We start from the raw sequence: 114,134 nt of genomic DNA, 5'->3' as shown, positions 1-114,134 counted from the left end.
TGTTGTTCGTGGCCCTGGCGATGCTGTTGTCGAGCCTGGCGGTGATGCTGTTTGGCGAAGCCGGCGGCGACAACTTTCGCTACAACGTGGGTGGGGTGTTTGCCGGGGTGTTGATCACCCTCGCCCTGGTGCGTGGCCCGTTCTGGACCCAGCCATGGCTGGCGCCGGCGGTGTATGGCTGGCAGCTCAAGCGCAACCTGATGCGCGTGACCAACGTGATGCACAAGGTCACCGACCGCGTGCAAGCCAATGACCCGACGGCGCTCAAGGTGCTGCGGTTCTATCACCTGGGGCTGACGCAGATGCATGAGCTGGACGCCAACTCCAGCGCCCAGGTGCAGTTGGTCGGCGAGATCGAGGCACATAGGGCGAAGATGCAAGCGTTGGGGCTCGATACCGAGCAAACCCGTTTCGACCCGTCCTGGCTGGACAGTTTCAAAGGCGCTTAAGCCAACACCCCGATACGCTGCGCATCCGGCCAGAACAGCGCCGCCTGCCCACACGGCAGGCCGGCGGCATCGAGCAACGTCCACACCACACCGGCATGGATCATGAACGGCTGCTGATGTGCATCCACCCGCCAGCCGCTGTAGCCATGGGCGATGCCGTTGGCGCTGACGTGCTCCAATAACACCTGGCGCGCGGCGCGGTCGAGTTCCGAGGCGCTGAAGCGTGACGGCATGCCGATGAAGGTCTCGCGCGGGTATTTGAAGCACGCCAAGGCGCACGCATTGGCGTAGTTAAACCGCGGGTCCGCCGCGCCATCGTGGGCCAGCAAGCTGTAGGGCGCATGGGCATGCAGCCAGGTCAGGCGTTGCTGTGCGTCCAGATGCTCGGGCGCCGGCAAGCCCTGGCCGGTCCAGTGTCGATAGGCGTCATCCAGCACGCGTACACAGTCTTCTTGTCGGGTCACACACTACCTCACATTGTCAGTTGGAACGCTTTGCCCGCCAGCAGAACACGGCGCTGACGGCTATCGCGGCGCCCGCCAGGCCAAACACCCAAGGGGCCGCGGCGACCGGCAGCAACAACCCCGCCAGCAGCGGCCCGAGGCCGGCGCCGATATCGCGCCATACCGCGTTGGAGGCCAATGCCGACACGCGCATCGAACCGGGGTTGCGTTCGGCCACCAAGGTCGTCACCAGGGGCAACTGCAACGCCCGCAACACCAGCACTGCCGCCGCGCCGACGATCACCCAATAACTGCCGAATGCCGCCAGGGCCAAAGCGCTCAGGAACGAAAACAACAACAGCATCGACGTGGCGCCGAAGCGTTGCGCGGCGCGACCGCCCAGCGGGCTCAGGAGCATTTCCGAGACATAACGCAAGGCCATCAAGGCACCGGCGATCAGCACCGCGTCGCCCCCGAGAAGCTTCTGTGCCTGGATCGACAGGCCAAAGATAAACAGCCCATCCAGCGCCACGCCTTCAATAAACGACCACAGCGCCACGCTGTCGGGCCACTTGAAACGGCGCCCCGGACTGCTGTGCAAATCATGGCCGACAGTAGGCAACCCCCGCGCCATCCACAAGCCCAGCAGGCAGCATCCGGCGAGAATCAGAAAGATCGGACGCGGCCCGGCCCATAAGGTCAGCCAGCCGCCGAGCGGCAATGCGAGCATCGGCCCGAGGGCGATCAAGGCCCGCGACCGCCCTGCCCGGCGTGCGGCCCCCGTCGGCTCGGCGGTCGCCAGCACTTGGGTCGACAAGTTCAACGCGGCAAAACACAAGCCCCAGACCAGCCGCAAGCCCAGCAATGCAGCGAAGCCCGACAGCATCGAGTTACCCAAGGCACACAGCGTCGCGGCACCGGCGGCGATCATGCAGGTCAGACGATCGCCGTGGCGGGCATAGAAATTGAGCACGTGGCGGTAACCGAAAATCCGCACCAGTCGGTTGGCCGCCAGCAGCACCCCGGCCTGGGCCAGCGTGATGCCGAACGCCTGGGATTCCATGGGCAGCAGCAGATAAAGCAACACGTCACTGGGCAGGCATAAAGCCAAGGTCAGCGCGGCGCGGCGGGAGGTGATGTCGGCAGTGCGTTGGGCCTGGCTTGCCATAAATCTGAAACATCCCGAAATATTCAGGTCGCCACCGTAGCCTTCTCGAACGGCTTTTTACAACGCTCGATTAAACCTTTTTGTCATACGGCAACAACCGCAGGCCGCTGGCCACACTGCCCACCAACGCAAACGCACAGCCCAGCCACAACGCGTAGTGCGGGCCGCTGCCCAGGGACCAGTGAAAACACAACGCCACCAGCGACGCTCCCAGCGTCTGCCCCAGCAACCGCGAGATCGCCACAATGCCACTGGCCCCGCCGCTGCGGGCCAAGGGCGCGCTGGTCATCAATGCCTTGAGGTTGGGCGACTGGAAGAACCCGAAACCGGCTCCGCACAAGGCCATGCGCCAGCCGATCTCGAACGCCGACGCATCATTGTGCAACGTCGCCAGGGCCGCCATGCCCACGCTCAGCATCAACAGGCCGATCCCACACAACAGGCCGAGGGACACGCGGTCGGCCAGGCGCCCGGCGACCAAGGCCATCACCGCCACGACCGCAGGCCAGGGCGTCATCAGAAAACCGGTCTCCACCTGGCTGTGCCCGAGCACTGCCTGCAGCAGAAACGGCAGCGACACAAAGGCCAGGCCCTGGGCACTGAAGGCGCAGATCGCCGTGAGCGAAGACAGCGCAAACACCGGGCGCTTGAACAAGTCCACTGCCAGCATCGGCGCCGGGTGCCCGGCCTGGCGGCGCAGCAGCAGCGCACCGCAGACCAGCGCCAGCGCGATCAGGCCCAGGGTCAACGCACCTTGGGCGCCATGCACCGCCGTCCCCAGGCCAAGCACCAGCAAGGCGAACAGCCCGGCACACAACAGCGCGGCAAGACGATCGAAGGCATGCCCGGCCATGGGAATGACCGGCAATGAGCGCAGGCCCAACAGCAGCGCCAGCAACCCCAGCGGCACGTTGATCAGGTACAGCCAGTGCCAACTCGCCACCGACAGGATCGCCGACGCCGCCGTCGGCCCGAGCGTGAACGCCAGCCCCACCACCAGCGAGTTATAGCCCAGGCCGCGCCCGAGCATGCGCGACGGATAGATATGCCGCAGCAACGCCGTGTTGACGCTCATGATCGCGGCCGCACCGAGCCCCTGCACCACCCGCGCAGCCGTGAGCGTCACCAGCGACCCGGCGATCCCGCAAAACAGCGACGATACGATAAACAGCAACAAGCCACCGAGGTACACCCGACGGTGCCCGAGCACATCGCTCAGCGAAGCGAAGGGCAACACCGTGGCAATGATCGCCAACTGGTAGGCATTGACCACCCAGATCACCGACGCGGAGTCGGTGCCAATGCCGTCGGCCAGGGTCGGCAGCGCCGTGTTGACGATGGCCGTGTCCAGGGTCGCCATGCCGATGCCCAGGGAAATGGCGATCACCGCCGGCAGGCGTTTATTCAGGGGCAGCCCATCGGCAACAGAAGACATGCACAATCCGCACAGGTGACAAAAGGCCTCTAGATTACGGGCTGCGACGATTTTTTCCAGTCGCCAATGCGTTGGCTGTCAACATCTTCATGTTGCCTGCACCCGTAAAAAAAACGCGCCAACTCCGTATCGGTGATGGCGCGTGTACTGACGCAATGACCCAGGCAAACGCCTGGTCAGATCAACACGGCACTCAGGTCCAGGCGCCCGTCCTTGAGCGGCGGGCACCAGTAATAGCCGCCGGTCAACGGTGTGCTGATGCGGTACAGGCCGTCGACGATGCCGTCTTCCAACCCGCTCATGCGGCGCAGTTGCGCTTCAAACGCATCGAAGGAATGCCCGAACGCGAGGAACATCAAGCCAGCCTGGCCGTTTTCTGCCCAGGGCATCGAGCGGCGCACCACGAACGCTTCCGGGGTGAAGCTTTCCTGGGCGGTGCGTTTGGTGTGGGCGGACTCGGGCGCGTCCTCCAGTTCTTCGTTGTCGCCGTGGCGGCGACCGATGATGTGGTCACGTTCCTGGGCAGGCAACGCGGCAAAACCATCGAGGTCGTGCTGCCATTGCTGGATCGCGGCGAAGCTGGCGCCGCTGTCGGTCAGCGCGGCTTCGACGGCGGCATCGTCGTGGGGGTTTTCGGTGCCGTCTTCGTAATCGGTCAGGTCAAAACCGCTCTTGTAGCGGAAGCCTTCAGTCGACTGCACCAGGCGGAACGCCGGGGCCAGGGCTTTCTCCAGCGCGCGGCTGCGCAAGAGCAATTCGCCGCGATCCACGCCATGCAGCCACACCCACAATGCTTGCTGCGTGGAGGGGTTGTGCGCGCCCGGCGCGCTGACAGCTGGGAATGCGCGCAGCCCTTCGATCTGCGCGCCCAGTGCGTTGACCAGCGGCTCACCCAGACCGACCACTGCGGCCGAATCCGCCCACTGCACCAATGCGTTCAACGCAGCAGGTACAGCGGCCAGGGAGTCCACGGCAAAAAACAGATGGCGTGCCTGTAAAGGCACCGGTGCGGCAAGAATGCCCGGCTGGTACTGACTCATGTGAACTCCTTCAAGAAAGCCTCGCAGTTTACCCGCCATGTGCAGCCGTGCGTACAAGAAAGCGCGCAAGCCTTGCCACAGAACCCGTTGTTGGGTGACTCTCTAGTCATGTTTTGCAACTATTTCAGGGGTAGCGACATGACCACCGATAACCTGCTCGCCCAGCTGTTTCCTTCCTGCGCCGCCGATATTCCCGAGCAATTCCGCCTGGGAGCGCCCATCGAACAGCGCGATTACCTGGTCGACGGCCAGTTGCGGGTGTGGAACGGCCCCTTGGCCCAAGTGCTCAGCCCGGTGCAACTGGGCGACGAGCGCGTACAAATCGGCAGCACGCCGCTGCTGGATGCCGACACCGCCCTCAGCGCCCTCGACGCCGCCGTGCGCGCCTATGACCGCGGCCAGGGGGAATGGCCGACGATGCGCGTGGTCGACCGCATCCGCCACGTCGAAGCGTTCTTGCGGCGCATGCGCGAACAGCGTGATGCGGTGGTCAAGCTGCTGATGTGGGAAATCGGCAAGAACCTCAAGGACTCGCAGAAAGAGTTCGACCGCACCTGCGACTACATCACCGACACCATCAATGCCCTCAAGGAGCTCGACCGCCGCAGCAGCCGCTTCGAGCTGGAACAGGACACCCTCGGCCAGATCCGCCGCGTACCGATGGGCGTGGCGCTGTGCATGGGGCCGTACAACTACCCGCTGAACGAGACGTTTACCACGCTGATCCCGGCGCTGATCATGGGCAATACCGTGGTGTTCAAGCCGGCCAAGCTCGGCGTGCTGTTGATCCGCCCGCTGCTGGAGGCATTCCGCGACAGCTTCCCGGCCGGGGTGATCAACGTGATCTATGGCAGCGGCCGCGAAACCGTCAGCGCGCTGATGGCCAGCGGCAAGATCGATATTTTCGCGTTCATCGGCACCAACAAGGCCGCCAGCGACCTGAAAAAACTGCACCCGCGCCCGCACCGCCTGCGCGCAGCCCTGGGCCTGGACGCGAAAAACCCTGGCATCGTGCTGCCCCAGGTCGACCTGGACAACGCCGTCAGCGAAGCGGTCACCGGCTCGCTGTCGTTCAACGGCCAGCGCTGCACCGCGTTGAAAATCCTGTTTGTGCATGAAGACGTGGTCGACAGTTTCATCCAGAAATTCAACGCCAAGTTGGCGACCTTGAAGCCCGGCATGCCGTGGGACGACGGCGTGGCGCTGACGCCGCTGCCGGAAGTGGGCAAGGTCGATTACCTCAAGGCACTGGTGGCCGATGCAGCCCAACACGGCGCCCGCGTGATGAATGCCCATGGCGGCGTCAGTCGCGGTTCGTTCTTCTACCCGGCGGTGCTGTACCCGGTCAACCCGCAGATGCGCGTGTACCACGAGGAACAGTTCGGCCCGGTGGTGCCGATCGTGCCCTACCGTGACCTGGAGACAGTGATCGATTACGTACTGGAATCGGATTTCGGCCAGCAACTGAGCCTGTTCGGCACCGACCCGGCGGAAATCGGACGGCTGGTGGACACCTTCGCCAATCAGGTCGGCCGCATCAATATCAACGCCCAGTGCCAGCGCGGCCCGGACACCTTCCCCTTCAACGGCCGCAAGAACTCGGCCGAAGGCACACTGTCGGTACATGACGCCTTGCGTGTGTTCTCGATCCGCACCCTGGTGGCGACCAAGTTCCAGGACAGCAACAAGGCACTGCTCAGCGAGATCCTGCACAACCGCAACTCGAGCTTCTTGACCACTGACTACATTTTCTAGAGGACGCCTCGCCGTTGATTAACCTGCACTTGCCTGTATTTGCCCGGCGCCTGCTGCGCCCGCTGCTCGACCCTTACCGCCGCTATCGCCATGCCAAGCTGATCCACGCCGTGCGCGTGTCCATCGGCTTGCTGGCGACGATCCTGCTGACCACCGGCATCAACCTGCCCCACGGCGAGTGGGCGTCGGTGACCATGCTGGTGGTGATCGGCGGCCTGCAGCACCACGGCAATATCGGCAAGAAAGCCATGGAACGCGCCTACGGCACACTGATCGGCGCCAGCGTCGGCTTGCTGCTGGTGGTGCAGGAGACATATGTGGGGCAGCCGCTGCTGACCTACTTGTTGATGTCGGTGGTGTGCGGGTTCTTCTCCTATCACGCCATCGGCAAGGGCGGATACACCGCCTTGTTGTCGGCGATCACCGTGTTTATCGTCGCCGGGCATGGTGACAATCCGCTGTCGGACGGGCTGTGGCGCACGGTCGATATCCTGATCGGTATTGCGTTGGCCCTGGCGTTTTCCTTCGCCTTGCCGCTGTATGCCGTGTACTCCTGGCGCTACAACCTGGCCAGTGCCTTGCGCGACTGTGCCGCGATCTATAACCGCATCATCAGCGGTCAATCGGTCACTGATGACGAACACCTCAAACTGCTCAGCCGCGTGAATACAGCGATGCTGCAACTGCGTTCGTTGATGCCTTCGGTGTCCAAGGAGGTACGGATCTCCATGACCCAGCTGGACACGATCCAGCGGCATTTGCGCATGTGCATCAGCACCCTGGAGATTCTGGGCAACACCCGGCCAGACCCTCGCGACGAACAGGCAATGGCGCGGATGCAGGTAATGTTGAAGGGCGAGCATCGGCAGATTCGCGTGCAATTGGTGGGCATGGCGCGCGCGCTGAGGTCGGGCGTGACACCACGGTTGGAGCGGCCGAGCCAGGCCACGGCTACCGAGCCGACATTGGATGCGCCGGTCTACAGTGCGTTGGATGGGTATCGGTTGCTGACCGTGCAATTGGCGGCAAATGTGGATGAGATGCGCCAGCAGTTGGCCAAAAGTGCTGGCCGCTGGAAGATCTGAACCTGAGGGCATTTAGCGCGTTTACCTGCGCCAACACATTCACACTTCTTCTTACATATTTTTCACGACTTATTCACATCGCGGGACGTAGGGTGAAGCCTCATCCGTTACAAACGTTGCACATCAAGCCCGCCGCCCCAGCGGGCTTTTTTTTGTCCCGGATTCGAGCTAGCGCGCCACCTTGCCGGCGGGCGCGGACGCTTGCTCGCGAATGGCGCGCTGGGTATCGAGCACCTTGGCCAACGCCACTTGCGCCTCGGGGCTTTGCTGCGGCACGCGAATCGCCGCCGAGACCAGCGTGATCAACTTGGCCATTACTTCGGCATCCGTGGCCGGGCGGCCCAGGCTCATGGAGTTCATCAGCAGGCGCAGTTCGGTGCCGGCCATCACACCGGAAATCGCCTTGAGGGCAAATTGCAGGCGTACCCCCAGTTCGTTGCGCGGCAAGTCCGGCAAGGCCAGGGCGAAGGCTTCGAAGAAGCGCTGGAACACCGGCTGGTAATGGACCTTGAGGTATTCCTGGATAAACGGCGAGGTGTCGCTGTAGACCCGCCCCAGGAAACGAATGAACGAACGCCCTTCCCCACTCGCCGGGTCGCTGCGCTCCAGGCCCATGGCCGGGGCGAACAGCACGCCGAGCAGCGTGTCGCAATCGAGGGGGCCGTCGGATTCGGCTTCGCAGCGTGCCAGCAGTTCCAGGCGCTGCTCGTTGAGCGGCTCCAGGCGCTGCATCAGCAGGGTTTTCATCAGGGCGTCCTTGTCCCCGAAGTGATAGTTCACCGCAGCCAGGTTCACCTGGGCACGCTCGGTAATCTGCCGCAACAAAACAGCGTCATACCCGTATTTGATGAAGAGAGCCTCTGTCGCATCCAGCAATCGAGTCTTGGTAACGTTTGGAGAACTGACTTTCTTCACGACCATAAAAGTTCCACGCGGGAAATATTGTTTTAAAAATAAATTTGATTTTTTATACCGGGGCCACCGCTCGAAAGCAAGTAGTGACACTGCGCCATATCAGCGCAAGCCTTGGCAGACGGGCCCGTCGAGGCTGACCAAAGGATTTTTGCGCGGTGGGTTTTGCCCCCGGTGCATTTATTTCAAAGGGTAAAAACCCTCTACAACGATGGCTGGCGGAGCCGGTTGAACGCGGTTAGTATTCAAAGAATATTTTAAAAACAAGAAATCAAACCAGTCCGTGACGTGTCCCAGGCAGCTCCCGAACTTGTTACAAATTTTTACCGGGGCAGCACGGCAGCGTCGAGACTGCAGGCGTAGTCATGATGACAGATACCCCCGCGCACCCAGGCTTGATCTCCCTGCAAGGCATCGGCAAACGCTATCAGCTCGCCGGACAGCACCTGTCCATCCTCAATGATGTGTGCCTGTCCATCGCCCGCGGTGACAGCTGCGGCATCCTCGGCGCCTCCGGCTCCGGCAAAAGTACCCTGCTCAACATCCTCGGCCTGCTGGACCTGCCCAACTGCGGCCAGTACCGCTTTGCCGGCCACGACATTTTCAGCGCCAGCCCGGATGAACTGGCGGCGATCCGCAACCAGCAGATCGGCTTCGTGTTCCAGAGTTTCAACCTGCTGCCGCGCCTCAGCGCATTGGACAATGTCGCCCTGCCCCTGAGTTATCGCGGCGTGTCGCGCCACGAGTCGGTGGAGCAGGCCCTGCGCATGCTCGAACAAGTCGGCCTGGCCGAGCGCGCGCACCATCGCCCCGCCGACCTCTCCGGCGGCCAGCGCCAACGTGTGGCGATTGCGCGGGCGCTGGTGGGCAAGCCCTCGGTCATCCTGGCCGACGAACCCACCGGCAACCTCGACAGCAGCACCGCCCAGGACATCATGGACCTGCTCCTGGCGCTGAACCGCGAGCAGCAGGTCACGCTGATCATCGTCACCCACGACGCGCACATCGCCGAACGCCTGGAGCGCAAGATCCTGGTGCGCAACGGCGTGGTGCATGAGGCCGGGCGCCCATGAGCCTGCGGGTCGAGCAGAGCCTGAGCCAATTGCTGCATGAAGCGTTCGTCAGCCTGCGCACCCTGGGCAAGCGCTCGATCCTCGCGCTGCTGGGCATCGTGATCGGCAGTTCGTCGGTGGTGGCGCTGATCAATATCGGGCATAACGCGGCGGTGGATGCCGCGCTGATTTTCAAGGACATGGGCACCGACACCCTGGTCGCGCAGTTTCCGCCCAAAGCCGACAGCAGCGTACCGATGCGTGCCCGCCTCGACCTCGACGCCGTGCGCCAGGCCGTGCCCGGGATCGCGCACATCGGCGCGCTGAGCCTGTTCAGCGGCCCCATCGTGTTCCAGGGCCGCAGCGTCAACGCCAACTTCGTCGGCAGCACACCGGATATCCCCGCGGCCCTGCGCCTGGCGCTGCGCGAGGGGCGCTTCCTGTCGGCGTTCGATGCCAACGAAACCTACGGCGTGATCGGCGACCAGATCGCCCAGGCCCTTGGTACCCCCGGCGCGCCGTTAAAGCTGGGCGACCGCGTGCGTATCAACGATTACCTGTTCCAGGTGGTCGGCATCCTGCACCACCAGCCCCGGGCGATGCTGATGCCGGTGCAGGCCAACGAATCGCTGTTCATTCCCGCCGACGGCATGCGCCGCATCTACGCCAGCCCGCAAATCGGCAACGTAATCATCCGCGCCGCGCCGGGCCAGGACATGGAACGCATCGCCCGGGACGCCGCCGCCGCGCTGCAACGCCAATTGACCGAGCACAGCGTCGACATCACGGTGCCCCAGCAAATGATCGACGGCATGACCCGGCAGAGCCGCACCTTCGCCTACCTGCTGCTGGCCCTGGGCGCGATCTCGCTGGTGGGCGGCGGTGTCGGGGTGATGAACGTGATGCTGATGAACGTCTCCGAACGCCGCCGCGAGATCGGCATTCGCATGGCGCTCGGCGCACGCCAGCGGGATATCCGCAACCTGTTCCTGCTCGAAGCCATCACCCTCACCGCCGTCGGCGCGCTGTGCGGCGCGGTGCTCGGCATGACCGCCGCGTGGCTCTACGCCTGGCTGTCGGGCTGGGCCTTCGCCCTGGCGGTCGCCGCCCTGCCCCTGGGGGTGGGCAGCACCTTGCTGGTGGGGTTGTTCTTCGGCATTTACCCGGCGGTCTCGGCCTCACGGTTGCAGCCGGTGGAGGCGTTGCGCGATGAATAAACGCCTGCTGCTGCTCCTGGCGCTGATCAGCCTGCCGAGTGTCGCCGCCGATATGCTGATCCGGCCCACGGCGCCCAGCACCACGCGCAGCGGCTATGATCGCGGCGTCTCGCTGAATGCCCAGGTCACCGCCATCACCCTGGGCGACGCGGTGTACCTGGGCCTGCGCAACAATCCGGCGATTCGCAGCGCCTACCTGCAGCGGGTCGCGCAGAAATTCGACCTGCGCGTGGCCGAAGACGTGTTCAACCCCAAGCTCACCCTCAACAGCTATTACCGCAGCTCCCGCGGTTCCGCCGACAATGCACGCAATACCAACGTGGCCCCTGCCACCAGCCTGCTGGGCGAGTACGGCACGCGCCTGAGCATGGCCTGGACCCAGCAACTGAATAACGCCAACCGGGCCGGTCGCTACCGCAGCGACGGCCTCGACCTGGCGCTCATCCAACCGCTGATGCGCGGCGCCGGCTGGGACGCGACCACCGCGCCGCTGCGCCTGTCGCGCCTGTCGGAGCAGGCCAACCGCCTGAACCTCAAGGCCACCGTGGCACAAACCATCAGCCAGATCATCGCCACCTACCGCGAGTTGCTGCGCGCCCAGGAGCAACTGAGCATCGTCCAGGACGCGCTGAAACGCGCCAACACCTTGCTGGAAGTCAACAAGGCGCTGATCAGCGCCGGGCGCATGGCCGAGTTCGAGATCGTGCAGACCGAAGCCGATATCGCCACCCAACAACTGGGCGTGGAAGAAGCGCAGAACCAACTCGACACCAGCCGCCTGGCCTTGCTGCGCCTGCTGGCCCTCGACCTGTCGACGCCGATCCGCGCCACCGAAGCCCTGGAGGCCAAGCCCATGCAGATCGACAAACGCGAGGCCTTCAACCTGGCGCAGAACCAGCAACCGGAGTACCTCGCCACCCTGCTCGGCAGCCAGCAGGCCGACCTCAACCTGGTGATCGCCAAAGACTCCGGGCGCTGGCAAGTGGACCTGGTGGCCGGGGCGAACCAGATACGCAACAACTACGACAACGACACCGGCAGCGGCAACAACCGCAGTTGGGACAGCTACGCCGGGGTGCAGGTGCAAATCCCCATCGGCGACATCAGCACGCGCCAGGCCGAAGTGCGCGCACGGGTGAATGTGGAGGATCAGGCCATCCGCATCACCGACGCCCGCCAGGAACTGGAACGCAGCGTGAACAACGTGGTGCGCGACCTCGGCACGCGCTGGCGCCAGTACGAAATCTCCCAGCGCGCCGTGGAATTGTCGCGGCGCAAGATCGAGATCGAACGCGAAAAACTCAGCGCCGGGCGCTCCACCAACTTCCAGGTGCTGAGTTTCGAGACCGACCTGCGCAACGCCGAAAACACGCAGCTCAATGCGCTGATCGCTTATTTGAACGCCCAGACCCAGCTCGATCTGACCCTGGGCATGACGCTGGAAAGCTGGGAAATCGCCCTCAATGACTACTAACCAAAAACGCCTGCTGGCGGCTGGATTGATCGTGCTGCTGGCGGCCGCCGGCGTTGCGGTGCAAAGCCATCGCAGCGCCGCCGACCCGATCCTCCCGACCGAACAGTGGCTGGCGGTGACGCCTGGCGCGCTGGTGCATCAGATCGGCCTGGTGGGCAAGATCGAGCCCGACACCACCCTCACCCTCACCGCGCCGTTCGACGGCAATGTGCAGGCCAACCTGGTGGAACAAGGCCAACGCGTCGACGCCGGGCAAGTGTTGCTGCGCATGGACCCGGCCCTGCTCGAAGTGCAACTGCGCGATGCACTCTCCGCGCAACTCAAGGCCCGGCGCACCGTGCAGGAAATGCAAGACTGGGACAGCAGCCCCACCGTCAGCCGTGCACGCCGCAGCCTGCGCACCGCGCAAATGAGCGCCGACAACACCCAGCGCAAACTCACCGAAAGTGAAAACCTGTTTCAGCGCGGCATCATCCCGCGCAACGAACTGGACGACCTCAAGCAACAGACCCAGCAGCAACAACTGGACCTGATCGCCGCACGCGATGAACTGCAACAGGCACTGGAGCAAGGCAAGGGCGAATACCGACAGATCGCCGAGATGGAGCTGACCAATGCCACGGTGAAGTACGACGCGCTCTACCGACAGCTCGAAGACAAGGAGGTCAAGGCACCCTTCTCCGGCATCGTGGTGCCCGCCCCCGGAAGCAGCAACGCGGCAGCAGGCGCGGGCAACACCAACGCCCCGGTGCAGGCCGGCAGCAAGGTCAGCCAGGGCCAGGTGCTGTTCGGCCTGGCCAATATCGAACGGCTGAAAATCGTCGCCAGGGTCTCCGAGCTGGACATCAACCAACTGCACCAGGGCCAGGCGGTGGAAGTGATGGGCGATGGCTTCGACGGCGAACGGTTGAGCGGCTCGGTGAGTGTGGTCAGCGGTTTGGCGATTGCCGGCGAGACCCAGGGCAGCGCGCAGTTCCCGGTAACCCTGTCGATCCCCAGGCTGACCCCGCAGCAACTGCAGCGGGTACGGCTGGGGATGAGTGCGCGACTGACCATCGTCACTTACAACAACGCGCAGGCGATCGTGATTCCGAGCCAGGCGATCCAGCCGGACATGACCGTCGAATATCGGCCGACGATGGACCAGCCGGTGGAACGCGTGACCGTGACCACCGGGCAATCGACGCCGCAGGGTGTCGAGGTATTTGGCCTAAAACCCGGTTTTGTGAAGACCCCTAGGTAGAGGAAGTTGCCCCCTCCCACCTTTAGATCGTTGTCAGCTTCAACGCCAGCGCCTTGGCCTGAAGCGCCACATCGGTCACCGCCGTGCTCTCCCACCACATCCCGCGCAGCGGCGGGCCCATGGCGAACAAGCGCCGGCTGGCCTGGCCCTGGGCATCCAGCACCGCCCCCGAGGCATCCGCTGCGATCCCCAGCGCCAGCGGCCCGGGCTGGATCAACCCGCGTTTGAGCAACTGCTGGGGCAACGGCCGGGCTACGCGGCGCCAGTCGTATTCAATGCCGCTGGAATTGATCAGCGCCGCGCCCGCAACCTGGGTGATCGTTTGCTCGCCACGGTAACGCAAGCGGATGCTGACGCCGTGGACCGCAGGCGCCAAGCCCTTGAACGACGCCGCGCGAATGCGCAAGCGCCCTTCCTCATGCAGACGCGCCACCAACTGCGCACTCAGCGGCGGCGAACGGTGGTGATGACTTTCCCACCACGGCCGCACATGCCGCACGAACTGGCGCTTCTCGCGCTCGCTGGCCTGGCTCCACAAACGGCCGATATGCGCGCGCACGGTGTCCAGCGGCGCCTGCCAATCGATGCCCTGCGCCGTCGCGATGCGACACTGCCGACGCACCTCGCGCAGCAACTGCCGAGGGCTGCGCAGGCGGTGGTCGGCGGCGAGAAAATCGTCCCAGCCCGGTGGCTGTCGACGCACATGGGGCAGCAGACCGTGGCGCGAGAACACCTCGATCGGGCCCCGGTGCCCAGCCTGTTCCAGGGACACCACGGCGTCGACCATGGTCAGCCCGGAACCGATGATCAGCACCGTCGCGCGCGGGTCGAGTTGGCTCATGGCCTGCACGTCCCACGGGTCGACTGCGGCGGCGTTCAAACCGCTGGATTCGGTCTGCGGCGTGCGCGCCGCCGGGAACATGCCGGTCGCCAACACCGCCTGGGCGCCGCGCAGTTGCTGGCCGTTATCCAGGGTCAGCAGCGTCGAGGCGGGGTCCACTTGCAGGTCGACCACTTCGGCGCGGATATGCTCGACGGTAGACGTCGACAGCGCCTTGGCCTCGGCCAAGCGTTGCTGCGCGTACAACCCGAACATCCCGCGCGGCGGGAACAGCTCGCTGATCGGCACATGCTGCTGGTCCGACTCCGGCCAGCCGCCGGCGCCGATGTAGTCGGTGAGCCATTGGGTCAGGTCGTCGGCGTTGTCCGGGTCGACACTCATGCGCGCCGCATTGCCGTTCAAGGTATGGCCCAGCTCGACCGCACTGTAGGCCTCGCCGCGGCCAAGTTCGGCGCGCGGTTCGATCACCAGGATCTGCCGCGAGCCGGGCAGGCGCAGCAGTTGCACGGCCAGCATCGTACCGCTCAGGCCGCCGCCGATGATCAGGACATCGGCGTTGCGGATGGATTCAGTCATGCCTGTTCGCCTTTACTGTTTACCCAGATAGATGTCATGCAAATCGCCCCGCGCCAACAGTTCAGCGGCGCTGCCGCTCAAGACCACGCGGCCAGTATCCAGCACGTAGCCGTGGGACGCATAGTTGAGCGCGACGTTGATGTTCTGCTCGGCGATCAGGAAGCTCACCTGCTGCTCGCGGTTGAGCTGCGCGACGATCTCGAATATCTCCTGCACGATCATAGGCGCCAAACCCATGGACGGCTCGTCGAGCAGTACCAAAGTAGGACGGGTCATCAACGCCCGGCCGATGGCGACCATCTGCTGCTCGCCGCCGGAGGTGAGGCCGGCGCGGGTGTGACGCTTGGTCTTGAGCCTGGGGAACCAGGCGTAGATGCGTTCCAGATCGGCCTCCATGGCCCGGCGGCTCAGGCGGCGCACGAAGCCGCCGCTGCGCAGGTTGTCTTCCACCGTGAGCTGGCCGAACACATGGCGGCCTTCGAGTACATGCACCATGCCCTGGCGCACCCGTTGGCTGGGGTCGACGCCGGCCAGGTCGTGGCCGGCGTATTCGATCACGCCACGGCTGACTTCGGCACGCTCGGCGCGCACCAGCCCGGAGATCGCCTTGAGCGTGGTGCTCTTGCCGGCGCCATTGGCGCCGAGCAGGGCGACGATCGCGCCCTTGGGCACGCTCAGCGACACCCCGGCCACGGCGAGGATCGCGCCATCGTAGATCACTTCGATGTCGTTGACCGTCAGCAGCGCGGCGTGTGCGGATTCACTGGCAGGTAGGCTCATGGTTTATTCATCTCCGGTGCAGGTGCGTGGCGTCAGGCCTTTTTCCTTGGCGAACGCGGCGGACTTTTCGTCGATCAGCGGGCGCAACAGCGCGCGGTCGGCGGCAATCCAGTCGCTGACCAGCGTCCAGTTGGCGCCGTCCCACTGCTGCACCCGCGCCGAGCCGCCGCCTTCGTGGTCACGGCACGACAACTTGAGGTTCTGCATCAGGCCCAGGTAGCCCATGGCCTTGAGGCGCGCGTCGTCGATATTCAGGTGCTCCAGGCCCCAGCGGCCTTCTTCGCCATTGAGCGGGCGCTGGCCGAATTTGGCCTGGGCGGTGCGGATCGCTTCCACCGCCACGGCGGCGTTCACCAGGCCTGAGTTGTAGTAGACGCTGCCGAAGTTTTTCAGGTCCTTGAGGTCGCTGTGGCCCTTGTCGAGGACGTATTGCTTGAGGCGCTTGTGGATCTCGAAACCGGCGCCGGCCGGGTATGGGGTGAGCGCCAGGTAGCCTTTGGCAGCGGTGCCGGCAGGCAATACGTCTTCGCTGGAACTGGCCCAGATATCGCCGATGATATGGTCGACCGGGAAGCCAAAGCGTGCCGCAGTTTTCACCGCGACCGGCGTGGACACGCCCCACGTGCGCAGGAACACCCAGTCCGGGTTGGCCTGGCGCACCTGGCGCCATTGCGCGGACTGTTCGTTGCCCGGGTCGGCCACCGGAATCTGGATATTCTCGAAGCCGTACTGCTCGGCGAGCAGCTTCAGCGGGCCGAGGGTTTCGCGACCGTAGGCCGAGTCGTGGTAGACCGTGGCGATCTTTTTGCCCTTGAGTTTGTCGAAACCGCCTTCGCGCTGGGCGATGTAGTTCACCAGGCTCGACGCCTCGCTGTAGAAGGTCAGCATCACCGGGAAGTTGTACGGGAACACGGTGCCGTCGGTGGCTTCGGTGCGGCCGTAACCGAGGGTGATCAACGGGATCTTGTCCACCTCGGCGCGCTCGCTCAGGGCGTAGGCCGCCGGTGCGCCATTAGGCTGGTAGACCGCGACCGGCGCGCCATCCAGGCCGTTCTTGAAGCGCTCGTAGCACTCGATGCCCTTCTCTGCCGTCCATTCGGTCTCGCATTCCTGCCACACCAGTTTTACGCCATTGATGCCGCCTTCGACCTCGTTGATATAACGCAGGTAGTCGATCATCCCGGCCCACACCTGCACGCCGCTGGAGGCATAGGCGCCGACGCGGTAGGTGGCCAACGGAAAGAACTGCTGGTCGGCCGAAGCCACGGCCTGGGGCACTGCAGCGGCCAGGGTGGCCAGCGCGAAGGCGGCGCCGGCCAGGGAACGTTTCAAGGATGCACGCATGGGAGTTCTCATAGAGGTCAAAACCGTAGGGGCCACTGACGCAGCCGATCGCGAAAGTTGTGCAACAGGCGAATCAAGCCCTCGGGTTCCTTGATCAGGAACACGATGATCAGCACGCCAAAGATGATTTTCTGCAGGTTCTGCAATTGCCCCGCATCCACCGAACCGCCGAACAGCGCCTGCCCGGCATGGCTGAGGAAGATCGGCAGCAAGCTGATAAACGCCGCGCCGACGAAGTTGCCGGCGATGCTGCCCATGCCACCGATAATGATGATGAACAGAATCTGGAACGAGCGATTGATATCGAAGCTGCTCGCGCTGGCCGTGCCCAGGTAGGCAAAGGCCCACAGCGCGCCGGCGATGCCCAGGTAGAACGAGCTGACCGCAAACGCCAGGCGCTTGTAGCGCACCACCGGGATGCCGACCACGGCGGCGGCGGTGTCCATGTCGCGGATCGCCATCCAGTTGCGCCCCACCTGGCTGCGCACCAGGTTGACGGCGGTCCAGGTCAACAGCAGCACGGTCAGCAACGTCAGCCAGTAACGGCCCAGCGGCGTGTTGAGGTCATAACCGAGCAACGCCAGCTTCGGCGCGGAGATGGTGCCGGACGAGCCGTAGTTGTAGAACCAGGGGAATTTGACGAACAGCCACTCGAGGAAAAACTGCGCGGCCAGGGTGGTGACCATCAGGTAGAAGCCCTTGATCCGCGAGCTGGGCAGGCCGAACAGCAAACCGACCAGCGCGCTGATAATGCCGCCGCCGAGCAACGCCACCGGCAAGCCCAGCTCCGGCAGGCGCAGCAGAAAGCCGTAGGTGGCAAACGCACCGACCGCCATGAAGCCGGCCGCGCCCACCGAGGTCTGCCCGGTGTAGCCGGTCAACAGGTTCAGGCCCAGCCCGGCCAGGGACAGCACCAGGAACGGGATCAGGATCGCATTGAGCCAATAATCATTGCCCCACAGCGGCACCACGACAAACGCCAGCGCCAACAGGCCGAGCAGGCCCCAAGGCACACGCCGCTGAATCAGCCGCAATGGCGCGGTTTCTTGCACAACAGGGATCGACATGGTTTCAGACTCGCTCGATGGCACGCTCGCCGAACAGGCCGGCGGGGCGGATATACAGGAAGGCCAGGGCCAGGGCGTAGGCGAACCACGGCGTGATGCCGCCGCCGAGCAGTGGGCCGATATACACCTCGGCAAGGTTCTCCGCCGCGCCGACAATCAGCCCGCCGACAATCGCCCCACCAATCGAGGTAAAGCCGCCGATGATCAACACCGGCAAGGCCTTGAGCACCACCAGCGACAATGAAAACTGCACGCCCTGACGCGCGCCCCACAGCAGCCCGGCCACCAGCCCGACGGTCCCGGCCACCGCCCAGACGATCTGCCAGATACGGTTGAGGTTGATGCCGATGGACAGCGCCGCCGTGGTGTCATCCGCCACGGCGCGCAACGACACGCCGATGCGGGTCTTGTTGAACAGCAGCGCCAGCACCGTCACCAGCACCACGGCGGCGGCGGCGGCGATCAGGTCGAACTGGCTGAGCATCAGCGGCCCGACGAACAGCGGCACATCGTCGATGCCCAAGTCCAGCGCACGCACCTGCGAGCCCATCAAGCCCTGGGCCAGGCCCTCGACAATGAACGACAAGCCCAGGGTGGCCATGAACAGGGTGATCTGCGAACGGTTCACCAGCGGGCGGAGAACCAGGCGCTCGATGAGCAAGGCGCCGACGATCATCACCACCACCGTCAACAACAGCGCCAGGGCAAACGGCACGCCCTGCTCGTGCAGGCTGACGAAGGTCAGGGCGGCAAACAGCAGCATCGAGCCCTGGGCGAAATTGAACACGCCGCTGGCCTTGTAGATCAGCACGAAGCCGATGGCGACCAGCGAGTACAGGGTGCCGGCGAGCAGGCCGCCGAGCAGGGTTTCGAAAAAGAACGTCATCAGTGGACCACTCCCAGGTACGCCGCGATCACGTCGGGGTTGGCCTGCACTTGCGCGGGTGTGCCGTCGCCGACCTTGCGCCCGTAGTCGAGCACCACCACATGGTCGGACAGGCCCATGACCACGCCCATGTCGTGTTCGATCAACACCACGGTGGTGCCGAGGTCGCGGTTCACATCGGCGACAAAGCGCGCCATTTCCTGTTTCTCCTCGGCGTTCATCCCAGCCATGGGCTCATCCAGCAGGAGCAGGCTGGGCCCGGCGATCAGCGCCCGGCCCAGTTCCACGCGTTTCTGCAGGCCGTAGGACAAGTTGCCGACCGGCACATCACGGTGGGCCTGCAACTCAAGAAACTCGAGAATGCCCTGGGCACGCCGGCGGAACGCTTCGGCCTCGCGCCGTGCGCGGGGCAAGCCGAGGGCCTGTTCGATAAAGCGGGTGCTCATATGCCGCGACAGGCCGGTGAGGATGTTGTCGAGCACGCTCATCTTTTTGAACAGCGCGTTGTTCTGGAAGGTCCGCCCAATGCCGCGACGCGCGGCGCCCAAGGGGTCGATACGGTGGAAGTGCTGCTGCTCGAACACGATCTCGCCGGCATCGAAGCGATACACGCCGTTGAGCACATTGAGCAGCGAACTCTTGCCGGCGCCGTTGGGGCCGATCAGCGCGCAGATTTCGCCGCGCTGGACATCGAAGGACAGCGCGTTGATCGCCTTGACCCCTTTGAACGACAGCGAGATATCCCGCACCCGGAGAATGGCTTGGCTCATGCGATGTCCCGTTTGAATTCAGCCAGCCACACCGGCTCGACAACGGACTTGCCCGTGCTGGGTGGCTGCCAGATAGAGGCCAGGCGTTGAAAGCCCAGCAGTTTGCGCACGCGGTTTTTCAGCAGACGGCGCAGGCCGCTGTGCGGCTGGGCGATGGCCCAGTCGCAGAGCCGACGGCGCCAGGTGCCGTGGGGCGCCAGGCGGCTTTCGATGTCGTCGGCCAAGTGCTGCAGGCGCGCAGGTGACAACAGCAAGCCGGTGGGCGCGGCTTCGCCGCGATCACGCCGGGCTGATGCCAGGCTTTCCGGGAAGGCCAGGCCGTGACCGCTGTTCAGCCATTGCGCCAGCAGTACCGCCAGGCCGCCTTGCCAGTGAGTGCCCTCCTCGCTCCACAGCACGCTCTCGCCGGCCGGCTGCCACCAGCGACTGAGGTGCCGGGCCGGGTCGGTCGCACCAAGCACTTGGGCGAAATCCACCAGGTTGGCCGACTGCCAGTGCCGCTGCTGCTGACGCCCCTGCACGTAGGAATGGCTCGGGCGAATGCGCCAGAGTTGTTGGCGCAGCGCCTCAGGCTCCAAGTCATCGGCCAGGGTCAGTACCTGGCCGCCGACCGATTGGGCGGCCAGCGCCAGCAATAACAGGTTGGGCTCGAAAGCCCCGCTGAGCGCCAGTTGCGATTGTTCGCTGAACCCGTGCTGACGCAGGCCATCGGCCAGGCGCTCGACATCGCGCAACACATCGATCCAGCGCCAGGCGTACCACTGGCCCTGGCGCTTGTGGCGCAGGGCGGTGTGCAGCGGCGTGATCTGTGCCCAATGGCGCAGTTGTTCCAGGGCCGTGGGCAACTGACCGAGCAACTCGGCCGGCCATTCCAGAGCCGGCGGAGGTTTGAGTACATGCACGCTCATAGGGGTGATGCTCCTATTGGGTGGGTAAGCGTGCGGTGGTCCGCTGGCTGAATGAGGATTGAACGGAAAGTCGATAGCGTTGATATAAAGACTAAGCAGGAACCATGCCGATATAAAACGCCGTATAACCCAGGCGTTCATCAACAGTTATGAAGCTGACACAGCACAAAGTGCTTCTTCGCTGTTGCTGTAGCAACAGCGAACACCCTGCCGAGCGGGGTCGGAATTGATAAGTCACCGGCATTCAAACATGTGTTCCGAATAACCACTTTCGCTATTAGAAACGATCACGTTATACCTGTCATTTTTGACAGTAGATATTGTGTTGCCCGCTTAATAGACTCAAGCCGAACCCACGTCACAACAAAGGAGAGCCGCTTATGAGCAGCTCGAATAAAACCAAGCCAAAAGCCACTTCAGGCACAGCCAGTGCAATAGTGAATGACGACGAGGACTTTAACAGTTTCGAGGGCACACGCTTCTATTTCTATCTGGATGAACAAACAAACAGATGGTATATCTCAGGCGCAAGCGATGAAGACCATCTTGGTCAATATCAATATATTTCGCTGTGGTTGCCTAACGAGGGTGACGTTGTAAAAAAAACCTACGCAATCGTTGACGACCATGGTGCGCAGGGGAAAGCCAATGCGTCATGGACAAAAGCAACTTCCTCGTCATTTCGCCCTTACACCGCCATCAGCGGAAGTGTGACGGTCACGCTGAACAGCACCCTGCAGACAGTGGAGTCAAGCTTCGAGTTTGCAGCACAAAGCGGTTCAAAAACAGTCTCTCTTACCCAGGGCGAGATGAAACTCCAGGGATTTACCGAGGACGAAAAAGCCAGAGCCAGCGGTTCAATAGTGTGCGACTTCAGCGAGTTAATTACTGAGCGCTATGAATCTACTGAGACAGCGTTCAGCCTAGGAGACGATTCAGGTAGTTTCCCGGCTTATCTACAGGCCTGGTCACGACAGTTCACGTCGAAACCCGACCTCAAGGACTATCGATTATCCATCAACATAGCCAAAGGCCTTGCACCCGGCACTTACAGCTTTAGTCCAGACAGTAAACAGGTGCGGATATTCTTCTTCAATATCCCTGAAAGTCTCGTCTGGCCGGCCGACAGTGGCACGATCACATTTAAATCCATTCCAAACTTTGAGAGCTTTGCAGGAAAACTCTCGGGACAGTTTAACTTCACGGCAACCGTCGAACTTGACGATGGCAGAGTACGCGTCTTAAAAGTAGAAAATGGAATTTTCGATATGGAACGATGAGAACCGTGAGTCGTCGTCGGGTGTTGTGAGTTATTCACACCACCCGACGGTCCTTTCACACGGTTGAATCAGGCATGCTCAACAGCCCTATCTTTCTGCACATTCGCTAAGGTTCGATAGCGACTGCCTGGATGGGACACCGGCAACCTCGGGCCTTCACCAAACAACTTCTCGCGCAACGTGCCCTGGGCGTATTCCTTCTTGTACACGCCACGCTTCTGCAACTCCGGCACCAGCAGTTCCACCGCGTCGATAAAGGTTTCGTGGGTCAGCGCATAGGCCAGGTTGAAGCCGTCCACATCGGTGTCTTCCACCCACTCCTGCAACAAGTCCGCGACCGTCTCCGGGCTGCCGACAAACAGCGGGCCAAAGCCGCCGATACCGACCCAGTCGGCCAGTTCCTTGGGCGTCCAGACCTTGCTCGGGTCCGCCGTGGAGAAGGCTTCCACCGCCGACTGAATCGCGTTGGTATGCACATGCTTGAGCGGGTCGTCGGGCTTGAACTGGCTGAAGTCGATGCCAGTCCAGCCGGAGATCAGCGCCATGGCGCCTTCGTAGCTGACGTAGGATTTGTATTCGTCGAACTTGGCCTTGGCCTTCGCGTCGGTCTCGCCGACGATCACCGTCTGCAGGTTGAAGATCAGGATCTTGCGCGGATCACGCCCGGCCTCGGCCGCGCGGCGACGAATGTCGGCGACGGTGTTTTTCAGCAGCGTCTTGGACGGTGCGGCGACAAACACGCACTCGGCCTGCTCGGCAGCGAACTGCTTGCCACGGCTGGACGCGCCCGCCTGGTACAGCAACGGCGTGCGTTGCGGCGACGGCTCGCACAGGTGGATGCCGGGCACCTGGAAGTGTTTGCCGACGTGGCGGATCTCGTGGATCTTGCTCGGGTCACTGAAAATCCGCCGCTCGCGGTCACGCAGCACGGCGCCCTCTTCCCAGCTGCCTTCCCAGAGTTTGTAGCAAACCTCCAGGTATTCCTCGGCGTAGTCGTAGCGCGCATCGTGTTCGGTCTGGGCGTTCTGGCCGAGGTTCTTGGCGCCGCTTTCCAGGTAAGAGGTGACAATGTTCCAGCCGACACGGCCTTTGGTCAGGTGGTCGAGCGTGGAAAGGCGTCGAGCGAACGGATACGGGTGTTCGAAGGACAACGACGCGGTCAGGCCAAAACCCAGGTGTTCGGTGACCAGCGCCATCGGCGCGATCAGCGACAGCGGGTCGTTGACCGGCACTTGAGTGGCCTGGCGGATCGCCGCGTCGCCATTGCCGTTGTACACGTCGTAGATGCCCAGCACATCGGCGATAAACAGGCCGTCGAACTTGCCGCGCTCGAGGATTTTCGCCAGGTCGGTCCAGTACTCCAGGTCCTTGTACTGCCACGAGCGATCACGCGGGTGTGCCCACAGGCCGGGGGATTGGTGGCCGACGCAATTCATGTCGAAGGCATTCAAGCGGATTTCACGGGACATCAAGCAGTCCTCCCGGGGGCGACACCGTTGAGGTGGTAGTTGCCGACAAGCTGGTACTTCCAGCGCAGCGGCTCTTCGAGGGGCGACGGCAACGCGCTGCGCTGGCCGGTCAGTTCGAATTCGGCGGCGCTGGCGAACAGCAAGGCTTCGGCGGCGGCGATCTGCGCTTCGGTGGCGGCGACAGGCGTTGGGTGGGTTTCGGCGTATTCCAGCAAGGCGGCGGCCACCTCCACGCGGATCTGCCAGTCGCCGAAGCGGCTGATTACGTAAGGGTCATCACTTTTTTGCAGCACACGTCGGGTGCTCTCCAGCAATTGGCGAGCCTGGTCGAGCGCGGTGGGTTGGGTCAGTGCATTCATGGGGCAGGCTCCTCAGTTCCAGGCATGGCGTGCGGGTTTGACGCCGTTGAGCACGAAGTTACCGATCAGGTGGTATTTCCAGCGGACCGGGTCGTGCAGGGTGTGGGTGCGCGCGTTGCGCCAGAAGCGGTCGAGGTTGTGCTTGCCGGTCACCGAGCGGGTGCCGCCCAGCTCGAAGAGCTTGCTGCTGGCGAGCAACGCGGTTTCGGCCGACAGCACTTTGGCCTGGGCGACGATCAGCGAGGCGTTGGCGACGGTGTCTTCGTTCGGTTCGGCGAGGGCCTGGTCGACCGCCTTGCCGGCCTTGGCGAGAATCGCTTCGGTGCCGTGTACGCGCCATTCCAGATCACCGATGGCGGCGATGGTGAATGGGTCCTGCCAGCCGTGATCCTGTTGGCTGTCGATCCATGGGCGGGCCTGGCGCGCGAAGACTTTCGCTTGCTCGAGGGCACCCACGGCGATGCCGGTGTCGATCGCGGCCTGGATGATCTGCGAGATCGGGCCGTCAGCGGTCGGTTGGTCGAACGCCAGGTGCGCGGGAATCACCGCGCTCAGCGGCACCGTCACGCCATCGAGGGTCACGCCGCCACTGGCGGTGGTGCGCTGGCCGAAGCCGTCCCAGCTGTCGATGACCGTGAGGCCCGGCGCATCGCGCTCGACGAAGGCAATCAAGGCCTTGCCCTGTTCGTTGGTGCCCACCGCCGGCACGATATGGGCGAACAGCGCGCCGGTGCAGTAGAACTTCTCGCCATTGATCTGCGCATGATCGGCGTGAACGCGAATCTGCGTGTCGAAGGTGCCGGCGTTCTTGCTCTTGGCTTCGGAGAAAGCGTTACCGAAACGGTAGCCGGCCAGGACCTTGCCGAAGTAGTGGAGTTTTTGCTCCTCGCTGCCGGTTTGCAGCAGGATATCCACCACCCCCAGGTGGTTCTGCGGGATCTGCGCCAGGGACGGATCGGCGGCGGCGATCAACTTGATCACCTCTGCCACCGTCACATAGGACACCTCGGCGCCGCCATAGGCCTTGGGGATGGTGATGCCCCACAGGCCGCTGGCGGAAAATTCGTCGAGTTCAGCGACCGGCAGGCGCCGCTCGCGGTCGCGCACGCTGGCCTCGACGGCGAAGTGTTCGGCCAGGCGCGTGGCGACCGCGATGGCTTCGGCGTCTGATCGGATGATATGAGCAGGGTGTTGAGGGTGGGCTGACATGGGCCGACTCCAGAGTCCAAGGGGATACTGGAGTGATTGCAGGAGTCGTGCCCGAAACCAATCTTCAATAAGATCAGTAGGTTGCCGTCATTTTAATGCAAGGGAACCCGCCTGCGATCGAGCAAAGTGTCCATCCGCTGTTGGCGGGTCAACAGTTAGATCACCACATTGCGCACAAAGCGCACCGCCACGTCGCCGTCATTGCGATAGGCGTGGGCCTGGCGGCTGGCGAACATGAAGAACTCACCGGCGCCGACCGGTTTTTCCTGACCATCCAGCACCAATGTCAGGCGGCCTTCGAACACGAACAACTGCACGCTCCAGCCATCCGGGTCCGGCTCGGGGCTGTAGCAATCGCCCGGCTCCAGGCGCATCTCCCACAGCTCGACTTCACGCCGCGCCGTGGCCTTGGCAAGCAATACAGCTTTGCTGCCGGGGATGTCACCGGCCCAGGCCAGTTCGTTGATACGGCTATGGTCAGGTGCATCCGGGGCCTGGATCAGGTCGCTGAAAGCCACATCCAGCGCTTCGGCGACGCGGTCGAGGGTGGACAGGCTGACGTTTTTCTCGCCAGCCTCGATGGCCACCAGCATGCGTCGGCTGACTCCGGACTTTTCCGAGAGCGCGGTCTGGCTCAAGTCGGCGGCATGACGCAGGCGACGAACATTCTGGCTGACATGCTGCAGGACCGAGGCCCGTTGCGGATTTTCTTTGTGCACTATATTGCTCAATGGGTGGGTGTGCGCAGTATACTGCCCAGCGTGCGGCGCATTGTGCGGTCCGCGCCCTTCCCTTGCAAGACTGAGCCGCCATGACCACCCCGAATGCTCCTTCGCGTTTCAACCGCTTCAGCAAAGCCGAATGCATCCTGGTGTTCATCACCATGATCTGGGGCGGCACCTTTTTGCTGGTGCAGCACGCCATGACGGTCAGCGGGCCGATGTTTTTCGTGGGCCTGCGGTTTGCTGCGGCGACGATCGCGGTCGGTTTTTTCTCTTTGCGCACCCTGCGCGACCTGACCCTGTTCGAGTTGAAAGCCGGCGTATTTATCGGCGTGGCGATCATGTTTGGCTACGGGCTGCAGACCATCGGCCTGCAGACGATTCTGAGCAGCCAGTCGGCATTCATTACCGCGCTCTATGTCCCGTTCGTGCCGTTGTTGCAATGGCTGGTGCTGGGTCGTCGGCCAGGGTTGATGCCGAGCATTGGCATCATGCTGGCGTTCGCCGGGTTGATGCTGTTGACCGGCCCGGCCGGTGCTTCGCTGAATTTCAGCCCCGGCGAGATCGCCACGCTGATCGGCGCGGTGGCGATTGCCGCCGAGATCATCCTGATCAGCGCATTTGCCGGGCAAGTGGACGTGCGTCGGGTGACCGTGGTGCAACTGGCCACGGCGTCGTTGTTGTCGTTCCTCATGGTGGTGCCGATGGGCGAGGCGTTGCCGGGGTTCTCCTGGTTGCTGTTGTTCAGCGCGGTGGGCCTGGGCTTGACCAGCGCGGTGATCCAGGTGGCGATGAACTGGGCGCAGCAAAGCGTTTCGCCGACGCGGGCCACATTGATTTATGCCGGGGAACCGGTGTGGGCCGGCGTGGTTGGGCGGATTGCCGGGGAGCGGTTCCCGCCGATTGCCATGGTCGGGGCGGCGTTGATCGTGGCGGCGGTGGTGGTGAGTGAGTTGAAGACGCGCGGGCAGAAGGCGATCGAATTGCAAAATGCGCGGGAACAGGAACAGCAGGGGTAAGGTCCTAGCCCGGGCGGTGGCTGTCAAATCGCCATCCCGGGCACGCCCAGCGTCCACGATCAGGCGCTGGAGCGCGTGGGTGAGGGTTAGCTGAAACAATGCCAAATGGGCGTTTTCAGCCTACCTTGTAGGATCCTGCCACACGTTGCCGTTTGGTGATCAAGAAAGCGGCACGTATGATGCATCCCAAACTCCCGCAGATTAGAAGCCTATGTCCCTGATAGTTCTACTGCTTCTGCCTTTTATCGGCAGCTGTCTGGCGGCCTTGCTGCCGCACAACGCACGTAACACCGAATCCTTGCTGGCCGGCCTCATCGCCCTGATCGGTACTGTTCAAGTCGCCCTGCTCTACCCTCAAATCGCCCACGGCGGGGTGATCCGCGAAGAATTCATGTGGTTGCCCAGCCTGGGCGTGAATTTCGTCTTGCGCATGGACGGCTTCGCCTGGCTGTTCTCGATGCTGGTGCTCGGCATCGGCACGCTGGTGTCGCTGTATGCGCGTTACTACATGTCGCCGGACGATCCGGTGCCGCGCTTCTTTGCGTTTTTCCTGGCATTCATGGGGGCCATGCTCGGCCTGGTGATCTCCGGCAACCTGATCCAGATCGTGTTCTTCTGGGAACTGACCAGCCTGTTCTCGTTCCTGCTGATCGGTTACTGGCACCACCGCGCCGATGCGCGGCGCGGTGCCTACATGGCGTTGATGGTCACCGGCGCGGGCGGTTTGTGCCTGCTGGCCGGCGTGATGCTGCTGGGGCATATCGTCGGCAGCTATGACCTGGACCTGGTCCTCGCGGCGGGCGATCAGATTCGCGCGCACTCGCTGTACCCGGTCATGCTGGCCCTGGTGCTGATCGGCGCGCTGAGCAAAAGCGCGCAGTTCCCGTTCCACTTCTGGCTGCCCCACGCCATGGCGGCACCGACACCGGTGTCGGCCTACCTGCATTCGGCGACGATGGTGAAGGCCGGCGTGTTCCTGCTGGCCCGCCTGTGGCCGTCGCTGTCCGGCAGCGAAGAATGGTTCTGGCTCGTCGGCGGCGCCGGCGCCCTGACCCTCCTGCTCGGCGCTTACTGCGCCATGTTCCAGAACGATCTCAAGGGCCTGCTGGCCTACTCCACCATCAGCCACCTCGGCCTGATCACCCTGCTGCTCGGCCTCAACAGCCCACTGGCCGCTGTCGCCGCGGTGTTCCATATCCTCAACCACGCTACCTTCAAGGCCTCGCTGTTCATGGCGGCCGGCATCATCGACCACGAAAGCGGCACCCGCGATATCCGCAAGCTCAGCGGCCTGGTGCGCCTGATCCCGTTTACCGCGACCCTGGCGATGGTGGCCAGTGCGTCCATGGCCGGCGTGCCGTTGCTCAATGGCTTCCTGTCCAAAGAGATGTTCTTCGCTGAAACCGTATTCATCTCGTCGACCGCCTGGGTGGAAATCGCCCTGCCGGTGATCGCGACCATCGCCGGCACGTTCAGCGTGGCCTACGCGCTGCGTTTCACCGTGGATGTGTTCTTCGGCCCGCCCGCGACGGACCTGCCCCACATCCCGCACGAGCCTCCCCGCTGGATGCGCGCGCCGGTGGAGCTGCTGGTGTTCACCTGCCTGCTGGTGGGGATCTTCCCGGCCCAGGTGGTCGGCTCGATCCTCGCCGCCGCCGCGCTGCCGGTCGTCGGCGGCGTGTTGCCGCAATACAGCCTGGCCATCTGGCACGGCTGGAACGCGCCGATGATCATGAGCCTGGTGGCGATGTGCGGCGGGGTGCTGCTCTATCTGCTGCTGCGCAAGCAACTCAAGCGCGGGCGCTTCAAGTACCCGCCGGTGATCAGCTACTTCAACGGCAAGCGCGGCTTCGAGCGCTGCCTGGTGCTGATGATGCGCGGCGCGCGCAAAATCGAGAAACGCATCAGCACCAAGCGCCTGCAGACGCAGTTGTTCCTGCTGGTGCTGGTCGCCGTGATCGGCGGGCTGATCCCGCTGCTCAACAGCGGCCTCAGTTGGGGCGACCGGCCGAAGATCCCGGGCTCCATCGTGTTCGTCACCCTGTGGCTGCTGGCGATTGCCTGCGCCCTCGGCGCCGCCTGGCAGGCCAAGTACCACCGGCTGGCGGCCCTGACCATGGTCAGCGTGTGCGGCATGATGACCTGCATCACCTTCGTGTGGTTCTCGGCGCCGGACCTGGCGCTGACGCAACTGGTCGTGGAAGTGGTGACCACCGTGCTGATCCTGCTGGGCCTGCGCTGGCTGCCACGGCGGATCGAAGAAGTGTCGCCACTGCCCAGTACGCTGCGCAAGGCACGCATTCGCCGCTTGCGCGACTTCCTGCTGTCCACCGTGGTCGGTGGCGGCATGGCGCTGCTGTCCTACGCGATGCTGACCCGCCAGACGCCTAACGACATTTCCTCGTTCTACTTGAGCCGCGCCCTCCCCGAAGGCGGCGGCAGCAATGTGGTGAACGTGATGCTGGTGGACTTCCGTGGCTTCGACACCCTCGGCGAAATCACCGTGCTCGGCGCCGTGGCGCTGACCGTGTATGCCCTGCTGCGACGCTTCCGCCCCTCCAAGGAAAGCATGCAACTGCCCGCGCAACAGCGCCAACTCGCGCCGGACGTGGCCACCGACCTGATCAACCCGCGCCAGGCCAGCGACACCGCCCTGGGCTACATGATGGTGCCAGCGGTGCTGGTGCGCCTGCTGCTGCCGATTGCGCTGGTGGTGTCGTTCTACCTGTTCATGCGCGGCCACAACCAACCGGGCGGTGGTTTCGTCGCGGGCCTGGTGATGTCGGTGGCGTTTATCCTGCAATACATGGTCGCCGGCACCCAGTGGGTCGAGGCGCAGATGAGTCTGCGGCCGATGCGCTGGATGGGCTTCGGCCTGTTCTCGGCGACCCTGACCGGGCTCGGCGCATTGTTCGCCGGCTACCCGTTCCTCACCACCCACACCTGGCATCTCAGCGTGCCGGTGCTGGGCGACATCCATATCGCCAGCGCCCTGTTCTTCGACGTCGGCGTGTACGCCATGGTCGTCGGCTCGACGCTGCTGATGCTCACCGCCCTCGGTCACCAATCGGTGCGGGCCCATAAACCGAGCAACCAGCCGAAAACCGTTGCCACACCGGAAGGAGCCGCCTGATGGAAGAAGTCATCGCAATTGCCATTGGGGTCCTGGCGGCCTCCGGCGTCTGGTTGATCCTGCGGCCACGGACGTTCCAGGTGGTGATGGGTCTGTGCCTGTTGTCGTATGGGGTCAACCTGTTCATTTTCAGCATGGGCAGCCTGTTTATCGGTAAGGAGCCGATCATCAAGGACGGCGTGCCGCAAGACCTGTTGCACTACACCGACCCGCTGCCCCAGGCGCTGGTGCTGACGGCGATCGTGATCAGCTTCGCCATGACCGCGCTGTTCCTCGTGGTACTGCTGGCGTCGCGGGGCCTGACTGGCACCGACCATGTGGACGGCCGGGAGCCCAAGGAATGACCTGGGTCAATCAACTGATCGTCGCGCCGATCCTGCTGCCGTTGCTGACCGCCGCGCTGATGCTGATGCTCGGCGAGAAGCACCGTCCGCTCAAGGCGCGTATCAACCTGTTCTCGAGCATGCTCGGCCTCGCTATCGCCATCCTGCTGTTGTACTGGACGCAACAAGGCGGCCCCGGTTCGATCGGCGTGTACTTGCCCGGAAACTGGCAAGTGCCGTTCGGCATCGTGCTGGTGGTGGACCAACTGTCGGCGCTGATGCTGGTGCTCACCGGGATCATCGGCGTGAGTGCGCTGCTGTTCGCGATGGCGCGCTGGGACCGTGCGGGCACCAGTTTCCATGCGTTGTTCCAGATCCAGATGATGGGCCTCTACGGCGCCTTTCTCACCGCCGACCTGTTCAACCTGTTCGTGTTCTTCGAGGTGTTGCTGGCGGCCTCCTATGGCTTGATGCTGCACGGTTCCGGCCGGGCGCGGGTGTCGTCGGGGCTGCATTACATCGCGATCAACCTGCTGGCCTCGTCGCTGTTCCTGATTGGCGCGGCGATGATCTATGGCGTCACCGGCACACTGAACTTCGCGGACCTGGCGCTGAAAATCCCGCTGGTGCCAGAGGCCGATCGCGGCCTGTTGCACGCGGGTGCGGCGATCCTCGCCACCGCATTCCTGGCCAAGGCCGGCATGTGGCCGCTGAACTTCTGGCTGGCGCCGGCGTACTCATCGGCCAGCGCGCCGGTGGCAGCGATGTTCGCGATCATGACCAAGGTCGGCGTGTACACCGTGCTGCGCCTGTGGACCCTGCTGTTCTCCGGCCAGGCCGGGGCGTCGGCGCTGTTCGGCGGCGACTGGCTGGTGTACGGCGGCATGGCGACCATCATCTGCGCGGCGCTGGCGATGCTGGCGGCGCAGCGCCTGGAGCGCATGGCCAGTTTGAGCATCCTGGTCTCGGCCGGCATCCTGCTCTCGTCGGTGGGGTTCGCCCAGCCGAGCCTGACAGCCGGAGCACTGTTCTATCTGGTCAGTTCCACACTGGCCTTGAGCGCGCTGTTCCTGTTGGCCGAATTGATCGAACGCTCGCGCTCGGCCAACGACCTGCCGCTGGATGAAGAGATTGATGCGCTGCCCAAAGCCATGGAATCCCTGCATCCGCGCCCCGGCGTCAACCTTGATGACGAACAGAAAGCCGTGGTCGGCCAGGTGATTCCCTGGACCATGGCCTTCCTCGGCTTGAGCTTTGTCGCCTGCGCCCTGCTGATCATCGGCATGCCGCCGCTGTCGGGGTTTATCGGCAAGCTCAGCCTGTTGAGCGCGCTGGTCAATCCGCCGGGCTTGGGCCATGCGCTGGATGAGCCTGTCCGCCCTGCCGCGTGGGGCCTGGTGACGTTGCTGATCCTGTCCGGCCTGGCCTCGCTGATCGCCTTCGCCCGCCTGGGCATCCAGCGCTTCTGGACCCCGGAAGAACGCCCGTCACCGCTGCTGCGCCGTTATGAGTGCGTGCCGATCTTCTTCCTGCTCGGCCTGAGCATCCTGCTGACCTTCAAGGCCGAGCCGCTGATGCGCTACACCCTGGACACCGCCAAGAGCCTGAACAACCCGGAACAGTATGTGATGGCGGTCATGGCCACACGCCCGGTGCCCAGCCCTGAAGCCAAGACCGCGGCGCTGGAGGTGCAGCCATGAAGCGCCTGTTCCCGGCCCCGTGGTTATCGCTGGCGTTGTGGGTGTTGTGGCTGCTGCTCAACTTGTCGATCAGCCCCGGCAACCTGTTACTGGGTGCGCTATTGGGTTTGCTCGCGCCGCTGCTGATGGCGCCGCTGCGCCCGCTGCCGATCCGCATCCGCCGCCCCGGGGTGATCATCCGCCTGTTCTTCCGGGTGGGGCGTGACGTGATCATCTCCAACCTGCAAGTCGCCTGGGGCGTGCTGGTGTGCGGCTCGCGGCCACCGCGTTCGCGCTTTATCAAAATCCCCCTGGACCTGCGCGACGCCAACGGCCTGGCCGTGTTGTCGATGATCACCAGCGTGACCCCCGGCACCGTCTGGTCGGAACTCGCCCTGGACCGCAGCATCCTGCTGCTGCACGTCTTCGACCTGGACGATGAAGCGCAGTTTATCCAGCACTTCAAACACGACTACGAACGGCCCTTGATGGAGATCTTCGAATGAGCGCCCTGCTCTCCAATGCGATCCTGTTCAGCCTGTTCCTGTTCTCGCTGGCCATGGCGCTGACACTGGTCCGCCTGTTCAAAGGCCCATCGGCCCAGGACCGGGTCCTGGCGTTGGACTACCTGTACATCCTGGCGATGCTGATGATGCTGGTGCTGGGCATTCGGTATGCCAGTGATACCTACTTCGAAGCGGCGCTGTTGATTGCGCTGTTTGGCTTTGTCGGGTCATTTGCCCTGGCCAAATTCCTGCTGCGTGGCGAGGTGATCGAATGATGCCGTTATGGGTTGAAGTGTGCGTGGCCGTGTTGCTGGTGCTGAGCAGCGCGTTTGCCCTGATTGGCGCAATCGGGTTGCTGCGCATGAAGGATTTCTTCCAGCGCATGCACCCGCCGGCACTGGCCTCGACGTTGGGTGCGTGGAGCGTGGCGTTGGCGTCGATTATCTACTTTTCGGTGCTCAAGTCCGGGCCGGTGTTGCACGGGTGGTTGATCCCGATTTTGCTGTCGATCACCGTGCCGGTGACGACGCTGCTGCTGGCGCGCACCGCGCTGTTCCGCAAGCGCATGGCCGGTGACGATGTGCCCGCCGAGGTCAGCAGCCGTCGCTGAGTTCTGATGCGACACGGTCAAAAAAATGTGGGAGGGGGCTTGCCCCCGATAGCAGGGTGTCAGTGAATGCAGCTGTCGCTGACACACCGCTATCGGGGGCAAGCCCCCTCCCACATTTGGATCGAGGCTAGGCGAAGGATCGGATGTGTGCCGCCAACTCCGCTAATTCGGCATCATCCGCCCGCACAAAATCGTGGGACGAGATGTACCCCTCGTAGCGATCAAAGAACTTGTCGACCCTGGAACTGATGGGCTTGAAGTCACTGTCCTGTCCGGTCCCATGCATGGGAAACAGCTTCGCATGCAGGTGATCCACCCCGTAGCCTTCCAGAATCATCCCCGTGCGCGCCACATCGGGAAACGCCCGGTCGATCTGCTGCGCAGTTTTCTTCGCCGCCACCACCAGACCTGCCAGCACCTCATCCGACTGGGCGAAGGCGTAGCTTCCGTAGTGCTGCTTGGGGATCACCACGCTGAAACCGGGTGTGTTGGGGAAAATAGACAGGAAGGCCATATGCTGTTCGTCTTCCCACAGAATATGGGCCGGGGAGGTTTTTCGGACAATGCTGCAGAAAATACAATCCATTTGAATCACCGTCAGTTTCATCATGGGCTTGGTCTGGTCGACCATCTAAAGCCAGGATTGGGCGGGCGTCAAAGCAAATGGGCTTTTTCCAGAACGTCGCAGGTTGGCTACCGCTCGAAGCCGTGTTCCGACAGCGTTACGAAGACCGGCCCTTCGCGCATGTTTCGCTGAACCCAAAATGAAAAACGCCCCGAACCAGTCGGGGCGTTTTTCATTCAGCGTTTACTGATCAAGCCTGATCAGCCAAGCGCCACGTCGTCCCACCCTTGCCGTCTTCCAACACCACACCCATCGCGGTCAGTTGGTCACGGATCCGGTCGGACTCCGCCCAGTCCTTGTTGGCCCGCGCCGTCAAGCGCGCCTGGATCAGCGCGTCCACTTCAGCCGCATCCACACGCCCTTCGGCGCCGGCTTGCAGGAAGTCATCGGCTTCCATCTGCAACACGCCCAGCACGCTGGCCAGTTCTTTCAGGCGTGCAGCCAGACCGGCCGCTGCGTCGAGATCGCTCTCACGCAGGCGGTTGATCTCGCGCACCATCTCGAACAGCACCGCGCAGGCTTCCGGTGTGCCGAAGTCGTCGTTCATCACTTCGGTGAACCGGGCCACGAACGCTTCGCCGCCGGCCGGGGCCACGGAGGGCAGGCCTTTCAACGCGTGGTAGAAACGCTCCAGGGCGCCTTTGGCGTCCTTGAGGTTGTCTTCCGAATAGTTGATCGCGCTGCGGTAGTGGCTGGACACCAGCAGGTAGCGGACCACCTCCGGGTGGTACTTTTCCAGCACGTCGCGGATGGTGAAGAAGTTGTTCAAGGACTTGGACATCTTCTCGCCATTGATGCGGATCATGCCGCAGTGCATCCAGGCGTTGGCGTAGGTCTTGCCGGTGGCGGCTTCGCTTTGGGCGATTTCGTTTTCGTGGTGCGGGAACTCGAGGTCGCTGCCGCCGCCATGAATGTCGAAGGTCTCGCCCAGGCAGCAGGTGGACATCACCGAGCATTCGATGTGCCAGCCCGGACGCCCGGCGCCCCAAGGCGATTCCCAGCTTGGCTCGCCGGGCTTGGTGCCTTTCCACAGCACGAAGTCGAGCGGGTCTTGCTTGGCTTCGTCGACTTCGATGCGCGCGCCGATGCGCAGGTCTTCGATTTTCTTGCGCGACAGCTTGCCGTAGCCCATGAACTTGGCGACGCGGTAGTACACGTCGCCATTGCCTGGAGCGTAGGCGTAGCCCTTGTCGATCAAGGTCTGGATCATCGCGTGCATGCCCGGGATATGGTCCGTGGCACGCGGTTCCATGTCCGGCTTAAGGATGTTGAGGCGCGCCTCGTCCTCGTGCATAGCGGCGATCATGCGCGCGGTCAGGGCGTCGAACGGCTCGCCGTTTTCCTTGGCGCGGTTGATGATCTTGTCGTCGATGTCGGTGATGTTGCGCACATAGGTCAAGTCGTAGCCGCTGAAACGCAACCAGCGGGTCACCAGGTCAAAGGCGACCATGCTGCGGCCGTGGCCGATGTGGCAGTAGTCGTACACGGTCATGCCGCACACGTACATGCGTACCTTGTTGCCATCCAGCGGCTTGAAGACTTCTTTGCTCTTGCTGAGCGTGTTGTAGATCGTTAGCACGACGGTTCCTTAAATCACTGGCCCCACGAATCACGCAAGGTCACGGTACGGTTGAATACCGGATGGCCAGGTTTCGAGTCCTTGATATCCGCGCAGAAGTAGCCTTCGCGCTCGAACTGGAAACGGTCTTCCGGCTGTGCATTGCCAAGGGATGGCTCGGCACGACAACCCGTGAGTACTTGCAGGGAGTTCGGATTGATGTTGTCGAGGAAGCTCGCGCTGTCTTCGGCTTTCTCAGGGTTCGGCGAACGGAACAGACGGTCGTACAGACGCACTTCGCACTCGACGCTGGCGGCGGCCGGCACCCAGTGGATCACGCCCTTGACCTTGCGGCCTTCAGGGTTCTTGCCCAGGGTTTCTGGATCATACGAGCAGCGCAGTTCGACGATGTTGCCCGCGGCGTCCTTGATCGCTTCGTCGGCGCGGATCACGTAGCTGCCGCGCAGGCGCACTTCGCCGGTAGGTTCCAGGCGCTTGTAGCCTTTTGGCGGCTCTTCCATGAAGTCGTCACGGTCGATGTAGATTTCACGGGCGAACGGCAGTGCGCGCACGCCCATGTCTTCTTTCGGGTGGCGTGGCAGTTCGAGGTTCTCGACCTGGCCTTCCGGGTAGTTGGTGATCACGACTTTCAGCGGGCGCAGCACGCACATGGCGCGCGGGGCGCTGTGGTCGAGGTCGTCACGGATGCTGAATTCGAGCATGCCGAAGTCGACCACGCCGTCGGAACGGTTGGTGCCGACCATTTCGCAGAAGTTGCGGATGGACTTGGGCGTGTAGCCGCGACGGCGGAAGCCCGACAGCGTCGACATGCGCGGGTCGTCCCAGCCGTTGACGTGCTGTTCATCCACCAGTTGCTTGAGCTTGCGCTTGCTGGTGATGGTGTAGTTCAGGTTCAGGCGGCTGAATTCGTACTGGCGCGGGTGTGCCGGAACCGGCAGGTGCTCCAGGAACCATTCGTACAGCGGACGGTGACTTTCGAACTCCAGGGTGCAGATGGAGTGGGTGATGCCTTCGATGGCGTCCGACTGACCGTGGGTGAAGTCGTAGTTCGGGTAGATGCACCACTTGTCACCGGTCTGGTGGTGATGGGCATGGCGGATGCGGTACATGATCGGGTCGCGCAGGTTCATGTTCGGCGAGGCCATGTCGATCTTGGCACGCAGTACACGGGCACCGTCTGCGAACTCACCGGCGCGCATGCGGGCGAACCAGTCCAGGTTCTCTTCCACCGAACGGTCGCGGAACGGGCTGTTCTTGCCCGGTTCGGTCAGCGTGCCACGGTATTCCTTGGCCTGTTCAGGGGTGAGGTCGTCGACGTAGGCCTTGCCGGCCTTGATCAGCACGATGGCCCAGTCGAACAACTGGTCGAAATACTTGGACGCATAGCGCACTTCACCGGACCATTCGAAGCCCAGCCACTTGATGTCGCTTTCGATGGCGTCGATGTATTCCTGGTCTTCCTTGGCCGGGTTGGTATCGTCGAAACGCAGGTGCGTGACGCCACCGAACTCCTGGGCCAGACCGAAGTTCACACAGATCGACTTGGCGTGACCGATGTGCAGGTAGCCGTTGGGCTCCGGCGGAAAGCGCGTGACGATCTGCGTGTGCTTGCCCGAATCCAGGTCCGCCTGGATGATCGGGCGCAGGAAATTGACCGTGGCGGCAGGACCGGCCTTGGCGTTCGAGGTAGGGTCGACAGTGGGCTTGCTCATATTATCCTTGAACAGACGAGTACGTGGCCTTGGGCAGGCCAGATAAAACAAAGGGCTTATCATAGCCGAAGCGGTCAACCGCCTGACAGGGTGCGGCCAAAAACTGCTGCTTTAATTGCCCGGGCGGTAAAAAACCACCTCGAAATTCCCGCAGGGCACGCTAAACTGCGCGTCTTGGCCAACGTTTAGCCAAACAGGTCAGGCGCACAGCGCCCGAACCCACGAATTCCCTGAAAAGAGTAGTACACATGACTCAAGTCAAACTGACCACCAACCACGGTGACATCGTCATCGAGCTGAACGCCGAGAAAGCGCCGATCACCGTCGCCAACTTCATTGAATACGTGAAAGCCGGCCACTACGAAAACACCGTTTTCCACCGTGTCATCGGCAACTTCATGGTCCAGGGCGGCGGTTTCGAGCCTGGCATGAAAGAAAAGAAAGACAAGCGCCCAAGCATCCAGAACGAAGCGGACAACGGCCTTTCCAACGACAAATACACCGTCGCCATGGCCCGTACCATGGAGCCGCATTCGGCCTCCGCGCAGTTCTTCATCAACGTCGCCGACAACGCCTTCCTCAACCACAGCGGCAAGAACGTGCAGGGCTGGGGCTACGCGGTGTTCGGTAAAGTCACCGAAGGCACTGACGTCGTCGACAAGATCAAAGGCGTTGCCACCACCAGCAAAGCCGGCCACCAAGACGTGCCAGCAGACGACGTGATCATCGAGAAAGCCGAGATCATTGAGTGATATTGCTGATTTCAGACTTGCATCTGGAAGAGGAACGCCCGGACATTACCCGGGCGTTTCTGGATTTACTCCACGGCCGCGCCCGTGGCGCCCAGGCGTTGTACATCCTCGGGGACTTCTTTGAAGCCTGGGTTGGCGACGATGGGATCACCCCTTTCCAGCGCTCGATTTGCGCGGCCCTGCGCGAACTGAGCGACAGCGGCACCGCGATTTTCATCATGCACGGCAACCGCGACTTCCTGATCGGCAAGACGTTCTGCAAAGCCGCAGGCGCCAAGCTGCTCAAGGACCCGAGCGTCGTGCAACTCGCCGGCGAGCCCGTGCTGCTGATGCACGGCGACAGCCTCTGCACCCGCGACGTCGGCTATATGAAGCTGCGGCGCATCCTGCGCAACCCGATTGTGCTGTTTATCCTGCGTCACCTGCCCTTGCGCACCCGCCACAAACTGGCGCGCAAGCTGCGCAACGAAAGCCGGGCGCAGACGCGGATGAAAGCCAACGACATTGTCGACGTCACCCCCGAGGAAGTGCCGCGGGTGATGCAGCAGTTCGGTGTGCGTACCCTGGTCCACGGCCATACGCACCGCCCCGCCATTCATAAGTTGCAGATCGGCGATCAGGCGGCCAAGCGTATTGTGCTGGGGGATTGGGACAAGCAAGGCTGGGCATTGCAGGTGGATGAGCAAGGGTTTCAGCTGGCGGCGTTTGACTTCGTCAATCCGCAACTGGCACTGCCCGGCGCCTGATCAACTGTGGGAGGGGGCTTGCCCCCGATGGCAGTGGGTCAGCTTCAAATAGGCTGACTGATACACCGCTATCGGGGGCAAGCCCCCTCCCACAGTTGATTGCATTCCAACCCTGGTTGATTGCATTTCAGCCCTGGCTGATTGCATTCCAGCCTTGGCTGATCAGTGCCCTGATGCAGCCGGTCCCGCCTTCGCGGTAAACGGCGGTTTGGCCAGCCACACCAGCAGCATCAAGCCCATGAACATCCACCCCAGCAACGTGAAGTAATCCACGGTGGACATCATGTACGCCTGGCTGGTGAGGATCTGGTCGAGTTGGGCGTAGGCCTTTTGCCCCGCGCCGCCCAACGCATTCAACGCATCGCGGGTCGCCGCGTCGTAGGTGGTCATGTTCTCGCTCATGTACGCATGGTGCTGGTCGGCGCGGCGAATCCAGATCCAGGTGGTCAGCGAGGCCGCGAAGCTGCCGCCCAGGGTCCGCAGGAACGTCGCCAGGCCGGCGCCGTCGGCGATCTGGTGCGGCGGCAGGTCGGACATCAGGATGCTCAAGGTCGGCATGAAGAACAGCGCCACGCCGATGCCCATGAACAGCTGCACCAGGGCGATGTGCTGGAAGTCCACCTCATTGGTGAAGCTGGCGCGCATGAAGCAGCTCAAGCCAATCGCCAGGAACGCCAGGCCCGCCAGGACGCGCAGGTCGAATCGGTGCGCGTACTTGCCGACAAACGGCGACATCAGCACCGGCAGAATACCGATCGGCGCCACGGCCAGGCCGGCCCAGGTCGCGGTGTAGCCCATCTGGGTTTGCAGCCACTGCGGCAGGATCAGGTTGATGCCGAAGAAGCCCGCGTAGCCGAGGACCAGCACGATGGTGCCGATGCGGAAGTTGCGGTAGGCAAACAGCCGCAGGTTGACCACTGGGTGTTTGTCGGTCATCTCCCAGATGATGAACACCGCCAGGGCAATCACCGAAATCGCCGCCCCCACGATGATGAAGTTGGATTCGAACCAGTCCAGGTCGTTGCCCTTGTCGAGGATGATCTGCAACGCGCCGACCCCGACGATCAAGCTCAACAACCCCACATAGTCCATCGGCTGGTAGCTGGTGACCACCGGGCGTTTCTTCAACTGCGAACGCACCACCATCACCGCAAAGATGCCGATGGGCACGTTGATGAAGAAGATCCACGGCCAGCTGTAGCTGTCGGTGATCCAGCCGCCGAGGATGGGACCGGCAATCGGCGCCACCACCGTGACCATCGCCAGCAGTGCCAGGGCCATGCCGCGCCTCGCCGGCGGGTAGACCGCGATCAGCAACGTCTGGGTCATCGGGTACAACGGCCCCGCCACCAGGCCTTGCAACACCCGAAAGCCGATCAGCTCGGGCATCGACGTGGAAATACCGCAGAGAAACGAGGCCAGCACAAACAGCACGGTGGCCCAGAGAAACAGCTTCACCTCGCCGAAGCGCCGGCTCAACCAGCCGGTCAGCGGCAGGGCAATGGCGTTGCTCACCGCAAACGAGGTGATCACCCAGGTGCCCTGCTCCGAACTCACGCCAAGGTTGCCGGAAATGGTCGGCAACGCCACGTTGGCGATCGTGGTATCGAGCACCTGCATGAAGGTCGCCAGCGACAGGCCAATCGTGGCCATCACCAAGCTGGGTGGCGAGAAAGACGCGTTATGGCTCATCAGCGTTGCACAGCCTTGGGCGCGGCGAGGCTGTTGTCATGAATCAACTGGGTGATCATGGCATCGGCTTCGGCCAACTGGCGGTCATACACGTTGGTGGTGAACGAGGCCTTTTGGGGTGCCTGTTGCGCCAGTACCGGGCCGCTGCGGTCGTGCAGGTCGACGTTGACCACCGTGCTCAAGCCCACCCGCAGGGGGTGTTTGGCCAGTTCTTCGGCATTGACGTGGATGCGTACCGGCACCCGTTGCACGATCTTGATCCAGTTGCCGGTGGCGTTCTGCGCAGGCAGCAAGGCAAACGCGCTGCCGGTGCCGGCGCCGAGGCTGTCGATGGTGCCGCTGAACTTCACATCGCTGCCGTAAATGTCTGCTTCGATGTCCACCGGTTGGCCGATACGCATATTGCGCAGTTGGGTTTCCTTGAAGTTGGCGTCGATCCACAACTGGTTCAGCGGGATCACCGCCATCAACGCCGTCCCCGGCTGCACGCGCTGACCCAGTTGCACGGTGCGCTTGGCCACATAGCCGGTGACGGGGGCGATCAGGGTGCTGCGCGCATTAGCCAGGTAGGCCTGGCGCAGTTGCGCGGCGGCGGCTTGCACGTCCGGATGGGACGAGATCACCGTGTCGTCGACCAGGGCGTTGCTGCTTTTGAGCTGCTGCTCAAGGTTGGTCAGGGCATTCTTGGCCGCGGTCAGGCTGTCGCGGGCGTGGGACAGTTCTTCCTGGGAAATCGCCCCGCCCTGGGCCAGGGTCTTACGCCGGTTGTAGTTGTCCTGGGCAGTTTGCACGTCGGCTTTCTGCGCATTGACCTGGGCTTTCATGCCGTCGACGTTGCTGTACAAGCCCCGCACCTGGCGCACGGTGCGGGCCAGGTTGGCCTGCGCACTTTGCAGGCCGACCGCCGCGTCGTTGGGGTCGAAGTTGATCAGCACCTGGCCTTCGTGGACCAGGTCGCCATCGTCGGCGCCGATGCTGACCACGGTGCCGGTGACCAGCGGGGTGATTTCCACCACGTTGCCGTTCACGTAGGCGTCGTCGGTGCTTTCATTGAAGCGACCGTAGAGTTCATACCAGCCCCACACGCCGACCACGCCGAGGATGACGATCAGCACCAGGCCGACCAGCATGACTTTGCGTTTGCGCGGGTTGTTATCGGGCGTTCCCGTTGCGTTGTTGCTTTCGGCAGTGGCCATGTCAGTTACCTCAAATTATTCCGTGCGTGTAGCTGGGGTGGTCGATGCCACATTTGCGGCGTCGTAGCCGCCACCCAGGGCTTGCATCAATTGGATCGACAGATCGATTTGCGCGGCGTTCAAGGTCGCCAGCTGACGCTGGGCCTGCAGCAATTGCTGCTCGATGCTGAGCACGTCCAGGTAGTTGCCGATCCCGGAGCTGTAACGCTGCATCGCGGTGTCGTAGGACTGCTGGGCAATGTCCGCGGCGTGTTGCTGGGCCTGGATTTGCCGACCGGTTTCGCGCAGTTGTGAAAGGCTGTTGCCGATATCGCCGAGGGCTTGCACCAGGGTTTTGTTGTACTGGGCCACGGCCAGGTCATAGTCGGCATCGCGCGCATCGAGGTTGGCGCGCAGGCGGCCGCCATCGAAAATCGGCAGCGAAATCGTCGGCGCAATGTTGAAGAAGCGGCTGGCCGAACCGAACATCGCATCCCCCAGCAACGACTCCGCCCCGGCGCTCGCGCTCAGGTTGAGGTTGGGGTAGAAGCTGGCCTTGCCGGCGGCGATGTTCTTGCTCGCCGCTTCCACCCGCCAACGTGCGGCGATCAGGTCCGGGCGCCGGCCCAGCAGTTCGGCGGGCAGCACCGAGGGCACAGCGACGGCGCTAGGCTTGAGCACCGCCGGGCGCGCCAGTTCGTTGCCGCGGTCCGGGCCTTTGCCGAGCAATACCGCCAGGGCGATTTTCGCGCTCTGCAGTTGTTTTTCCGCATCGATCAGTTGCGACTGGGAGCTGGCTTCCAGGCTTTCGGTCTGCTGGTACTGGTACCGGCTGTCGATGCCCGAGTTCAGGCGGCGCTGGCTCAGGCTGAGCATTTGCCGGGTGCGCTTGAGGTCGTCATTGGCCAGGTCCCGCACGATATGCGCCTGGCCCAGGTCGCTGTAGGCCTTGGCCACATCGGCCGCCAGGGTCAGGCGCGCGGCCTGCTGGTCGACTTCGGCGGCGCGGGCCTGGCCCAACGCGGCTTCCCAGGCAGCACGCTGGCCGCCCCAGAGGTCGAAGTTGTAGTTGAAGCTGGCGCCGATGTTTCGCACCGTCGAGTAGGCATCGCCCTGCCCCAGCGGGTCCTTGTCCCTGGCCAGGCGCGAACGGCTCACACCGGCGCTGGCGTCCAGGGTCGGCAGGCGTGCGGCGTTGGCGGCATAGGCGGCGGCTTCGGCCTGGTGGGCACGGGCGCTGGCCACTTGCATGTCGGGACTGTTTTGCAGGGCTTCCTGGATCAAACCGTCGAGCTGCGGATCGCCGAGGCTTTTCCACCAGTCGGCGCTGGGCCAGGCGGCGCTCGACAGGGTCACGCCGGTCAACGACTTACCGGTCTGCAGGGTGTTCGCGTCGAGGCGTTGGCCCTGGGTGTCGAGGCCGCTGAAATTGGCGCAACCGGCCATGCTCATGGCCGCCAGCACCAGGCAAAGGGCACGTGTGTTCATGCTTTACCTACCCGCTGCAGGGTGATCGGATCACCGGCAGCTATCAGCATTTTCATGAGGATCTTTTCCAGGATTTGCAATTCACCCGGCTCCAGTGCGCTGGCCAACTGGTTCAACGCCTCGGCGCCGATGTACGGCAGCCTGTCCGCCAGGCGCTGGCCGTCATCGGTCAACACCAGTTGCACTTGGCGACGGTCCAGCGCCGAACGCTTGCGATCAAGCAGGCCTTTTTGCTCCAGGCGATCGAGCATGCGGGTCATCGAACCGCTGTCCAGGGACAGGTGGCGGCACAGCTCCGCCGGGGTGTCGACACCGAACTGCGCCATGATGATCAACACCTTGAACTGCGCGGCGGTGATGCCGTGCGGTTCCATATGGATGTCGATGATTTTGTCTTTAAGGATCGCCGCACGGCCCAGCAACAGCCCGAGGCGGCAGTTGTGGAAGTTGTCCGGGGTGAAGTGTTTCATCGGAAGTCACCTTATTACTGCCTAGGCAGCGAATGTGTGACGAGATATTACTGCTTAGGCAGCTAATGTCAAATGAAATGATTAGCTTGCTTGGTATATGCGAGCGCAGGCACCCGCTCCCACTTTTTTACCGAGTCCGGCGCTAGAAATCGCGCTTGTAGAAAATATCCAACGAACTGGCCACCCCACTGGCCACTTCCAGGTACACCTTCTTGCTCAACAGGTAACGCAAGGCAATGGTGCTGGCCGGCTCGAACACCCCGACCCCATAACGCAGGCTGAGCTTCTCCGAGATCTTGCCGCTGGCGACCACGGCGGTGTTGGTGCCGCTGCCTTGGGTGTCGAGCTCGAAATCCTGGATGCCGAGGTCCTTGGCAATGTCCGAGGTCACGCCGGCACTGCCCATCAAGCCCAGGCCCAGGGCGGCTTGAGCGAGCATATTGTTGTCTTCACCGGTGGTGCTCAGCGGACGGCCGAGCACCAGGTAGGACAGCGCCTGCTCCTGGCTCATGGCCGGCTCGGAGAAGATCTGCGTAGTGGGCTGTTCGGCGCTGCCGCTCAGGCGGATACCAGCGACGACATCGCCGGTCTTGCGGATCGCTTCGATATCCAGATAAGGCTGGTCGAGCGGCCCGGCGAACAGCAAACGCGCACGGCGCACATCCAGCTTCTGGCCGTAGGCACGGTAGCGGCCGTCGTTGAGCCACAGCTCGCCGCGGGTGTCCAGGTTGTCGCCGATATGCACATGCCCCTGCACCTTGGCGGTGAGGCCGAAGCCCGAGAAGTTGAGCTGGTCTTCACCCACCGCCACGTCGATATCCATTGCCATTGCCATCGGCGGCTTGCCCTCTTCGGTCTGGCTGCCGACGATCACCGTGTCATCGGAGACCTTGACCGTCGACGGCGGCAGTTCGCGCACGGTGATGTCACCCCGCGGGATCTGCACCTTGCCGGCGATCGCGAGCTTGTCGTTCTTCAGGCTGATCTTCAGGTCGGGCGCGACTTCCAGCACCGCGTAAGGTTCGACGGTGACCGGCAGATGCGAGCCTTGCAGGCTGAGGTCAACCGCCAGAGCGCGCCCCCAGTCGATGTGGCCCTTGAGGCTGCCCTGCCCGGCCTTGCCGCTGTGCCAGCGGCCATCGAGTTGCACGCTTTCGCCAGCAATCAGCGCCTGTACGTTCAAGCCTTCGAGGCTGATGGGCAGTTCCGCCCCGGAAATCTCGCCGCCCACCAGGTTCATGCTGCCGTTGACCAGCGGCGCCAGCAGGCCACCGGAGATGCGGCCATTGCCGTTGAGCTTGCCGTTGAGTTTTTCCACCATCGGCACAAACGGCCGCGCCACGGTGAGGTCCAGACCGGTGAGGCTGAAAGTACCGGTGATCGGCTTGTTTTTCGCCAGCGGGTTGATCTGTGCCTGCAACCGCAACTCACCGAGCTTGCCGCCCTGGAAGTTGAGCTGGGTGTCGATGCGCTTGGGGTTGAGGGTGGCGTCCAATTGCAGCGTGTCGTAGGGGAAATCCAGCCACTGGTGCTTGTCCTTGACGCGCAACGTGCCGCCACTGGCATCCACTGCGATCACGCCTTTGGGGCCGCTGGCCGGCAGGTCGAGCTGTACGTCGGCGTTGAGCGTGCCCTGCCAGGCGAAGTCCTTGGGCAACCAGGCCGCCAGGCTATCGATGGGGAATTGCTTGAGGTGGTAACGCAGCTTCGGTTCAGGCATCAGGCGCTGATCTTCAGCACACAGGCTGGCCGGGCCCGCGACCCAGCAGTGGGCGGCGAAGGTCAGCCTGCCATCGGCCAGGCGCTCGATTTTCGCCGGGGCCTGCAGCTTCCAGTCCTGGCCGCCGGCCTGCACGTCACCGCTGGCCAGGCGTCCGCGCCAGTTGCCTTGGTCGAGGTTGCCATCCAGGGCCAGGGCCAGCTTGACCAGTGGGCCGGCCAGATCCAACTGGACCTTCTGTTGCCTGACATCGCCCTGGGCGCTGGCTGTCAGGGTGCCGACTTGGGTGTCGCCGCTTTGGATGCCGCTGCCCTTGAGGTCGATCTTTGCGCGCTGGGCGTTATCGAGCGTGGCGTCGAGGCTCAGGCTTTGCAGGCGATTGTCGGCAAACGCCAGTTGCTGGCCCTTGAGGTCGAGTTTGCCTTGAGGCGCTTTGAGGCTACCGGCCACATCGAGTCGGCCATTGACCTGCCCGCGTAACTGCGGCCACAGCTGGGCCAGCCGCGTCAGTTTGATATCGATCTGCCCGGCCAGGCGTTGTTGCAGGCTGCCGCTGCCGTTGATGCGGTTGTCGCCCAGGCGGATATCCAGGTTGGCCAGGGTCCATTGCTCACCCGCGCCTTCGGCCTTGGCGGCCAATACGGCGGGCTGCCCGCGCAGACGGCCCTTGAGGCCGAGGTCGGCGCTCAGTTTGAGCTGCTGGTTCTTGAACTCGCCTTTGCTGCGCAGCGGTCCGGCCAGCGTGCCCGGCAACTCCGCGACCCAATACGCCGGGTTCAGCGCCGACAGGTCGAGCGCCGTGTCCCAGGCGATGCCATCGGCAAACTGCAGGTTGAGGTGGCCTTCGGCCTTGCCTTGGCCAGCGGTCAGTTTCAGCTCGGGCAGGAACACTTGTTTGAGGTCGCCGCTGAACGGCGTGACCACATTGAATTTGCCCGCGGGGCCATCGAGGTCGGCCTTGAGGTTGCCGAGGTAGTTGCCGTCTTTATAGAAAATTTCACCATTGAAGGTGCGCAAGGTGACTTGCGGCTCGTCAATCAAGGGGTAGAGGCGATGCCAGGGAAAGTCCAGCCAATCGATTTTCGCATCGGCTTGAAAGCCCTGCTGCCAGTCCAGCTGTGCCGTGAGTTTCAAGCTTTGTTTGTCACCGGCACTCAGATCCAGGCCGGCGATCTGCGCGCCCTTGGCATCGACCTTACCTTGCAGCAGTAAGTCCACCGGGCCCTTTTCTGCGGGCAGTACGGCTTTGCCGAGCAATTGGTAACCGCTGTCCAGGTCGCCTTTGGCGGTGAGGTCAAGTTGATTGAGTTGCAGGGTGTCAGGCAAATCGGCGCTGGGTTTGAAGGCGTCGGCGGTGATGTGCAGCTGTGCCGGCAGGTTTTCCACCAGCGGCTGCAACTCGCCGCTGAGCTTGGCCGGCAGGTAGCCGCTGCTGTCGGCGTCGAGCTTGAGGGTCTTGAGCAGGTCGCCATCGGCCCTGAACGCCACCGTCCACGGCGCGCCGCCGGGGGCGTAAGGCAGGCTCAGGTTGCCGCTGGCGGTCAACGGCCAGTCACCGCTGGGTTGGAGTAGCCCGGACAGGTCCAGCACCAGATCATCGCGTTGCAGATGCACGGAATCGATCTGCAGGCCCGCGGCGGTCCAATGCGCCGCCAGTTGCATACCCTTGAGTTCCTCACTGCCGTTAAACAGCAGGCTGCCGACGCGAACGTCGCCCAACTGGAGCGCAACCGGCAACTTCAGCGCCGGCAGCTGGATCGGCCCGCTGCTCGGCTCCGTGCTCGGCGCAAATTGCAGGCTGACTTGATCCACCGCCAACCGGTCAATGCACAGCGTCAGGCGCAGCAGGCAGGCCGGCGACCAGTCGAACGTCGGCGCGTTGAGCTCGACACGGTCACTGCCCTGCTGCCACAGCAGATGCTCGGCACTCCATTGGCCGCCCAAACGGCCCTGGAAATTATCCACGCTCAAGCCCGGCACCTGGCCCAACGCCCAACGGCTGCCCGCCTGGGTTCCGAGTACGGTCCACAGCGCCAGCAACACCATGGCCAGGAGGGCAACGGCAGCCAGCCCGGCTATTTTCAAACCACGCATCACAGCTCAGGCCCCATGGAAAAGTGCAAACGGATACCGCCCGGGTCTTCCAGGGCATGGGCCAGGTCAAGGCGAATCGGCCCGACGGGCGACACCCAGCGCAGGCCGACGCCCACGCCGGTTTTCAGGCTTGGCATTTCCAGGGTGTTGAAGGAGTTGCCCTGGTCGATAAAGGTCGCGATCCGCCATTTTTCGGCGATGGAGTATTGATACTCGGCGCTCAAGGCCACCATGTAGCGGCCACCGATGCGGTCGCCACGGTCGTTCTCCGGCGACAGGGTCTGGTACTCGTAACCACGCACGCTCTGGTCGCCACCGGCAAAGAAACGCAGCGACGGCGGCACCGACTTGTAGCCGTTGGTGGCGCTGCCGCCGATCTGCGCCCGCGCGAGGAAGCGGTGCTTGTCCCACACGGTGGTCAGGCCTTTGACCATGGCCGTGCCGTAAAGCAGGTTGGTGTCGGAGCCGAAGCCTTCCTTGGCCAGCTTGGTGTCGAATTGCAGGCGATAGCCGTGGTGGGGATCGATGCGGTTGTCGCTGCGCAAATAGGAATAGCTGAGCCCCGGCATCAACAGGTTGCTCAGGCCCGAGTCATCGCCCAGGCGATATTCTTCACGCTGCCACTTGAGGGAGACCACCCGGGTCCAGCCGCTGGGCAACTTGCTGTGCCATTCCGGGCCGAGGGTGAGCAATTTACTCAGGGTGTCGGTGTTGGCCAGTTCTTCATTCTGGTAGCCGCCGGCAAAACGCAGTTTGTCGGTAAGCGGTGGGTCGAGCGGGATGTCGTACCACAGGCCGACGTTCTGCCGTGGCGCCGACAATTCGGCTTCCCAGCCATAACTGTGGCCCTGCGGATTGACCCAGTGGCGCGTCCAGTTGGCTTTGCCGCGCGGGCCGACGTCGGTGGAAAAGCCGAGGCCCAGGCCCATGGTGCGTGGCTTGCGGGTTTCCAGTTGCACTGCGACCGGGATCACATCGTTGGCCGACGCAGCCGGCGCGGCGTCCACCCGCACGCCTTCGAAAAAGCCGCTGGCTTGCAGGTTCTGGTTCAACTCGGCAATCAGTTCGGAATCGTAGGGCGCGCCGTTTTTGAACGGCACCATGCGTTGCAACAGTTCTTCATCGAACGGCGTATCGCCAGCAAAATTGACCTTGCCCAAGGTGTAGCGCGGGCCGCTGTCATACACCAGTTCGATATCGGCGACGCCCGCCTTGGGGTCGACCGACAGGGTCTGGCGGGTAAAGCGCCCATTGAAAAAGCCGTAGCGCGAGGCCTGGTTCTGGATCAGACGCTTGGCGTCTTCGTAATGGCCGTGGTTGAGCACGGCACCGGATTCAAGGTCGCGGCTGGCAGGCACACGAAAGGCTTTGAGGGCGGCGGCCGGGCCGTCGACCCGAATGGTCACGTCGCGCAAATGCACCGGTTCGCCGGGCTCGATGGTCAGGGTCAGGCGCGGGTTCTTGCCGCCCTGCACATCACTGCTGATCTGCGGCTGATAGAAGCCCAAGGCCTGGGCCGCTTTGCGCGCCTGCTCTTCGGCGCCACGGCTGAAGCGCAGCAACGCTTCTTCATCGCGATCGCCTACCCCGCCGATGTAGCCTTCGATGTTGGCTTTCAACGCGTCGTTTGAGGGTTTGACTCGCACGTCCAGTTCGCTTTGCGCCAAAGCGCCGCAGCTTGTGAACAGCAGAATCAAGCCGCTGGTGAATCTTCCTGGAAACTTCATAGGCGCGGATGCTACACGAGCTGGAGAGACTCTTTGAACTCAGATTTATCTGAAAATCCTGACTCAAGTCGTTACAGCCTGTAACGGCTGTGGATTGGCATGAAAAAACACATGCTCCAGGATCGGTCCTACAGCAACTTCGCCGATTTCCTCATAACCCTGACGCTTGTAGAACTCCAGGTAACGTGAGTTGCCGGTATCGAGCACCACACCGGACGAATGCGGGTCCTCGGCGCACCAGTTGTGTACCGCGCCGAGCAGTTGCTCACCGAAGTGCTTGCCCTGGAATTGCGGGTGAATACCCAGCAACGGCAACACATGCACCGAATCGCTGGGCAGGCACGCCAGCACCGCCTGGTGATAATCCAGGTAACGCCGCGTCCCCCGCACACCGGTGCTCAACCACATGCGCAATTGCCACGCCCAGCTCTCGGTGATGCCCAGGCGCCGCTGGGGTGGCGCGATCAACGCAACGCCGATCAGTCGGTCGTCGACGAACAGGCCGATGGCGGGAAGCTTCTGGAAGAAATGCTGTTTGACCAACTCGCGCACGGTGGCACGGACCCGCTGCTCATACCCCGGCCGCTCAGCTTCGAAGATGTAGGCGAACGTCGGCTCATGGCGATAAGCCTGGTACAGCAGGGAGCGCGCTTCGCTGGAATAGTCGCTATTGAGCAGGCGGATTTCGGCAATCGCAGTTGAAGTGTCAGACATACAGTGAATCTCCCTGGGCGCCATTCAAAAGACGGCGTTCTTATGGGTACGAACTTACGCAGCGCGAGTCGTTCCCAGACATTAGCAGCGCATCCGTCCTACCGCCACGCTGGCCCCCGTCCGACTTGTCGGCTAGCATCGCCCTTTTGCCAGACTGGACAGCCGACCATGAAAATCGTCTCTTTCAATATCAACGGGCTACGGGCTCGCCCGCATCAGTTGGCGGCGCTGATTGAAAAGCATCAACCCGATGTGATCGGCCTACAGGAAACCAAGGTCCACGACGACCAGTTCCCGCTGGCCGAAGTGCAGGCCCTGGGGTATCACGTGTACTACCACGGCCAGAAAGGCCACTACGGCGTGGCCCTGCTCTCGCGCCAGGAAGCGCTGAGCGTACACAAAGGCTTTGCCAGCGATGAAGAAGACGCCCAGCGTCGCTTTATCTGGGGCACCTTCGCCGATGCGCAAGGCAACCCGATCACCATCATGAACGGCTATTTCCCCCAAGGCGAAAGCCGCGACCACCCCACCAAGTTCCCGGCCAAGCAGCGCTTCTACGCAGACCTGCAACAGTTGCTGGAAAGCCAGTTCAGCAACGACCAGGCGCTGGTGGTAATGGGCGATGTGAATATTTCCCCGGAAGACTGCGACATCGGCATTGGCCCCGACAATGCCAAGCGCTGGCTGAAAACCGGCAAGTGCAGCTTCCTGCCGGAAGAGCGCGAGTGGATGGCCCGCCTGAAGAACTGGGGCCTGGTGGACAGCTTCCGCCACCTCAACCCCGACGTGACCGACCGCTTCAGCTGGTTCGACTACCGCAGTCGCGGGTTTGAAGATGAACCCAAGCGTGGCCTGCGTATCGATGTGATCCTGGCGTCCAACGGCTTGCTGCCCAGGGTCAAGGATGCTGGGGTGGACTACGAACTGCGCGGCCTGGAAAAACCCTCGGACCATGCACCGATCTGGCTGGAATTGAGCTGACTTCACGGACGGCGCGCTTAAACAATGTGGGAGCAAGCCCGCTCTCACATTTTTACGGTTGAGTGACAGTCATATTACTGAAACCCAACTGACTTAATCTCGCGGCACTCCCTTTGCCTTGAGACGGTGCCGGCATGATCCTGCGCGTTCTGTTACTGCTGACCCTTTTTCCCCTGAGTGCCGTTAGCGCGCCGCTGCCCATCCCCGATCAGGGCCCCGCCTTGCGCATCCAGGGCTCCAACACGATCGGCGCGGCGCTTGGCCCGGCGCTGGTCAAGGGGTTGATGGAGCAGCAGGGGCTGCAAGGGGTCCACGCTGAACCCGCCGAAGGCGCCAATGAACAGCGCGTGATCGGCAAGACCCGCCAGGGCAAGACGCTGACCATCGAGGTCGACGCCCATGGTTCCAGCACCGGTTTTGCCGCCCTGCACAAAGCCAGCGCCGACCTCGCCGCCGCCTCCCGCCCGATCAAAGACAGCGAACTGGTGGACCTCGAACCCCTGGGCGACCTGAAAAGCCCCGAGGCCGAACAGGTGATCGCCATCGACGGCCTGGCCATCATCCTCAACCCGCGCAACCCGCTGAATACGCTGAACACCGAGCAACTGGCGCAAATCTTCAACGGTGAGATCAGCACCTGGGAAGCACTCGGCGGCATCGGCGGGGCGATTCATTTATATGCGCGGGATGATCGGTCGGGCACCTATGACACCTTCAAGGACCTGGTCCTGAGCCGTCGCGGCAAGCCCCTCGCCGCGTCGGCCAAGCGGTTCGAGGCCAGCGAGCAACTGTCGGACGCGGTGAGCCAGGACCCGCAAGGCATCGGTTTCATCGGCCTGCCCTATGTGCGCCAGGCCAAAGCGGTGGCGATCGTCGACGGTGACTCGCAACCGATGCTGCCGCTGAACAGCCTGATAGCCACCGAGGACTACCCGCTGTCGCGCCGCCTGTTCTTTTACCTACCGCCGACCACGCACAATCCGTGGGCCAAGGCGCTGGTGGACTTCACCCAGAGCAGCAAGGGCCAGGCGATCGTGGCGGCCAACGGGTTTATCGCGCAGCGGGTCCAGGCGATAAGCGTGGAGCCGCGCCCGTCCATGCCCGAGGACTATCAGGCAATTGCCCGCGAGGCCCAGCGCCTGACGGTGAATTTCCGCTTCGAGGAAGGCAGCGCGAGCCTGGACAACAAGGCGCGCCAGGATGTGCAGCGCGTGGTGGCGTATATAAAAGGCCACGGCAAGCTCGACAAGCAGGTGACGCTGGTAGGGTTTGGCGATATCAAGAATGACCCCGAACGCGCGGCGCTGTTGTCCAAGCTGCGGGCGATGGCGGTGCGTCGGGAATTGGTCAAGAGCGGCGTGGTGCTCCGCGATATCCGCGGGTTCGGCGCGCAGATGCCGGTGGCGGCGAATACCGCGGATGAGGGCCGGATCAAGAATCGGCGGGTGGAGGTTTGGGTGTACTGAGGTTTGTGTTTTGTGTTGTTCGCACGGGCCTCGTCGCGGGCAAGCCCCCTCCCACAGTTGACCGAGTTGTGCATGAGAACGCGGTCTAGTGTGGGAGGGGGCTTGCCCGCGACGGCAGGCGACGCGGTGTTACTGCCCGCCGCGCATCAACTCTTTAGGCACATACTTGCCGATCTCGAACTTGCCGATCGCCGCACGGTGGACTTCGTCCGGGCCATCGGCCAGGCGCAGGGTGCGTTGCATGGCGTACATGTAGGCCAACGGGAAGTCGTTGGAGACGCCGGCGCCGCCATGGATCTGGATCGCGCGGTCGATCACCTTCAACGCCACGTTCGGCGCCACCACCTTGATCTGGGCGATTTCGCTTTTCGCCACTTTGTTACCCACGGTGTCCATCATGTAGGCGGCTTTCAGGGTCAGCAGGCGTGCCATGTCGATTTCCATGCGCGAGTCGGCGATCTTGTCGATATTGCCGCCCAGGCGCGCCAACGGTTTGCCGAACGCGGTGCGGCTGATGGCGCGTTTGCACATCAGTTCCAGCGCGCGCTCGGCCATGCCGATGGAGCGCATGCAGTGGTGAATGCGGCCCGGGCCAAGACGCCCCTGAGCAATTTCAAAGCCGCGACCTTCACCCAGCAGGACGTTTTCATACGGCACGCGCACGTTGTCGAACAGCACTTCGGCGTGGCCGTGGGGCGCATCGTCGTAACCGAACACCGGCAGCGGGCGCACGATTTTCACGCCAGGGGCGTCCACCGGCACCAGGATCATCGAGTGCTGCTGGTGGCGCGGCGCATCGGGATTGCTCAGGCCCATGAAGATCAGGATCTTGCAACGCGGGTCGCAGGCGCCGGAGGTCCACCATTTTTTGCCGTTGATCACCCACTCGTCGCCCTGGCGCTCGGCGCGGGCGGCCATGTTGGTCGCGTCCGAGGAGGCCACGTCGGGCTCGGTCATGGCGAAGGCCGAGCGGATCTCGCCGCGCAACAGCGGTTCGAGCCAGCGCTGTTTCTGTTCGGCGTTGGCGTAGCGCACCAGCACTTCCATGTTGCCGGTGTCCGGGGCGGAGCAGTTGAACGGCTCCGGGCCCAGCAGCGAACGGCCCATGATTTCCGCCAGCGGCGCGTATTCAAGGTTGGTCAGGCCAGCGCCCAGTTCGGATTCGGGCAGGAACAGGTTCCACAGGCCTTCGGCTTTCGCCTTGGCTTTGAGCTCCTCCATGATCGCGGTGGGCTGCCAGCGGTCGCCTTCGCTGACCTGGCGTTCGAACACCGGTTCGGCCGGGTAAACGTAAGCGTCCATGAACGCAGTGACGCGTTCACGCAGTTCCTGAACCTTGGGCGAATAGGCGAAATCCATGAGCAGCTCCCTTCTTTGAGAGGTTGTTTAGGTCATGCAATCGATGCTAGAACAGCGTTGATAATTTACCTAGCCTATTCTCGGCGTGTATTAACATTCATCACCGATATATGATCGGGGCATGGCCACCTAACAATAAGAGCGCAACGAAATGAATCTGAGCAAGGTCGACCTCAACCTGTTTATCGTCTTTGACGCGATCTACACCGAAGCCAACCTGACCCGTGCCGGGCAGATTGTCGGCATCACCCAACCGGCGGTGTCCAACGCTCTGGCACGCCTGCGCGAGACCTTCAACGACCCGCTGTTCGTGCGGACCGCCCAAGGCATGGTGCCCACGCCGATGGCGCAGAACATCATCGGCCCGGTGCGCAACGCACTGTCATTGCTGCGCGTGTCGGTGCAGGAAAGCCGGATTTTCAACCCGCAACAGGCGGCCAAGACCTACCGCATCAGCATGACCGACTTGACCGAAGCGGTGATCCTGCCACTGCTGTTCCAGCGCTTGCGTCGCCTGGCGCCGACGGTGGTGATCGAGAGTTTCCTGTCCAAACGCCGCGAGACCACCAAGGAACTGGCCGCCGGGCGCCTGGATTTTGCCGTCGACGCACCGCTCAACACCGACCCGCAGGTGCGCCACGTCAAGCTGATGGAAGACCGCTACGTGTGCGCCATGCGCAAGGGCCACCCGATGGCGGGCAAGGACAAGTTCACCCTGGATGATTACCTGTCGCTGACCCATATCCATATCTCCAGCCGCCGCAACGGCCTGGGCCATGTCGACCTGGCCCTGGGCAAGATGGGCATCCAGCGCAAGATCGCCCTGCGCTCCCAGCACTACCTGATGGCCTCGCAAGTGTTGCAGCAGACCGACATGGTGATGACCGTGCCCGAGCGCTTCGCCCGCCGCCATGAACTGCACTGGTTCAACCTGCCGGTCAACGACGTGCCGCCGGTGGAAACCCACCTGTACTGGCACGAGAGCACCGACCAGGACCCCGCCAACCGCTGGATGCGCGAGCAAATGATCGAGTTGTGCCAGCAGGTCACGGCGCACGAGAAGAAACTCGACAAGCTGCAAGCCTGAACCTGTCGCCGTGTAGGAGCGAGCTTGCTCGCGAAAAACCCGAGGGCGCCTTTGGGTATCAGGGCTACCGCGTTCTCGTTGACGTTTTTCGCGAGCAAGCTCGCTCCTACAGGGATTGATGATCGACCTTGACGTTTACGTCAACCTGACATTAGCTTAGCGCCAAGACTTTCTTGAGCGCCTTCATGAGCACGACCTACAGCATTTCCGACCTCGCCCGCGAGCTCGACATCACCACCCGCGCCATTCGCTTCTATGAGGAACAAGGCCTGCTGGCCCCGGAACGCCGGGGCCAGGAACGCATCTACTCGGCGCGGGACAAGGTCAGCCTCAAGCTGATCCTGCGCGGCAAGCGCATCGGTTTTTCCCTGGCCGAATGCCGTGAACTGATCGAACTCTACGACCCCACCAGCGGCAACCATGTCCAACTCAACAGCATGCTGGTGAAAATCGCCGAGCGTCGCGAACAGTTGGAGCAGCAGTTGCTGGACATCGAACAAATGAAGCTGGAACTGGACACCGCCGAAGAGCGCTGCACCCAGGCCCTGGCCGAAACCATCCAAGGCCAGGCTGGCCATTGATCATAAGGTAGTTGCCATGTCCCTCCCCTCCCACGTGCGCCTGGTCGAAGTCGGCCCGCGCGACGGTTTGCAGAATGAAGCCCAACCCATCAGCGTGGCCGACAAGGTGCAGTTGGTGGATGCCCTCAGCGCCGCGGGCCTGAGCTACATCGAAGTCGGCAGTTTTGTTTCGCCCAAATGGGTGCCGCAGATGGCCGGTTCCGCCGAAGTCTTTGCGCAGATCCAGCGCCAGCCCGGCGTGACCTACGGCGCGCTGGCGCCGAACCTGCGCGGCTTTGAAGATGCGCTGGCCGCCGGGGTCAAGGAGGTCGCGGTGTTTGCTGCGGCGTCCGAGGCGTTTTCGCAGCGCAACATCAACTGCTCGATCAGCGAAAGCCTGGAGCGATTCGTGCCGATCATGGCGGCCGCCAAACAGCAGGGTGTCAGTGTGCGCGGCTATGTGTCCTGCGTGCTGGGTTGCCCTTACGAAGGCGCGGTCGCCCCGGAACAAGTGGCGGCGGTGGCCCGCGAGCTGTTTGCCATGGGCTGCTATGAAGTGTCCCTGGGCGACACCATCGGCACCGGCACCGCGGGAGCCACGCGCCGGCTGTTCGAGGTGGTGGGCGCGCACGTGCCACGGGACAAGTTGGCGGGGCACTTCCATGACACCTATGGGCAGGCCGTCGCCAACGTCTACGCCAGCCTGCTGGAAGGGATCAACGTGTTCGACAGCTCTATCGCCGGCCTAGGCGGTTGCCCATACGCCAAGGGCGCCAGCGGTAACGTCGCCACCGAAGATGTGGTGTACCTGCTCAACGGCCTCGGGATCGAGACCGGCATCGACCTGGAGCGATTGATTCTCGCGGGCCGGCAGATCAGCGACGTGCTCGGCCGGCCCAGCGGCTCGCGCGTTGCCGGGGCGCGTAACGCCAGTTGAGTAACTTAGCCGTGACAATGTGTTACCGCAGGCCGGCCGGACGAGTAACACGGGAACATATTTTCCCGTGTTTACCGTAGGGCATTTCCCACAAAAAACTCAACTCATTGATTTTAAACGATTTTTAAAAGTTGGCACGGCTTCTGCTATCTCTATGGCATAACAAGAATAAAAAGCGCCAAACCTAATAAAAATAAGACGAAACGACTCTGACATAACAAAAACAACACGGCAGAGACGCAGCTAACAGATTTTTTTGGAGAAGATGTGCTTCGCAGGGTACGGCATGCCGAAACCCGCAACCGGATAGAGAAAAATAAAACTACCTCAGGTAGCTACCCACTGGTTGGATCGTGTACGAAGAAGCAGATCAGCGCTCAAAAAAATACGTTTGCTCTTGACCCTGGATGGGGTCGCCAAAAACAGCGGTAAAGGGTAACGGTTGCCAAAAACAACAATAGACCGCCCCTCAATAATAAAAAAAGAGCACGTAACAACAAATTAAAGGGGACCTTCGGGTCCCCTTTGTGCTGTCTGGGATTACGCAATTTAAACTGTGGGAGGGGCTTGCTCCCTACCCCCACAAGTTTTCAGCGAAACGACTAAGACTGCGTTCGCAGCTCTTCGATCGAGATCTCGCGCATGCGGAATTTCTGGATCTTGCCGGTGACCGTCATCGGGAATTCATCCACGAACTTGAAATGCTTGGGCGTCTTGAAGTGCGCGATACGCCCCTTGCACCACGTGTGCAACTCCAGCGCGCTGGCCACATGCCCGGGGTGACACTTGACCCAGGCAACAATCTCTTCGCCATAACGCTCATCCGGAATACCAATGACCTGCACATCGGCCACCGCCGGGTGCGCGAAGAAAAACTCTTCCAGCTCGCGCGGGTACACGTTCTCGCCACCGCGAATGATCATGTCCTTGTTGCGCCCGACGATGCACACGTAGCCGTGTTCATCCATGGTCGCCAGGTCACCGGTATGCATCCAGCCGGCGTCGTCGATTGCGTCGCGGGTGCCGTCGGGGTTGTTCCAGTAACCGAGCATCACGCTGTAGCCACGGGTACACAGCTCACCGATCTCGCCACGCGCGACGGTGTGACCGGCGAGGTCGACGATCTTGCTTTCCAATTGCGGCTGGGTGCGGCCGACCGTGGTGACGCGGCGCTCCAGGTCGTCATCGGGGCCGGTCTGCAGGGACACCGGGCTGGTTTCGGTCATGCCGTAGGCAATCTGCACTTCGCTCATGTGCATTTCGCCGATGACCCGGCGCATCACTTCGATCGGGCAGGTGGCACCGGCCATGATCCCGGTGCGCAGGCTGGACAGGTCGAACTCGCCGCGTTGCGGATGGTCGAGCATGGCGATAAACATGGTCGGCACGCCGTACAGGGCGGTGGCGCGTTCTTCGGCGACGGCGGCCAGGGTCAGCAGCGGGTCGAAGCCGTCGTTCGGGTAAATCATGGTGGTGCCGTGGGTGATGCAGCCCAGGTTGCCCATCACCATGCCGAAACAGTGATACAGCGGCACGGGGATCACCAGGCGGTCCTGCGCGGTCAAGCCCAGGCTTTCGCCGACCATGTAGCCGTTGTTGAGGATATTGAGATGACTAAGGGTGGCGCCCTTGGGGAAGCCGGTGGTGCCGGAGGTGTACTGGATATTGACGGCCTGGTCGAAGTGCAGGCTGGCTTGGCGCGCGATCAATCGCTCAGGCGGGATGCCCGCACCAAGGGCCGCCAGTTGCGACCAGGGCAAAAAGCCCGTGGGCGGGCGCGGCGCAAGGCTGATCACGCCGCGCAGGTCCGCCAGTTTTTCGCAGTTCAAGCGGCCGACGGGTTGCTCCGCCAGCTCGGGCAGCAGTTCCTGCAACATCGCGTGGTAATCGGAGGTCTTGAACGAACCGGCACACACCAGCCATTGGCAGCCGGATTGCTTGAGCACGTATTCCAGCTCAGTGCTGCGATAGGCCGGATTGATATTGACCAGGATCACCCCGAGCTTGGCGCTGGCCAGCTGGCTGATGCACCACTCGGCGCAGTTCGGCGCCCAGATGCCCAGGCGATCGCCGCGCTGCAGGCCCAACGCCAGCAGCGCGCGGGCGTGCAGGTCGACGGTCTCCGCCAGTTGCTGCCAGGTGTAGCGGCGTTGCTGGTGACGCACCACCAAGGCTTCCCCATCGGGAGACTGCGCAACCGTGTGATCGAAGGCCTGACCGATCGTCATGGCCAACAAGGTCTTGTCCTGAGAGCCACGGCTGTAGCTCTGATTCGGTTGATCCATAACGACCCCTGTTGTCTTTTTTGTAGGTTGACGTAAACGTAAACTACGATTGACAGCGCCGCAACGCAAGCTTACGTTAACGTAAAGGTGAGCATCCCCTCCCCGGTGCCGTCACCCCACAACAACAAAGCTCAATAAAGGTGCCTGTCCATGAGTTACCCCTCCCTGAACTTCGCCCTCGGCGAAACCATCGACATGCTGCGCGACCAAGTGCAGTCCTTCGTGGCCAAGGAGATTTCTCCGCGCGCGGCACAAATCGACATCGACAACCTGTTCCCCGCCGACCTGTGGCGCAAGTTCGGTGACATGGGCCTGCTGGGCATTACCGTGGCCGAAGAATACGGCGGTGCCGGCCTGGGCTACCTGGCCCATGTGGTGGCCATGGAAGAGATCAGCCGTGGTTCGGCGTCGGTGGCGTTGTCCTACGGCGCCCACTCCAACCTCTGCGTGAACCAGATCAACCGCAACGGCAGCCATGAACAGAAACTCAAGTACCTGCCGAAGCTGATCAGCGGCGAACACGTCGGCGCCCTGGCCATGAGCGAGCCGAATGCCGGCTCCGACGTGGTCTCGATGAAACTGCGCGCCGACAAGCGCGGCGACCACTACGTGCTCAACGGCAGCAAGACTTGGATCACCAACGGCCCCGACGCCAGCACCTACGTGATCTACGCCAAGACCGACCTGGAGAAAGGCGCCCACGGCATCACGGCGTTCATCGTCGAGCGCGACTGGAAAGGCTTCAGCCGCAGTAACAAGTTCGACAAGCTCGGCATGCGCGGCTCCAACACCTGCGAGCTGTTCTTCGATGACGTGGAAGTGCCGGAGGACAACATCCTCGGCGTGCTCAACGGCGGCGTCAAAGTGCTGATGAGCGGCCTGGACTACGAACGCGTCGTACTGTCCGGCGGCCCGACCGGGATCATGCAAGCCTGCATGGACCTGATCGTGCCGTACATCCACGACCGTAAGCAGTTCGGCCAGAGCATCGGCGAATTCCAGCTGATCCAGGGCAAGGTCGCCGACATGTACACCCAACTCAACGCCAGCCGCGCCTACCTGTACGCGGTGGCCCAGGCCTGCGAGCGCGGCGAAACCACGCGCAAGGACGCGGCCGGGGTGATCCTCTACAGCGCCGAACGCGCCACGCAAATGGCCCTCGACGCGATCCAGATCCTGGGCGGCAATGGCTACATCAATGAATTCCCCGCTGGACGCCTGCTGCGCGACGCCAAGCTGTACGAAATCGGCGCCGGCACCAGTGAGATCCGGCGCATGTTGATCGGTCGCGAACTCTTCAACGAAACCCGCTGAAGGAGCGCGCCATGGCCACCTTGCACACCCTGCTCAACCCGCGCTCGGCGGAGTTCGCCGCCAACAGCGCGGCGATGCGCCAACAGGTCGACGCCCTGCACACCCTGCTCGCCCAGGTGCAGCAAGGCGGCGGCGCCAAGGCCCAGGAGCGCCACACCTCGCGCGGCAAACTGCTGCCACGCGAGCGGATCAACCGCTTGCTCGACCCGGGCTCGCCGTTCCTGGAACTCAGCCAACTGGCCGCTCATCAGGTGTATGGCGAAGACGTGCCGGCCGCCGGGGTGATTGTCGGGATCGGCCGCGTGGAAGGCGTCGAATGCATGATCGTCGCCAACGACGCCACGGTGAAAGGCGGCTCCTACTACCCGCTGACGGTCAAGAAACACCTGCGCGCGCAGACCATCGCCGAACAGAACCGCCTGCCATGCATCTACCTGGTGGATTCCGGCGGCGCCAACCTGCCGCGCCAGGATGAGGTCTTCCCCGACCGCGAGCACTTCGGGCGGATCTTCTTCAACCAGGCCAACATGAGCGCCCAGGGCATCCCGCAGATTGCGGTGGTGATGGGCTCGTGTACCGCTGGCGGCGCCTATGTGCCGGCGATGGCGGACGAAGCAATCATGGTGCGCCAGCAAGCCACCATCTTCCTCGCCGGCCCGCCGCTGGTGAAGGCCGCCACCGGTGAAGTGGTCAGCGCCGAAGACCTCGGCGGTGCCGACGTACACTGCAAGATCTCCGGCGTGGCCGACCACTATGCCGACAGCGATGAACACGCCCTGGCCCTGGCCCGGCGCAGCGTGGCCAACCTCAACTGGCGCAAACAAGGCCAGTTGCTGCAACGCACGCCAGTGGCGCCGCTGTACAGCGGCGAAGAGTTGTACGGCGTGATCCCGGCCGATGCCAAGCAGCCGTTCGATGTGCGCGAAGTGATTGCGCGACTGGTGGACGGCTCGGTGTTCGATGAGTTCAAGGCGCTGTTCGGCACCACCCTGGTCTGCGGCTTTGCACACTTGCACGGCTACCCGATAGCGATCCTGGCCAACAACGGCATTCTGTTCGCCGAAGCCGCGCAAAAAGGCGCGCACTTCATCGAGCTTGCGTGTCAGCGCGGGATTCCGTTGCTGTTCCTGCAAAACATCACCGGTTTTATGGTCGGCCAGAAGTACGAGGCCGGCGGTATCGCCAAGCACGGCGCCAAGCTGGTCACGGCGGTGGCCTGCGCCAAGGTGCCGAAATTCACCGTGATCATCGGCGGCAGTTTTGGCGCGGGTAACTACGGCATGTGCGGCCGCGCCTACGACCCGCGTTTTTTGTGGATGTGGCCCAACGCGCGCATCGGCGTGATGGGCGCCGAACAGGCGGCCGGCGTGTTGGTGCAGGTCAAGCGCGAGCAGGCCGAACGCGCCGGCAACGGCTTCAGCGCGCAAGAGGAAGCGGCGATCAAACAGCCGATCCTCGACCAGTACGAAACCCAGGGCCACCCGTATTACTCCAGCGCACGCCTGTGGGATGACGGCGTCATCGACCCGTTGCAGACCCGCGACGTGCTGGCCCTGGCCCTGTCTGCCGCACTGAACGCCCCCATCGAGCCGAGCCGCTTCGGCGTGTTCCGCATGTAAATGGAGCTGTACCCCATGAACGATTTCAACACCCTCGAACTGATCACCGACAGCCGTGGTTTCGCCACGCTGTGGCTCAGTCGCGAAGCCAAGCACAACGCCTTCAACGCCGAAATGATCCGCGAACTGATCATCGCCCTCGACCAGGTGCAGGGCAATGCGTCGCTGCGCTTTCTGGTCCTGCGCGGGCGCGGCAAACACTTCAGCGCCGGCGCCGACCTGGCCTGGATGCAACAGTCGGCCGAACTGGATTACGCCACCAACCTCGACGACGCGCGCGAACTGGCGGAGCTGATGTACAACCTGGCCAAGCTGAAAATCCCGACGCTGGCGGTGGTGCAAGGCGCAGCCTACGGTGGCGCGCTGGGCCTGATCAGTTGCTGCGACATGGCGATCGGGGCCGATGACGCGCAGTTCTGCCTGTCGGAAGTACGCATCGGTTTGGCGCCTGCGGTGATCAGCCCGTTTGTGGTGCAAGCCATCGGGGAACGCGCGGCGCGTCGTTATGCGCTCACGGCCGAACGCTTTGGCGGCGAACGCGCGCGCGACATCGGCCTGCTGGCGGAAAGCTATCCGGCCGAAACCCTGGATCAACAGGTCGACCACTGGATTGCCAACCTCCTGCAAAACAGCCCGGCAGCGATGCGTGCAAGCAAGGATCTGCTGCGCGAAGTCGGTAACGGCGCCCTCACCCCGGCGCTGCGGCGCTATTGCGAAAATGCCATCGCCCGGATCCGCGTCAGCGCCGAAGGCCAGGAAGGTTTACGCGCATTCCTGCAAAAACGCCCGCCCAGCTGGCAGTCGCAGGAGCCACGCTCATGAGCACACTGACCACGATACTGGTGGCCAACCGTGGCGAAATTGCCTGCCGCGTGATGCGTACCGCCAAGGCGATGGGGTTGACCACCGTGGCGGTCCACAGCGCCACCGATCGCGATGCGCGCCATAGCCGCGAAGCCGATATCCGCGTCGACCTCGGCGGCAGCAAAGCGACCGACAGTTACCTGCAAATCGACAAACTGATCGCCGCCGCCCAGGCCAGCGGCGCCCAGGCGATTCATCCGGGCTACGGCTTCCTTTCCGAAAACGCCGGTTTTGCCCGTGCCGTCGAGGCGGCCGGGCTGATCTTCCTCGGCCCGCCCGCCTCGGCAATCGACGCCATGGGCAGCAAGTCCGCCGCCAAGTCACTGATGGAAACCGCCGGCGTGCCGCTGGTGCCGGGCTACCACGGCGAAGCTCAGGACCTGGACACCTTCCGCGCCGCCTGCGCGCGCATCGGCTACCCGGTGCTGCTCAAGGCCACGGCCGGTGGCGGCGGCAAGGGCATGAAAGTGGTCGAGGACGTCAGTCAACTGGCCGAAGCCCTGGCTTCCGCCCAGCGTGAGGCGCTGTCGTCCTTCGGCAACGCGCAGATGCTGGTGGAGAAGTACTTGCTCAAGCCACGCCATGTGGAGATCCAGGTATTTGCCGATCAGCAGAGGCACTGCCTGTACCTCAACGAGCGCGATTGTTCGATCCAGCGGCGCCACCAAAAAGTCGTCGAGGAAGCCCCGGCGCCCGGCTTGAGCGGCGACCAGCGCCGGGCGATGGGTGAAGCCGCGGTGCGTGCGGCCCAGGCCATCGGTTATGTGGGCGCGGGCACGGTGGAGTTTTTGCTGGATGCCCGTGGCGAGTTTTTCTTTATGGAGATGAACACGCGGCTGCAAGTGGAGCACCCGGTGACCGAGGCGATTACCGGCCTCGACCTGGTGGCCTGGCAGATTCGCGTGGCCCAGGGCGAAGCGCTGCCGATCACCCAGGCGCAGGTGCCGTTGATCGGCCATGCGATCGAGGTGCGCTTGTATGCCGAAGACCCGGCCAATGATTTCCTCCCCGCGACCGGCCACCTGACGCTGTACCGCGAGTCCGCACCCGGCCCGGGCCGCCGCGTGGACAGCGGCGTCGAGCAAGGCGACAGCGTTTCGCCCTTCTACGACCCGATGCTCGGCAAGCTGATTGCCTGGGGCGAGGACCGCGAACAAGCGCGGCTGCGGCTGTTGAGCATGCTCGACGAGTTCGCCGTCGGCGGACTCAAGACCAACCTGGGCTTTGTGCGACGCATCATCGCCCATCCGGCGTTTGCCGCCGCCGAGCTGGATACCGGCTTTATTCCGCGCTATCAGGACGAACTGCTGCCGCTGCCCGGAGCGTTGAGCGACGAATTCTGGCAGGCCGCGGGTTCGGCCTTCATGCAGAGCCTGCCGGCCGGCGACGGGCCGTGGGCAGACACTCGCGGCTTTCGCGCAGGGCTGCCCGCCGAAGTCTCACTGCACTTGAGCTGCAACGGCCAGGATCGCCTGGTGACGTTGGCGCAACACACGCCGCGACTGCAAGGCGAACAGCTGCTGATCGACCATCAGGGCGTGCGCCGTGCCCATCTGGCCGTGCGTAGCGCAGGCACGCTGTTCCTGCGCTGGGAGGGCGACATGCATGCCGTCAGCCTGTTCGATCCGATTGCGGCAGTCGAAGCCAACCAATCCCACCAAGGCGGCCTCACCGCGCCGATGAACGGCAGCATCGTGCGGGTGCTGGTGGATGTCGGCCAGACCGTCGAAGCCGGCACGCAGTTGGTGGTGCTGGAGGCGATGAAGATGGAACACAGCATCCGCGCGCCCCAGGCCGGCGTGGTCAAGGCACTGTTCTGCCAGGAAGGCGAAATGGTTGCCGAAGGTTGCGCGCTGGTCGAGCTTGAACCCGCGGACTAGAACTTCGCCGTGGCCTGCACGACGACGCCGAGGATGCGGCAATCGTCGCTGAACAGGCGCTTGGGGTAAGTCGGATTGAGCGGCACCAGGTACAGTTGGCCGCTCTCTTCGCGCAACTGGCGGAAGGTCGCCTGCGGGCTGTGCGCCCACTGCGCGACCACCAGCTTGCCGGGTTCGGCGTCGATGGCCGGGTCCACCAGGATCATCATCCCGGCACCGATGCTCAGGCCACTGGGCGCGGTCATCGCGTCGCCGACCACGGGCAGCCAGTAAGCCTCGCCCTGGGCATGGTAGTCCGTCAGTTCGAAGCGCGCCGCGCCGTAGGCCGGGCGCTCTTCGCGAAGTTCGCACACGCCTTTCCAATCGCTGACCGGGTAGCGGAAGTACGGGTTGTAGTGTGGTGGCCCAACCGGCAGCGCATCGGCCTTGCGACGAATATCCAGCGCGACTTCCAGGGAGCCCAGCCCCAGCGCTTCCAGCACCCGGTTCATGTCCGCCAGGCTTGGCACCCGGCGCTTGTTCAGCCAATGCCCGACACCGCCCTGGGACATGCCCAGGCGTTCGGCCAGTTCATCCTGCGTGACCTTGCGGTCTTTCATGTTGGCCCTGACCAACGCGATCCATTTATCCATGGGGCCTGACAATACGTCGCGTATTTTTCAGGGCAATAAACAGTTTGTAGTAATCCATAAAACGACATAAATACGATACGTACTATCATCGGGTATCAGCGTTTCGACACCCAACCCGAGTACCGCCCTATGACGACAAGCCCGTATCGCCTGCCCTGCGAACCCGAATCCCATGAGCTGCTCGACATGCGCAGCAGCGGCGCCGCCCAACGTGCGCTGGATTACTATTTGAAAGAAGAGATGTGCGCCTCGGCCCCGAACGACGCCTTCTTCAGCATCAAGCCCGGTGTCAGCCCGGAGGAAGCCCTGGTGCATGCCTCGGACCTGTTGCGCAGCGCGGCTGCCACAGCCTACGAATCGGCGAGCAGCCATCAAGGCAACCAGCGTGACCTGGCATTTTCAGTGGTGTATTTGATTGATATGGCGAAGGCGATGGTGGAGCGATCGTTGCAGGCGCCGCAGGCTCAGGACGGTGCATGAGCCACGCGAAAGAAAAATATTTCTATCCCACGGATAAAAACATTTGACTTGCAAATGATAATGATTATTATTGGACCAAGCTGATCGCGAGATCAGTCGATAGACCAAGGGACCTTAGGTCGGACTCTTGGAATATCTCCTCATCAGGCTAATCACGGTTTTTGACCCGGCTCTTTGGCCGGGTCTTTTTTTTGCCAGTGTTTCTGGCTTGGCTTCAGGCTAATGAAGACTGTGTGTTGCTTGATGGCACGCATGATAGCAAAAGACCATCGTCAAAAGAAAGTCGGGCGACCGCTCAGGCTCAGACCTTTGCGAAATAGCACTTGAGAATCAATCTCATAGATTCTAAGCTGCTGCGGCGTCAAGGATGACGCCCCCCTCCTCCCGCAACAATTTTGCATCCGGATTTTGCCCGGCCTCTGTGTAAGATAACCGCCACAACACTCATACTCAGGCAGCCAGACTATGACCGTGGCCTTGACCTCCATCAAAATCAGCACCAACTTCGACAGCGGCAACATCCAGGTTCTGGATGCCAGCGATGCCTATCACTTGTTGCTGGCAATCAAACCCGATACCCGCAGTCACCATTTCCAATGGTTCCACTTCAAGGCCGAAGGCATGCACGTGGGCCACACCCACACCTTCCGCCTGAGCAATGCCGGGCAATCGTCCTATAAACACGCCTGGAGCGGCTACAACGCCGTGGCGTCGTATGACCACGTCAATTGGTTCCGGGTGCCTACGCGTTTCGACGGCGAAACCCTGCACATCAGTCTCGAAACCCGTGAGAAACACGCCTGGTTTGCCTACTTCGAACCCTACAGCCGCGAGCGCCACGACTGGCTCATCGACCAGGCGCTGAACCATGCCGGCACCCGCTTGCTGGCCACCGGTAAAAGTGTCGAAGGCCGCGATATCCAACTGTTGCGCCGTGGCAAAGGTGGCGAAGGTCGGCGCAAGGTGTGGATCATCGCCCAGCAGCACCCCGGCGAGCACATGGCCGAATGGTTTATGGAAGGCATCATCGAACGCCTGCAGCAGGACGGCGACGCCGAGCTGAAAAAGCTGTTGGCCGTCGCCGACCTGTACCTGGTGCCGAACATGAACCCCGACGGCGCGTTTCACGGCCACCTGCGCACCAACGCCATGGGCCAGGACCTCAATCGCGCCTGGCAGAGCGCCAGCCAGGAGATCAGCCCGGAAGTGCTGTTCGTCCAGACGCAAATGGAAAAGTATGGCGTCGACCTGTTCCTCGATATCCACGGTGACGAAGAAATCCCCTACGTATTCGCCGCCGCCTGCGAAGGCAACCCCGGTTACACCCCGCGTATCGAAGCCCTGGAAAAGCACTTTCGCAGCCACCTGAGCGCCTTGACCCGTGACTTCCAGACCACCCACGGCTACACCCGCGACCTGCCGGGCGAAGCCAATATGACCCTGGCCTGCAATGCCGTCGGTGAGAAGTACGACTGCCTGTCGCTGACCCTGGAGATGCCCTTCAAGGACAACGACGACGCGCCCAACCCGAACACCGGCTGGTCGGGCAAACGCTCGATGCAGTTGGGCAAGGATGTGTTGAGCAGCGTGGCCGATATCGTCGGCCTGTTGCGCTGAATGTGGCGAGCGTGCTCGCCACACGGATCAAGCGCGGGCCTCAGTCCTGGGTGCCCGTCATGCTCTGCAGCACGCCGTCACGGCGAATCAACCCATGGAACAGCGCCGCCGCCAGGTGCAACAACACCGTGAAAAACAGCACGTAGGCGAGATAGCCATGGGCCTTGCGCAGCACCGCGAACAGCGGTGCGTTGGCCGACACCAGCGCCGGCAGTTGCACCGAATGGCTGAGCATCACCGGGTCGCCCGCCGCCGAAATCATCGCCCAGCCGAGCAGCGGCAACACCAGCATCAAGGCATACAGCAGCCAATGGGAGGCCTTGGCCGCCAACACTTGCCATCGCGGCAAATCGCCAGGCAACGGCGGTTGGCGCGTGGAAAAACGCACCGCCAAACGCACGATCACCAACGCCAGGATCGCAATACCCAGCGGCTTGTGCAGGTGGATCAACCATTCATGCCGTTCGGAAACCGACGCTGCCAGGCCCGCGCCGATAAACAGCATGGCGATGATCATCAGCGCCATCAGCCAGTGCAGCAGGCGCGCCAGGGGGGCGAAAAACCGTGGTTGGGCATTCATGGCTTCGACTCCTGAGGGGGGCGGTGCAACGGGCTGACTTCTGCGGCGCGGCGCAGGTAGGAACTGGCGTAGGCGGCCGAACGCGCGGCCAATAGCGGGTCATTCGAAGCCTCGATGCCGCTTGGCAGAATCAGCGGATCGAAGTTGATGTCGCGGCAATCGCCGTCTGCTTGCGCTTGGCTGCTTTGCAGCACCAGGGTGCCGGCGTTGAGTATTTTGTGCTCGCCGATCCAGGGTTTGCTTGCATCGTCGAGCGGATCGCCGGGGTTGGCCAGGGTCAGGTTCAACTGCCAACGCAGCGGTCCGGAAGCCAGGCGTTGCACCAGGTCTTTTTCCAGGAAGTCACTGCCGGCTGGCGCGGTATCGCCCACAGCATCCTGGCTTTGCGCGACAACCGCCCAACGCACGGCCTGGCGCTTGCCATCGGCGCCCACCAGGAAAAACGCGTTGATACCGTTGTAGGTTTCCGTCGCATAGCTGGCGGATGGCTTGGCCGTCTTGACCCACGCCAGGAACGGCGCGGCCTCGGGATGGGCCGCAAAGAACGCCGGCATATTCGCCGGGTTGGGCTTGCCGGTGGCCGGATCGGGCGCGCCGGCCTTGAGCAGTTGATAGAACGCCTCGGGGGTGCCCACCGGAAACACCGGCATGCTGTTCATCCCGGTGCGCCACTGCTGGCCGTTGGCCTGGCTGAATTGCACGGCAAAACTGCGGATCGGCACACTGCTGTCCGGCGCGTAGGGGTTACCGCTGGGCAAGGCAAACCGGCCGATCAATGGGGTCCTGGCCGCATTGAATACCTGGGCACTGGAGTAGGCACGCGCCTCGGCGCTGCTCTCGAAGTACCCCGCGACACACACGCCCTTGGCATGATTGCGCCGAAACCCCGGGTGGATGCCGTTATTGGTTTCCAGGGCATTGACCAGGGTTTTGGGCTGCAGGCGTTGTGGGTCGAAGGTGCCGTTGACGTAGGCAAACGCCCCGGCGACAGCCGCTACCACGCCACCGATACACGCCAGCCTGATCGCCAGGCTGGCCGTGCTGAGTGGCGGACGGGGCGGTGATGAGTGATCTACCATGAAAAGCTCCAGGGCACATGGCCAAGGGGAAATTGAGCTATGAGACGAATCCCATGTAGGTTTATTCCTCCTTCACTGTAGTTTTTTTCAGAGTAGCCCAGCGCCGAGTCCTTGGCCCTCCTACACCCGATTAAACGCGGCCGGTCGCTTGTCGAGAAACGCCTGCATGCCCTCCTGCTGATCGGGCGTGGCGAACAGACTGTGGAACAGTCGGCGTTCCAGCCGCACGCCCTCGTGCAGCCCGAGCTGCAGGGATTGCTCGACCGCCTCGCGCGCCGCCCGGGTGGCCAGGCGAGAAAAACCGGCGATTTGCGCGGCCACCGCCAGCGTCTGCTCCAGCAAGCTCGCCGCCGGATAGACACGCGACACCAACCCGGCCTGTTCAGCCTCATGAGCCGTCATCGGCCGCCCGGTCAGCACCAGATCCATGGTCTTGGCCTTGCCGATCAAGCCTGTCAGACGTTGGGTCGCCCCCATGCCAGGGATCACGCCGAGCTTGATCTCCGGCTGGGCAAAGGTGGCGCTATCGGCGGCAAAGATCATGTCGCACATCAGCGCCAGTTCGCACCCTCCGCCGAAGGCGTAACCGTTGACGGCGGCGATGGTCGGCGTGCGCAGGCGGGTAAATGCCTCCCAGCCGACGAAGTAATCCTCGTTGAGCATGTCCTGATAGGTCTTGCCGCTCATCTCCTTGATATCGGCTCCGGCGGCAAAATACTGCGCACCGCCGGTGATGACAAAACACCCGACCTGAGGGTCCTGGTCCAGGGCCTCCAGACAAGAAACCAGCTCGGTCATCAGCGCCGAGTTCAGCGCATTCTTGACCTGGGGACGATTGAGCCTGACCAGGACCACCCGACCCTGACGCTCGATCACTACATTCATAGGCACCTCCATTGATTGATATCGTTTAATGAACACACACGCTTCACGAATCCCAGATCGCGCCATAGGCGGGTATCCCCCGGGCTTCCAGCTCTTGCACGACCTGCTGCGTCAGTCGTTGGTTGGCGATACAGATCACAGCCTCCGCGCCACAGGCTTGCACGGCGCCGTAGGCCAACTGCACCAGGTCAGGTTTGCCGCGCTCATCGGTGTCCCAGATCAACGCGTCGGGCTGGGCACCCAGGATCTCGTCGACCCATTCGTCGCCGTAGGTCTTGCGCGGGCTGCGGGTCGACCAGATCAGCTGGATCGGCAGCCGCGCCGCGAGTAAATGCGGCATGACCGGGCCGATCCCGCTGCCGGTGGCGACGTACACCACCGACTTGAACAGGGTTTCCACATGGGCCACGCCAGCGGTGGTGATGCCCTTGACCCACACATGGCGCGGCAGGTCCTCGATAAACCGCCCCGTCCAATCCCCTGCGCGGGAAATGGTCAGCCGAAACCCGGTTTGGCCCGGTGTGGGGATGTTGGCAAACGAGTGCCACTCCAACAGCGGATGTCGGCTGATCGCGGTCGACGAACCGGCGAATGGTGTGGTGTGGGTAAAGCGCGTAATCACCGCATGCCCGGAAGGCCGCGTGTGCTCAACGGCGACCTTGCGCAGCCGCAGCCAGGGCAGCGCGATGCTCAGCGTCAACAGCACCAGCATCCAGAACGCGCCACTGTGCAGCAGGCTCGCACCGCGTTCGACGGACGCCAGCAAGGTCTGCGCCCAAAACAACAGCAACGCGGCCCACCCCGCAAACCGATGAACCCGCTCGAAGCCATTGTGAAATCGCCCCCGGATGCGCGGTTGCGCCATGCCCACCATCAACAGCAACACGCCGAGCAGCGTCGCGCCAAGCCACAACCCGGTGGACGAAACGCTGCCCGGCCGCTGCAGATAGTCCGTGGCCTGCACACCGACCCACCCCGCGAACCAGCCCGTGGCCGCCAGCGCCGCGCCACTGTGCAGCCCGCCGACGTGGTACACCTTGGCCGCGCTGCGCCGCACACGCAGCGGCCAGGTGACGGGGATGCGCGTCGCCAGCCAGAACAACGCATTGATCAGGTATTGCTGGCGAATCAGGATGGCCAGCGACAGGTTGATCAGCACCAGCGACGACAACGTCTGGGCGCTGACGCCCTGCAGGCCGACGCCCAGCACCGCAAACGCCAGGTTGCTGAGCAACACCAACGCCGCCAGGCGGTTGTAGTAGGAAAACACCGGCAACGCCGTCCAGCGCCGCCAGAGCGCCGGTTTGGGCGGCACCACGGTTTGGCTCAGGGCATCAAGCATGGCCAGGCTCCTGCACCGCGAACGCCTGCACGGCCACCCACCTTTCACGCGCCCGTTGCAGCAACAGCGCCTTGTCGATCTTGCCGCGGGCGGTCAGTGGAAAATGCTCCACTGCGTCGATCAGCGCCGGCACGCAGTAGTAGGCCAGGCGCTGCTCGCATTGGCGTCGGCAGGACGCCACATCGGCGCTGGCCGGCGAAACAAAGGCGACCAAGGTGCGGCTGTCGAGTTTTAGCGTGACGGCCCGCGTGCAGCCATCGCCGGCTTCCAGGGCGCTGGACACCGCGTCCAGCTCCACCCGGAACCCGCGGACTTTCACTTGGTCATCGACGCGCCCCAGGTGCTCGAGTTGCCCGTCGGCCGTCCAGCGTCCCAGGTCGCGTGTGCGGAACATCATGGCGTCGCCGCCCACAAAGGGGTCCGGGCGGTACCGTTCGTGGGTCAATGCGCGGTTGTTCAGGTAGCCCGCCGTTACCCCGGCGCCGCCCGCCCACATTTCCCCGGCTTGCCCCGCCTCACAGGGTCGGCCCTGTTCGTCGAGCACATACACGCTGTTGTTGGGGGTCGGCTGGCCGATGGTCAATGGGGTGCCAGGCACATGCCGATGCAGCGTATTGACGATGGTGGTTTCGGTGGGGCCGCAGCCGTTGTAGAACGTGCAATGCGCCGCCCAACGCTCGGCCAGGGCCTGGGAACAGGGTTCTCCGGCGACCGCGACCACCTGGAGATCGGGGCACTGCCGAGGATCGAGGCCGGCCAGGATCGAAGGGGTTGCGATCAACACATGGCACTGTGCAGCGGTCTGCGCAATGGCTTTGCCGCGAATCAGCAACGTCGCGCCATGGGCCAGGCAGCCGAGTATTTCCCAGGCCGCCATGTCGAAGCCGATATTGAGGATCTGCCCGACGTTGCGGCCCGGCGCCATGCCCATCCGCCCGGGCTGCGTCAACAGGATGTTGCATACGTTACGGTGACTGACACACACGCCGTTGGGGCGCCCCGTGGTGCCGGACGTGAACAGCACGAAACACAGGTCGTGAGTGTCGACGACGGCGCCCACCGGCTTATTGTCCTGGGTGATCCAGGGCACTTCGGCCAGGAACGTGTCCAGGCACAAGCTGCGATGGGCGGCGTCTGACGGGATGCGATCCGCCAGGTGCGACAGGGTCAGAATCAGCGGGCTGGTCAATGACTCGAGGACCATGGCCAGTTGCAGGGGCGGGACGATTCTGGCGTCCTGCGGCACATACGCGGCGCCGACCTTCAACACGGCCAACAGGCCCACCAGCATGGGGATCGAACGCTCGACGAACAGCGCCACAGTGTCGCCGCGTTTGACGCCCTGCTCGATCAAGCCCGCGGCCAAACGATTGGCTTGGCGGTTGAGTTGTTCATAACTGATGCGCTGCCCCGCACACACTGCCGCCGTCGCATGCGGCGCCAGCGCCGCTTGCGCTTCGATGGCGTGGTGGATACAGGCGGCGCTCGGCGGGGTCGATGGGCCAAAGCCCCATTGCTCAACCAAGGCGCGCTGCAGGACAGGCAGAGGCGCCAGCATGGGCGGGGAAAAAAGCGGTTTTTCGGTCGGTGAAAACATCATGGATACACCCTCATCGGTTGACTGCCGAAAAATGGCTGGCAGGTACGAGGGTGGATTGAGGTACGAGCCTGCGATTACAGGCGCTCAGGCTTTACAGAAACTTCTCACCGACACGCGTAAAGTTTCTTTTCATCGCGAGTGGAATAACCTACAGGGAGCAGCGTCTACCTGCACACAACCGGTTAGACTCGACTCCCCATGCATGAACTCGACGAACAGTTACGTGAACTCATCCCCAGGCTGCGGCGCTTTGCCCTGTCCCTGAGCCGTAACGCCAGCAGCGCCGACGACCTGGTGCAATCGACCCTGGAACGGGCGATCACCCGCTGGGCCGACAAAACCGTCGACGGCGACCTGCGCGCCTGGCTGTTCTCGATCCTCTACCGGCAGTTCCTCGATGCCCATCGGCGCACCCGGCGCTATGCGCGCATGCTCGAGTTCTTCACCGGCCGCGACGATGTGCAGCCGTCGGTCGAGCGCACGGTAATCGCCCAGTCGACCCTGCAAGCCTTCGACCGGCTCAACAGCGAACAGCGCGCCCTGCTGTTGTGGGTGTCGGTCGAAGGCTTGAGCTACAAGGAAGTCGCGCAGATTCTCGACGTGCCCATCGGCACTGTGATGTCGCGTCTGTCCAGGGCGCGCCAAGCCCTGCGTCAACTCAGCGATGGCGAAATGACCAGCCCTTCCCTGCGGATACTCAAATGATCAGCCTGCCCCCCAGCGAACGCGATTTGCATGCCTACGTCGACCAGCAACTGCCGGAGAGCGATCGACGCGTGCTGGAAACCTACTTGGCCGCCCACCCCGAGGTCGCCTCCCAGGTGCATGCCTGGCAGCAGGACGCGCACGTATTGCGCGCCGCCTTGAGTGGCGCGTTGCAGCAGCCGGCCAACCCGGCCCTGGACCCGGCGCTGATCCGCCAGCGCATCAAGCAGCAGTCGCGCCGCCATTTCGCCACGGCGGCGGTGTTGCTGATGGCGGTCAGCCTCGGCGGCCTGGGTGGCTGGCAGGCGCGCGAAGCCACGCAACCGCCCATGCTGCCCATGGCCGATGCCATGCAGGCTTACCGCCTGTTTGCCCAGGACGGTGTGCTGCCCGCCGACTATCACGCCCGGGGCAACGCCACGATGCAAACCTGGCTCGACCGCTATTTCAACCAGGCCCAGCGTCTACCCGACTTGAGCCAGGCGGGTTTCACCGCCGTCAGCGGGCGCTTGCTCAGCACCGAACAAGGCGCGGCGGCGATGGTGCTGTACGAGGATCGGCAAGGCCGGCACATCAGTTTCTACATCCGCCCGCCGGGTCCGGAAAATAACTTCCTGCCCCGCGGCAGCCGCAGTGCCGATGGTTTGCTCGCCGAGTACTGGTCCGGCGGCGGGTACAACTACGCAATGGTCAGCCCGCAGGGGCTGCCGACCACGCCGCTGCTGCAGTTCTGAAGCCCACGCCCCGTAAAGGCCATGCGTTTTCGAGATGGCTGGCGGCGCGCTTCGCTATTGGTCAAATCCCGATTGTCGCCCTAAAGTGAGCGACCACCGCACACAGAGTGACTCCCCTTGGCGCCGCGTTCCCTGATCCGTCGTTTGCTCGGTAAAAAACACCCCACCCACGACGACTCACCCATCCCCACCTTCTTTCAGACCAAGGCCGAGCAGCACGGCTATACCCTCAGCGCCGCACAGGCCCGGGCGATTGCGGCGATGGCGCGCGAGACCCACCACCTGCTCGCCGGCCAGCCCACCCGCAGCCTGTATTTGCACGGGCCGGTGGGGCGCGGCAAAAGTTGGCTGCTGGACGGGTTTTTCCAGGCATTGCCGATCGCCGAAAAACAACGCGTGCATTTCCATGATTTTTTCGCCCGCCTGCACCGGGGCATGTTCGCCCACCGTCAGCACCACGACGCACTGGCGGTGACCCTGGATGCGCTGCTGGACGGCTGCCGCGTGCTGTGTTTCGACGAATTCCATGTCCACGATATCGGCGATGCGATGCTGATCAACCGCCTGTTCCAGGCGTTGTTCCAACGTCGCGTCCTGGTGCTGGTGACGTCCAATTATCCGCCGCAAGGGCTGTTGCCCAACCCGCTGTACCACGAGCGATTCAAGCCGGTGATCGACCTGATCGCGGCGCGCATGGACGTGCTGGAAGTCAGCTCGCCCAAGGACTTCCGCAGCCTGCCCCAGGCCCATGCCGAACAGCGCTTCAGCAGCGGTCGGTACGTGTGGCCGGGGACACCGGCGCAGCGAACCGCGCTCGGGCTGCCGGCCACGGATTGCCCGGCGCAGGTGCTGACGGTCGGCAACCGCCAGTTGCGCTGCCGCAGCCAGCAGGCACGGCGCATCGCCTTCACCTTCCATGACCTCTGCGAACAACTCACGGCGGTGATGGATTACCTGCTGCTGTGCCAGGACTTCGACGAGTGGATCATCGACGGGCTGCCGCACCTGGCAGACTGCCCGATCGCCGTGCAACAGCGCTTTATCAACCTGGTGGACGTGCTCTACGACCAGGATAAACAGCTGATCCTGATCGGCGCGCACCCGCTGGAGCAGGCCTTGAGCGGCCAGGCCATCGATCTGGCGCGCACCGCCAGTCGCCTGAACCAATTGCAGGCGGTCCGCCCGCAACACACGCCCGACCCGGTATCATGAGCGCCTTTTTACGCCCCCTTGCCGAGTGACCGCGCCGTTCATGAATACCCTCGCCCAACTCAAGGCCGGCCAATTGGCCGGCATCCAGCGCCTGGACCTGTCCTGTGGGCTGACCGAATTCCCCCGGGAAATCTTCGAACTGGCCGACTCCCTGGAAATCCTCAACCTCAGCGGCAACGCCCTGAGCAGCCTGCCCGACGACCTGCATCGCCTGCCGCACCTGCGTGTGTTGTTCTGCTCGGACAACGCCTTTACCGAACTGCCGGCCTGCCTGGGCCAATGCGCAAAGCTGAGCATGATCGGCTTCAAGGCCAACCGCATCCGCCACGTGCCGGCCGCCGCGTTGCCGCCGCTGTTGCGCTGGTTGATCCTCACCGATAACTGCATCAGCCAACTGCCCGACGAATTGGGCGAGCGGCCGCTGCTGCAAAAACTGATGCTGGCCGGCAACCACCTGGCGCACCTGCCGCCAAGCCTGGCCAATTGTCACAACCTGGAGCTGATCCGCATCGCCTCCAACCGCCTCACCGGCCTGCCCGATTGGCTCCTGGCGCTGCCCAGCCTGACCTGGCTGGCCTATGCCGGCAACCCGGTGGAAATGGCGGCGGACGTGGCCGCCGACGATGCGACGCCCGACATTCCATGGTCGACGCTGGAACTGGCCGAGGTGCTCGGGGAAGGCGCCTCCGGGGTGATCCGCAAGGCGCTCTGGCAGCCCTCGGCCAAGCCGGTGGCGGTCAAGCTGTACAAAGGCAGCATCACCAGCGACGGCTCACCGCTGCACGAAATGCAGGCATGCATTGCCGCCGGGTTGCACCCCAACCTGATCAAGGTGGAAGGCCGCGTGGTTGGCCACCCCGACGACCAGGCCGCGCTGGTGATGGACCTGATCGAGCCGAGCTACCGCAACCTCGCCGCCCTGCCGAGCCTGGCGTCCTGCACCCGCGACATCTACGAACCGGCTACCCGCTTCAGCCTCGCGGTGGCATTGCGCATGGCTCGCGGCATCGCCTCGGTGGGCGCGCACCTGCACCGCCATGGCATCACCCATGGCGACCTGTACGGCCACAATATCCTGTGGAACGCGGCGGGCGACTGCTTGCTCGGGGATTTCGGCGCGGCGTCGTTCCATGCCACCGCCGACACCCTGGAAACCCGGGCACTGCAACGCATTGAAGTGCGTGCGTTCGGAGTGTTGCTCGGGGAGTTGTTGCAGCGGATCGACGTAGGCTTGAGCGACACCACACGCCAGATCCTGGAAAGCTTGCAGGCGCGCTGCTGTCAGCCCGAAGTGCTGGCGCGGCCGGGCTTCGAGGAAGTCGAAGCGCTACTGCAATCTATTCCACAGCACTGAACCCAATGTGGGAAGGGGCTTGCTCCCGATGGCTGTGGCCCATTCAACATCATCGTTGACTGACACACCGCTATCGGGAGCAAGCCCCCTCCCACAGTTTTGAGCGCGTTTATTCAGGCATGGATCAGCCGGCCAGGCCGACGAACATATCCTGCACGTCGTCATGGTTGTCCAGGCCTTCGAGGAAGGCTTCGACTTCAGCCATCTGCTCGTCGGTCAACCCCGTCACCGGGTTCTTCGCGATATAGCCCAGTTTGGCCGACAGCACGGTAAAACCCTGCTCCGGCAGCGCTTTCTGCACGGCGTCGAGGTCGGTGGTTTCGGTGATGAACAGGGTGGTGCCCTCTTCTTCGCCCTCTTCGAAATCCTGGGCGCCGGCTTCAATGGCCGCCATTTCAGGATCGGCGTCCGGGCTGTCCGGCGCGGCTTCGATCAGGCCGACGTGGTTGAAGTCCCAGGCCACGGAGCCGGAAGCGCCCAGTTGGCCCTTGCGGAACGCCACGCGGATTTCCGCCACGGTGCGGTTGATGTTGTCGGTCACGCACTCAACGATCAGCGGCACCTGATGCGGGGCGAACCCTTCGTAGGTCACGCGGTGGTACTGCACGGTTTCCCCGAGCAGACCGGCGCCTTTCTTGATGGCGCGGTCCAGGGTTTCCTTGGGCATCGAGGCTTTTTTGGCCTGCTCCACCACCAGACGCAAGTGGGCGTTGGTTGCGGTGTCGGCACCGTTACGGGCAGCGATGGTGATCTCTTTCACCAGTTTGCCGAAGATCTTGCCCTTGGCATTGGCTGCCGCTTCTTTATGTTTGACTTTCCACTGTGCGCCCATGACTTGCTCTCTTCCTCATCCATCGCGCCGAGACGTCTACTGGCCGGCGCTTTGGGGGCAGAGTTTATAGGGCAAAAACGCAACGTTCCACCAAAAAACCTTCACGGCGCCAGCTCGAAAAACGCCTGAATCAAACGCAGCGACCGACGGCGCTCCATGCACCCCAACATGTGTCGGTTGAGCAGCCCCTGCCCGTGGATCGGCAGCGCACACACGCGCGGGTCCGGGCTGACCTCCATCGAGGACACCACGCCAACCCCCAACTCGGCGGCAACGGCTTCGGTCACCGCTTCACGGCTGTCCAGCTCCAGCAGCACTTTCGGCTGCACCCCGGCGCCGAGGCAGGCGTGATCGAAGGTGCGCCGGGTAATGGAGCCCGGCTCGCGCAGCACCATGATCACCTCGTGCAATTGCTCCAACTGAATGCCCTGGGCCAGCGTCGCCCACGGGTGGCTGGCCGGCACCAACGCGCAGATCCGCGATTCGCCCAGCGCCTGCAAGTGCAGGCCGTTGCGTGGTTCGACTTCGGTGAGCACCGCCACATCCGCATGCTCGGACAGCAGCGCTGCCAGGGTTTCCTGGGCATTGCCCAGGCGCAGGTTCACGGTGATCCCTGGGTAGCGCGCGCGCAGGCTGGCGATCATCGGCATCACCAGGTGCGGGCCATCGGCCGCCACTTCGAGGCGCCCGCTGAGCAACTGCCGATTGGCCTCCAGCAGGGCCTGGGCTTCGTCCACCAGGCCAAAGATCGCCCGGGTGATCGCTGCCAGGCGTGTCCCCTCTTCGGTCAACTCGACGCGCCGCGCAGTGCGGCGCAACAAGGGGATCTGGTAGTGCTCTTCAAGGGCCTTGATGTGCCCGGTCACCGCCGGCTGGCTGATGAACAACCGCGCCGCCGCGCGGGTAAAGCTGCCCTCGCGGGCCACTGCGTCGAATGCGCGCAGTTGGAACAAATTCATGTTGAGTGACCTTTCTATCGGCCTGACTGATAGCTCGCATAACAACAAACAATTTGATTGATGACAAGCCAAACTGCAATTTAGGCGCCGTAACGTCCACCCCGAACACTTTGCGAGGACTTGAAATGAGCAGCGCCGCGCCGATCCTGCTGACCCCAGGCCCCCTGACCACCTCTGCCCGCACCCGCCAGGCAATGCTGGTGGACTGGGGTTCATGGGATGAGCGCTTCAATCAACTGACCGCCAGCGTCTGCTCGCAACTGCTGGCGATCCTCAACGGCGCCGCCACTCACCATTGCGTGCCGTTGCAAGGCAGCGGCACCTTCGCCGTCGAAGCGGCCATCGGCACCCTGGTGCCACGCAACGGCAAGGTGCTGGTGCTGATCAACGGCGCCTATGGCAAGCGCCTGGCGAAGATCTGCGAAGTGCTCGGCCGCGATTTCAGCACCTTTGAAACCGCCGAAGACGAACCCTGCAGCGCCGCCGACGTCGACCGCCTGCTGCACGCCGACCCGGCCATCACTCACGTCGCGTTGATCCATTGCGAAACCAGTACCGGCCTGCTCAACCCGCTGCCGCAGATCGCCCAGGCGGTCAAAGAGCATGGCAAGCGCCTGATCGTCGACGCGATGAGTTCCTTCGGCGCGCTGCCGATCGATGCCCGCGAAGTACCGTTCGACGCCCTCATCGCCGCCTCGGGCAAGTGCCTGGAAGGCGTGCCGGGCATGGGCTTTGTCTTCGCTGAAAAACACGCGCTGGGCGCCGCCCAAGGCAACTGCCACTCCCTGGCGCTGGACCTGTTCGAGCAGCACGAGTACATGGCCAGGACCGGCCAGTGGCGCTTCACCCCGCCGACCCACGTGGTCGCCGCGCTGCACGAAGCGCTGCTGCAATACCACGAAGACGGCGGCCTGCCCGCGCGCCAGCGACGCTATGCCAACAATTGCCAGGTGCTGCTGGACGGCATGGCCGAACTGGGCCTGCGCAGCTTCCTGCCGGCGGCGATCCAGGCACCGATCATCGTCACCTTCCATGCGCCGACAGACCCGCGCTACCAGTTCAAGGCGTTCTACGAACGGGTCAAGGCCAAGGGTTTCATTCTGTACCCCGGCAAATTGACCGAGGTGGACACCTTTCGCGTGGGCTGCATCGGCCACGTCGATGCGGCCGAGATGCGCGCGGCGGTCGCGGCCATTGCGCAGGCGCTGCACGCGATGCAAGTGCTGGACATCTGATTGCCCTTTTTACCCCCAGGATCTGAACCATGAACTATCAACACCCCGATACCCTGCAGGCTGTCATCCTCGACTGGGCCGGCACCGTGGTCGACTTCGGCTCGTTCGCGCCGACGCAGATTTTTGTCGAAGCCTTCGCCGAGTTCGGCGTCCAGGTCTCCATCGAAGAAGCCCGTGGCCCGATGGGCATGGGCAAATGGGACCATATCCGCACCCTGTGCAACCAGCCGCAGGTCGCCGAGCGTTACCGCCAGGCGTTCGGCCGCATGCCCAGCGACGAGGACGTGACCGCGATCTACCAGCGCTTCATGCCGCTGCAGATCGAAAAGATCGCCGAGCACTCGGCGCTGATCCCCGGCGCCCTCGACTGCATCGCTGTGCTGCGTGCGCAAGGGCTCAAGATCGGTTCCTGTTCCGGCTATCCCAAGCAAGTGATGGACAAGGTCGTCGCGCTGGCCGCCACCAACGGCTACGTCGCCGACCATGTGGTCGCCACCGACGAAGTGCCCAACGGCCGCCCATGGCCGGCGCAGGCCCTGGCCAACGTGATCGCCCTGGGCGTTGACGATGTGGCGGCATGCGTCAAGGTCGACGACACCGTACCGGGCATTCTCGAAGGCCGTCGCGCCGGGATGTGGACCGTGGCGCTGACCTGTTCCGGCAACGCCCTGGGCCTGACCTACGCGCAGTTCCGCGCCCTGGACAGCGCCGGCCTGGCCCATGAGCGCACGCGTATCGAAGCGATGTTCGAAGGTTCGCGCCCGCACTACATGATCGACACCATCAGCGACCTGCCAGCGGTGATCGCCGACATCAACCAGCGCCTGGCCCGCGGTGAAATGCCGCAAAGCCACTGATCGAGGTCAACTCAACGGCATTCGCGCCGAGCAAACCCTGCAAAACAGGCTTACAGTAAAAGGACTTCGTCGCCAAAGAACGGAGGTTTGCCCTGATGAGTGAGGAATCAAGCGATGCCGTGGAAAAATTCCGATTCACGTTACAGCACCATGTCGATTGCGTTGCACTGGTTGATGGTGGTGCTGCTGGCGGTGGTCTACGCCTGTATTGAGTTTCGCGGGATCTTCCCCAAAGGCAGTGGCGGGCGAGCGCTGATCGTGGAAATGCACTTCATGTTCGGCCTGACCGTGTTTGTGCTGGTCTGGCTGCGCCTGTTTGCCCGCTCGCTGGGGGTCGCACCGAAAATCGTACCGGCACCGCCGCAATGGCAGAGCCTGCTGGCGACCCTGATGCACTTTGCACTGTATGCCTTCATGATCGGTATGCCGATCGCCGGCTGGCTGATCGTCAGCGCCCAAGGGCATTCCGTGATGTTCTATGGGATCGAGTTACCGCCCCTGATCGGCGAAAACAAGGACTTGTCCAAGCAGATCAAAGAGTGGCACGAGCTGGGCGGCTCCATCGGTTATTGGTTGATCGGCCTGCATGCCGTGGCGGGTCTGTACCACCACTACTTCATCCGCGATAACACTGTGTTGCGCATGCTGCCCAAGCGTTAGGCAGCCAACCCTCGGCGGCCTTGCAAGCCGCCGGTGTGGACGAAGATCAGACGCGTGCCGGGAGGGAAGCGTCCGGCTTCGACCTGTTGCTTCAATGCCAGCAGCGCCTTGCCGCTGTAAAGCGGCTCTAGCGGCAGGCCGCAGGCCCGTTGCGTGGTCTCGATAAAGTCGAGCAACCACGGGTCGACCTTGGCGAAGCCGCCCCGGCTGGCGTCCAACAACGCAAAGCCGTCCTGCACGATGGCGCGCACGTTCTGCGCCACGCCGTGATCGTCCGGCACCGCCATTGCACCGTACACCGGATGTCCCCCCGCCTCGGCCAACGCCAGCCCGGCCACAGTCGTGCCGGTGCCTGCCGCCAGCCACCATGCGTCGTAATCGTCCCACCCCACGTTGCTCAATTGCGCACGCGCCTGCTCGACCAATACGCCGCAACCCAACGCCCCGGCGATGCCCCCGCCGCCTTCGGGCACCGGGTAGAGATGGGGATAATGTTCGTGCCACGGCTGCCAGAAACCGGGTTCATGCCGCGCGCGGTAGCCGCCATAGCCCAGCCAATGCAACTGCATGCCGAAGGCTTTCAGATCGAGAACGGTGGGTGTGTCTTGGGGATGGCCGCGCAACAGGCCGACGGTGGGAAAATCAAAACGCTTGCCGGCCGCCGCCAGCGCATGCAGGTGGTTGGAGTACGCCCCGCCGAGGCTGATGATCCCGTCGGCACCGGCCTGTTGCGCCAGGGCCAGGTGTTCGCTGAGCTTGAACCACTTGTTGCCGCTGATCAGCGGGTCGATGCGGTCCAGGCGCAGCACGGCCAATTCGACCCCGTTCAGCCAATCCAGCGGCAGCGGTTCCAGGGGCGCATGGGGGAGCCAGTCGAAAGGGCCCATCGGCGCAAGTCCGTATGAAAAAGGGGCAGTAGTCTAACACTGCCCCTTCTCGGCGTTTTACAACTCAGCTGCCAGGCGCGAGCCCTGGTTGATGGCGCGCTTGGCGTCGAGTTCGGCGGCGACGTCGGCACCGCCGATCAGGTGCACGTTCTGGCCCGCTGCGACCAGGCCGTCCTGCAATTCGCGCAACGGGTCCTGGCCAGCGCAGATCACAATGTTGTCCACCGCCAACAACTGCGGCTCGCCCTCGGCGCCGATGCGGATATGCAGGCCCGCGTCGTCGATCTTCAGGTACTCGACGCTGTTGAGCATCTGCACCTGCTTGTTCTTCAACCCGGTGCGGTGAATCCAGCCGGTGGTCTTGCCCAGCCCGTCGCCAACCTTGGAAGCCTTGCGCTGCAGCAGGAACACCTCGCGCGCCGGCGGGTGCGGTTGCGGCTTGATCCCGGCGACGCCGCCACGCGCTTGCAACTGCGTGTCGATGCCCCACTCTTTCCAGAACGCGTCGCGGTCCAGGCTGGTGGACACGCCCTGATGCACGAGGAATTCCGACACGTCGAAGCCGATACCGCCGGCACCGATCACCGCGACGCGCTTGCCCACGGGTTTGCGCTCGAGGATCACGTCGAGGTAGCTCAGCACCTTCGGGTTATCGATGCCCGCAATTGCCGGCGTGCGTGGGGCGATACCGGTGGCGAGGATGATCTCGTCGTACCCGCCTGCCGTCAGTTGCGCGACGTCGACGCGGGTGTTGAGGCACACCTCCACATGGGTGGTCTGCAATTTGCGGTTGAAATAACGCAGGGTCTCGAAAAACTCTTCCTTGCCCGGCACGCGCTTGGCGATGTTGAACTGGCCACCGATCTCGCTGGCCGAATCGAACAACGTCACCTGATGGCCGCGTTCGGCCGCCACCGTGGCAGCGGCCAGGCCCGCGGGACCGGCGCCGACCACGGCGATTTTCTTGATCTGTTTGACCGGCAGGTAGTTGAGCTCGGTCTCGTAGCACGCGCGCGGGTTGACCAGGCAGGTGGTCAACTTGCCGCCGAAGGTGTGGTCGAGGCAGGCCTGGTTGCAGCCGATGCAGGTGTTGATTTCATCGGCACGACCGGCCGCGGCCTTGTTGACGAACTCCGGGTCGGCGAGGAACGGCCGCGCCATCGAGACCATATCGGCATCGCCTGCGGCGAGGATCTGCTCGGCAATCTCCGGGGTGTTGATGCGGTTGGTGGTGATCAGCGGGATCTGCACCGCGCCGCGCAATTTGGCGGTGACTTTACTGAACGCGCCCCGCGGCACCTTGGTGGCGATGGTCGGAATGCGCGCTTCGTGCCAACCGATCCCGGTGTTGATGATGCTCGCACCGGCCTGCTCGATGGCCTTGGCCAGTTGCACGATTTCTTCCCAACTGCTGCCGCCTTCCACCAGATCGAGCATCGACAGGCGGAAGATAATGATGAAGTTCGGGCCGACCGCTTCGCGCACCCGGCGCACGATCTCCACCGCCAAACGCATGCGGTTTTCGTAGCTGCCGCCCCAACGGTCGGTACGGTGGTTGGTGTGGGCGGCGAGGAACTGGTTGATGAAGTAGCCTTCGGAACCCATGATTTCCACGCCGTCGTATTCGGCGGACTGCGCCAGCAGCGAGCAGGTGACGAAATCCTGGATCTGTTTCTCGATGCCCGCTTCGTCCAGTTCCTTGGGCTTGAACGGGTTGATCGGCGCCTGGATCGCGCTCGGTGCCACCTGCTTGGGGCTGTAGGCATAACGGCCGGCGTGGAGGATCTGCATGCAGATCTTGCCGCCGGCTTCGTGTACGGCGCGGGTCACGATCTTGTGCTTCTGCGCCTCTTCGTCGGTGGTCAGCTTGGCCGCGCCGGAATACACCCCACCTTCATCGTTCGGGCCAATGCCGCCGGTGACCATCAGGCCCACGCCGCCACGGGCGCGCTCGGCGAAGTAGGCCGCCATGCGTTCGAAACCGCCCGGTTTTTCTTCCAGCCCCGTGTGCATCGAGCCCATCAGGGTACGGTTGCGCAAGGTGGTAAAACCCAGGTCCAACGGGGCCAGCAGGTGCGGGTACGCAGCAGCGGTCATGGTCAAGCTCCACAACGGATCATCACGGGACGTGGCACGCTCTTACGGCTTGCCATCGGTTTATGTCCCACAGACTAAGAGGCGTTCGGCTAGCACTCAATGACCGAAACTGACAAGTTATTGATCCAAATGCACAGCGCCCCTTGGCAAGCCGAGCCGCGGGCCCTACCCTAGTCGCGAACCCTGCACTCGGTCTGTTGTCTGTTCCCCCATGCGTAAACTTCTCGCTTTTACCGTCACCCTGGCGCTGGTTGCCGCCGTCGCCGCCTATCTGGTCTGGACCCAGGAACGCCCCGTGGCGCATTACCTGTCCGACCTGCGCATCACCCTGGCCGTCAACGAAGGCCAGCCTGCCGATCGCGGCAACCTGCTGGGCATTCAGCCGGAACTGTTCCCTGGCGACTACCAGAGCCTGGAACGCCTGCACCTGAAGCTCGCGGCCTACCTGCAAACGGCGCGAAACCAGGGGCTGATCAATGAAAAAACCATCGTGGTGCTGCCGGAACATATCGGCACCTGGCTGATGCTCCGCGGCGAAAAAAACGAGCTGTATCAGGCGACCCACCTGAAAGATGCGATGAACTGGCTGTCGATCAGCAACCCGCTGCAGTTCATGCGCGCCTGGATCAGCGCCACCGGCGACAACCGCATGGACGACGCATACTTGCGCATGAAAGCCCCGGCAATGGCGCGGGACTACCAAGTGCTGTTCGGCGGCCTGGCCAAGGAGTTTGGCGTGACCCTGGTGGCCGGTTCCATCGCGTTGCCCAACCCCAGCGTGAGCGAGGGGCAACTGCAGGTCGGGCATGGCGCGCTGTACAACGCCAGCCTGGTATTTGCGGCCGATGGCCTGCCCCTGGGCCAGCCGCAGCGTCAGCTCTACCCGATCTACGACGAGCGCGGCTTCATTGCGCCCGGGGATGAAAACACCGTCAGCGTGGTCGACACCCCGGCCGGACGCCTGGGCATCCTGATCGGCAGCGACAGCTGGTACCCGGACAACTACCGCAAGCTCAATGAGCAAGGTGCAAGGTTGATCGCCGTCCCCGCGTTTGTTATCGGCCGCGACACCTGGGGCCGCCCTTGGCGCGGCTTCAAAAGCGTGTCGACGCCCGCGGAAATCAGCCTCAAACCCGAAGAACTCAGCGAAGGCGAAGCCTGGCGGCGCCTGACCTTGATCAGCCAGCCGCCCATCAGCCAGGCCATTGCGGGCATGAGCGTGTTTCTGCGCGGGCAGTTCTGGGACCTGGGCAGCGCCGGCCAGAGCTTCCTCAGCAGCAACGGCCAGGTGTTCGCCGACGGCGACGCCCGTGGCGCGCGCTTGCTGAATATCTGGCTGTAACGCCGTGAAGCCGGTACGCCTGGGGGATCTGTCGGTGGGCTTCGTGCACACCCTGGCCGACGCCATCAGCAGCCACGGCCTGGACCCGCAACCGCTGTTGCTGCAATACGGCCTGGACCCGGTACGGCTCGCCGAAGCCGGCGCGCGCTTGTCGATCCCGCGTTACATGCGCCTGGGCCATGCCGCCATTCAACTGACCGGCGATCCGAGCCTCGGCCTGCGCATGGGCCAGTCGAGCCGCTTGAGCCAGGCCGGCCTGGCCGGCGTCACGGCCGCCCAGGCGCCCAACGTGCGCGAAGCGGCCCGCACCCTCACGCGCTTTGAAGCGCTGTACGGCTCCAACTATCGCGGGCAGTCGAGCTTTCATGAAGACGCCGAAGGCGCGTGGCTGCGTTTCTACTCCATCAGCCCGTATAACGCCTATAACCGCTTTGTGGTCGACTCGATCATCGCCGGCTGGCTGCACCAACTGTCGAGCCTGGCCCAGCAGCCGGTGCAGGCGCAGCGCATCGAGATCGAATTCGAAGCACCGGACTACAGCGAACAATACAGCGTGCTGGGTGACAGCCCGGTCCACTTCGGCGCCGAGGCCAATCAACTGCGCCTGAGCCAGACAACCCTGGCGCTGCGCAACCCGGAGCATTGCCCGAGTACCTGGCAACTGCTGTTACAACTGTGTGAAAGGGAGTTGGAGCAGTTGACCCGCACCCGCAGCCTGCGCGAGCGCATTACCCGCTTGCTCGGGCCGATGCTCAATGGCGGCCGGGAACCCGACCTGGAAGAAGTGGCGGCGCGCTTGAAGCTGCCGACCTGGACCCTGCGCCGCAAACTGGCCGATGAAGGCACTCAGTTCCGGGCGATCCTCAACGATACCCGCCGCGACCTGGCCATGACCTATATCCGCGATACGGAACTGGCATTCGGCGAGATCGCCTACTTGCTCGGTTTTGCCTCGGCCCAGGCCTTTCAACGGGCGTTCAGGCGATGGAACAACCAGACCCCAGGGGAATTTCGCCGCAGTCAGCGGCAATCCGCCTGAAGCCGGTCTTACAGCTCAGTAGCGTCGTCGGCAGGGTCCAAAGGGTCCCATTCAAAGGCCTGGTACTCCAGCAGTTCTTCTTGGTAATCGTCCATGGTGAACTCCTTTTTGAGTTGAAAGCAGCCGCAGGTAAATGACCTGCACAGCCAGCCTAATGTGCCGTGATGACGGAAAAATGTCGGTGTCATGACGTTCCTGCACCTTCAGATTAAACGTAGCAGCGTTGTGCGGATTTAGCACTGGGCCATCGAAAAACAATTGCAACCATTGCAATTGCAATTATAAGTCGATTTCCCTTAGGGTAAGCCTCCCTTGCCGAGGAGTCAGACCGATGATTGCCACCACCGCGCACGCCGCACAGCTTTGCTGTGATGCGTTGAACCAGGCCGGACATACACGAAGTTCGCCATTGCACACCGTCATGAGCATGGCCAACACCCTGGAAGCCAGCCGGCAGGCCTGGGTGATTCGCGGCCAGTCCCGTTCCCGGCGCGTGGGCAGTTGGCCCGTCTGGTTTGCGCGCAAAACTGCGGAAAAACCGTTGCTGTACCTGCACAGCGCGGTGTCGTCGGCACAACTGTGTGCCTTGTCGGCCGAGACGGCGCAGCGCGGCATCCTGTGCAACGACATCGAAACCCAACCCTCGGCCTGGCCCAAGGGCGCACAGCCTTCTCTCCCGCTGTGGCTGGCGAGCAATCCGCATTGCACACCCTACGATCCTGCCACGGGTGAGGAAGTCCGGGCGATTGTGCTGGCGGGACTGCGCACCTTGTATATCGACGGCAAGCCCGGGTTTTACTACCTGGCGCTGCATGACGACGACAACGCAGTACCGTTGACCGAGCAGGACCGTGAAGATGCGCTCAAGGGTATGTATCCGCTCCAGCGCGATGCCCCAGGGGACGTGCGCTTGCTCGGCGCAGGTCGGGCGCTTGAAGAGGTCGTGCAGGCCAAACGCTTGTTGGCAGAGGACTGGAATATCACCGCGCAGCTGTGGAGTTGCCCCAGCTACACGCGGCTGGTCCGAGAGGCCGCGGCCGCCGAACGCTGGAATCGCCTGCACCCCACCGCCCCCAGACGCAGCAGCCACTTGCGCGAGTGCCTGGCCGGGAATGCCGCGCCGGTGATTGCAGTGACCGGCTATGCACAGCCGATTGTCGACCCGTTGGCGGCTTACGTGGATGCGCGGTTCGTGGGGCTGGGCGCGGGCTCGGTACAGGCATCGGCGCCCAGTCGTTATTGGATTGCGGTGTCTGCATTGAGCGCCCTGGCGAAGGACGGGCTCATCGCTGCACAGCAGGTCGAACGGGCGATGAAGCGCTACTCACTGCAATGAGCCGGAATGCGAACAACGGCGCAAGGGGCTTGCTCCCGACAGCGGCGGGTCAGTCGACAGCCGTCTGCTTTGGGGACCCAGTCATCTTCCACGTTGAATCGTCGTGTCTCAGGATTTGCGCCGGCTACGGACCTGCACACCAGCCTCCATCGCCAACCCGGCAGTACGTTCCAGGGCTTCGGCAAACCCCTGACGCTGCTCCGGTGCGATCTGCGACAGGAACAGCTCATCTACCGTGCTTTCGTAGATGCCCCACATCTTTTTGCGCAACACCCGGCCGGCCTCGGTGATCGTGGCAAACGCGGCACGGCCGTCGCCGTCGGAACGGGAGCGCACCACCAGGCCGTCTTTTTCCAGGCGGTCCACCAGGCGCGTCAGGTTATAGCGCTCGATGGCCAGCACATCGGCCAATTCATGCATGCGCCGAGTACCTTCGGGGCCGCTTTCCAGGCCCCACAATGCGTCGTACCAGGCGTAGGGCGGCAGGTCGGCCGCAGCCAGGCGCCGCTCGATTTCACGGATGACCGTCCTGTGGGCCCTGACAAAACGGAACCAGACATCAGGCTCTTTCGACGACATGCAACACCATCCGGGGAATTTCAAGAAGGTTGCAATAGTAGCTCATCCCGCGCTAGATTCAGACATGTAGTTGCAATTGCAACTATATGCGCGCCGCTCCCACTAGGAGCACGCTGCTTGATATTCGCCGACCCTGGAGCCTCACATGACCCCGAATACCGCAGTAAGACTGGACGACGACCCACAGGAAACCCGCGAATGGCTGGAAGCCATCGAATCGGTGCTGTCCACCGAAGGCCGCCCGCGTGCCCACTACCTGATCGACCAGTTGCTGGATTTCGACGTGGCGCAACATGGTGACGTCTACGGGCGGGTAACCACGCCCTACATCAACACGATCCCGCTGGACCGCCAGTTGCCCTACCCTGGCAACCTGGCCCTCGAACGCCGCACCAGTGCGTTTATCCGCTGGAACGCCATGGCCATGGTGCTGCGCGCCGGTAAACACTCCGGCGTCGGTGGGCATATCGCCACCTACGCGTCGGCCGCCGTGCTGTATGACGTCGGCTTCGACCACTTTTTCCGTGGGCGCACCGACACCTTCGATGGCGATCTGGTCTACATCCAGGGCCACTCCTCCCCCGGCATCTACGGCCGCGCGTATCTCGAAGGCCGCATCAGCGAGGCTCAGCTCGACAACTTCCGCCGCGAAACGGGCGGTGCAGGCTTGTCGTCCTACCCGCACCCACGGCTGATGCCGGATTTTTGGCAATTCCCCACCGTGTCCATGGGGCTCGGACCGATCACCGCCGCCTACCAGGCGCGCTTTATGCGCTACCTGGAGTTGCGTGCGCTCAAGCAGCACCAGGGCCGCAAGGTCTGGGCGTTCCTTGGTGATGGCGAAATGGACCAGCCGGAATCCCTGGCCGCCATTTCCCTGGCCGGGCGTGAAAAACTCGACAACCTGATCTTCGTGGTCAACTGCAACCTGCAGCGCCTGGACGGCCCAGTACGCGGCAATGCCAAGGTGATCCAGGAATTCGAAAGCCTCTACCGCGCGGCCGGCTGGAATGTGATCAAGGTAATCTGGGGCGGCGGCTGGGATGCGCTGCTGGAAAAAGACCAGAGCGGGCTGCTGCGCCAACGCATGATGGAGTGCGTGGACGGTGATTATCAGAACTACAAATCCCAGGACGGCGCCTACGTGCGCGAACATTTCTTCGGCAAATACCCGGCGTTACTGGCATTGGTTGCGGACCTCTCAGACGAGGACATCTGGAAACTCTCACGCGGCGGTCATGACCCGGACAAGGTCTATAACGCCTATGCTGCCGCCATGAGTCATTCAGGCCAACCCACGGTGATCCTGGCGAAAACCGTCAAGGGCTTCGGCATGGGCGAAGCCGGCGAAGGCCAGAACATCAACCATCAGCTGAAAAAAATGGGCGCCGACGCCGTCAGAGCGTTCCGTGATCGCTTCGGCCTGGAAGTCCCCGACGAGCAGTTGGCTGAAATTCCTTACCTCAAGCCGGCTGCCGACAGCGAAGAGGCGCGCTACTTCGCCGCCCGGCGCCAGGCGTTGGGTGGCTACGTACCGGCGCGCCACAGCGCCGTCGAATCGCTGCAGATTCCTGAACTGAGCGCTTTCGCGACCCAGCTCAAAGACACCGGCGAGCGCGCCATCTCTACCACCATGGCCTTTGTGCGGATCCTCGGCACACTGCTCAAGGACCCGCACCTGGGCAAGCTGATCGTGCCCATCGTGCCGGACGAATCACGCACCTTCGGCATGGAAAGCCTGTTCCGTCAGATCGGCATTCACTCCGCCGTCGGCCAGCTCTACACCCCACAAGACGCCGGGCAACTGAGCTACTACAAAGAGAGCAAGGACGGACAGATCATGCAGGAAGGTCTGAATGAGTCCGGTGCGATTGCCTCCTGGATCGCGGCGAGTACGTCCTACAGCAACCATGCTCTGATGACCGTGCCCTTCTACATCTTCTACTCGATGTTCGGCTTCCAGCGCGTCGGCGACCTGGCCTGGGCGGCAGGCGATGCCCGGGCACGCGGCTTCCTGCTGGGTGCCACGGCCGGGCGCACCACCCTGATGGGCGAAGGCTTGCAGCACGACGATGGGCATAGCCATATCCTGGCGTCGGTGATTCCGTGCTGTGTATCGTATGACCCGACTTTTGCCTACGAACTGGCGGCGATCATTCGCGAAGGCATGCGGCGCATGTATGTCGAGCAGGAGGACATTTACTACTACATCACCCTGCTCAACGAGAACTACCCGCACCCGGCAATGCCCGAAGGCGTGGAAGAAGGCATTCTCAAGGGCTTGTATCCGCTGAGCACACACCAGCAGGCACAGGTGCAATTGATGGGCAGCGGTTCGATCCTGCGGGAAGTGATCGCCGCAGCAGCGTTGCTCGACAAGGATTTCGCCGTACACAGCAGCGTATGGAGTGCGCCCAGCCTGACCGAGCTGCGCCGTGACGGGCATGAAGCCGAACGCTGGAACCTGTTGCACCCGGAACACGAGCCGCGCTTGAGTTACGTGGAGCAATGCTTGGCCGGGCATACGGGTCCGGTGCTGGTGGCCACTGACTACATGAAGCTGTTCGCCGACCAGATCCGCCCCTTTGTGCCGAACCGACGCTTTGTAGCGCTGGGCACGGACGGCTTCGGGCAGTCGGATACTCGGGAGGCCTTGCGCGAGTTCTTCGAGGTGGACCGGCATTTCATTGTGCTGGCGGCACTGAAGGCGCTGGCCGATGACGGGCTGATAGGTCGCGAGAAAATCAGTGAAGCGATCAGTCGCTACGGGATCAATGTCGACAAGACCAATCCCGTAGCGGTCTGACTTACTGCGCGGGCGTCGGCAGGGGCGGAATCGCCTCTGTCGGCGGCGGCAGGTCCGGCGTGGTTGGCGCAGGTGCCGGTGCCGGCGCAGGGCTCGGTTCTGCCTGCGGGACGATCGGCGCAGGCTCCGGTGCCGGTGTAACCGGCGTCGAGACGGCCGGCGCTACAGGTTCTTCCTTCGGCGCTGGCACCTTCTCCGCTGCCGGGGCAACTTTGGGTTCCGGCACCCCCAGTTCAGCCTTGGGCTGTTCGGGAATATGTTCGGTCTTCTTCACCTCTTGGGGCAGGAACACATCCACCAGTGCGAAATAGCGCTCGTAGAACTTCGGCGCCGAGACAGTCTCACTCGCCACCTTCACCATCGAGTCGTCGGTGGAGCCGATCGGCATCGACACCGAGCCCAGCACACCCACACCCAGGCTGGCGGAGTTGTTGACCTTCTTCAGCGCATAACGATCCTGCAGGGCGTTGGCAAACATCGTCGAGTGGCTTTTACCTTTGCCATCATTGGCACACACCACATTGAAGCTGATCTGCATGTGAGTTTCGCCGGTCTGCTGGAAACTCTTGTTACCCACCACCAGCTTCGGATCGCTGCTGGTGATGATGTAGCCCTGGCTCAGCAAGGCACGGCGTGCGGCCTCGCACGCGGCGATGTCACTGACCGGGTAATTACGGGAGAACGTACCGGAGTCGTCGAAATTCTCGTGCTCGTAAACAGCGGTCTTGGGTGACGAGCAGCCCGTGGCGCCCGCCAACACCAGCGCCAACCCGAGGCTACGCAAGTGAAATGATGTCGACATTGAAAATCCTGAGGAAAACGGTCTGGGCGGTATTGTGCAACAGAACGAGGCCTTGGCGCGCGCATTCCTGTCGATAAAACGTCACAAGCCTACACAGCGGTGCCTGCAGGGAAAAGCCCGGCGCACATATGGTCAATAAACACGCGCAACTTGGCAGATGCATGACGACTTGACGGCCACAATATCCAGAAACTGCCACGGTGTTCGAGATAATCATCCAACACCCGTAGCAAGCGCCCCTGCCCCACGGCCTCGTTGACCATGTAGTCGGGCAGACAGGCGATGCCCAATCCCTCGTGTACCACATGGTTGAGGGACTCAATGGTGGTACTGACCAGCGGTGTACGCAAGGTCGGCTCGGCGGCGCCCGGCAGGTGACGCAACGGCCAGTTTTCCAGCTTGCCGGTGGCGCAGAATTTGTGCCGCAGGCACGCGTGATCGTTGAGATCCTGCGGTTGCTGCGGGGTGCCGTGTTGAGCGAAGTAGCCCGGCGTGCCCACAAGCACCAACTGGTAATAGCCCAGATGCCGCGCCATCAAGCGCGAATCTTCGGGCTTGCCTGTGCGAATCACCGCATCGAAACCTTCCTCGATCACGTCCACCATGCGGTCGGAAAAATCCACATCCAATTCGATATCCGGGTAGGCGCGCATAAAGTCGCTGAGCACCGGCATCAATAAGCCGCGCACCTGCGGCAGGCTGACGCGCAACTTGCCGCGCGGCGTGGCGCTGGCGTCCGTCAATTCCTGCTCGGCCGCCTCGACCTCGGCCAGAATGCGCCGCGAACGCTCAAGAAACAGCGAGCCTTCGCTGGTCAGGGTGATACTGCGCGTGCTGCGGTGAAACAGCCTGACGCCCAGGCGCTCTTCCATGCGCGCGATACTTTTGCCCACGGCCGACGACGATACCCCCAGCACGCGACCGGCGACGGTGAAGCTGCGCGTCTCCGCCACCTGCACAAATACCGACAGGCTGCTCAAGCTGTCCATGATCACGTCTCGACTGATTACGGACACATACGTCCGCTAAGTTCGGAACCTTAGCCTGTTTTTCCGCACAGCACAGCCCCTTACTCTGCCGCCTTGCCCCTTTTATATGGATAAAGCGTCATGAGCGACAACCCTTCACTTACCCATTGCCCGGCGAACACCGAGCCTGACGTGCTGCCGCTGGGAGGTTTGTTGGCCCTGGCTTGCGCGGGTTTTATCACCATCCTCACCGAAGCCATGCCTGCGGGGCTCTTGCCGCAGATGGGCGCAGGCCTGGGCGTGTCGCCCGCCCTGGTTGGCCAACTGGTCACGCTCTACGCACTCGGATCATTGCTCGCGGCCATCCCCTTGACGCTGCTGACGCGGGGTTGGCGCCGACGCCCCCTACTGCTGGTGGCCATTGCTGGCTTCGCCCTGGTCAACAGCGTGACGGCCGTATCCAACCACTACGGGCTGACCCTGGTAGCGCGCTTTTTCGCCGGGGTATTCGCCGGGCTGCTTTGGGCCCTGTTGGCGGGTTACGCCAGTCGTATGGTCGCCCCCCACCGGCAAGGCCGGGCGATTGCCATCGCGATGCTTGGCGCACCGCTGGCCCTGACCCTGGGCGTGCCGGCCGGCACCCTGCTGGGCACCCTCGTTGGCTGGCGCTTGAGTTTTGCGATCATGACCGGGCTGACGCTGGCATTGCTGCTCTGGGCGCGCTGGCAACTCCCGGACTTTGCCGGCCAAGCAGCGCAACAACGCCTGGGCCTGCGCCAGGTGATGAGGTTGCGCGGTATTCGCCCGGTGCTTTGGGTGACCTTTACCTACGTGCTGGCCCACAACATTCTCTACACCTACATCGCCCCCCTGCTGGAGCCCGCCGGCATCCAGGCCGATATCGACCGGGTACTGCTGGTGTTTGGCCTGACGGCGTTGTTGAGCATCTGGCTGGTGGGCCTGCTGATCGATCGATGGCTGCGCCCGTTGGTGCTGTTCAGTTGCATGCTGTTTGGCCTGTCGGCGCTGGCGTTGGCGTTCTGGATCGACTCGCCGGCGATCATCTACACCGCCGTCGCGGCCTGGGGGCTGGCATTCGGTGGCCTACCGGCCTTGCTGCAAACCGCCCTGGCCAAGTCGGCGGGCGAGTCGGCGGACGCCGCGCAGTCGATGCTGGTGACGGTATGGAACCTGGGCATTGCGGGCGGCGGTCTGGCGGGCGGGTTGTTGTTGCAGAGCTGGGGCGTGCTCGCGTTTCCCTGGGCGGTAGTGGCGTTGATGTTGCTGGCCCTTTGCAAACGCCCATGAAAAAGCCCCCGGTCTTTTCAGGCCGGGGGCTTTTTATTCAAACCGAGATCAGTACTTCTTGATCTCAGCCTTGGTTTCCAGCTGCTTGCGATACGCCGCGAAATCCTGCTGCCCAACACGGGAAGCGAGGAAACGACGGTATTGCGCCTTCTCATCGTCCGATGGAGCCGCCGCTTCGGTGACGCCGTTCAAGCGCACGATCACCAGGCTGCCATCAGCGAGGGTCACGGTGGTGAAGGTCGGCTTGTCCTTGGACGCAGGCTTGGGCATGCGGAACAAGGCTTGCAGCACCACCGGGTCGATCGTTTCCTGGCTACGGGTAGCCGCTTCGGTGACTTTCCAGGCCTGGCCATCAACGGGCTGGTTCAGCGGGGTCTTGCCATCACGCAAGCTGGCGATCAACTCGTCAGCGTGAGTCTTGGCGGCCGCGCTGGCGCGTTCCTTGGTCATCTGGGTGCGGATCGCCGCTGCCACGCTTTCCAGCGGCAGTTGCGTAGGCTTCAGATGCTCTTTGGCCCGCAGCACGATGATGGTTTCCGGGTCGAGCTCGATGGCGGTGCTGTTGGCACCCTCATCCAACACTTCCGGGCTGAACGCGGCAGTGACCACGGCACGGTTGGCCGCGACACCCTCACCGCCTTCGCGACCAAACGGCGCAGAGGTGTGAACGGTCAGCTTCAGATCGGAGGCCGGCTGAGCCAGGTCGGAGGCTTCGAACGCCGCATCTTCCAATTGCTTGGTCGCTTCGACAAAACGCTGTTCAACCTGTTGATTCTTGAGCTCGTGGGTCAGCTTGTCTTTCAGGCTGGCGAACGATGGCACTTCTGGCGCTTCAACGCCCAACAGCTTGATCAGGTGCCAACCGAAGGTGCTGCGCACCGGTGCCGAGACCTGGTCCTTATTCAAGGCGTACAGGGCAGCTTCGAAGTCTGGATCGTAGACGCCAGGACCGGCAAAGCCGAGGTCACCGCCATTGCTGGCCGAACCCGGGTCCTGGGAGAACTCCTTGGCCAGGGCTTCGAACTGCTCACCCTTGGCCAGGCGCGCCTGGATTTCCTCGATCTTGGCCTTGGCTTGGGCGTCGGTGACCTTGTCGTTGACTTCAATCAGGATGTGCGCCGCACGACGCTGCTCAGCGAGGTTGGCGGTTTCTTTCTCATACGCTGCCTGCAGTTCATCGTCCTTGACGGTGACCTGGTCGAAGAAAGACGACTTCTTCAACTCCAGATAGTCGATGACCACCTGGTCCGGGGTCATGAACTCTTTGGCGTGCTGGTCGTAGTAAGCCTTGACCTCGTCGTCGGTGAGTTTCACCGCCGCAGGGTTGGCCTTGATATTGACGGTGGCGAAATCGCGGGTCTGTTTTTCCAGGCGGGCGAATGCCAGCACCTGCGCGTCAGTCACGAAGGCGCTGCCGAGGATGCCCAAGCGAGTCTGCTCGATCAGCATTTGCTGGGTCATCATCTGACGGAACTGCAGACGGCTGTAGCCCAGTTGACGGATCACCTGGTCAAAACGCTCGGCGTTGAACTTGCCGTCCACCTGGAACTCCGGCGTCTGCAGGATCACTTGGTCCAGCGCGGCGTCAGAGAAGGCAAACTTGGAATCAGCGGCACCTTGCAGTACCAGCTTGCGATCGATCAGGCTCTTGAGCGCCGCGTCGCGCAGCAGTTTTTCGTCCAGCAGGGAAGCATCGAAATCCTTGCCCATCTGTTGCATCAGTTGGCGACGTTGCATGTCGACGGCCTGGCTCAGTTCGGTCTGGGTGATTGCTTCACCGTTGACCTTGGCCACGTCCTGCTTGGTGTTGGTCGAAGCCTGAAAAATAGCCTCGATACCGGTGAACGCCATCAATGCGACGATGATCCCGATAATGGTCTTGGCAATCCAGCCTTGTGAATTGTCCCTGATATTTTGCAGCATGCGTCCCCCAGAAACGGTTGAACTTCAAAAATTGGCAACCGTGGAGCGTGGGTAGAGTCCGGATAGAAGAAAGGCGCATCCGAGGATGCGCCTTCTCTCGTAACTGGCGGAGCGGACGGGGGTTAGAACCCACACCCCCGGCGTGGTGACCCGATGGATACGTGGGTCAGCTGCCGCTCCGCTGCCAGGCCAGACCTGCGTCGGACCCGGGTAGGTAAAGGCTTGATCGAGGCTTAGTTAACGGCTTCTTTCAGGGCTTTACCGGCTTTGAAACCTGGTTTCTTGGCAGCAGCGATTTGCAGTGCTTTGCCAGTCTGTGGGTTACGGCCAGTGCGAGCTGGGCGGTCAGTCACAGAAAAAGTACCGAAGCCTACCAGTACCACCGAATCGCCGGCCTTCAGAGCGCCAGTGACGGATTCGATTACTGCGTCCAGCGCACGGCCAGCAGCAGCTTTCGGGATATCAGCGGATGCGGCGATAGCATCAATCAGTTCCGACTTGTTCACTCTAAGTCCCCTTATATATCTATTGAGTATGATTCTAAGTTTTTTGGTGAAAGCAAAAACCAGTGCTGAATGGCCTACAGACACTTAAGAGCCGCTTTATAACAAGGGCTCTAAAAAGCTGTCAAGGAAGCCCCCAGGCTTTAACGCATTAATGCGTGCTAATTCTTTCCTTGGAATCAGACTCGCGCTTTTCGTCCTTCGCGACTATCTCCGGAGCCACATCCGGCAAGGGCTCCGGCGCGTATTGCAGCGCAATTTGCAGGACCTCGTCAATCCATTTAACCGGTTTAATCTGAAGATCTTGCTTGATATTGTCAGGAATTTCCTTCAAGTCGCGGACATTCTCTTCAGGAATGATCACGGTCTTGATTCCACCCCGGTGTGCGGCGAGCAATTTTTCTTTCAGACCACCGATGGCCAATACCTGGCCACGCAGGGTGATTTCCCCGGTCATGGCCACATCGGCGCGTACCGGAATGCCGGTCAGGGCCGATACCAGGGCCGTACACATGCCTACGCCAGCGCTAGGGCCGTCTTTCGGGGTCGCCCCTTCCGGCATGTGGATATGGACGTCGTGCTTCTCATGGAAGTCCAGGGGAATCCCCAGGCTCCGGGCGCGGCTGCGCACCACGGTCTGCGCGGCGGTGATGGATTCGACCATCACGTCACCCAGGGAACCGGTCTTGATCAATTGGCCTTTGCCCGGGATCACCGCGGCTTCGATGGTCAGCAATTCGCCACCCACCTGGGTCCACGCCAGGCCAGTCACCTGCCCTACCTGATCCTGCTGTTCCGCCAACCCGTAGCTGAATTTACGCACGCCCAGATAGTGCTCCAGCACATCGGCCGTGATCTTCACCGAGAAGCGTTTTTCCAGCGCATGTTCCTTGACCGCCTTGCGGCAAATCTTCGCAATCTGGCGCTCAAGCCCCCGTACACCGGCCTCGCGGGTGTAGTAACGCACCATATCGCGGATCGACTCGACCTCGAATTCGATCTCGCCTTTTTTCAGGCCATTGGCCGAAATCTGCTTGGGCGCGAGGTATTTGACGGCGATGTTGATCTTCTCGTCTTCGGTGTAACCCGGCAGACGAATCACCTCCATCCGGTCCAGCAACGCTGGCGGAATGTTCATGGAGTTGGAGGTACACAGGAACATTACGTCGGACAGGTCGTAGTCGACTTCCAGGTAATGGTCGTTGAAATTGTGGTTCTGCTCCGGATCGAGCACTTCGAGCAAGGCCGATGCCGGATCGCCACGCATGTCGCTGCCCATTTTGTCGATTTCATCGAGCAGGAACAGCGGGTTGCGCACGCCGACCTTTGTCATCTTTTGAATCAATCTTCCTGGCATCGAACCGATATATGTGCGGCGATGACCACGGATTTCCGCTTCATCACGCACGCCGCCAAGGGCCATTCGCACGAATTTACGGTTGGTGGCATTGGCAATCGACTCGGCCAGGGAGGTTTTACCCACACCCGGCGGACCGACCAGGCACAACACCGGGCCACGAATTTTCTTCACGCGCTTTTGCACGGCGAGGTATTCGAGAATGCGTTCTTTGACTTCTTCGAGGCCGTAATGGTCGGCATCGAGGATATCTTCGGCGCGAGCCAGGTCCAGGCGCACCTTGGTCTGAGCCTTCCACGGCACCTGCACCAACCAATCGATGTAGGAACGAACCACGGTGGCTTCGGCCGACATCGGCGACATTTGCTTGAGCTTGTTCAGCTCGGCGTTGGCCTTGGTCAGGGCGTCTTTCGGCAGGCCGGCGGAATCGATGCGCTTTTTCAGCTCTTCGATTTCGTTGTGGCCTTCCTCGCTGTCGCCGAGTTCCTTCTGAATGGCCTTCATCTGCTCATTCAGGTAGTACTCGCGCTGGCTGCGCTCCATTTGTTTCTTCACGCGACCACGGATGCGCTTTTCAACCTGCAGCAGGTCGATTTCGGCATCGAGCAGCGCCAGGACGTGTTCGACACGGGCCGGCAGGTCGATGATTTCGAGGATGTCTTGCTTCTGCTCGATTTTCAGCGCCATGTGTGCGGCCATGGTGTCGACCAGGCGGCTAGGCTCATCAATGCTGTTGAGGGAAGACAGGACTTCAGCCGGGACTTTCTTGCCCAACTGCACATACTGCTCGAATTGCGAGAGCAGGCTGCGTACAAATACTTCGGACTCGCGCTCCGGGGCCTCGACTTCGTCGATCAGTGCCACTTCGGCGCGCAGGTGGCCGTCCACCTCCATGAAGCGCTCGACCGCACCGCGCTGCTCACCTTCCACCAACACCTTGACAGTGCCGTCGGGCAGCTTGAGCAATTGCAGGACAGTCGCAACGGTACCGACGCGATACAGGGCATCTTCGCCTGGATCATCATCAGCAGGATTTCTCTGGGCCAACAGCAGGATCTGCTTGTCGCCCGTCATCGCGGCCTCGAGGGCTTCGATAGACTTCTCGCGCCCCACGAACAGCGGGATAACCATGTGCGGATAGACGACGACATCACGCAACGGCAGGAGAGGCAATTCGATGGTTGTCTTCATGATTTCGCCTCTATGACAGTTGAAAAGTAAGCATGAAACCAAGATGGGGGCTGCCGGCAAAAAAAACAAGCTCAATGCCAGCAGTTAAATGCAGGAAAAACACGCCCTTAAAACAAAAGGGGCCCCTAAAGGCCCCTTGTTGTTATGCAGCAGCCGGACGCTTACGCGTCTGGCGCAGCCTTGGCAGCCGGCTCACTGTTTTCATAGATATACAGTGGCTTGGACTTGCCTTCGATAACGCTTTCGTCGATCACCACTTTGCTCACCTCGGACTGCGAGGGGATTTCGTACATGGTGTCGAGCAATACGCCTTCGAGGATCGAACGCAGGCCACGCGCACCGGTTTTGCGCTCCAGTGCCCGCTTGGCCACTGATTTGAGTGCGTCGGTACGGAACTCGAGGTCTACGCCTTCCATTTCGAACAGCTTGGCATATTGTTTGGTCAGGGCGTTTTTCGGCTCGGTGAGGATCTGAATCAGAGCAGCCTCATCCAGCTCGTCCAATGTCGCCAGGACCGGCAGACGACCAACGAATTCCGGGATCAGACCAAACTTGACCAGATCGTCAGGTTCGACTTCACGCAGGGACTCGCCCACCTTCTTGCCTTCTTCCTTGCTGCGCACTTCCGCACTGAAGCCGATGCCGCCACGGGTGGAACGGTTTTGAATAACCTTTTCCAGACCGGAGAACGCACCGCCGCAGATGAACAGGATATTGCGCGTATCAACCTGAAGGAATTCCTGCTGTGGATGCTTGCGGCCGCCTTGTGGCGGTACGGAAGCAACCGTGCCTTCGATCAGTTTCAACAAGGCTTGCTGCACGCCTTCACCGGAAACATCCCGAGTGATCGACGGGTTGTCGGACTTGCGCGAAATCTTATCGATTTCGTCGATGTAGACGATACCCATCTGGGCCTTCTCTACGTCGTAGTCGCACTTCTGCAGCAACTTCTGAATGATGTTCTCGACGTCCTCACCCACGTAGCCAGCCTCGGTGAGGGTGGTGGCGTCGGCGATGGTGAACGGAACGTTCAGCAGGCGAGCGAGGGTTTCCGCAAGCAGGGTTTTACCCGAGCCTGTAGGACCGATCAGCAAGATGTTGCTCTTGCCGAGCTCGACTTCGTCGTTTTTCTTGTCACGCTGGTTCAAACGCTTGTAGTGGTTGTACACCGCTACGGCCAGAACCTTTTTTGCACGCTCTTGACCAATCACGTACTGATCAAGGATGCCGCTGATTTCTTTAGGCGAAGGCAATTTATGCGCGCTGCTTTCGGCCTGGGCTTCCTGCACCTCCTCACGGATGATGTCATTGCACAGGTCGACGCACTCGTCGCAGATAAAGACCGAGGGGCCGGCAATCAATTTGCGTACTTCATGCTGGCTTTTGCCACAGAAGGAGCAATAGAGCAGCTTGCCGTTGTCCTCGCCGTTGCGGGTGTCAGTCATTCGTTCGATCCAAATCCGATAGGCTTGCAACACAAGATGAAGGCTTATGCGGGCTTTTTCAAGCCCGCAGGTGATCGGACTTGCCGACCTGGCCTATTTTGAGCTGCTTATATTAAGCGGGGCGCTTGTCAATCACTGCGTCGATCAACCCGTAATCACGCGCGGCTTCGGCGCTCATGAAATTGTCACGGTTGGTATCACGCTCGATTTCTTCCAAGGTGTGCCCGCTGTGCTTGGCCATCAGCGTGTTAAGACGCTCACGAATAAAGAGGATTTCCTTGGCATGGATTTCGATGTCCGATGCCTGGCCCTGGAAACCGCCCAGTGGCTGGTGAATCATCACGCGCGAGTTCGGCAGGCAGTAACGCTTGCCTTCGGCACCTGCGGTCAGCAGGAAAGCGCCCATGCTGCAGGCTTGGCCGATGCAGGTGGTCGACACGTTTGGCTTGATGAACTGCATGGTGTCGTAGATCGACATGCCCGCGGTCACCGAACCGCCCGGCGAGTTAATGTAAAGATGGATGTCCTTGTCCGGGTTTTCCGCTTCAAGGAACAGCAGTTGCGCACAAATCAGGTTGGCCATGTAGTCCTCTACCGGCCCCACCAAAAAGATCACTCGCTCCTTGAGCAGGCGCGAGTAGATGTCGTAGGCGCGTTCGCCACGAGCGGACTGCTCGACAACCATCGGGACCAGGCCGCCTGCGGCCTGGATATCAGAGTTCTGCTGAATATAGGAATTACGGAACATGCTCTGCAGTTACTCCCAAATAGTCATGTCTTGAAAACGCATAAGCCAGCGCGAGGCTGGCTTATGGTTGTATTTCAAACGAGTTGGACAATCAGTCGGCTTGTGCTGCTTCCGCCGGCTTGACTGCTTCTTCGTAAGAGACCGCTTTATCGGTCACCTTAGCCTTCTGCAGAACAGTATCCACAACTTGTTCTTCCAGCACAACCGAACGTACTTCGTTCAGTTGCTGGTCGTTCTTGTAGTACCAAGCCACAACCTGCTCAGGCTCCTGGTAGGCCGAAGCCATTTCCTGGATCATTTCACGAACGCGGTCTTCGTCAGGCTTGAGGTCGAACTGCTTGACCACTTCAGCCACGATCAGGCCCAGCACGACGCGGCGCTTGGCTTGCTCTTCGAACAGCTCGGCCGGCAGTTGGTCAGGTTTGATGTTGCCACCAAACTGCTGAACGGCTTGTACGCGCAGGCGATCTACTTCGTTGGACAGCAAAGCCTTAGGCACTTCGATCGGGTTGGCGGTCAGCAGACCGTCCATGACCTGGTTCTTGACCTTGGACTTGATGGCCTGACGCAGCTCGCGCTGCATGTTCTTGCGAACTTCGGTGCGGAAGCCGTCGATGCCGGTTTCCTTGATGCCGAATTGAGCGAAGAACTCTTCGTTCAGCTCTGGCAGCTTAGGCTCGGACACGCTGTTGACCGTCACGGTGAACTCGGCGGCTTTGCCGGCCAGGTCCAGGTTCTGGTAGTCAGCCGGGAAAGTCAGGTTCAGAACGCGTTCTTCGCCGGCTTTTGCGCCAACCAGGCCGTCTTCGAAACCCGGGATCATGCGGTTGGAACCCAGCACCAGCTGAGTACCCTTGGCGGAGCCGCCAGCGAATGCTTCGCCGTCAACCTTGCCCACGAAATCGATGTTCAGCTGGTCTTCGTTCTGGGCAGCACGTTCGGCCACTTCGAAACGGGTGTTCTGCTTGCGCAGGATTTCCAGCATGTTGTCCAGGTCGGCATCAGCCACTTCGGCGCTCAGGCGCTCGATCGCGATACCGTCGAAGCCGGCAACTTCGAACTCTGGGAACACTTCGAATACAGCAACGTATTCCAGGTCCTTGCCCGCTTCCAGGGACTTAGGCTCGATCGAAGGCGAACCAGCCGGGTTCAGCTTTTGCTCGACAACTGCTTCGTAGAACGACGCCTGGATCACGTCGCCTACCGCTTCCTGACGCGCATCAGCACCAAAACGGCGCTTGATTTCGCTCATCGGCACTTTGCCTGGACGGAAGCCAGCGATCTTGGCCTTTTGGGCAGTCTGCTGCAGACGCTTGTTGACCGCAGTCTCGATGCGCTCTGCCGGCACGGTGATGCTCAGGCGGCGCTCGAGAGCAGTAGTATTTTCAACAGAAACTTGCATGGATATTCCTCGTTGCACAGACGTTAGCCGGCCGTTTCCGACCCCAGAATCAAGGGCATGCATTCTAGTGGGTCAAACTCAAGAAGTCACCCTACTGGAAACGGGTAAAAAAACAGCAGGCAATTTATCGGTACGAAGACACTGTTGCGCCTCGCCCCGGTGACAAATACAGCCAATCGTGCCAGGGCTCTGCGCCGACCCTTCTATATATAGAAGAAGTCGCCAATCATCTCCCTGACGGCCGCCCCTGCGAACAGGACCGGCAGGCAGCGCGGCATCATCGAGACACATAAATACGACGAAACGCCCTGCCTTGCGACCCAGAACCTGCAGCCGCGGAATACTCGAACCACTAAAACAAAAAAGGCGCCAGACTGTTAAATCTGGCGCCTTTCGAATATGGGGTGGACGAAGGGGATCGAACCCTCGACAACGGGAGTCACAATCCCGTGCTCTACCAACTGAGCTACGCCCACCATATTGCGTTAACAAAGAAACCAAACCACTTCTTTGTCGAGCCTGACCCCGCCTTCCGGCCGGGCAAAGCTTTAATTGGTGCGGATGAAGAGACTCGAACTCTTACGCCTCGCGGCGCTGGAACCTAAATCCAGTGTGTCTACCAATTCCACCACATCCGCGCTTGAAGCTCTTAAAGCAAAGGCGCCAGATGATTAATCTGGCGCCTTTTCAAAAATATGGGGTGGACGAAGGGGATCGAACCCTCGACAACGGGAGTCACAATCCCGTGCTCTACCAACTGAGCTACGCCCACCATCTAACGCTACTTGTGCCAAAGCTGCCTAATGGCGCACCCGGCAGGACTCGAACCTGCGACCATCCGCTTAGAAGGCGGATGCTCTATCCAGCTGAGCTACGGGCGCCTGATTAATCTGTACTCTTGGAGGATTACAAACTAAGTGCTTCCAGCCTTGCAGAACAACAATCCTGCTAGACCTTCTTAACCAGTGCTAGGCTGTGCCCGACAAGTGCGACGAATAGTATAGACGCGCCGGAAAGCCGTCAAATCTTTTTTGAAAAAAATTCATTTTATTTAAGGGGTTAGGCCAATTTGCAGACCAAGCGCCTTTGCCCCCACGTCTTGGCATGCGAGAATGCGCGCACTTTTCTTCCCCCTCTCGATGGTTAATCACGCGTAATGACTGCACAACTTATCGACGGCAAATCAATCGCCGCCAGCCTGCGCCAGCAGATCGCCAAACGCGTCACCGAGCGTAGCCAGCAAGGCTTGCGCACGCCTGGCCTCGCGGTGATCCTGGTCGGCAGCGATCCTGCGTCTCAGGTTTATGTCTCGCACAAGCGTAAAGACTGTGAAGAGGTCGGCTTTATTTCCAAGGCCTACGACCTGCCTTCCGAGACCACCCAGCAGGCCCTTACCGACCTGATCGACGGCCTCAACGATGACCCGAACATCGACGGTATCCTGGTGCAACTGCCATTGCCCGCGCACCTGGACGCCTCCCAGTTGCTCGAACGCATCCGCCCGGACAAAGACGTCGATGGTTTCCACCCGTATAACGTCGGCCGCCTGGCCCAGCGCATCCCGCTGCTGCGCCCATGCACGCCGAAAGGCATCATGACCCTGCTGGAAAGCACCGGCGTCAACCTTTACGGCCTCGACGCCGTGATCGTCGGCGCCTCCAATATCGTCGGGCGCCCGATGGCCATGGAACTGCTGCTCGCCGGCTGCACCGTGACCGTGACCCACCGCTTCACCAAGGACCTCGCCGGTCACGTCGGCCGCGCCGACCTGGTGGTAGTGGCTGCCGGCAAGCCGGGCCTGGTCAAAGGTGAGTGGATCAAGGAAGGCGCGATCGTCATCGACGTCGGCATCAACCGTCAGGCAGACGGCAAGCTGGTCGGCGACGTGGTGTACGAAACCGCCCTGCCCCGTGCCGGCTGGATCACCCCGGTACCGGGTGGCGTTGGCCCGATGACCCGTGCGTGCCTGCTGGAAAACACGCTGTATGCAGCGGAAACCCTGCACGGCTGATCGACAGCCGCGCTGAAAAGAGCCCTGCCTTGTCGCAGGGCTTTTGGTTTCTGATGAACCTCACGCTCTGCTATCGTGCATCCGCGGCTGACATGTTCGGCGCCCGCCAGATGCCGCAGGAACCCCAGGAGTGCTTTAGCCATGCGCAACCTACATGCCGCCCCTCTGCTGATCCTCATCGCGGTATTGATCCCCGCTTGCACCACCCAACTGACTGAAGCGGGCAAACAGGTCAACCTCGTCACGGCCTCATCCGCCCACGCTTGCCACGTCGTCAAAGCCTTCACGGTGCAGGGCTCATCCAACGGCGACGCTCTGAACACGGCATTCAATAAAGCCGCCGAGGCTGGCGCTGACAGCCTGAGCATCGTCAATGTGGGGGACGCTGGCAAAATGCAGGTAGCCGCCTTGAACTGCCGACGCTGACAGGCTTGCCCAATAGAACATGCACCCGAACATCCGGCTCGTTCACCCAGGCGCAGCACCCGGTTTCGCGTTTCTTCGACATCCTTTTCACCCGCCATCGACAGGATCGGGCGCAACTTACCTCTACTCCTTTGAAAATCCCCATTAGACCCGCCCTCATAGCGGGCCTTTTTTTGCCCGCGATGGGCTACAAGCCTAACCAATCATCGCCTTACAGCCTTTATTTAAAGGCTCTCTATCGTTTTCTGATCCATACTCCTAAAATGTAACGTCATTTTTCATAAAGCCCGTTGCAGAACGGTATTTCTTACTTTTTTTAGCGAGTTCATCCGCGTGAAAATTCGTCTCTCTCTCGTCAGCCTTTTATTTGCTTTCACCGGCACCTTTGCGCACGCCGCCGAAACCACCCTGGCCCCGCGTGACACCTCAAAACTGCAAATCGCTTCCGGCAGCGCCATGCTGGTCGATCTGCAAACCAACAAAGTCATCTATTCCAGCAACCCGGACGTGGTGGTGCCGATCGCTTCCGTGAGCAAGCTCATGACCGGCCTGATCGTGCTGGAAGCCAAGCAGAACATGGACGAATACATCGACATCAACATCACCGACACGCCGGAAATGAAAGGCGTGTTCTCCCGGGTGAAAATCGGCAGCCAAATGCCGCGCAAGGAGATGTTGCTGATCGCCCTGATGTCCTCGGAAAACCGCGCCGCCGCGAGCCTGGCTCACCACTACCCGGGCGGCTACGTAGCCTTCATTGCGGCGATGAACGCCAAGGCCAAGGCGCTGGGCATGACCAGCACCCATTACGTCGAACCTACCGGCCTGTCCATCCATAACGTGTCGACCGCCAGGGACCTGAGCAAGCTGCTGGCCTACGCGCGCAAATTCCCGATGCTGAGCCAATTGAGCACCACCAAGGAAAAAACCGTGGCGTTCCGCAAGCCCAACTACACCTTGGGTTTCTCCAACACCGACCACCTGATCAACCGCGCCAACTGGGACATCAAGCTGACCAAGACCGGCTTCACCAACCAGGCCGGCCACTGCCTGGTGCTGGTGACCAGCATGGGTAACCGCCCGGTGTCGCTGGTGATCCTCGACGCCTTCGGCAAGTTCACCCACTTCGCCGATGCCAGCCGAATCCGCAACTGGGTCGAGACCGGCAAGGGCGGTTCGGTGCCGGACGTTGCGTTGCGCTACAAGGCCGACAAGAACCTGAAGAACCGCCCGAACGCGACAGAGGTTCGTCGCTGAACGGCGCCCCCCCCAAAACGCCCGCCTGACCAATGCCCCGACATGCTCGGGGCATTTTTTTCGGCATAAGCCTCGCAAAAACAGGCCGTTGCATCGCTAACCGGGGTTGCGGATCACGCCCACGATCTGCGGCAAAATAGCGCACAGACAGGCTTTTACTTTGCGCCTGAACTGCCGCTAAATGTTCACCCCTTTCAGTCGACTTCGTTCATGGCTCGTCTCAAACGCATCAGTCCCTGGCTAGCCTGCCTGGCCATCGTGCTGAACATGCTGGCCATGCCGCTCAGCCGCGCCATGCAGACGCCGGACATGGGACTGTTGATGTGGGGCGGATTCTGCTCGGGGGGCGCCTCGCAAGCGCTGCCTCCCAACTTGAGCAAGCTGATCGACCCGCTCCAGTCGGCGCCGTCGCAATCCGCCATGAAACACAGCGATTGCTGCTGCGGTCATGCCGGACTGGCGGCGCTGCCATCCGACTACTACAGGCATTTCCTACCGCGATACGCCCCCGACACCACCCTCGACAACCCCGAGTTGCCGACGCTGCACCCCAGAATCCGCTGGCCGAGCCTGAGCCCGCGCGCCTCCCCTACCGTTTGATCGACACCCGCGCCGCCCCATAGGCGGCGCAATCTGCTTGTCAGCCGCCCGCCTGGGCGTCCTCGAAGTGTCTTGATCATCAGGAATGGTGCGTTATGCCTGCTCGAATGACTTTGCCTCGCGCAAAGCGTGTCTCTGTGTCCCGCCCGCTATGGCCCTTGCTGTCCATCGGCCTGTTCGCCCTCAACCCGCTGTCCTCGGCACTGGCCGAAACCGGTAAAACCGAAGACTCCACCCTCACCCTGGGCACCGTCACGGTCCAGGGCGCCAGCGCCAGCAGCGGCCCGCTGAGCACCAGCAGCGTGCTCAGCTCGGTGGACATTCTCGGCGCCGACATCCTCGAAAAAATGCCGGTCAACTACAGCTGGGAACTGTTCAGTCGCGCGCCAGGGGTGATCCTCACCGAGTTCAACCAAGGCACCACCTCCGGCAAGATTTCCTTTCGCGGCTTCAACGGCGAAGGCGAAGTCAACGCAGTGAAGTTGCTGATCGACGGCATCCCGAGCAACAGCAACGACGGCAACATGCCGTTCATGGACATGATTTTCCCCATGGAGCTGGACAGCATCGAAGTGGTGCGCGGCACCAGCGATGCGCGCTATGGCCTGAACAACATCGCCGGCAACGTCAATATGCTGACCCGCACCGGCGGCGACTACACCAAGGCGCGGGTGCGCTACGGCAGTTACAACACCCAGGAAACCCAGCTGGCCAAAGGCATCGAAGGCAGCAACTGGACGCAGAACTACTTCTTCGCCTACCAGAAATCCGACGGTTACCGCGATCACGCCGAGGCGGACAGGTTTTCCATGTCCGGCAAATGGTTCTACACCCCGGACGACAACAGCTACCGCATCGGCCTGATCGCCCGTCACTACGAAACCGAGGCGCAGGAACCCGGCTACTTGAGTGAAGAGGACGCCCACCAGCACCCGACCATGACCAACAGCTACAACGCCACCGACAAAGGCACGCGGCGGATGAACCAGGTCAGCCTGCACTTCGACACCGACCTGGCCGAGACGCTGGCCTGGTCGGCAAAAACCTACGTCAACACCTTCGACGACCGGCGCTGGACGCAATACTGGCGCACCAGCGCCCAGCAGGAGCGCGACGCCTACGAAACCCAGTACGGCGCCCTCACCTCCCTGACCTGGCGCCCGCAAGTCAGCTGGCTGTACGACTTCGCCCTGGAAGGCGGCGCGGACATGCAGCAGCAGCAGAACAAGAGCGAGCGCTACCGCACCAAGGACCGCCTGCGCCTGGCCCAAACCCGCGACCAGCGATTCGACTTCGACACCTACGGCGCCTATGTCCAGGCCGAGATCAAGCCGTTCGAGTCGCTGAAAATCGTCCCGGCATATCGCGTCGATAAGATCCAGGGCGACTTCACCAACGAAATGACCGGCATGGACTACGACATCAACGACTATGGGCTGATCAAACAACCCAAGCTCAGCGTGGTGTATTCACCGTGGGACGTGGCCAGCATCTATGCCAACTGGGGGCGGACCTTCCAGGTCGGCACCGGCGCGGCGGCCTATAAGATTCCACCGCGGGATACCAACCTGGCGCCGTCGATCAACGACGGCTGGGAAACCGGGGTCAAGTTCACCCCGGCGGACTGGATCGACGGCCGCATCGCCTATTGGCAGCAAGAAGCCAGCGGCGAAGTCAGTCGCCGCCTCAACGACCCGAGCGGCGAGTCGGACAACGTCGGCGAAACCCGGCGCTGGGGTTACGACGCGCAAGTCAATCTGCACCCGGACGAACGCACCGAAATCTGGATGGCCTACTCCTGGCAGTACTCGAAAATCCTCCAGCCCAGCGCGACCTTGCCCAACAGCAAAGGCCAGGAAATCGACCACATCCCGCATCACCTGTACAACGCCGGCGTCAGCTACAAGGCCACGCGGGCGCTGCAGTTGACGGCGTGGATGAACGGCCAGACGAATTACTACCTGGAACGCGAGAACACCAAGGGCACTTACGGCGGCTACGTCTTGATGAACCTCGGCGCGACTTACCAGGTGACCGAATCGGTCAGTGTCGACCTGCAGTTGAAAAACCTCACCAACCGCTACTACGAATACGTCTGGTATGACCCGGACGGCGCCCAGGCCTCGCTGCACTCACCCGGCGACGGGCGCGCGCTGTACAGCGGCGTCACCGTCGACTTCTGATCGGCAGCGCCGCCGGGGCGCGATGAACGTTCAGGCCGGCAAGCGCAAAAACTGAACGTTCACTTCAAACCCGTCGTCCCGGCCTGTGGCCGGCGACGCCAGGGTCATGTGCGCCTTGACCCCATGGACGATGGTCTTGGCAATCGCCAGGCCCAATCCGCTGCCGCTGGCTTCGCTGCTGCCGCGCACGAAGCGTTCGGTCAGGCGCTGCAACACCGGCGCCGGCACGGCCGGTCCGCCGTTGACCACCCGCAGCAACGCATCGTCCGTGAGGCTGACGTCGACCGGTTGATCCGCCGCGCCGTACTTCAACGCATTCTCGATCAAGTTGCGCAGCAGGATGCCGAACGCGTCCGGGTCGATCGCGCAATACACGCTGCCCTCGCTCGGCAGTTGCAAGCGGATGCGCTGCCCGCTGCTGCGGTTCCACTCATCGACCCCATGGGCCAGTAAGGGAATCAGGTCCTGGGGCGCCTCGGACAACAGCCCGCCGCCCTCGGCCTTGGCCAACTGCATGAGTTTTTCCGAAAGCCGCGCCAGTTCGCGCAAGGCGTGTTCGATCTTCGCCGCACGCACGCGCAACGGGCCTTCCGGCGCTTCCTGGCGCAAACGCTGGATCTGCGCCAGCGTCGCCGCCAATGGCGTGCGCAACTCGTGGGCGCTGTTGGCGGTGAAGCTGCGCTCGGCCTCCAAGGCCTTGCGCAAGCGCTCCAGCAGGTGGTTGACCGCGTCGGCCAACGGGTCGATTTCAGCCGGCAGCCGGGCCACGCTGATCGGCGACAAATCCCCCACACCACGCGCTTCCACGGCACGGCGATAAGCCAATACGCTGCGCAGGCTGAAGCGCACAAACAACCATGTGCCCAACAGGCTGATGGGGATCAGCGCCAATAACGGCATCAACAGGGCCAACAAGGCTTCCCGCGCCGCCTCACGGCGATGCCCCAGCGGCTCGGCGATCTCAATGAACAGCGTATCGCGCAGCGCACTCGCGCCGTACAGCCGGTATTTTCGGGTGGTGGAAAACCCTTCGCTCGGGTGTTCGCTGAAGATCTTCGGGTTGGCGTCATGGGACTGCATCAGAATCTGGCCCTGGGCATCGCGCACCAGGTACGTCAGGTATTCCTTGTGCATCTTCAGGGTGGCGACGTGCTGGGCGGTGCGCGGTTCTTCGCGGTTGCTGATTTCCAGCACGGCCAGGGGCAGGATGCGTTGCGCGGTCTCTTCCAGGGCGCTGTCGAACGCCTCGTTCAATTCGTGTTGCACCACCAGCCAGGCGCCGACGGTCGCCCCCAGCCAGAGCAAGGTCATGCCCAGGGTCAACCCGAGGCCGAGGCGTTTTTGCAGGCTGATCGGCGACTTCATCCGGCCATCAACCGATAACCCATGCCACGCACGGTTTCCAGCAGGTCGCGCCCGAGTTTTTTGCGCAGGCGGCTGATATAGACCTCGATGGTGTTGCTCTCGATTTCCGCACCGAAGGCGTACAGGCGCTCTTCGAGCTGCGACTTCGACAACAGCGCCGTGGGGCGCTGCACGAACGCCTCGAACAGCGCCCATTCGCGCGCCGTCAGGTCGACGGTGACGCCGGCACGCTGCACGGTGCGCGCGTTCATATCGATCTGCAACTCGCCGAGTTTGATCTGCGGGTTGGGATTGCCGCTATAACGGCGGGCCACGGCGGCCACCCGGGCCGACAGCTCGAACAGGTCGAACGGTTTGACCAGGTAATCGTCGGCCCCGGCGTTGAGGCCGGCGATACGATCGGATATCTGGTCCTGGGCGGTGAGGATGATCACCGGGGTCACATTGCCGGCCGAACGCTGCTGGCGCAGAAAGTCCAGCCCGCGACCGTCGGGCAGCATCAGGTCCAACAGGATCAGATCATACGGCGTGCTGCGCACGCTGTTGTTCGCATGCTCCAGGCGCTGCACCCAATCGACCGCATGGCCGTCGTCGGCAATCTGTTCGCGCACCGCCTCGCCCAGCCCGGGTGCATCCTCGACCAATAAAACCCGCATCTGGCACCTCCTGTGGTGGTTGTCGTGCCGCACCTTACCGAGCTTACCTGACGTGAATCTGAAGATTCAGCTGGTTGTCAGGAATGCCCTTTAGGGTAAGCCGCAAATGCCAATCCGGCCGGAGACAGATCATGAAATCAGCTTTTATTGTCAGCACCGCACTGCTGGGCGTCCTGCTCGGCGCAAACGCCTTGGCCGACGACGACTGCAGCGAGCCGGTCAGCGACTGGCAACCACGCGAAACCCTGCGCCAGCAAGTGGAACAGCAATACGGCTGGAGCGTGCAACGCATCAAGGTCGACGACGGCTGCTATGAACTCAGGGGCACCGACCGCAAAGGCAATGCGATCGAAGCCAGCTACGCACCCGCCTCGCTTCGTCTGCGCAAACTGGAAATCCATTTCGGTGCCAACGGCGACGCCCGGGATTACCTCAACCGCCCTGGATCGGAATGATCAGCGGTTTTTCCACGGCTTTCAGGTTGCTGTCAGCCAGCAGGTCCAGGCTCTCGCCACAACGTTCAACCAGGACATCATCATGAAAAAGATCATTGCTGCAACCTGCCTCGCCGGCGCCATTGCCCTGCCGGGGCTGGCCCAGGCCCGCGAAGTGACACTGACCACCCAACTCAAGGACTACAGCGGCAACGGCGCGTACCTGGCGATCTATGTTACCGACGCCAACGGCCAGTACCAGAAAACCCTCTGGGTCGCCGGCAAAAAGGCCAAGTACTACCGGCACCTGAGCGACTGGGCGCGTGGCAGCGCCATGAAGCCGAGCGAGTTTGACGGCCTCAGCGGCGCCAGTGTCGGCAGCGGCCGCAGCCTCACCGTCAGCGTGGAACTGGCCGACACCTTGATCGACGCCGGGTATCAGATCCGTATCGACAGCGCCGTGGAAGACAAGCGCGACAGCCGCGCCGACGTCAGTGTCCCGCTGACATCGGCCGGGTCGGGCAAGCCGGTCAGCGGCAGCACTTATGTCGAGTCCTTTACCTACGACCTGTAACACCTGCGACTTCTGGAGGCTGAACATGCTTCGCCAGTTCCATTCACTGCCCGGTCTGATCGCCGCCCTGTTGGTCATGATATTGGCCATCAGCGGCGCAGTGCTGTCCGTCAATCCGGCCTTGGAACGCCTGCACGGCACGTCAACCGCGGCCGGGCAGCTCAATGTCGGCCAGTTGGCGGGACGCATCGCCAACCACTTTCCGGGGGTGGAGCAGATCCAGCGCAGCGCCTCCGGAACAGTGATCATCTACTACAACCAGGACGGCCAGGCGGGTGCGCAAACCGTCGATCCACTGACCGGCCAGGGCCTCGGGCCCTATGAGCCGTCCGTTGTTTCGCGCTGGGTAAAAGACCTGCACCGCTCGCTGTTCATGGGTACCACCGGGCATGGGATCGCGGGCGTCGGCGCACTCTTCATGTTGATGCTTTGCGTGTCCGGCGCGCTGTTGCTGGCGCGCCGCCTGGGTGGCCTGCGCAACCTGTTGCGGCCGCTGCGCGGCTCGTTCAGCCAGCGCTGGCACGCCGAAGTCGGGCGCCTGGCCGTGCTCGGGCTGCTGCTGTCGGCCTTGACTGGGCTGTACATGTGCGCCACGACCTTCGGTTTGATCGCCGACGGCAGTCAGGCTGAGCCGGCCTTCCCCGCGCATATCAGCGTCGGCGCGGCGCAGCCGGTGGCCAACCTGCAAGCCTTGCAGGCCATCGATCTGAACGACCTGCGCGAACTGGTTTACCCGAGCCCCGGTAACCCCGAGGACGTGTTTTCCCTGCGCACCGCCCAGGGTGACGGCTACGTGGACCCGGTCAGCGGCACGCTGTTGTCGTATCAGGCCCACGATTCAATGCACAACCTGTATCAACTGATCTATCAATTGCACACCGGCGAAGGCCTCTGGTGGCTGGGCTTGATCCTCGGGGTTAGCGCCCTCAGCGTGCCGTTGATGAGCGTGACCGGCATCCTGCTGTGGTGGCGCCGCCGCAAGGCCGCGCCGAAGATTCGCCATAACAGCCCGGCCCACGCCGCCGACAGCGTGATTCTGGTGGGCAGTGAAACCAACAGCACCTGGGGTTTTGCCAATACCTTGCACGCGGCGTTGCACCAGGCCGGGCACCGGGTTCACAGCGCCGCGATGAACGATTGGAAGGGCGAGTACCGCGCTGCCCAGCGCCTGTTCATCCTCACCGCCACCCACGGCGACGGCGATGCACCGGCGTCGGCCGCGCAGTTCCTGGCACGGCTGCAGCAAGTGGGCCTCAAACCCGGCCTGCCCTTTGCGGTACTCGGGTTTGGCGACCGGCAGTTTCCGCGATTCTGTCAGTACGCCCATCAGGTGCAGGACGCGATGGTACAAGCCGGCGGCACGCCATTGCTGGGGCTGGAAACCGTGAACCGTCAATCCTCGCAGGAATTTGCGCGCTGGGGCGATGCGTTGGCGGCGCCACTGGGCCACGAGCTGCCGCTGATCCACACGGCGCAGCGCCCGCGCAGCCGTCGTCTGGAATTGACCGAGCGCATCGTCTATGGCGAAGCCGTGAACGCACCGACCCACGTCCTGCGCTTCAAGGCCGCGGGCGCGCTACCGAGCTTCCAGGCCGGCGATCTGGTCGGCATTTTGCCGCCGGACAACCCGGTGCCGCGCTTTTACTCGCTGGCCAGTTCCTCTGAAGACGGCACGCTGGAAATCTGCGTGCGCAAACACGAAGGTGGCCTATGCTCGGGGTTCCTGCATGAGCTGAAGATCGGCGGGTTGGTCGAAGCGTTCATCCAGCCCAATCCGCAATTTCGTCCGGCGTCGGGCGCGCACCCGGTGATTCTGATCGGTGCCGGCACCGGTATCGGGCCCCTGGCCGGTTTTATTCGCCATAACACCGCCAAACACCCGATGCACCTGTATTGGGGCGGACGCAACCCGGCTTCGGATTTTCTCTATGAACCGGAGCTCAAGCGTTACCTGGCCGACCGCCGCCTGACCGCATTGCGCGCGGCGTTCTCCCAGGTTCAGGAGCGCAGCTATGTGCAAGACCGGTTGCTCGGCGATGCCCTGGCGTTGCGCGCCCTGATCGAAAACGGCGCCCAAGTGCTGGTGTGCGGCAGCCGCGAGATGGCCAAAGGCGTGATGCAAGCGCTGGATAACGTGTTGGCCCCGCTCCACCTGAGTGTGCTGGCCCTGAAAGCACAAGGACGCTACCGTGAAGATGTCTACTGAGCCCCAACGCTACAGCCTGAACGGCGAGACCATGGGCACGCGCTATACCGCCGTGTTCTATGCCGAGGCCGGCGTCGACACCGACGCGATCAACCGCGGCCTGGCCCAGGCCGTGGGCCGGGTGGACCAGCAGATGTCCACCTGGAAGGCCGATTCCGACCTCAACCGCCTCAACGCCGGCCCCGAGCAAACATGGTTGCCGGTGCCCCAGGAACTGGCCACGGTGTTGGCCGCCGCGTTGCGGGTCAGCCAGCAATCCGGCGGGGCTTTCGACATCGCCGTCGGTGATCTGGTGGACGCCTGGGGCTTCGGTCCCGGCGCACTCT

99 protein-coding genes and 4 tRNA genes (2 of these 103 cut by a window edge) are annotated in these 114,134 nt (G+C 62.5%); 49 read left to right on the top strand and 54 right to left on the bottom strand.

From position 1 onward, the window contains the following. Positions 1–449: the 3' portion of a DUF3087 domain-containing protein gene (locus C8K66_RS13720; protein WP_046382904.1), read on the top strand. 73 nt of this gene lie to the left of the window's left edge; 449 of the gene's 522 nt are visible here — the last part of the coding sequence; its start codon lies off the left edge, out of view; its stop codon occupies positions 447–449. Here the strand turns inward: C8K66_RS13720 and C8K66_RS13715 are convergent. From C8K66_RS13715 to C8K66_RS13700, 4 genes are all read right to left on the bottom strand, one after another. Then, complete coding sequence (locus tag C8K66_RS13715) at positions 446–886, bottom strand: MEKHLA domain-containing protein (protein WP_046382903.1); 441 nt, start codon at positions 884–886, stop codon at positions 446–448. The two genes, C8K66_RS13720 and C8K66_RS13715, sit on opposite strands and share 4 nt — an antisense overlap. A 43-nt stretch (positions 887–929) precedes the next feature. Then, positions 930–2,060, bottom strand: a complete 1,131-nt coding sequence (locus C8K66_RS13710) for an MFS transporter (protein WP_057004425.1) — start codon at positions 2,058–2,060, stop codon at positions 930–932. 70 nt (positions 2,061–2,130) lie between these two features. Further along, positions 2,131–3,495 (bottom strand): MFS transporter, encoded by a 1,365-nt coding sequence (locus C8K66_RS13705; RefSeq protein ID WP_046382901.1) that lies wholly within the window; start codon positions 3,493–3,495, stop codon positions 2,131–2,133. Positions 3,496–3,671: 176 nt separating this feature from the next. Further along, positions 3,672–4,535: a Dyp-type peroxidase gene (locus C8K66_RS13700; protein ID WP_108525101.1), complete on the bottom strand. Its 864-nt coding sequence runs from the start codon at positions 4,533–4,535 to the stop codon at positions 3,672–3,674. A gap of 138 nt (positions 4,536–4,673) precedes the next feature. Here C8K66_RS13700 and C8K66_RS13695 point away from each other — a divergent pair, with 138 nt between their 5' ends. Both C8K66_RS13695 and C8K66_RS13690 read left to right on the top strand, forming a co-directional pair. Continuing rightward, positions 4,674–6,290 (top strand): NADP-dependent glyceraldehyde-3-phosphate dehydrogenase, encoded by a 1,617-nt coding sequence (locus tag C8K66_RS13695; RefSeq protein WP_017848074.1) that lies wholly within the window; start codon positions 4,674–4,676, stop codon positions 6,288–6,290. A gap of 23 nt (positions 6,291–6,313) precedes the next feature. Next, positions 6,314–7,375, top strand: coding sequence for an FUSC family protein (locus tag C8K66_RS13690; protein WP_057004491.1), 1,062 nt, complete (start codon positions 6,314–6,316; stop codon positions 7,373–7,375). Positions 7,376–7,543: 168 nt separating this feature from the next. Here the strand turns inward: C8K66_RS13690 and C8K66_RS13685 are convergent, their stop codons facing one another. Then, complete coding sequence (locus C8K66_RS13685) at positions 7,544–8,296, bottom strand: TetR/AcrR family transcriptional regulator (protein ID WP_017848076.1); 753 nt, start codon at positions 8,294–8,296, stop codon at positions 7,544–7,546. Between the two features lie 356 nt (positions 8,297–8,652). Here C8K66_RS13685 and C8K66_RS13680 point away from each other — a divergent pair, with 356 nt between their 5' ends. The 4 genes from C8K66_RS13680 to C8K66_RS13665 are packed head-to-tail and all read left to right on the top strand — an operon-like array spanning position 8,653 to position 13,273. Next, positions 8,653–9,360, top strand: coding sequence for an ABC transporter ATP-binding protein (locus C8K66_RS13680; protein ID WP_017848077.1), 708 nt, complete (start codon positions 8,653–8,655; stop codon positions 9,358–9,360). Then, positions 9,357–10,556, top strand: a complete 1,200-nt coding sequence (locus tag C8K66_RS13675; RefSeq protein WP_046485024.1) for an ABC transporter permease — start codon at positions 9,357–9,359, stop codon at positions 10,554–10,556. The genes C8K66_RS13680 and C8K66_RS13675 overlap by 4 nt, the downstream gene beginning before the upstream one ends. Next, on the top strand, positions 10,549–12,030 hold the full coding sequence (locus tag C8K66_RS13670; RefSeq protein WP_046382896.1) for a TolC family protein: 1,482 nt from the start codon (positions 10,549–10,551) through the stop codon (positions 12,028–12,030). The genes C8K66_RS13675 and C8K66_RS13670 overlap by 8 nt, the downstream gene beginning before the upstream one ends. Beyond that, positions 12,020–13,273, top strand: a complete 1,254-nt coding sequence (locus tag C8K66_RS13665) for an efflux RND transporter periplasmic adaptor subunit (RefSeq protein ID WP_108525099.1) — start codon at positions 12,020–12,022, stop codon at positions 13,271–13,273. Before C8K66_RS13670 ends, C8K66_RS13665 begins: the two co-directional genes overlap by 11 nt. 22 nt (positions 13,274–13,295) lie before the next feature. On the opposite strand, the gene C8K66_RS13660 is transcribed toward C8K66_RS13665, so the two are convergent. The 7 genes from C8K66_RS13660 to C8K66_RS13630 are packed head-to-tail and all read right to left on the bottom strand — an operon-like array spanning position 13,296 to position 20,445. Beyond that, complete coding sequence (locus C8K66_RS13660; RefSeq protein WP_108525097.1) at positions 13,296–14,690, bottom strand: FAD/NAD(P)-binding protein; 1,395 nt, start codon at positions 14,688–14,690, stop codon at positions 13,296–13,298. Between the two features lie 12 nt (positions 14,691–14,702). Beyond that, a complete protein-coding gene (locus C8K66_RS13655; RefSeq protein ID WP_046382893.1) occupies positions 14,703–15,470 on the bottom strand; it encodes an ABC transporter ATP-binding protein in 768 nt (255 codons plus the stop codon). Positions 15,471–15,473: 3 nt separating this feature from the next. Next, on the bottom strand, positions 15,474–16,814 hold the full coding sequence (locus C8K66_RS13650; RefSeq protein WP_108525095.1) for an ABC transporter substrate-binding protein: 1,341 nt from the start codon (positions 16,812–16,814) through the stop codon (positions 15,474–15,476). Positions 16,815–16,831: 17 nt separating this feature from the next. Further along, positions 16,832–17,881 carry a branched-chain amino acid ABC transporter permease gene (locus C8K66_RS13645; RefSeq protein ID WP_108525093.1) on the bottom strand — a complete coding sequence of 350 codons (1,050 nt, stop codon included), beginning with the start codon at positions 17,879–17,881 and terminating at the stop codon, positions 16,832–16,834. A gap of 4 nt (positions 17,882–17,885) precedes the next feature. After that, on the bottom strand, positions 17,886–18,767 hold the full coding sequence (locus tag C8K66_RS13640) for a branched-chain amino acid ABC transporter permease (protein ID WP_079444202.1): 882 nt from the start codon (positions 18,765–18,767) through the stop codon (positions 17,886–17,888). Next, complete coding sequence (locus tag C8K66_RS13635; protein ID WP_108525091.1) at positions 18,767–19,537, bottom strand: ABC transporter ATP-binding protein; 771 nt, start codon at positions 19,535–19,537, stop codon at positions 18,767–18,769. Before C8K66_RS13635 ends, C8K66_RS13640 begins: the two co-directional genes overlap by 1 nt. Next, positions 19,534–20,445: an AMP-binding protein gene (locus C8K66_RS13630; RefSeq protein ID WP_108525089.1), complete on the bottom strand. Its 912-nt coding sequence runs from the start codon at positions 20,443–20,445 to the stop codon at positions 19,534–19,536. The genes C8K66_RS13635 and C8K66_RS13630 overlap by 4 nt, the downstream gene beginning before the upstream one ends. A gap of 380 nt (positions 20,446–20,825) precedes the next feature. Between C8K66_RS13630 and C8K66_RS13625 the strand changes: the two genes are divergently transcribed. Next, positions 20,826–21,725, top strand: coding sequence for a hypothetical protein (locus tag C8K66_RS13625; protein WP_108525087.1), 900 nt, complete (start codon positions 20,826–20,828; stop codon positions 21,723–21,725). A gap of 68 nt (positions 21,726–21,793) precedes the next feature. Here the strand turns inward: C8K66_RS13625 and C8K66_RS13620 are convergent, their stop codons facing one another. The 4 genes from C8K66_RS13620 to C8K66_RS13605 all read right to left on the bottom strand — a co-directional run bounded on the left by C8K66_RS13620 (position 21,794) and on the right by C8K66_RS13605 (position 25,481). Further along, on the bottom strand, positions 21,794–23,194 hold the full coding sequence (locus C8K66_RS13620) for an LLM class flavin-dependent oxidoreductase (RefSeq protein WP_108525085.1): 1,401 nt from the start codon (positions 23,192–23,194) through the stop codon (positions 21,794–21,796). Continuing rightward, a complete protein-coding gene (locus C8K66_RS13615; protein ID WP_046382885.1) occupies positions 23,194–23,553 on the bottom strand; it encodes an acyl-CoA dehydrogenase in 360 nt (119 codons plus the stop codon). The genes C8K66_RS13620 and C8K66_RS13615 overlap by 1 nt, the downstream gene beginning before the upstream one ends. A gap of 12 nt (positions 23,554–23,565) precedes the next feature. Beyond that, entirely contained in the window at positions 23,566–24,762 is a 1,197-nt protein-coding gene (locus tag C8K66_RS13610) for an SfnB family sulfur acquisition oxidoreductase (protein WP_108525083.1), read from the bottom strand. A gap of 155 nt (positions 24,763–24,917) precedes the next feature. Then, positions 24,918–25,481, bottom strand: a complete 564-nt coding sequence (locus C8K66_RS13605) for a helix-turn-helix domain-containing protein (protein ID WP_017848086.1) — start codon at positions 25,479–25,481, stop codon at positions 24,918–24,920. Positions 25,482–25,573: 92 nt separating this feature from the next. On the opposite strand from C8K66_RS13605, the gene C8K66_RS13600 reads away from it, so the two are divergent. The 7 genes from C8K66_RS13600 (at position 25,574) to C8K66_RS13570 (ending at position 32,754) form a co-directional block, all read left to right on the top strand. Beyond that, positions 25,574–26,503 (top strand): DMT family transporter, encoded by a 930-nt coding sequence (locus tag C8K66_RS13600; protein WP_017848087.1) that lies wholly within the window; start codon positions 25,574–25,576, stop codon positions 26,501–26,503. 211 nt (positions 26,504–26,714) lie between these two features. Further along, positions 26,715–29,636 (top strand): monovalent cation/H+ antiporter subunit A, encoded by a 2,922-nt coding sequence (locus C8K66_RS13595; RefSeq protein WP_108525081.1) that lies wholly within the window; start codon positions 26,715–26,717, stop codon positions 29,634–29,636. Further along, positions 29,636–29,980 (top strand): Na+/H+ antiporter subunit C, encoded by a 345-nt coding sequence (locus tag C8K66_RS13590; RefSeq protein ID WP_007986256.1) that lies wholly within the window; start codon positions 29,636–29,638, stop codon positions 29,978–29,980. Before C8K66_RS13595 ends, C8K66_RS13590 begins: the two co-directional genes overlap by 1 nt. Continuing rightward, a complete protein-coding gene (locus C8K66_RS13585) occupies positions 29,977–31,659 on the top strand; it encodes a monovalent cation/H+ antiporter subunit D (RefSeq protein WP_046382882.1) in 1,683 nt (560 codons plus the stop codon). Before C8K66_RS13590 ends, C8K66_RS13585 begins: the two co-directional genes overlap by 4 nt. Continuing rightward, positions 31,656–32,144, top strand: a complete 489-nt coding sequence (locus C8K66_RS13580) for a Na+/H+ antiporter subunit E (protein WP_017848090.1) — start codon at positions 31,656–31,658, stop codon at positions 32,142–32,144. The genes C8K66_RS13585 and C8K66_RS13580 overlap by 4 nt, the downstream gene beginning before the upstream one ends. Beyond that, complete coding sequence (locus C8K66_RS13575) at positions 32,141–32,419, top strand: K+/H+ antiporter subunit F (RefSeq protein WP_017848091.1); 279 nt, start codon at positions 32,141–32,143, stop codon at positions 32,417–32,419. Before C8K66_RS13580 ends, C8K66_RS13575 begins: the two co-directional genes overlap by 4 nt. Continuing rightward, positions 32,416–32,754 carry a Na+/H+ antiporter subunit G gene (locus C8K66_RS13570; protein ID WP_108525079.1) on the top strand — a complete coding sequence of 113 codons (339 nt, stop codon included), beginning with the start codon at positions 32,416–32,418 and terminating at the stop codon, positions 32,752–32,754. The genes C8K66_RS13575 and C8K66_RS13570 overlap by 4 nt, the downstream gene beginning before the upstream one ends. Before the next feature lie 127 nt (positions 32,755–32,881). Here the strand turns inward: C8K66_RS13570 and C8K66_RS13565 are convergent, their stop codons facing one another. From C8K66_RS13565 to C8K66_RS13555, 3 genes are all read right to left on the bottom strand, one after another. Further along, complete coding sequence (locus tag C8K66_RS13565; protein WP_026140168.1) at positions 32,882–33,340, bottom strand: HIT family protein; 459 nt, start codon at positions 33,338–33,340, stop codon at positions 32,882–32,884. 229 nt (positions 33,341–33,569) lie between these two features. Next, positions 33,570–34,958, bottom strand: a complete 1,389-nt coding sequence (gene cysS, locus C8K66_RS13560; RefSeq protein ID WP_108525077.1) for a cysteine--tRNA ligase — start codon at positions 34,956–34,958, stop codon at positions 33,570–33,572. Between the two features lie 14 nt (positions 34,959–34,972). After that, on the bottom strand, positions 34,973–36,670 hold the full coding sequence (locus C8K66_RS13555) for a glutamine--tRNA ligase/YqeY domain fusion protein (protein WP_017848095.1): 1,698 nt from the start codon (positions 36,668–36,670) through the stop codon (positions 34,973–34,975). Between the two features lie 248 nt (positions 36,671–36,918). Here C8K66_RS13555 and C8K66_RS13550 point away from each other — a divergent pair, with 248 nt between their 5' ends. Beyond that, on the top strand, positions 36,919–37,422 hold the full coding sequence (locus C8K66_RS13550) for a peptidylprolyl isomerase (protein ID WP_017848096.1): 504 nt from the start codon (positions 36,919–36,921) through the stop codon (positions 37,420–37,422). Then, positions 37,419–38,168: a UDP-2,3-diacylglucosamine diphosphatase gene (gene lpxH, locus C8K66_RS13545; RefSeq protein ID WP_057004440.1), complete on the top strand. Its 750-nt coding sequence runs from the start codon at positions 37,419–37,421 to the stop codon at positions 38,166–38,168. Before C8K66_RS13550 ends, lpxH begins: the two co-directional genes overlap by 4 nt. Positions 38,169–38,330: 162 nt before the next feature. Here the strand turns inward: lpxH and C8K66_RS13540 are convergent, their stop codons facing one another. The 7 genes from C8K66_RS13540 to C8K66_RS13510 form a co-directional block, all read right to left on the bottom strand. Further along, a complete protein-coding gene (locus C8K66_RS13540) occupies positions 38,331–39,860 on the bottom strand; it encodes a DHA2 family efflux MFS transporter permease subunit (RefSeq protein ID WP_046382879.1) in 1,530 nt (509 codons plus the stop codon). Beyond that, the gene (locus C8K66_RS13535) at positions 39,860–41,056 is read right to left on the bottom strand and encodes an efflux RND transporter periplasmic adaptor subunit (RefSeq protein WP_108525075.1); all 1,197 of its coding nucleotides are present in this window, start codon (positions 41,054–41,056) and stop codon (positions 39,860–39,862) included. Before C8K66_RS13535 ends, C8K66_RS13540 begins: the two co-directional genes overlap by 1 nt. 15 nt (positions 41,057–41,071) lie before the next feature. Then, a complete protein-coding gene (locus C8K66_RS13530; RefSeq protein WP_046484984.1) occupies positions 41,072–42,523 on the bottom strand; it encodes an efflux transporter outer membrane subunit in 1,452 nt (483 codons plus the stop codon). Further along, a complete protein-coding gene (locus C8K66_RS13525; protein WP_108525073.1) occupies positions 42,520–42,993 on the bottom strand; it encodes a MarR family winged helix-turn-helix transcriptional regulator in 474 nt (157 codons plus the stop codon). Before C8K66_RS13525 ends, C8K66_RS13530 begins: the two co-directional genes overlap by 4 nt. A 142-nt stretch (positions 42,994–43,135) precedes the next feature. Beyond that, positions 43,136–46,807, bottom strand: coding sequence for a translocation/assembly module TamB domain-containing protein (locus C8K66_RS13520; protein WP_108525071.1), 3,672 nt, complete (start codon positions 46,805–46,807; stop codon positions 43,136–43,138). After that, positions 46,807–48,534: an autotransporter assembly complex family protein gene (locus tag C8K66_RS13515; RefSeq protein ID WP_017848103.1), complete on the bottom strand. Its 1,728-nt coding sequence runs from the start codon at positions 48,532–48,534 to the stop codon at positions 46,807–46,809. The genes C8K66_RS13520 and C8K66_RS13515 overlap by 1 nt, the downstream gene beginning before the upstream one ends. A gap of 63 nt (positions 48,535–48,597) precedes the next feature. Further along, positions 48,598–49,248: an N-acetyltransferase gene (locus C8K66_RS13510; protein WP_017848104.1), complete on the bottom strand. Its 651-nt coding sequence runs from the start codon at positions 49,246–49,248 to the stop codon at positions 48,598–48,600. A 168-nt stretch (positions 49,249–49,416) separates the two neighbouring features. Between C8K66_RS13510 and xthA the strand changes: the two genes are divergently transcribed. Both xthA and C8K66_RS13500 read left to right on the top strand, forming a co-directional pair. Beyond that, positions 49,417–50,229, top strand: a complete 813-nt coding sequence (gene xthA, locus C8K66_RS13505; RefSeq protein ID WP_046382874.1) for an exodeoxyribonuclease III — start codon at positions 49,417–49,419, stop codon at positions 50,227–50,229. Positions 50,230–50,363: 134 nt separating this feature from the next. Continuing rightward, on the top strand, positions 50,364–51,695 hold the full coding sequence (locus C8K66_RS13500) for a substrate-binding domain-containing protein (protein WP_057004445.1): 1,332 nt from the start codon (positions 50,364–50,366) through the stop codon (positions 51,693–51,695). A gap of 129 nt (positions 51,696–51,824) precedes the next feature. Here C8K66_RS13500 and C8K66_RS13495 read toward each other — a convergent pair whose 3' ends face one another. Further along, a complete protein-coding gene (locus C8K66_RS13495) occupies positions 51,825–53,054 on the bottom strand; it encodes an acyl-CoA dehydrogenase (RefSeq protein ID WP_017848107.1) in 1,230 nt (409 codons plus the stop codon). Positions 53,055–53,205: 151 nt separating this feature from the next. On the opposite strand from C8K66_RS13495, the gene C8K66_RS13490 reads away from it, so the two are divergent. The 3 genes from C8K66_RS13490 to C8K66_RS13480 all read left to right on the top strand — a co-directional run bounded on the left by C8K66_RS13490 (position 53,206) and on the right by C8K66_RS13480 (position 55,638). Continuing rightward, positions 53,206–54,141, top strand: a complete 936-nt coding sequence (locus C8K66_RS13490) for a LysR family transcriptional regulator (protein WP_017848108.1) — start codon at positions 53,206–53,208, stop codon at positions 54,139–54,141. 185 nt (positions 54,142–54,326) lie between these two features. Then, positions 54,327–54,722 (top strand): MerR family DNA-binding transcriptional regulator, encoded by a 396-nt coding sequence (locus C8K66_RS13485; protein WP_017848109.1) that lies wholly within the window; start codon positions 54,327–54,329, stop codon positions 54,720–54,722. 16 nt (positions 54,723–54,738) lie between these two features. Further along, entirely contained in the window at positions 54,739–55,638 is a 900-nt protein-coding gene (locus C8K66_RS13480) for a hydroxymethylglutaryl-CoA lyase (RefSeq protein ID WP_108525069.1), read from the top strand. A gap of 602 nt (positions 55,639–56,240) precedes the next feature. Here C8K66_RS13480 and C8K66_RS13475 read toward each other — a convergent pair. After that, positions 56,241–57,923, bottom strand: coding sequence for an AMP-binding protein (locus C8K66_RS13475; protein WP_108525067.1), 1,683 nt, complete (start codon positions 57,921–57,923; stop codon positions 56,241–56,243). A 150-nt stretch (positions 57,924–58,073) separates the two neighbouring features. Here C8K66_RS13475 and C8K66_RS13470 point away from each other — a divergent pair, with 150 nt between their 5' ends. Genes C8K66_RS13470 through C8K66_RS13455 form a run of 4 tightly spaced genes read left to right on the top strand, consistent with a single transcriptional unit; the run spans position 58,074 to position 63,600 of the window. Then, positions 58,074–59,237 (top strand): isovaleryl-CoA dehydrogenase, encoded by a 1,164-nt coding sequence (locus C8K66_RS13470; RefSeq protein ID WP_046382870.1) that lies wholly within the window; start codon positions 58,074–58,076, stop codon positions 59,235–59,237. Positions 59,238–59,248: 11 nt separating this feature from the next. Then, complete coding sequence (locus C8K66_RS13465) at positions 59,249–60,856, top strand: carboxyl transferase domain-containing protein (RefSeq protein WP_057004449.1); 1,608 nt, start codon at positions 59,249–59,251, stop codon at positions 60,854–60,856. A gap of 15 nt (positions 60,857–60,871) precedes the next feature. Next, complete coding sequence (locus tag C8K66_RS13460; RefSeq protein ID WP_017848114.1) at positions 60,872–61,678, top strand: gamma-carboxygeranoyl-CoA hydratase; 807 nt, start codon at positions 60,872–60,874, stop codon at positions 61,676–61,678. After that, positions 61,675–63,600, top strand: coding sequence for an acetyl/propionyl/methylcrotonyl-CoA carboxylase subunit alpha (locus tag C8K66_RS13455; protein ID WP_108525065.1), 1,926 nt, complete (start codon positions 61,675–61,677; stop codon positions 63,598–63,600). The genes C8K66_RS13460 and C8K66_RS13455 overlap by 4 nt, the downstream gene beginning before the upstream one ends. On the opposite strand, the gene C8K66_RS13450 is transcribed toward C8K66_RS13455, so the two are convergent. Further along, positions 63,597–64,232, bottom strand: coding sequence for a LexA family transcriptional regulator (locus tag C8K66_RS13450; protein WP_079444220.1), 636 nt, complete (start codon positions 64,230–64,232; stop codon positions 63,597–63,599). The two genes, C8K66_RS13455 and C8K66_RS13450, sit on opposite strands and share 4 nt — an antisense overlap. A gap of 129 nt (positions 64,233–64,361) precedes the next feature. On the opposite strand from C8K66_RS13450, the gene C8K66_RS13445 reads away from it, so the two are divergent. Then, complete coding sequence (locus C8K66_RS13445; protein ID WP_026140171.1) at positions 64,362–64,712, top strand: DUF6124 family protein; 351 nt, start codon at positions 64,362–64,364, stop codon at positions 64,710–64,712. Positions 64,713–65,177: 465 nt separating this feature from the next. Beyond that, positions 65,178–66,329, top strand: coding sequence for a M14-type cytosolic carboxypeptidase (locus tag C8K66_RS13440; RefSeq protein ID WP_046485401.1), 1,152 nt, complete (start codon positions 65,178–65,180; stop codon positions 66,327–66,329). A gap of 40 nt (positions 66,330–66,369) precedes the next feature. Here C8K66_RS13440 and C8K66_RS13435 read toward each other — a convergent pair whose 3' ends face one another. The 5 genes from C8K66_RS13435 to C8K66_RS13415 form a co-directional block, all read right to left on the bottom strand. Continuing rightward, complete coding sequence (locus C8K66_RS13435; RefSeq protein ID WP_017848120.1) at positions 66,370–66,909, bottom strand: cytochrome b; 540 nt, start codon at positions 66,907–66,909, stop codon at positions 66,370–66,372. Then, on the bottom strand, positions 66,906–67,988 hold the full coding sequence (locus tag C8K66_RS13430) for a catalase family peroxidase (protein WP_017848121.1): 1,083 nt from the start codon (positions 67,986–67,988) through the stop codon (positions 66,906–66,908). Before C8K66_RS13430 ends, C8K66_RS13435 begins: the two co-directional genes overlap by 4 nt. Before the next feature lie 120 nt (positions 67,989–68,108). Next, positions 68,109–68,873 (bottom strand): enoyl-CoA hydratase-related protein, encoded by a 765-nt coding sequence (locus C8K66_RS13425; protein WP_017848122.1) that lies wholly within the window; start codon positions 68,871–68,873, stop codon positions 68,109–68,111. A gap of 43 nt (positions 68,874–68,916) precedes the next feature. Further along, positions 68,917–70,215, bottom strand: a complete 1,299-nt coding sequence (locus C8K66_RS13420; protein WP_108525063.1) for a hypothetical protein — start codon at positions 70,213–70,215, stop codon at positions 68,917–68,919. Next, the gene (locus C8K66_RS13415; protein ID WP_108525061.1) at positions 70,208–71,815 is read right to left on the bottom strand and encodes an amino acid adenylation domain-containing protein; all 1,608 of its coding nucleotides are present in this window, start codon (positions 71,813–71,815) and stop codon (positions 70,208–70,210) included. The genes C8K66_RS13420 and C8K66_RS13415 overlap by 8 nt, the downstream gene beginning before the upstream one ends. Positions 71,816–72,013: 198 nt before the next feature. On the opposite strand from C8K66_RS13415, the gene C8K66_RS13410 reads away from it, so the two are divergent. The 4 genes from C8K66_RS13410 (at position 72,014) to C8K66_RS13395 (ending at position 75,820) form a co-directional block, all read left to right on the top strand. Further along, complete coding sequence (locus C8K66_RS13410) at positions 72,014–72,520, top strand: sigma-70 family RNA polymerase sigma factor (RefSeq protein ID WP_046382864.1); 507 nt, start codon at positions 72,014–72,016, stop codon at positions 72,518–72,520. Next, the gene (locus C8K66_RS13405; protein ID WP_108525059.1) at positions 72,517–73,254 is read left to right on the top strand and encodes an anti-sigma factor; all 738 of its coding nucleotides are present in this window, start codon (positions 72,517–72,519) and stop codon (positions 73,252–73,254) included. The genes C8K66_RS13410 and C8K66_RS13405 overlap by 4 nt, the downstream gene beginning before the upstream one ends. Positions 73,255–73,371: 117 nt before the next feature. Continuing rightward, positions 73,372–74,466, top strand: a complete 1,095-nt coding sequence (zapE, locus tag C8K66_RS13400) for a cell division protein ZapE (RefSeq protein ID WP_108525058.1) — start codon at positions 73,372–73,374, stop codon at positions 74,464–74,466. 40 nt (positions 74,467–74,506) lie between these two features. Then, complete coding sequence (locus C8K66_RS13395; protein ID WP_108525179.1) at positions 74,507–75,820, top strand: leucine-rich repeat-containing protein kinase family protein; 1,314 nt, start codon at positions 74,507–74,509, stop codon at positions 75,818–75,820. 124 nt (positions 75,821–75,944) lie between these two features. On the opposite strand, the gene C8K66_RS13390 is transcribed toward C8K66_RS13395, so the two are convergent. Then, positions 75,945–76,652 carry a YebC/PmpR family DNA-binding transcriptional regulator gene (locus C8K66_RS13390; RefSeq protein WP_017848129.1) on the bottom strand — a complete coding sequence of 236 codons (708 nt, stop codon included), beginning with the start codon at positions 76,650–76,652 and terminating at the stop codon, positions 75,945–75,947. A gap of 101 nt (positions 76,653–76,753) precedes the next feature. After that, entirely contained in the window at positions 76,754–77,611 is an 858-nt protein-coding gene (locus C8K66_RS13385; protein WP_046382861.1) for a LysR substrate-binding domain-containing protein, read from the bottom strand. A 125-nt stretch (positions 77,612–77,736) separates the two neighbouring features. Here C8K66_RS13385 and C8K66_RS13380 point away from each other — a divergent pair, with 125 nt between their 5' ends. The 3 genes from C8K66_RS13380 to C8K66_RS13370 all read left to right on the top strand — a co-directional run bounded on the left by C8K66_RS13380 (position 77,737) and on the right by C8K66_RS13370 (position 80,363). After that, the gene (locus tag C8K66_RS13380) at positions 77,737–78,846 is read left to right on the top strand and encodes a 2-aminoethylphosphonate--pyruvate transaminase (protein WP_108525056.1); all 1,110 of its coding nucleotides are present in this window, start codon (positions 77,737–77,739) and stop codon (positions 78,844–78,846) included. A gap of 29 nt (positions 78,847–78,875) precedes the next feature. Beyond that, positions 78,876–79,703: a phosphonoacetaldehyde hydrolase gene (phnX, locus tag C8K66_RS13375; RefSeq protein WP_079444226.1), complete on the top strand. Its 828-nt coding sequence runs from the start codon at positions 78,876–78,878 to the stop codon at positions 79,701–79,703. 114 nt (positions 79,704–79,817) lie between these two features. Further along, on the top strand, positions 79,818–80,363 hold the full coding sequence (locus C8K66_RS13370) for a cytochrome b (protein WP_046382858.1): 546 nt from the start codon (positions 79,818–79,820) through the stop codon (positions 80,361–80,363). On the opposite strand, the gene C8K66_RS13365 is transcribed toward C8K66_RS13370, so the two are convergent. Then, complete coding sequence (locus C8K66_RS13365) at positions 80,360–81,250, bottom strand: 1-aminocyclopropane-1-carboxylate deaminase/D-cysteine desulfhydrase (RefSeq protein ID WP_108525054.1); 891 nt, start codon at positions 81,248–81,250, stop codon at positions 80,360–80,362. The two genes, C8K66_RS13370 and C8K66_RS13365, sit on opposite strands and share 4 nt — an antisense overlap. Before the next feature lie 57 nt (positions 81,251–81,307). Next, on the bottom strand, positions 81,308–83,347 hold the full coding sequence (locus tag C8K66_RS13360; protein WP_017848135.1) for an NADPH-dependent 2,4-dienoyl-CoA reductase: 2,040 nt from the start codon (positions 83,345–83,347) through the stop codon (positions 81,308–81,310). Positions 83,348–83,558: 211 nt separating this feature from the next. On the opposite strand from C8K66_RS13360, the gene C8K66_RS13355 reads away from it, so the two are divergent. Together C8K66_RS13355 and C8K66_RS13350 are read left to right on the top strand one after the other, a co-directional pair. After that, positions 83,559–84,689, top strand: a complete 1,131-nt coding sequence (locus C8K66_RS13355; RefSeq protein WP_046382855.1) for a carbon-nitrogen hydrolase family protein — start codon at positions 83,559–83,561, stop codon at positions 84,687–84,689. Positions 84,690–84,693: 4 nt separating this feature from the next. Next, complete coding sequence (locus C8K66_RS13350) at positions 84,694–85,728, top strand: AraC family transcriptional regulator (RefSeq protein WP_057004460.1); 1,035 nt, start codon at positions 84,694–84,696, stop codon at positions 85,726–85,728. A gap of 8 nt (positions 85,729–85,736) precedes the next feature. Here the strand turns inward: C8K66_RS13350 and C8K66_RS30595 are convergent, their stop codons facing one another. Next, complete coding sequence (locus C8K66_RS30595; protein ID WP_126585751.1) at positions 85,737–85,916, bottom strand: hypothetical protein; 180 nt, start codon at positions 85,914–85,916, stop codon at positions 85,737–85,739. A gap of 143 nt (positions 85,917–86,059) precedes the next feature. Here C8K66_RS30595 and C8K66_RS13345 point away from each other — a divergent pair, with 143 nt between their 5' ends. Then, the gene (locus tag C8K66_RS13345) at positions 86,060–87,064 is read left to right on the top strand and encodes a pyruvate dehydrogenase (protein ID WP_108525052.1); all 1,005 of its coding nucleotides are present in this window, start codon (positions 86,060–86,062) and stop codon (positions 87,062–87,064) included. A 108-nt stretch (positions 87,065–87,172) separates the two neighbouring features. Here C8K66_RS13345 and C8K66_RS13340 read toward each other — a convergent pair whose 3' ends face one another. Further along, the gene (locus C8K66_RS13340; protein WP_108525050.1) at positions 87,173–87,643 is read right to left on the bottom strand and encodes a MarR family winged helix-turn-helix transcriptional regulator; all 471 of its coding nucleotides are present in this window, start codon (positions 87,641–87,643) and stop codon (positions 87,173–87,175) included. 145 nt (positions 87,644–87,788) lie between these two features. Between C8K66_RS13340 and aceE the strand changes: the two genes are divergently transcribed. Next, the gene (aceE, locus tag C8K66_RS13335) at positions 87,789–90,449 is read left to right on the top strand and encodes a pyruvate dehydrogenase (acetyl-transferring), homodimeric type (RefSeq protein ID WP_108525048.1); all 2,661 of its coding nucleotides are present in this window, start codon (positions 87,789–87,791) and stop codon (positions 90,447–90,449) included. A 1-nt stretch (position 90,450) separates the two neighbouring features. Here the strand turns inward: aceE and C8K66_RS13330 are convergent, their stop codons facing one another. Next, complete coding sequence (locus tag C8K66_RS13330; RefSeq protein WP_057004463.1) at positions 90,451–91,251, bottom strand: DUF2242 domain-containing protein; 801 nt, start codon at positions 91,249–91,251, stop codon at positions 90,451–90,453. Positions 91,252–91,340: 89 nt separating this feature from the next. Beyond that, on the bottom strand, positions 91,341–92,240 hold the full coding sequence (locus C8K66_RS13325) for a LysR family transcriptional regulator (protein WP_046382850.1): 900 nt from the start codon (positions 92,238–92,240) through the stop codon (positions 91,341–91,343). A gap of 120 nt (positions 92,241–92,360) precedes the next feature. Here C8K66_RS13325 and C8K66_RS13320 point away from each other — a divergent pair, with 120 nt between their 5' ends. Beyond that, positions 92,361–93,527, top strand: coding sequence for an MFS transporter (locus tag C8K66_RS13320; protein ID WP_108525046.1), 1,167 nt, complete (start codon positions 92,361–92,363; stop codon positions 93,525–93,527). Positions 93,528–93,575: 48 nt separating this feature from the next. Here C8K66_RS13320 and C8K66_RS13315 read toward each other — a convergent pair whose 3' ends face one another. From C8K66_RS13315 to C8K66_RS13270, 10 genes are all read right to left on the bottom strand, one after another. After that, entirely contained in the window at positions 93,576–95,450 is a 1,875-nt protein-coding gene (locus C8K66_RS13315) for a SurA N-terminal domain-containing protein (protein ID WP_057004465.1), read from the bottom strand. 233 nt (positions 95,451–95,683) lie between these two features. Continuing rightward, positions 95,684–95,956 (bottom strand): HU family DNA-binding protein, encoded by a 273-nt coding sequence (locus C8K66_RS13310; RefSeq protein ID WP_003174819.1) that lies wholly within the window; start codon positions 95,954–95,956, stop codon positions 95,684–95,686. A gap of 148 nt (positions 95,957–96,104) precedes the next feature. Continuing rightward, positions 96,105–98,501 (bottom strand): endopeptidase La, encoded by a 2,397-nt coding sequence (gene lon, locus C8K66_RS13305; protein ID WP_046382847.1) that lies wholly within the window; start codon positions 98,499–98,501, stop codon positions 96,105–96,107. A gap of 161 nt (positions 98,502–98,662) precedes the next feature. After that, positions 98,663–99,946, bottom strand: a complete 1,284-nt coding sequence (gene clpX / locus C8K66_RS13300; RefSeq protein ID WP_017848146.1) for an ATP-dependent Clp protease ATP-binding subunit ClpX — start codon at positions 99,944–99,946, stop codon at positions 98,663–98,665. 112 nt (positions 99,947–100,058) lie between these two features. Further along, a complete protein-coding gene (gene clpP, locus C8K66_RS13295) occupies positions 100,059–100,694 on the bottom strand; it encodes an ATP-dependent Clp endopeptidase proteolytic subunit ClpP (protein ID WP_017848147.1) in 636 nt (211 codons plus the stop codon). Between the two features lie 91 nt (positions 100,695–100,785). Further along, positions 100,786–102,096 (bottom strand): trigger factor, encoded by a 1,311-nt coding sequence (tig, locus tag C8K66_RS13290; protein ID WP_046382846.1) that lies wholly within the window; start codon positions 102,094–102,096, stop codon positions 100,786–100,788. A gap of 400 nt (positions 102,097–102,496) precedes the next feature. Beyond that, positions 102,497–102,572: transfer RNA gene (locus tag C8K66_RS13285), tRNA-His, on the bottom strand. Positions 102,573–102,649: 77 nt separating this feature from the next. Beyond that, a tRNA-Leu gene (locus tag C8K66_RS13280) sits at positions 102,650–102,734 on the bottom strand. 58 nt (positions 102,735–102,792) lie between these two features. After that, positions 102,793–102,868 (bottom strand) — tRNA-His (locus tag C8K66_RS13275). A 32-nt stretch (positions 102,869–102,900) separates the two neighbouring features. Continuing rightward, positions 102,901–102,977 (bottom strand) — tRNA-Arg (locus tag C8K66_RS13270). Positions 102,978–103,252: 275 nt separating this feature from the next. Between C8K66_RS13270 and folD the strand changes: the two genes are divergently transcribed. From folD to C8K66_RS13245, 5 genes are all read left to right on the top strand, one after another. Next, positions 103,253–104,107, top strand: a complete 855-nt coding sequence (folD, locus tag C8K66_RS13265; protein ID WP_017848149.1) for a bifunctional methylenetetrahydrofolate dehydrogenase/methenyltetrahydrofolate cyclohydrolase FolD — start codon at positions 103,253–103,255, stop codon at positions 104,105–104,107. Between the two features lie 141 nt (positions 104,108–104,248). Beyond that, positions 104,249–104,533: a hypothetical protein gene (locus tag C8K66_RS13260; protein WP_046382845.1), complete on the top strand. Its 285-nt coding sequence runs from the start codon at positions 104,249–104,251 to the stop codon at positions 104,531–104,533. 333 nt (positions 104,534–104,866) lie between these two features. Further along, on the top strand, positions 104,867–105,790 hold the full coding sequence (pbpG, locus tag C8K66_RS13255; protein ID WP_057004467.1) for a D-alanyl-D-alanine endopeptidase: 924 nt from the start codon (positions 104,867–104,869) through the stop codon (positions 105,788–105,790). Positions 105,791–106,000: 210 nt separating this feature from the next. Next, a complete protein-coding gene (locus C8K66_RS13250; protein ID WP_057004468.1) occupies positions 106,001–106,390 on the top strand; it encodes a DUF2946 domain-containing protein in 390 nt (129 codons plus the stop codon). Positions 106,391–106,485: 95 nt separating this feature from the next. Continuing rightward, entirely contained in the window at positions 106,486–108,573 is a 2,088-nt protein-coding gene (locus C8K66_RS13245) for a TonB-dependent receptor (protein WP_090235000.1), read from the top strand. A 30-nt stretch (positions 108,574–108,603) separates the two neighbouring features. On the opposite strand, the gene C8K66_RS13240 is transcribed toward C8K66_RS13245, so the two are convergent. Then, the gene (locus tag C8K66_RS13240) at positions 108,604–109,938 is read right to left on the bottom strand and encodes a HAMP domain-containing sensor histidine kinase (RefSeq protein WP_046382841.1); all 1,335 of its coding nucleotides are present in this window, start codon (positions 109,936–109,938) and stop codon (positions 108,604–108,606) included. After that, entirely contained in the window at positions 109,935–110,594 is a 660-nt protein-coding gene (locus tag C8K66_RS13235) for a response regulator transcription factor (RefSeq protein WP_046485615.1), read from the bottom strand. Before C8K66_RS13235 ends, C8K66_RS13240 begins: the two co-directional genes overlap by 4 nt. Positions 110,595–110,725: 131 nt before the next feature. Between C8K66_RS13235 and C8K66_RS13230 the strand changes: the two genes are divergently transcribed. The 4 genes from C8K66_RS13230 to C8K66_RS13215 form a co-directional block, all read left to right on the top strand. Further along, on the top strand, positions 110,726–111,049 hold the full coding sequence (locus tag C8K66_RS13230) for a PepSY domain-containing protein (RefSeq protein WP_017848220.1): 324 nt from the start codon (positions 110,726–110,728) through the stop codon (positions 111,047–111,049). 82 nt (positions 111,050–111,131) lie between these two features. Further along, positions 111,132–111,602 (top strand): DUF2271 domain-containing protein, encoded by a 471-nt coding sequence (locus C8K66_RS13225; RefSeq protein WP_017848221.1) that lies wholly within the window; start codon positions 111,132–111,134, stop codon positions 111,600–111,602. Positions 111,603–111,627: 25 nt separating this feature from the next. Beyond that, positions 111,628–113,808 (top strand): PepSY domain-containing protein, encoded by a 2,181-nt coding sequence (locus tag C8K66_RS13220; protein ID WP_108525044.1) that lies wholly within the window; start codon positions 111,628–111,630, stop codon positions 113,806–113,808. Further along, a protein-coding gene (locus C8K66_RS13215) for an FAD:protein FMN transferase (RefSeq protein WP_108525042.1) crosses the window boundary here: on the top strand, positions 113,798–114,134 show its beginning. 653 nt of this gene lie beyond the right edge of the window; 337 of the gene's 990 nt are visible here — the first part of the coding sequence; its start codon is at positions 113,798–113,800; the stop codon falls past the right edge of the window. The genes C8K66_RS13220 and C8K66_RS13215 overlap by 11 nt, the downstream gene beginning before the upstream one ends.

Source organism: Pseudomonas sp. GV105, assembly GCF_003058185.1.
Taxonomy (GTDB): Bacteria; Pseudomonadota; Gammaproteobacteria; order Pseudomonadales; family Pseudomonadaceae; genus Aquipseudomonas; species Aquipseudomonas veronii.
This window is presented reverse-complemented; position numbering and strand designations above follow the sequence as displayed.

Bases quoted from the DNA above. Each gene is read 5' to 3' on its own strand.
- C8K66_RS13500 (WP_057004445.1), top strand. From the start codon at position 50,364: ATGATCCTGCGCGTTCTGTTACTGCTGACCCTTTTTCCCCTGAGTGCC.
- C8K66_RS13510 (WP_017848104.1), bottom strand. From the start codon at position 49,248: ATGTCTGACACTTCAACTGCGATTGCCGAAATCCGCCTGCTCAATAGC.
- C8K66_RS13555 (WP_017848095.1), bottom strand. From the start codon at position 36,670: ATGAGCAAGCCCACTGTCGACCCTACCTCGAACGCCAAGGCCGGTCCT.
- C8K66_RS13585 (WP_046382882.1), top strand. From the start codon at position 29,977: ATGACCTGGGTCAATCAACTGATCGTCGCGCCGATCCTGCTGCCGTTG.
- C8K66_RS13450 (WP_079444220.1), bottom strand. From the start codon at position 64,232: ATGGATAAATGGATCGCGTTGGTCAGGGCCAACATGAAAGACCGCAAG.
- C8K66_RS13465 (WP_057004449.1), top strand. From the start codon at position 59,249: ATGGCCACCTTGCACACCCTGCTCAACCCGCGCTCGGCGGAGTTCGCC.
- C8K66_RS13440 (WP_046485401.1), top strand. From the start codon at position 65,178: ATGACCGTGGCCTTGACCTCCATCAAAATCAGCACCAACTTCGACAGC.
- C8K66_RS13610 (WP_108525083.1), bottom strand. From the start codon at position 24,762: ATGTCAGCCCACCCTCAACACCCTGCTCATATCATCCGATCAGACGCC.
- C8K66_RS13365 (WP_108525054.1), bottom strand. From the start codon at position 81,250: ATGGGCCCTTTCGACTGGCTCCCCCATGCGCCCCTGGAACCGCTGCCG.
- C8K66_RS13425 (WP_017848122.1), bottom strand. From the start codon at position 68,873: ATGAATGTAGTGATCGAGCGTCAGGGTCGGGTGGTCCTGGTCAGGCTC.
- C8K66_RS13575 (WP_017848091.1), top strand. From the start codon at position 32,141: ATGAGCGCCCTGCTCTCCAATGCGATCCTGTTCAGCCTGTTCCTGTTC.
- C8K66_RS13590 (WP_007986256.1), top strand. From the start codon at position 29,636: ATGGAAGAAGTCATCGCAATTGCCATTGGGGTCCTGGCGGCCTCCGGC.
- C8K66_RS13515 (WP_017848103.1), bottom strand. From the start codon at position 48,534: ATGAAGTTTCCAGGAAGATTCACCAGCGGCTTGATTCTGCTGTTCACA.
- C8K66_RS13435 (WP_017848120.1), bottom strand. From the start codon at position 66,909: ATGAATGCCCAACCACGGTTTTTCGCCCCCCTGGCGCGCCTGCTGCAC.
- C8K66_RS13600 (WP_017848087.1), top strand. From the start codon at position 25,574: ATGACCACCCCGAATGCTCCTTCGCGTTTCAACCGCTTCAGCAAAGCC.
- C8K66_RS13230 (WP_017848220.1), top strand. From the start codon at position 110,726: ATGAAATCAGCTTTTATTGTCAGCACCGCACTGCTGGGCGTCCTGCTC.
- C8K66_RS13525 (WP_108525073.1), bottom strand. From the start codon at position 42,993: ATGAAACACTTCACCCCGGACAACTTCCACAACTGCCGCCTCGGGCTG.
- C8K66_RS13640 (WP_079444202.1), bottom strand. From the start codon at position 18,767: ATGACGTTCTTTTTCGAAACCCTGCTCGGCGGCCTGCTCGCCGGCACC.
- C8K66_RS13250 (WP_057004468.1), top strand. From the start codon at position 106,001: ATGGCTCGTCTCAAACGCATCAGTCCCTGGCTAGCCTGCCTGGCCATC.
- C8K66_RS13710 (WP_057004425.1), bottom strand. From the start codon at position 2,060: ATGGCAAGCCAGGCCCAACGCACTGCCGACATCACCTCCCGCCGCGCC.
- C8K66_RS13570 (WP_108525079.1), top strand. From the start codon at position 32,416: ATGATGCCGTTATGGGTTGAAGTGTGCGTGGCCGTGTTGCTGGTGCTG.
- C8K66_RS13550 (WP_017848096.1), top strand. From the start codon at position 36,919: ATGACTCAAGTCAAACTGACCACCAACCACGGTGACATCGTCATCGAG.
- C8K66_RS13405 (WP_108525059.1), top strand. From the start codon at position 72,517: ATGATCAGCCTGCCCCCCAGCGAACGCGATTTGCATGCCTACGTCGAC.
- C8K66_RS13685 (WP_017848076.1), bottom strand. From the start codon at position 8,296: ATGGTCGTGAAGAAAGTCAGTTCTCCAAACGTTACCAAGACTCGATTG.
- C8K66_RS13665 (WP_108525099.1), top strand. From the start codon at position 12,020: ATGACTACTAACCAAAAACGCCTGCTGGCGGCTGGATTGATCGTGCTG.
- folD (WP_017848149.1), top strand. From the start codon at position 103,253: ATGACTGCACAACTTATCGACGGCAAATCAATCGCCGCCAGCCTGCGC.
- tig (WP_046382846.1), bottom strand. From the start codon at position 102,096: ATGCAAGTTTCTGTTGAAAATACTACTGCTCTCGAGCGCCGCCTGAGC.
- C8K66_RS13320 (WP_108525046.1), top strand. From the start codon at position 92,361: ATGAGCGACAACCCTTCACTTACCCATTGCCCGGCGAACACCGAGCCT.
- C8K66_RS13395 (WP_108525179.1), top strand. From the start codon at position 74,507: ATGAATACCCTCGCCCAACTCAAGGCCGGCCAATTGGCCGGCATCCAG.
- C8K66_RS13345 (WP_108525052.1), top strand. From the start codon at position 86,060: ATGATTGCCACCACCGCGCACGCCGCACAGCTTTGCTGTGATGCGTTG.
- C8K66_RS13260 (WP_046382845.1), top strand. From the start codon at position 104,249: ATGCGCAACCTACATGCCGCCCCTCTGCTGATCCTCATCGCGGTATTG.
- clpP (WP_017848147.1), bottom strand. From the start codon at position 100,694: ATGTTCCGTAATTCCTATATTCAGCAGAACTCTGATATCCAGGCCGCA.
- C8K66_RS13410 (WP_046382864.1), top strand. From the start codon at position 72,014: ATGCATGAACTCGACGAACAGTTACGTGAACTCATCCCCAGGCTGCGG.
- C8K66_RS13420 (WP_108525063.1), bottom strand. From the start codon at position 70,215: ATGCTTGATGCCCTGAGCCAAACCGTGGTGCCGCCCAAACCGGCGCTC.
- C8K66_RS13245 (WP_090235000.1), top strand. From the start codon at position 106,486: ATGCCTGCTCGAATGACTTTGCCTCGCGCAAAGCGTGTCTCTGTGTCC.
- C8K66_RS13625 (WP_108525087.1), top strand. From the start codon at position 20,826: ATGAGCAGCTCGAATAAAACCAAGCCAAAAGCCACTTCAGGCACAGCC.
- C8K66_RS13445 (WP_026140171.1), top strand. From the start codon at position 64,362: ATGACGACAAGCCCGTATCGCCTGCCCTGCGAACCCGAATCCCATGAG.
- C8K66_RS13460 (WP_017848114.1), top strand. From the start codon at position 60,872: ATGAACGATTTCAACACCCTCGAACTGATCACCGACAGCCGTGGTTTC.
- aceE (WP_108525048.1), top strand. From the start codon at position 87,789: ATGACCCCGAATACCGCAGTAAGACTGGACGACGACCCACAGGAAACC.
- C8K66_RS13415 (WP_108525061.1), bottom strand. From the start codon at position 71,815: ATGATGTTTTCACCGACCGAAAAACCGCTTTTTTCCCCGCCCATGCTG.
- C8K66_RS13485 (WP_017848109.1), top strand. From the start codon at position 54,327: ATGAGCACGACCTACAGCATTTCCGACCTCGCCCGCGAGCTCGACATC.
- C8K66_RS13495 (WP_017848107.1), bottom strand. From the start codon at position 53,054: ATGGATTTCGCCTATTCGCCCAAGGTTCAGGAACTGCGTGAACGCGTC.
- C8K66_RS13315 (WP_057004465.1), bottom strand. From the start codon at position 95,450: ATGCTGCAAAATATCAGGGACAATTCACAAGGCTGGATTGCCAAGACC.
- C8K66_RS13615 (WP_046382885.1), bottom strand. From the start codon at position 23,553: ATGAATGCACTGACCCAACCCACCGCGCTCGACCAGGCTCGCCAATTG.
- C8K66_RS13595 (WP_108525081.1), top strand. From the start codon at position 26,715: ATGTCCCTGATAGTTCTACTGCTTCTGCCTTTTATCGGCAGCTGTCTG.
- C8K66_RS13705 (WP_046382901.1), bottom strand. From the start codon at position 3,495: ATGTCTTCTGTTGCCGATGGGCTGCCCCTGAATAAACGCCTGCCGGCG.
- C8K66_RS30595 (WP_126585751.1), bottom strand. From the start codon at position 85,916: ATGACACCGACATTTTTCCGTCATCACGGCACATTAGGCTGGCTGTGC.
- clpX (WP_017848146.1), bottom strand. From the start codon at position 99,946: ATGACTGACACCCGCAACGGCGAGGACAACGGCAAGCTGCTCTATTGC.
- C8K66_RS13490 (WP_017848108.1), top strand. From the start codon at position 53,206: ATGAATCTGAGCAAGGTCGACCTCAACCTGTTTATCGTCTTTGACGCG.
- xthA (WP_046382874.1), top strand. From the start codon at position 49,417: ATGAAAATCGTCTCTTTCAATATCAACGGGCTACGGGCTCGCCCGCAT.
- C8K66_RS13240 (WP_046382841.1), bottom strand. From the start codon at position 109,938: ATGAAGTCGCCGATCAGCCTGCAAAAACGCCTCGGCCTCGGGTTGACC.
- C8K66_RS13645 (WP_108525093.1), bottom strand. From the start codon at position 17,881: ATGTCGATCCCTGTTGTGCAAGAAACCGCGCCATTGCGGCTGATTCAG.
- C8K66_RS13325 (WP_046382850.1), bottom strand. From the start codon at position 92,240: ATGGACAGCTTGAGCAGCCTGTCGGTATTTGTGCAGGTGGCGGAGACG.
- C8K66_RS13235 (WP_046485615.1), bottom strand. From the start codon at position 110,594: ATGCGGGTTTTATTGGTCGAGGATGCACCCGGGCTGGGCGAGGCGGTG.
- C8K66_RS13370 (WP_046382858.1), top strand. From the start codon at position 79,818: ATGCCGTGGAAAAATTCCGATTCACGTTACAGCACCATGTCGATTGCG.
- C8K66_RS13430 (WP_017848121.1), bottom strand. From the start codon at position 67,988: ATGGTAGATCACTCATCACCGCCCCGTCCGCCACTCAGCACGGCCAGC.
- C8K66_RS13700 (WP_108525101.1), bottom strand. From the start codon at position 4,535: ATGAGTCAGTACCAGCCGGGCATTCTTGCCGCACCGGTGCCTTTACAG.
- C8K66_RS13330 (WP_057004463.1), bottom strand. From the start codon at position 91,251: ATGTCGACATCATTTCACTTGCGTAGCCTCGGGTTGGCGCTGGTGTTG.
- C8K66_RS13620 (WP_108525085.1), bottom strand. From the start codon at position 23,194: ATGTCCCGTGAAATCCGCTTGAATGCCTTCGACATGAATTGCGTCGGC.
- C8K66_RS13470 (WP_046382870.1), top strand. From the start codon at position 58,074: ATGAGTTACCCCTCCCTGAACTTCGCCCTCGGCGAAACCATCGACATG.
- C8K66_RS13660 (WP_108525097.1), bottom strand. From the start codon at position 14,690: ATGACTGAATCCATCCGCAACGCCGATGTCCTGATCATCGGCGGCGGC.
- C8K66_RS13535 (WP_108525075.1), bottom strand. From the start codon at position 41,056: ATGGCCACTGCCGAAAGCAACAACGCAACGGGAACGCCCGATAACAAC.
- C8K66_RS13675 (WP_046485024.1), top strand. From the start codon at position 9,357: ATGAGCCTGCGGGTCGAGCAGAGCCTGAGCCAATTGCTGCATGAAGCG.
- lon (WP_046382847.1), bottom strand. From the start codon at position 98,501: ATGAAGACAACCATCGAATTGCCTCTCCTGCCGTTGCGTGATGTCGTC.
- C8K66_RS13580 (WP_017848090.1), top strand. From the start codon at position 31,656: ATGAAGCGCCTGTTCCCGGCCCCGTGGTTATCGCTGGCGTTGTGGGTG.
- C8K66_RS13650 (WP_108525095.1), bottom strand. From the start codon at position 16,814: ATGCGTGCATCCTTGAAACGTTCCCTGGCCGGCGCCGCCTTCGCGCTG.
- C8K66_RS13340 (WP_108525050.1), bottom strand. From the start codon at position 87,643: ATGTCGTCGAAAGAGCCTGATGTCTGGTTCCGTTTTGTCAGGGCCCAC.
- C8K66_RS13635 (WP_108525091.1), bottom strand. From the start codon at position 19,537: ATGAGCCAAGCCATTCTCCGGGTGCGGGATATCTCGCTGTCGTTCAAA.
- C8K66_RS13520 (WP_108525071.1), bottom strand. From the start codon at position 46,807: ATGCGTGGTTTGAAAATAGCCGGGCTGGCTGCCGTTGCCCTCCTGGCC.
- C8K66_RS13360 (WP_017848135.1), bottom strand. From the start codon at position 83,347: ATGACCGCTGCTGCGTACCCGCACCTGCTGGCCCCGTTGGACCTGGGT.
- C8K66_RS13670 (WP_046382896.1), top strand. From the start codon at position 10,549: ATGAATAAACGCCTGCTGCTGCTCCTGGCGCTGATCAGCCTGCCGAGT.
- C8K66_RS13455 (WP_108525065.1), top strand. From the start codon at position 61,675: ATGAGCACACTGACCACGATACTGGTGGCCAACCGTGGCGAAATTGCC.
- C8K66_RS13225 (WP_017848221.1), top strand. From the start codon at position 111,132: ATGAAAAAGATCATTGCTGCAACCTGCCTCGCCGGCGCCATTGCCCTG.
- C8K66_RS13695 (WP_017848074.1), top strand. From the start codon at position 4,674: ATGACCACCGATAACCTGCTCGCCCAGCTGTTTCCTTCCTGCGCCGCC.
- C8K66_RS13220 (WP_108525044.1), top strand. From the start codon at position 111,628: ATGCTTCGCCAGTTCCATTCACTGCCCGGTCTGATCGCCGCCCTGTTG.
- C8K66_RS13475 (WP_108525067.1), bottom strand. From the start codon at position 57,923: ATGGATCAACCGAATCAGAGCTACAGCCGTGGCTCTCAGGACAAGACC.
- C8K66_RS13530 (WP_046484984.1), bottom strand. From the start codon at position 42,523: ATGAACACACGTGCCCTTTGCCTGGTGCTGGCGGCCATGAGCATGGCC.
- C8K66_RS13630 (WP_108525089.1), bottom strand. From the start codon at position 20,445: ATGAGCGTGCATGTACTCAAACCTCCGCCGGCTCTGGAATGGCCGGCC.
- C8K66_RS13390 (WP_017848129.1), bottom strand. From the start codon at position 76,652: ATGGGCGCACAGTGGAAAGTCAAACATAAAGAAGCGGCAGCCAATGCC.
- phnX (WP_079444226.1), top strand. From the start codon at position 78,876: ATGAACTATCAACACCCCGATACCCTGCAGGCTGTCATCCTCGACTGG.
- C8K66_RS13655 (WP_046382893.1), bottom strand. From the start codon at position 15,470: ATGAGCCTACCTGCCAGTGAATCCGCACACGCCGCGCTGCTGACGGTC.
- C8K66_RS13355 (WP_046382855.1), top strand. From the start codon at position 83,559: ATGCGTAAACTTCTCGCTTTTACCGTCACCCTGGCGCTGGTTGCCGCC.
- C8K66_RS13380 (WP_108525056.1), top strand. From the start codon at position 77,737: ATGAGCAGCGCCGCGCCGATCCTGCTGACCCCAGGCCCCCTGACCACC.
- C8K66_RS13565 (WP_026140168.1), bottom strand. From the start codon at position 33,340: ATGGATTGTATTTTCTGCAGCATTGTCCGAAAAACCTCCCCGGCCCAT.
- C8K66_RS13385 (WP_046382861.1), bottom strand. From the start codon at position 77,611: ATGAATTTGTTCCAACTGCGCGCATTCGACGCAGTGGCCCGCGAGGGC.
- C8K66_RS13540 (WP_046382879.1), bottom strand. From the start codon at position 39,860: ATGAGCCATAACGCGTCTTTCTCGCCACCCAGCTTGGTGATGGCCACG.
- C8K66_RS13480 (WP_108525069.1), top strand. From the start codon at position 54,739: ATGTCCCTCCCCTCCCACGTGCGCCTGGTCGAAGTCGGCCCGCGCGAC.
- C8K66_RS13680 (WP_017848077.1), top strand. From the start codon at position 8,653: ATGATGACAGATACCCCCGCGCACCCAGGCTTGATCTCCCTGCAAGGC.